Genomic DNA, 115,343 nt, shown 5'->3' on the forward strand with positions numbered 1-115,343 from the left:
GACCTCTCGCTTATCAGGCGAACGCTCTAACCACCTGAGCTACAGACCCAAAATCTCTTCTCTATAAACCAAATCAATCTGTGTGAACACTCATACAACAACATCTTTACGTAAGGAGGTGATCCAGCGCCAGGTTCCCCTAGCGCTACCTTGTTACGACTTCACCCCAGTCATGAACCACAAAGTGGCAAGCGTCCTCCCGAAGGTTAAACTACCTGCTTCTTTTGCAGCCCACTCCCATGGTGTGACGGGCGGTGTGTACAAGGCCCGGGAACGTATTCACCGTAGCATTCTGATCTACGATTACTAGCGATTCCGACTTCATGGAGTCGAGTTGCAGACTCCAATCCGGACTACGACGTACTTTTTGGGATTCGCATGCTCTCGCGAGTTAGCTGCCCTCTGTATACGCCATTGTAGCACGTGTGTAGCCCTACTCGTAAGGGCCATGATGACTTGACGTCGTCCCCACCTTCCTCCGGTTTATCACCGGCAGTCTCCCTGAAGTTCCCGGCCTAACCGCTGGCAATCAAGGATAAGGGTTGCGCTCGTTGCGGGACTTAACCCAACATTTCACAACACGAGCTGACGACAGCCATGCAGCACCTGTCTCAGAGCTCCCGAAGGCACACCAGAATCTCTTCCGGCTTCTCTGGATGTCAAGAGTAGGTAAGGTTCTTCGCGTTGCATCGAATTAAACCACATGCTCCACCGCTTGTGCGGGCCCCCGTCAATTCATTTGAGTTTTAATCTTGCGACCGTACTCCCCAGGCGGTCTACTTAACGCGTTAGCTCCGAAAGCCACGACTCTGGGTCACAACCTCCAAGTAGACATCGTTTACGGCGTGGACTACCAGGGTATCTAATCCTGTTTGCTCCCCACGCTTTCGCATCTGAGTGTCAGTATCTGTCCAGGGGGCCGCCTTCGCCACCGGTATTCCTTCAGATCTCTACGCATTTCACCGCTACACCTGAAATTCTACCCCCCTCTACAGTACTCTAGCCTGCCAGTTTCAAATGCAACTCCGAGGTTAAGCCCCGGGCTTTCACATCTGACTTAACAGACCACCTGCATGCGCTTTACGCCCAGTAATTCCGATTAACGCTCGCACCCTCCGTATTACCGCGGCTGCTGGCACGGAGTTAGCCGGTGCTTCTTCTGCAGCTAACGTCAAAGAACAGCTCTATTAAAACTATCCCCTTCCTCACTGCTGAAAGTACTTTACAACCCGAAGGCCTTCTTCATACACGCGGCATGGCTGCATCAGGCTTGCGCCCATTGTGCAATATTCCCCACTGCTGCCTCCCGTAGGAGTCTGGACCGTGTCTCAGTTCCAGTGTGGCTGATCATCCTCTCAGACCAGCTAGGGATCGTCGCCTTGGTGAGCCCTTACCTCACCAACTAGCTAATCCCACCTGGGCATATCCTGACGCGAGAGGCCCGAAGGTCCCCCTCTTTGGTCCGTAGACATTATGCGGTATTAGCCATCGTTTCCAATGGTTATCCCCCACATCAGGGCAATTTCCCAGGCTTTACTCACCCGTCCGCCGCTCGACGCCGAGAAAGCAAGCTTTCTCTCGTTTCCGCTCGACTTGCATGTGTTAGGCCTGCCGCCAGCGTTCAATCTGAGCCATGATCAAACTCTTCAATTAAAAGTTTTTTTGAAGCCTAAGCTTCGGCTCAATGAATACTGTTCATCTTACATAAATGTAAGACTGAATTGACTGTGCTGAACTTCAATTCCCAAAAGAATCTCGGTTCGGTTGGTCACTCGTATCATTGATAAAATCTTTTGGATGTTTATCGACGAGTGCCCACACAGATTGATTGGTCTATATTGTTAAAGAGCTTTGCTTCACAGCGCTTAGCACTTGAAGCGGACGGACATTTTAGCGAGATAACTTTTTGTGTCAAACACTTTTTTCATTCTCTCTTTTGAGCTTCACAAAACTCAAAATACCGTCATCGAATCGCGACTCAGTCCCGAGACAACGAGGCGCATTATATTGCGTTAATTCAACTTAGCAATAGGAAAATTCATAAATTTATTCTTTTTCCATTCAACAGATTAAACATTGACCGAAGCGGTCAAGTTTCTAGCAATTTCATCCAGCAAATACTCCCTTCAGGTCTTTCTGAAACAAGAAAAGGTGTCATTCGACACCTTTTCATCCATGTAAGACTTACTGTGACATTACTATCTGACTCTCTTTTACAGAGAGAAGTATCGGTTTTCCCGGTAGCAGTTCCCCGCTTAGAATCGATTTCGCCAATGGGTTTTCCACAGATTGCTGTATTGCCCGCTTTAATGGCCTTGCGCCGTAAACAGGGTCATAACCAACCTGAGCGATCAACTCTAACGCTTCATCATCCACTTCAAGTTCATAATCTCTCTCTAGCATCCGCTGACGCAAGTGCTCGATCTGAATAGAAGCAATAGACTTAATTTGTCCTTTACCCAGAGGATGGAAAACAACACTTTCATCAATCCGGTTCAGGAACTCTGGCCTGAAGTGTTTACTGACAACATCCATAACCTGCTCTTTCATCGTTTCATAATTCAGCTCTTTAAAATGTTCCTGAATATGAGATGATCCCAAATTCGAGGTCATAATGACGACCGTATTACGAAAATCAACCGTTCTACCCTGCCCATCAGTCAGACGCCCATCATCCAATACCTGAAGCAGAATGTTAAAGACATCCACATGTGCCTTTTCAACTTCATCAAGCAAAATTACAGAATATGGTTTTCTCCGGACCGCTTCTGTCAGATATCCACCTTCTTCATATCCGACATAACCGGGAGGTGCACCAACCAGACGTGCAACAGAATGTTTTTCCATAAACTCAGACATATCGATCCGAACCATCGCATCATCACTGTCAAACATAAAGTTTGCTAATGCCTTGCATAATTCGGTCTTCCCGACACCAGTTGGTCCAAGAAACAGGAATGAACCAATTGGACGGTTCGGATCAGACAGACCGGCCCGGCTACGACGAATTGCATTAGATACAACCTCTACAGCTTCTCCCTGCCCAATAACCCGCTTATGCAGCATATTTTCCATACGCAGCAGTTTTTCTTTTTCAGCTTCAAGCATTTTGGAAACCGGAATACCAGTCTGTTTTGACAATACCTCAGCAATCTCAGCATCTGTTACTTTGTTTTTCAGTAATGTCATCTCCTGCATTTCAGCCTGAGCCGCCAAATCAAGTTGTTTTTCGAGTTCAGGTATTCTGCCGTATTGCAGTTCTGACATGCGGCTCAGATCTGTCGCTCTTCGGGCTACTTCAAGATCCAAACGAGCCTGTTCCAGTTCAGCCTTGATGTGTTGAGTTCCGGAAAGAGCAGCTTTTTCAGCATTCCAGACTTCTTCCAGTTCCGCATACTCCCGCTCTTTCTCCTGCAGTTCTTCATTGAGAATATCCAGCCTTTTTTCGCTGGCGTCATCGTGCTCATTACTTAAAGCCTGCTGCTCTATTTTTAACTGAACAATTTTCCGCTCTAACTTATCTAACGCTTCCGGTTTTGAATCAATCTGTAGACGGATACTCGAAGCAGCCTCATCAATCAGGTCAATCGCCTTATCCGGTAGCTGCCGATCTGAAATATAACGGTGGGATAAACTCGCAGCTGAAACAATCGCCGGATCAGTAATTTCAACATGATGATGCAACTCATAGCGTTCTTTCAGACCGCGTAAAATCGCGACGGTATCTTCGACAGTCGGCTCATCAACCAACACTTTCTGGAAGCGGCGTTCAAGGGCTGCATCTTTCTCAATATACTGACGATATTCATCCAGTGTTGTAGCACCAACACAGTGAAGTTCACCCCGGGCTAATGCCGGTTTCAGCATATTTCCGGCATCCATTGAACCTTCCCCTTTACCGGCGCCGACCATGGTATGAAGCTCATCAATGAACAGAATGATGTTTCCTTCTTCTTTCGCCAGTTCATTCAGTACCGATTTCAGACGTTCTTCAAACTCACCGCGATATTTTGCACCAGCAACCAGAGCTCCCATATCTAAAGACAGAACCCGCCGTCCACGAAGCCCTTCCGGAACTTCACTATTCACAATTCGCTGCGCCAACCCTTCAACAATTGCGGTTTTCCCTACTCCCGGCTCACCAATAATGACGGGATTATTTTTAGTCCGGCGTTGCAGTACCTGAATCGTGCGTCTGATTTCATCATCTCGCCCAATCACAGGATCTAATTTGCCCTGTTCTGCACGTTCGGTCAGGTCAATGGTGTATTTTTCAAGTGCCTGGCGTAACTCTTCTGCATTCGGGTCATTGACTTTCTGTCCACCACGAATTTTTTCGATCGCATCTGAAACTTTCTTTTCAGTCAAACCGATCTCTTTCAGAAGTTCACCCAACGGGCCTTTATCTTCTAAGGCAGCCAAGAGAAAAATTTCAGAAGAAATATAGGCGTCTTGGCGTTTCTGTGCGACTTTGTCACATAAATTCAGAAGAGATCCCATTGCATTAGAGAGTTGAACTTCACCTCCAATCCCACTCACTTTGGGAAGACGGTCGAGCATTTCTCCAAGCTTTGAACGCAAATGCATGACATCCACATCAAGCATGGTCAACAATGGCCGAATCGGACTACCGTTCTGATCCAGCAATGAAACCATTAAATGGACAGGTTCGATGTATTGATGATCACGCCCAAGTGCAAGTGACTGAGCATCAGAAATAGCAATCTGGAATTTGCTGGTAAATCGGTCAAGACGCATATACCTATCTCCTGTTTTCTCCGGAGCAATAAAACTTCACTGTTAGAAAAATGGATACGTCTTGTCGTTTTTTCAAGGGGCAGAATCAAATCACCAACATAAAAATAGTTATTCGATCCAAATAAATGAGGCTTGTCTTCCTGTTACACCATCCCGCCGGAAAGAAAAGAAATTGTGTGAGTCACTGTATGTACATAAACCACTGGCAGAAACACGCTCAACCCCAATCCGGTGCAGACGCTGTTTTGCCAGCATCTCCAGATCTGCAGACCATTTCCCGACCTGTTCCCGTGCTTCAAATGCTTGTTCGGCAACCGGATCGTTTCTGGTAAACGCTTCAACAACATCATCCCCGACTTCAAACGCGGTTTTGCCAATGGCCGGCCCCAACCACACCATCACCTCGCCAGAAAAGCAGGAGACAGCTTCCTCTAGAATCCCGTGAGCCAGTCCCCGCCATCCGGCGTGGACCGCAGCAACCTCCGTTCCGGCGGTGTTAGTCAGCAAAACAGGAAGACAGTCTGCGGTCATAACAGCACATACAATACCGGGGTTCTGAGTAAAAATACCATCAGCATCCAATGCCTTATCCGTAGGCTGATCAACTGACAGTACTGTGGTCGAATGAGTCTGATTCATCCATACCGGCGCAGATGGCATGCCCGCATACGCAATAACCCGTTTGCGATTTTCAGCAACATGCTCCGGTACATCACCAACATGCATCCCCAGATTCAGACTTTTATATTTCCCCGTCGAAACACCCTGTTGTCGCGTCGAAGAAACAGCCCGAATTCCGGGAGGAAGCTGCCAGTCAGGTGTAATCATCATGAATACTCATCTTGTCCGTACTTATTTGCATCGTCACGTAGAGCTTCTGTCAGAGTAACCATATCCTCAGGAACCGGGGCATGGAACTCCAGTGCATCTCCCGTAATCGGATGCTCAAATTTCAGCATAACCGCATGCAGAGCCTGACGATCAAAGTTTCTAATCAATTCAACAACCAGCTCATCAGCCCCTTTAGGAATTCTGACCCGCCCACCATAAGCAATATCCCCAAGCAGAGGATGCTGAATCGATGCCATATGCACACGAATCTGGTGAGTACGGCCGGTTTCCAGACGAAGCCGGATCCGGGTATGTTCACGGAAATGTTCAGCAACCCGGTAATGTGTCACTGCCGGTTTCCCCATTGGGGATACTGCCATTAATGTCCGCTTTGTCGGATGCCTCCCGATCGGTTTATCAACAACACCACCGGCTGTCATTGTCCCTATTGCAATCGCCTCATATTCACGGGTAATTTTTCTTTTCTGGAGTGCCCGGACTAAACGGGTTTGAGCCGGAACGGTTTTCGCAACAACCATCAATCCAGTGGTGTCTTTGTCCAAACGGTGGACAATACCGGCTCTCGGCACCTCGGCAATCTGCGGATAATGATGCAGTAAAGCGTTCAGAACCGTACCATCAGGAGTCCCTGCCCCCGGGTGAACGACAAAATCTCGCGGTTTATTGATCACCAGAATATCATCATCTTCATAGACAATATCCAAGGCGATATCCTGAGGAAGCCAGCGTTCCTCGTCTTCCAGTTCAGCCTGAAGAACAATTTCTTCACCACCCATCACTTTCTGACGAGGTTTCGTTACCACTTCTCCATCGACAACAACTTTCCCGGATAGTAACCATTCTTTCAGACGGGAACGGGAAAAATCAGAAAACAACTCGGCAATCGCCTGATCCAGACGCTGCCCTAATTGACTATCTTTTACGGTATTCTTTAATTCAATCTGCTGAGCCATATCGAACTTTTTAAAAAACAAGGAGACTAATAGTCCCTAGTATGGATAAAATAATGCGCTTATTGTATCTGTTACCACTGAGAAAGTAACGTAACCTTTTACAAAGAGAACTTTCACTGAACTATTTTGATATTAAAGGAAGCCACTTCTGACATGAAATACCAAGCTTTATCAGGTCTACTTGCGCTTACACTTCTTGCGGGATGCTCAAGCAGTGAACATGTTGTTCCCGACATCCCGCCGTCACAACTCTATTCAGAAGCCAAAGTCTCTTTACAAAGTGGTAATTGGAGCAGTGCGATTGAAAAACTGGAAGCGATGGATTCGCGTTATCCGTTCGGAGCGTACTCAAAACAGGTCCAGCTTGATCTCATTTATGCCTACTATAAAAGTGATCAGCTAGCCATGAGTCTGGCAACTATCGATCGCTTTATGCGTCTGAATCCAACCCATGAAAAAATAGATTGGGTACTTTATATGCGAGGCCTGACTAATATCGCCCAAGATACGAACTTCATGCAGGAACTGTTTAATATTGATCGTTCGGATCGGGATCCGGAACCCGCCAAAGAAGCCTTTGCTGATTTTAAGAAATTACTTCAGCGCTACCCGGACAGTCCTTATGCTAAAGACGCGCACCAGCGGCTTTATGCATTAAAAAACCGACTGGCTAACTATGACCTGGCAACAGCAGATTTTTATCTGAGAAGAGAAGCATGGATTGCAGCAATTAAACGGTGTCAGGAATTACAGAAAACATTCCCGGATACGGAAGCGGCGAAAAAGTCATTACGAATCCAGTTAGAAGCCTACCAAAAACTGGGGTTAACCGATGCAGCCAAGAGAACTCAGTCGCTCATCGCATTGAACCCTCTCTAACAATTTGACACTGACTCCCAGCTCCCCGAAAAACAAGTATGATTTGGGGAGCAAAGATAGCTTTTTAAATCAACTACTTTGATGTCATTTTTACAGGTCGAAAAAAACCACTAAAAAACAGATATTTTTCAGTTCAACCTTTCTCTAATCTATCGTGGCGTAAAATATTCTCAACCCTTTTTTCACTTTCTCTCGATGACTCTTTGCGACAGATCACGTTTGAATCGATGCCAGAATTCCTCATTCATTTAAATGATCAATGTCACATTTTTTCCACCTCAAACAGGTACTCTGAAAGTAATCCAGATGGGATCGCAACAGAGGAATCACGTATGAAAGTAAACATTATCGGTAAAAACATTGAAGTCACCTCTGCAATCCGTGAGCATATCGAAGGGAAAATAAAAAAACTGGAAAAATGGCAAGTCGACATCATTGGCTGTCAGACCACTTTCCAGGAAGAACCGGATAAAAAGAAAAAATTTGAAGCTATTATCTCTATTCCCAAAGGGCAACTCGTCGCCTCAGCAACACATGACGACTTATATATTGCCGTCAATGAAGTCGAACAAAAACTGGAACGCCAACTCAACAAGCTGAGACACAAACCAGAAGCCAGACGGACCGACAAGATCACCCCGTCAGCAACCTTGTAAAAACAGATCAATACTCCATTTCAAACAGCGCTTTCCAGGCGCTGTTTTTTTGCTTGACGCCTTATGGCACCTTGCTTATTGTGTCACTAAATTTTCACATTCAGTTTTATATGCATCAAATAATTCAGCTCCGGAGTCCTATATCAGAATGACAAATTAAGGGAGATTCCAGATTCTGCCCGTCATTTGAGCATATGAAATAACAAATGAAGGACCTCCTATCATTGTGGAGGTCTTTTCTTATGAGGAAAAAGTTATGACGTCTCAGAAGTACTCTTTACAGGATATCCGCTTAAGACTGAACGAGTTAGACGATCAGTTGCTCCAATTACTATCAGAACGCCGAAAACTAAGTATTGAAGTTGCCAAGAGCAAAGTGGAAACAGCCAAACCTGTTCGTGATGCCGACAGAGAGCAACAATTACTGGTAAAACTCATCAACAATGGAAAAGAAAAGTACCAGTTGGATGCGCAATACATCACCAAAGTCTTTTATACCATCATTGAAGATTCGGTATTGCTGCAACAAACCTATTTGCAGAACTTAGCCAACCCAGCTCATCAGAAACCAACCTCAAGAGTTGCATTTCTCGGAGCGAAAGGATCTTATTCACACCTGGCAACCCGTGAATATTTCAGCCGGAAAAACGTCGAACTGGTTGAACTGAACTGTGAACAGTTCAAAGATGTCACCAAAGCAGTTGAATCAGGGCATGCAGATTACGGCGTTTTACCCATAGAAAATACCAGCTCAGGCTCAATCAACGAAGTGTATGACTTACTGCAACGCACAACACTTCATATCGTTGGTGAATTAACATTTCCTATCGAACACTGCCTGTTGGCAACTCAGGACATTCACCTTGAAGATCTAAAAGTACTCTACTCTCACCCACAGCCATTGCAGCAATGCAGTGAATTTCTGGGGTATTTACAGGGAGTTACGCTGGAGTCGTGCATCAGTACGGCTGACGCCATGCAAAAAGTCAAAGAGATGAACCGCAGTGATGTCGCGGCAATCGGCAATGCCTCCAGCGGAAAACTATATGGTTTACAACCAATTAAAAATAATATTGCCAACCAGACAGAAAATTATACCCGCTTTATTATTGTTGCCCGTAAACCTGTTGAAGTTTCTCTGCAAATCCCGGCCAAAACAACTCTCATTATGGCAACCTCACAAGAAGCAGGCTCATTAGTCTCGACACTTCAGGTTCTGCAAAAGCTGGGAATTAACATGACCAAGCTGGAATCCAGACCAGTGATGGGAAATCCATGGGAAGAAATGTTCTATGTTGATTTAGAGTCCCATTTGGCTTCAGCTGAAATGCAAAGTGCCTTGAGAGAATTAACCAAATTAACCAAGTTTCTGAAAGTGCTGGGTTGTTACCCAATTGAAAATGTGAAACCGACACAAGTGGAACAAAACTGAGAAACTTATTATTTCCATCCCAGAAAAGCTGACAATACGGCATTGACGACATAGAATGAGCTCAATTAATTTCCCGTCGTATTGTTGGCCCATCAATAAATGAAAACAACAAGTAGTTTTTTCTCATGAATGGAGCGGATAGCACGTCAGACGCTAAACTTATAAATGATGAATAAACAACTCGCTAGAATACTGATTCTTATCCTTGTCGGGCTTCCATTCTCTGCTATTTCGGCAGGGCTTAATATTTACCTATGGGAAGATACATTATCGAACAAGGTTATATCTGACTGGGAAAGAAAGTTTAATTACCCTTTGAATCTCTTCCATTTTGATAATGATGATGAACGTAGCCTGCTCATGCTGAAAAGTCTTCAGCTTCCTTTCGATATCATTGTTCTGGATAACGTTTCTGCTCATATTTTTGCACGTCAGGATACCTTCGAAGATCTCTCATCACTGAAAAATCGCCAATATATTGATCCTCGGTGGAATAAAATCTGTGGTACACATGCCATTCCTTATTTCTGGGGAAGTGTTGGTATTGTCTACAGGAAAAATAAAGTATCTTCACCACCACAGACATGGTCCGATTTCATCAACCCACCTCCAGAGTTAAAAGGGCACATAGGGATGATTCAGGATAGTGTCGAAACACTACTCCCCTTTTTGTATGCTCACCATCTGTCGCCGATAACCGACACCCTTTCTGAATTAAAAGCAGCTTATCAGGCGATGACTGAACTGAGCCCCGATATACTTACCTATGAATATGCATTGAGTTACGTCAGGAGTCACAAGAACAATGACAACCTATACATGGCATTAGGATATAGCGGAGATCAATCTTCGTTAAATCGATATTTTCAGAACAATAACTGGAAATTCGTCACACCGGCAGGACCACAATTTCTTTGGGTTGACTGCATGGCAATAAACAGTAATTCAGAAAATAAAAAAGCAGCAAAAGACTTTCTGAATTATCTGATGCAACCCGATATCGCGGCTCAGAATGCTTTGGATATTGGTGCTGCAACCCCAAATAAGGCAGCATTAAAATTGCTGCCTCCAAGTTTTATTCATGACAAGAGTATTTTTCCACCAATCAATAAAATGAAAAACACAATGATTGATTCGGAATTATCACCACTGAATTTGAATATACGGGCAAAAATCATCAACAGTCTGATAAATCAACATGAAGCTCAACCATAGAATATTATTACTCATCGCTCCCGTTATTTTATTCAGCGCAGCTGCATCCAGTTACATAATTTACGTAACACAAAAAGATGCACTTATAAAAAGGACCGATAGTTATCTACAACTCAACATGGAGAAACTAGCCGGATATTATCGTCAAACAAATACTCTGGTCAGTAGCTATGCCTATACTTTGGCGAAAAGCGATATTATCCGCCACTACTTTTTTCATGAGCAAAATCCGTTCCGGGAGCTCGAACTCGTCGATAACCTTCATGAAACCATCCACACATTACAGCCCAAACAAAAGCAGTTTGTTGCTCTTTCGATTCTGAATGGACAGCGTAAAGTCCTTTATTACGCGGAAAGAAGTAATGATCCTTTTGCTCAAATGGATCCAAAACTTCTCAGATATATCGGGCAAATCTATCAACAGACGAAGAAAACTGCCTATGTCGGCTACACTGAAAATTCTTCTGGTGAAGGCGTATTACTTCGTTACGATGTTCTGGATACCAAAACGCTGGAAACACCTTTAAGTTATAATCAGGATGAAATCTTTTTTGTCGTTGTCTACGCTACGCTAAACCGTTTCAATGTCCTGAAAAAAAATCTGGAATTCGATAATAAAACCACTATTTTCTTCACCGGCAAGCCACCTGAAAAAGAAGGATTGTCCCAAACGGTCGAACTTCAGTCGGGTTTGTCCGCAACCCTCGATCCGGCACCATTTATCCTGAATCATCAGTTGAACTCTATTCAGAAAGAGTTGATCTTCGCTTTTGGTATATCGGCATTTTTCACGGTCCTTCTGTTACTACTGCTTCTGTATAAACACGTGATCAATCCAATTTCTCGTCTGGATAATCAACTTCAGGAAGTTGAAAATAACGAACGGAAAAACATTGAAGTACTCCCGACCAATGATGAAATCGGACGCCTGTCATCACGTTTCTATGTCATGTATACCGAGCTGGAAAAAACCTACCAGCAAACAAAAGTACTGGCGGAAAATGATCACCTGACAAACCTGGCAAACCGACATCAGTTCCAGCGTCACGCCAAAACCATTCTTTCGCAGACGCATACACATGTCTGGGCTCTTTACATTGATTTAGATAATTTTAAATACGTCAATGACAAATATGGACACCAAATCGGTGATTCGCTGCTGATCAATTTTGCCAATCATGTCAAAACACTCTGTCAGTATTTTAATCAGACTTATCAGATCCATAGTCTGGCTTCCCGACTCTCCGGAGATGAGTTCGCAATTCTTCTGCAATCATCTACCGAACAACCGGGAATCGAGGACGAATTTGCACAAAAGCTGCTGGAACCGATACAAAACCGGACTCATTCTCCCATGGGGAATTTTCCGATCACGGCCAGTATCGGTATTGCCACATTCCCGGAGGATGGTCAGCATATAGAAAAACTCCTTTCAAATGCCGACACAGCAATGTATCAGGCCAAAAATGCAGGAAAAAACCAGATAGCCCATTACTCAAGAGAACTGGATAAAATTGTTCAGCGCCGAGCGAATATTGAACGGGCACTGAGAGCGGGCTCTTTTGACCACGAGTTCAGCTTGGTTTACCAACCCTATTTCACCTGCTCAGGAAAAGCAGTATCAGGATTCGAAGTACTACTTCGCTGGGAATCGGCTCATCTGGGGGACATTTCACCAGATGAGTTCATCCCAATCGCCGAGCAAACCGGTCTGTTCGGGGAAATTGATCGCTGGGTGATCCGCAAAGCTTTTGAGGAATTTTCCAGAGTTCAGGAAATACAGACTGAACCTAAAAAGATTGCAATTAATCTGTCATCCGCAGAACTGGATTCAATGCAACTTGCAGAATATATTGAAGAGCTTGCAATCACTTATCGTATTCCGGTACACCTGATAGAGTTCGAAATTACGGAAACTTTTGCAGCAGAGTCTCAGAGCTTCCCACTATTACATGAACTATCCAAACTCGGATTTGGTCTGACAATTGATGATTTTGGCTCCGGATATACTTCTATTTCACAGTTGGTTCAGTATCCGGTCCAGAAGATAAAACTGGACCGCCAGTTTCTTGATACACTGATAGCCAGTCAAAAGCATCAGGTAGTGAAGCCATTGATCGACTTATGTCATTCTCAAAATATGAAAGTCACCGCGGAAGGAATAGAAACTGAGAGTATGCATCAGTGGCTTTCCGACTATCAGTGCGATTATTTACAAGGATATTATTTCGGTAAACCAATGACAGTAGCAGAACTGAAGAACTGGAAGTACAACCAAGAGGAATCAGATAATGAGCCGAATTATCGTAGCATCGCTCAACCCAGTTAAGCTCAAAGCCGTAGAAAATGCATTTCAGGAAGTTTTTCCTGAACATCAGTCAGAAGTAGTTGGTATATCGGTCGCAAGTGGCGTATCAGAACAACCAATGAGTGATTCTGAAACCCGCTTAGGCGCATTAAACCGGGTTTCCAATGCCAGGAAAGAGATCCCAGGTGCTGATTTTTATGTCGGACTGGAAGCCGGTATAGAAAATGGATTCACTTATGCGTGGATGGTCATTGAATCCGAGCAGAAAAGAGGAGAATCCAGATCTTCAAGCCTGATACTTCCACCAGAGGTCGTTATACAGTTAAACGCTGACACAGAGCTCGGAAATGTCATGGATGAGCTGTTTCAGACACAGAATATCAAACAACAGGGCGGTGCAATTGGTTTACTCACCAATCATCTGCTCACTCGTTGTTCGGTCTATCATCAGGCTCTGATTCTGGCTCTGGTTCCTTTTGCCAATCCGACACTCTATCCAGACAATATTATCACAGCCCGGTAAAAAGAAAGTGGGCAAATAAAAGCATTCAAGCCAGCCTGTCAGACACAAGCCGGCTTGAATGGTAATGGTGTGTACGAATTGTTAATCTTTCCCGAACAGTAAATCAGCCAGAGCCGCTTTATCATCTTCAGAACAAACTTTCAGTTCATTCGAACCCCGGGTAATTGTTGCAACGCCGACACCAAGCATCTGGCTCATCTGCCGCTGCGATAAATCACCTTTGAGCAACTCATAAAAAATATTAATTCTGGAAACCAGTGTTTCCCGTTCATCAGAAGTCATCATCATGGTCAACAACATCTCCAGACGTTCCTGCTCCGATGCTTCCTTTAGCAGATCCAACAAGGACTGCCAGTCAGTAAATTTCGGTTGCTGTAACATTACCGTACTCATTCATTGATACACGCCTTTCCATTGTAGAGCTTTCACCGATCAATGGAATCAATATTTTGTATCAATTTCCATATGCTGTAAAAAATCTCCTTCAATTCCCATTAAGTAACGGTAATAGGTTTCAAACATCAGGATATTTTGCACATATCCCCGGGTTTCACGAAATGGGATCAGTTCAATAAACCGGTAAACATCCAGTTCTCCATCCGAATCGTTCAGCCATTGGTCCACCCGGTAAGGTCCGGCATTATATGCTGCAAAAGCCAGTACCCGGTTACCTTCATAGCGAGCCAGTAATTCATTGAGATACTGACTTCCCAGTTCAATATTTTTCTTCACATTAAACAGGTCACTTGAGCTGTGATACTGAAGCTGATATTTCTTGGCAACATGCCGCGCAGTTGAAGGCAAAAGCTGCATCAGACCTTTAGCGCCAACCGGCGAATGAGCTTTGATATCCATCGCACTTTCCTGCCTTGCCAGAGACATCAGCGTAATCGGATCAATGTTGTGTTTATTACCAAAAAATTCAAACCATTTCAGATAAGCTCTGGGAAAGCGTAAATCCAGATTCCCCCATAACTCTGCCTGAATAGCTGCGACTACAGCCAAATGATACCAGTGCGCGGTAGAAGCATAGCGTGCCAGCATAGCCCGCTCCTCAACAGAAGCCCGCTGAAGTAACCAGTGCCACTCACTTTTAGAGGCGACTATTTTTCCCCGGTCAATCAGCTCCCCGATGCGAATCAATGCTTTTTGGTAAGGTTCTATCAAATCAGGATCATAGGTCAGCGTATTTGTTCGATAAACAAATGGTTGTTGCAGAAATTCAGAAGCCGCCACACCATAGAAATTCCGTAATTCGGTGAGCGCAGCCAGTGTTTTCACACCTTCAGCCGTATTTCCGGATGCCATTTCACTCCGTCCCAGCCAAAACTGCCATCTGGGAAGTTGCTGTACAGATTCGGGTAAACGGCTAATCCAACGACTGATATTGACCCAGTTTCCATGGCCAATTTCCTGACGAATACGTTGTTCTATCAAGTCCGGATCACCACTTTCAGCAATGATCTGATCCCGCCACGCCGTCACACCAGAGACCTCATCTCCATCTAACAGTTGACTGGCCAGATAATGGGAAACTTCCCTCTGCTCTTCTGGTGTAAGTGAAGAGAGCAGTTGCTGGGCTATCAGAGAATAAACGGCTATCGGTTTGACTGCCGCCCACTTTTTTAAACCTAATACAATGATTTTTGACTCATCCGGACGCAGCTTTTCTGAATTCATCAGTGCCAGCACCTGTTCCGGATGCCGGTATACATCGAGCAAACGCAGAGCCTGCGAACGAGACTTATCTGTCTGAATCTGCCGACTCAGATACTTCATCAGAGAAAAGTTGCTTTGTTCAAAGGCGAGAAACATTCGTTTGATAATTTGCCGGTCAGAAAAATACCTTGTTTTATGCCATTGAGAAAAAAGGAAATCACAGGCATCGGATACACTATCTCCGCTAAGCCATAATGATTCAGCTCCCCGGTATGCTTCACTTTTTCTGCCGGTATGCCACATTGCTGTGTAATAGTAGCAACGGTATTTCTCCTGTCTGGGAGTCGATTTCTGGTAAGTCAGTAAAAGCGCCCATTTTTTCTCCTGAGCCAACGCATCAAGATAGGGAGCACTAATCCGGCCGGAGAATGGGAATTCCCGGTGACTATCAATAAAGTTTTTAATTACAAGCGGTGGTTTATCGCCAATATTGACTAACATGGAGCGATAATCCAGATAAGGTGTAAGTGGATAGCTCAGTAGCTGTTCCCGGACATCATGGTATTTTCTGACATCTTTCTTATCCAGCCAGAGCTGGGCACGATCATAGAGCTGACGCTGTTGTTCCAGAGTCAGCTTATCTTTTGCAGAGATGTTCTGTGCGTAGAAACTCCCAGTTAAAACACAGAGCATCATGGGCAGTATGTATCTCCCCCACGACACTTTCATGAACGGTAAAACCTTCTTTCTTTCCCGGAATGCTTCCTTAACATTTTAGTCATTATTTCCTCATTTTTTACATGAGGAAGGCTAAATTAACAAAAAATTCAAAACAACACCCGATTGCATATTTTTTCACAAATCATCTGACTCCCCCAAAGTCTGAACTAAAAAAATAACAGCTAGTAACAAATGTCATCTGATTAGTATAAAATGCGCGTTTTGATCTACGAGTAACAATTAGGAACGATCGGCAATGGCTGAATACGTGTACACGATGTCCCGGGTGAGCAAAATTGTTCCCCCGAAGAGACAAATCCTGAAAGATATCTCTCTGAGTTTTTTCCCTGGCGCTAAAATTGGCGTACTGGGTCTCAATGGTGCCGGTAAATCAACCCTGCTCCGCATCATGGCTGGTATTGATAAAGACATAGATGGGGAAGCCCGCCCACAACCCGGACTGAATGTTGGTTATCTCCCTCAGGAACCGGTGCTGGATGAGAGTAAGACTGTCCGTGAAATCGTTGAAGAAGCAGTATCAGATGTCAAAAATGCTCTGGTACGCCTTGATGAAGTCTATGCGGCCTACGCAGAACCGGATGCAGATTTTGACGCACTGGCAAAAGAACAGGGCGAACTGGAAGCATTGATTCAGACCAAAGATGGTCACAACCTCGATAATATGCTGGAACGAGCCGCTGATGCACTACGTCTGCCGGAGTGGGACGCTAAAATCAGTAATCTGTCCGGGGGAGAACGTCGCCGGGTTGCTATCTGTCGCCTTCTGCTGGAAAAACCGGACATGTTGTTACTGGACGAGCCAACCAACCACCTGGATGCCGAATCCGTGGCCTGGCTGGAGCATTTTCTCGTCGATTACAGCGGCACTGTCGTTGCGATTACCCACGACCGTTACTTCCTGGATAATGCCGCTGGCTGGATTCTTGAGCTTGACCGTGGTGAAGGTATTCCCTGGCAGGGAAATTATACCTCCTGGCTGGAGCAGAAAGATGCTCGCTTAAAACAAGAAGCAGCTCAGGAAAAAGCCCGTCAGAAAACGATTGAGAAAGAGCTTGAATGGGTACGTCAGAATCCAAAAGGGCGTCAGGCTAAATCCAAGGCCCGGATGGCCCGTTTTGAAGAACTGCAAAGCACCGATCACCAAAAACGGAATGAGACCAACGAGCTCTTCATCCCACCAGGTGAACGTTTAGGTGAAAAAGTCATTGAAGTGAAAAATCTGACAAAATCCTTCGATGGCCGGGTACTGATTGATGATCTCTCTTTCAGTATGCCGAAAGGCGCGATTGTTGGAATCATCGGTCCGAACGGTGCCGGGAAATCAACCCTGTTCAAAATGCTCAGTGGTGTAGAGCAGCCGGATTCAGGTACGATAGACGTTGGCGATACCGTAAAACTGGCTTCAGTAGACCAGTTCCGTGACAGCATGAATGATAAAAATACCGTCTTCCAGGAAATCTCAGAAGGTGCCGATATTATCCGGATCAACAACTTTGAAATCCCTGCCCGGGCTTACTGTTCCCGGTTTAACTTCAAAGGTGTTGATCAGCAAAAAGTTATCGGAGAGTTATCCGGTGGAGAACGTAACCGTGTCCATCTGGCAAAACTGCTCAAAGCTGGCGGAAACGTCTTACTGCTTGATGAACCAACCAACGATCTGGACGTTGAAACACTCCGGGCACTGGAAGAAGCTTTACTTGAGTTTCCCGGATGTGCCATGGTGATTTCGCATGACCGCTGGTTCCTGGATAGAATTGCGACACATATTCTTGATTACCGTGATGAAGGACAGGTTAACTTCTACGAAGGTAACTATACTGAATACACAGAGTGGCTAAAACAGACACTGGGTGCCCAAGCTGCGGAACCACATCGCATCAAATACAAACGTATCGCGAAATAGTGTTTTCTGTTTGAATGAAAAGGCCGCCACTTGCGGCCTTTTTTATCCCTGTAAAGATGATTGAACCACTATTGGCGAAACATCTTTTCTGTTTGGCCGACCCATCATCTACATACAGAGACAGAGATATGGCAGAAAAACGTCGATTTTCACGTATTATCTACCGGGCTCCGGCTTTAGTGACCCAGGATTCCATTCGCCTTGCAACAACAGTTCAGGATCTATCCCTGCATGGGGTGCTTCTTTCGATCGATGGTGAGCCAAGACTTGATCCCGAACAACCCATTTACATTGAATTTCCGCTCCCTGAAAGCGATATTTCAATTCAGATGACAGCTAATATTGTCAGCCTGCACGACAGTATATTACGGGCCAGTATTGCTTATATTGATGTAGAGAGTATCTCTCATCTAAAACGACTGGTTGAACTGAATGTCGGTGATGACTCACTATTACACCGGGAACTTGAGCATCTGTCCGATCTGGGGAATGAGCATTAAGACAGGTTAGTCACAATAAAAAAGAGCGGAAAAACCGCTCTTTTTTACTTAACCACGATGAATTGCATCATTGGCATGTTTGAGTAAATTCTGACTCTCTGACATGAATCTCTGCGAGTAGTCGCCAAACCATTGACTCACTTTAGAAAAATTCTCGATAAACTGTCCTTTATCTTTCTCATCAATGATCTTCATCGCCTCAGTAAAGCACTGATAGAAACGGCGGATCATCGCCATATTCTCTTCAGAGGAAAGAATAATATCACCATAGAGATTCGGATCCTGCCCAAACAGACGGCCAACCATCACCAACTCCAGACGGTAAATCGGAGAGCTGAGCTGAAGTAATTTTTCCAGTTCAGGATTCTCTTTCGACAAGTGCAGCCCATAGACATAAGAAGTAAAGTGCCTTAGAGCCTGAATCAGTGTCATACCATGATCATGAGCTTCTGCACTGATCTGGCATAAACTGGCTCCCCAGATAGAAATCTGTTGTAACAGCCACTGATAACTTTCTTCCCCACGACCATTACAGTAAACAACAACCTGTTTGGCCAGACTGGGAACATCTGGCCCAAACATAGGATGTAACCCGACAACCGGACCTGAGTGAACATCCAGCATCGCTTGCAGTGGCTTGGATTTTATCGATGTTAAATCACACAAAATGCAGTCTTCAGGCAAATTCCCCAATTTGGCAATCACGTCCAGTGTCAGATGAATCGGTACGGTCACTACAACCATACCGGCATCACACAACAGTTCATCTGCGCGATCCCAATCCTGACTGCCCAGAATTTTCACCGTATAACCAGATAAGCGAAACATCCGGGCAAAAAGACTGCCTAACTGCCCTTGCCCACCGACAATAACAATCGGACGCAGATCCGGATTCAGGCACTTAAAACCAGCATCCTTCTCACTAGAATAAGACTCCCGCATCGTCCGACGCAGAATATCTTCAATCAGTTGAGCCGGTACACCCTGTTTCTCAGCTTCTTCACGGCGCGCAGCCAACATGGCAGCCTCACGATCCGGGGCATAAATCGGTAAACCATACTGACTTTTCACTTCCCCGACTTTCTCAACCAACGCCAGACGGCGAGCAAGAAGTTCAATCATCTGTTGATCGACTTCATCTATCTGATCTCGTAACGCGTTGAGCTCAACTGCCATGAACAACCTCTTTAATCTTGCAAACGTTTTTCTAAAAACGGAACCAGTTCCTGATGCGCACGACGCAGCAGTGTGTCTGTCGCTTCCCAGCTAATACATGCATCAGTAATCGATACACCGTACTGCATCTCCTCACGAGGTAAATCGGCAGACTGGTTTCCTTCATGAATATGACTTTCGATCATCAACCCTATAATTGAACGATTTCCCTCACGAATCTGATGGATAGCATCTTCAGCAACCAGAGGCTGACGACGGAAATCTTTACGAGAATTCGCATGACTACAATCTATCATCAATGATGAGTCAAGTTTTGCATTTTGCATTTCTGCTTCACATTCGGCAACAGAAACCGAATCGTAGTTGGTCTGTTTTCCGCCACGCAGAATAACATGCCCGTTAGGATTTCCCTGAGTGGTCAGCAAAGCAACCTGACCTTCCGCATTAATTCCCATAAAACGGTGGCTGGATGACGCAGCCTGCATCGCATTGATCGCCGTAGCCAGACTGCCGTCTGTACCATTTTTAAAACCGATCGGCATGGATAAACCACTTGCCATTTCCCGGTGTGTCTGTGACTCGGTCGTTCTTGCTCCTATAGCCGCCCAGCTAAATGTATCGGAGAGATACTGAGGACTGATCGGGTCAAGTGCTTCCGTTGCCAGAGGGATTTCCATTTCAGCCAGCTCAACCAGTAGCTGACGGCCCACATGTAATCCGTGTTCAATATCAAATGATCCATCCAGATGCGGATCATTGATCAGCCCTTTCCAACCGACGGTTGTCCGTGGCTTCTCAAAATAAACCCGCATCACCAGATAAAGCTGATCACTGACTGCTGCCGACAATTCCTTAAAACGTCTGGCATAATCTTTAGCAGCATCCAAATCATGAATTGAACAGGGTCCGCACACAACCAGTAAACGATGATCCCGTTTATGGATAATATCGGCAATCGTCTGACGTGACTGATGAATAAACTGCTGTGCCTTCTCACTCAACGGAAGTTTCTCTTTCAGCGCTTCCGGAGTAATCAGAACCTGCTGTTCAACTATATTAATGTCATTTAATTCATTCATCATCACCACCCGTACAAAATTATTTACAATACATTCTCGAACACCGAGAATTACATCACAATTGAGGCACAAGTTACCAGTATAAACGGCACTTGTGAATGTAAAAAAATAAAAACATCACATGTAAAAAATAATTTACATATCTATATCATCACAAATCCCTGATGCACCGGTATTTTATTCCCGACGCTTCCCCTAAAATAAAGCGCATGTTTACGGACACTTTTACGACAATGGATGTAATTCTTTCCCTGCTTCAGCAGATGTGTGTCTACCTTGTACTCGCTTATATGCTCAGCAAGACGCCACTGTTTCTTCCGCTGCTAAATATTTCGTCCCGTCTGGAGCACAGACTGTCAATTTATGTGCTTTTTTCTCTGTTTTGTATTCTGGGCACTTACTTTGGTTTACAAATCAATGACGCGATTGCTAACACCAGAGCTATCGGCGCTGTGATGGGGGGATTATTCGGTGGACCGGTTGTCGGCTTTGCCGTCGGACTGACCGGTGGACTTCATCGTTACACATTAGGGGGATTTACCGATCTGGCATGTGCAATTTCGACGACAACAGAAGGATTGATCGGAGGACTTCTGCATACCTATCTGATGAGAAGATACCAAAGGGAGCTATTGTTTCACCCAGGGGTTGTATTCAGTATCACGTTGTTTGCTGAAATTCTCCAGATGCTAATCATTCTGTTTGTGGCCAAACCTTACGAACAGGCTTTTACGCTCGTCAGTACCATTGCAGCCCCGATGATTATTGCCAACTCCGTCGGTGCAGCGCTATTTATGAGCATTCTGCAGGATAAAAAATCTATCTACGAAGAATACTCAGCCACATTTTCCCGGAAAGCTCTGCGTATAGCCGAACGTTCCGTAGGGTTACTATCAGATGAATTCACAGCCAGAACAGCTGAACCGGTCGCCCGCATAGTTTATGAAGAAACCAATGTCGGTGCAGTTTCAATTACCGATCGGGAAAAGATTCTTGCTTTTATCGGTGTCGGCGATGATCACCACCATCCCAATACGCCCATCTCATCCCAAAAAACTATTGAATCTATTGAGAAAAATGAGATTATCTATCTGGATGGATACGAACGACCTTATCAATGTTCTCTCTCACCAGACTGTAAACTGGGTTCCGCGCTTATTATTCCCCTGCGGGTCGATGATCGTGTAGTCGGTACCATTAAGCTTTACGAGCGGAAGCGGAAACTGTTCTCATCCATTAATATGTCGATGGCCGGAGGTATTGCTCAGTTATTATCAAGTCAGATTCTGTATGGTGAATACCAACAAAAGAAAAACTTGTTGTCACAGGCAGAAATCAAACTCCTTCAGGCTCAGGTCAATCCTCATTTCCTCTTTAATGCTCTGAACACGATCAGTGCGATCATCCGCACGGATCCACATCAGGCCAGAGCATTAATTCAGCATCTTGCCCATTTCTTCCGGAGCAACTTAAAACAGAATGTTGAGACTGTCACACTTGCGGAAGAGCTGTCCCATGTGAATGCCTATCTCATGATAGAACAAGCCCGGTTTTGCGACCGCCTTGAGGTTGATATTCAAATCGAACCTCAGCTTCTGGAGCGAACGGTTCCCAGCTTCACGCTGCAACCTCTGGTTGAAAATGCCATCAAACACGGCACATCAAACCTGCTTGATACCGGACGCATTCGTATTTACAGCAAACCGGCCACTCATGGTCACCTGATTACTGTTGAAGATAACGCCGGAAGTTACCGGCCATCTGAAAATGAAACCCATGGACTGGGAATGCAGATTGTCAACAAACGTCTGGTCAACTATTTCGGTGCCTCATCCGGGCTGAAAACTGAAGTACAACCCGAGATATCGACCAAAATGCAATTTTTACTCCCGGACATGACCTGATACGCAATCTGAGAGAATGTCATAATGAAAGCGCTGATTATTGATGATGAAATTCATGCCAGAGAAGAACTGGAACAACTCCTCAAAGAAGATGGATCTCTGGAGATCATTGGTCAGGCAGGAAATGCAATTGACGGGCTGAAACAGATTAATCAGTTGAAACCAGATGTCGTTTTTCTTGATATTCAGATGCCACAAATCACCGGAATTGATTTACTGGCTATGCTGGATCAGGAAACCATGCCGAGAATTGTGTTCATTACAGCCTATGATCAATATGCTATTCAGGCATTCGAAGACAATGCGTTCGATTATTTGCTGAAACCCATTGATGAAAAACGACTGCACAAAACGCTGCAACGTTTAAAACGGGATATACAGCGGCAGGATATTTCTCCCATAATCCCACAGTCACTGGAACAGGTTCCCTGTACCGGACTTAACCGAATTGTGATTATTCCGATACAGGAAGTCGAATTTGCCGGCAGCGATCTTGCCGGCGTTCACGTTCAGACCCGGGATAAAAAAGCCACCAGCCAGCTCACACTAAAGCATCTGGAAGAAAAGACACCACTTCTTCGCTGCCACCGTCAGTATCTGGTTAACCCGAAAATGATTCAGGAAATAAAACTGTTGGAGCATGGTCTGGCTGAAGTTCTGACCCTTTCCGGGCACACAGTTCCGGTGAGCCGGCGTTATCTGAAAAATCTGAAAGAAACACTGGGTATAAACTAGAGCGTTTGTTCAGTCAGTGGCCTCAGAGCGTCTGCTGCATGCTTCCACTGTGGAGTACGTTTCAGTTCGGTATATTGTATTATGCTCTGCTTGCGCAGACATTCGCCACCGGAAACCTCCATGATGGGCAAATTGTCCAGCACCTGTACCGAAGCTGAGCGATCATTACACAGCAGCAACATATCACATCCGGCAGCCAATGCCTGATGTGAGCGGGCAACAGCATCGCCCATTACCGAAGCACCTTCCATGGCCAGATCATCAGAAAAAATAATGCCCCTGAATCCGAGTTTCTGACGCAAAACTTCCTTCAGCCAGAATTCAGAACCACTGGCCGGCTGACTATCATAATGCGGGTAGATCACATGAGCGGGCATCATTGCATCTAATAACCCGGACTGAATATGCTGACGGAACACTTGCATATCGGTTTCCAGAATATTTTCACGGTGATCATAAGGTGTTTCTTTATGTGAATCTTCCACAACACCACCATGTCCAGGAAAGTGCTTTCCTGTTGTCGCCATACCTGCCGACTTCATTCCCTGAATATATGACTTACTCAAGCGAGCAACAGTATCACCATCTTCACCGAAAGCCCGATTACCGATCGCCCGGCAGGCAAAGCCTGTATCGAGAACCGGAGCAAAACTTAAATCAATATCATGAGCAATCAGTTCACTGGCCATCATCCAGCCACCCAGTTCAGCCAAACGCTCACTGTCCGGAAAACGGGCATAACTGGCAGCAGACGGCAGACGGGTAAAGCCGTCCACAAAACGCTGAACCCGACCGCCTTCCTGATCAACTCCAATCAGAATCGGCCCCCGTGCATACTGCCGGATTGACTGAGTTAAGGCCTGTAACTGCCTTGAATCAAAATAATTTCTGGCAAACAAAATTACGCCGCCAATCGTCGGGTGCTCCAGAATCTCTTTTTCTTCCGCACTCAACTCACACCCTTCAACATCCAGCCACAGTGGCCCCATATTCATCTCCCGATTTCAGATCATTCACTCCAGAACCGATTATATACACAACACCATCCAGATACAGTTCACATAGATAGACAAGAACCGTTCAATCCATCCCAACCGTCTGAAGTTAACGTGAAAAACAGAATTGAAACCAGAGTGGTTCTGCGACGAAAATCAATTACAATGCTATTATGTACCTCCATCCGGAATCAACGATGGCTCAGAAAGAATTGTATATTGGTGTTATGTCCGGCACGAGTCTGGATGGTGTTGATGTTGCCTTGATCGAGATAGACGATCACAATATTCGGCTCATTTCATCCTATTTACATCCGATGACGGAGTCTATCAAACAAAGCATTATGGATATCTGCACCGGTCAGCCGACACACCTCCCGGCAATTGGTATTCTCGATCACCGGTTGGGACATCTGTTTGCCGATGCAGTCAATGCACTGCTTGCCCAGACTGGCTACCGGGCACAGGATATCCGGGCAATCGGCTGTCATGGTCAGACGGTGTACCATCATCCGGCCGGAGAAACCCCGTTTACCCTGCAGCTTGGAGATGCTCATATCATTGCCACCCAGACCGGCATTGATACTGTTGCCGATTTTCGCCGTAAAGATATGGCACTGGGAGGACAGGGAGCGCCGCTTGTGCCCGCTTTCCATCGTGAGATCTTCCCCCATAAAGACTCGACACTGATTGTGCTCAACATTGGTGGTATTGCTAATATTTCGGTCATCAGACCAAACTATCCTGTTTCAGGATACGATACCGGCCCCGGTAATATTCTGATGGATGCCTGGTGTCAGTACCACACCAGAGAAAAATTCGACAAAGACGCACGCATTGCCCAAAGTGGCCGGGTCGACCTGCCGTTGCTGGAAGTGATGAAGCGCGATGCTTATTTCGCAGCACAACCACCTAAAAGTACCGGCAGAGAATATTTCAATCTGGACTGGGTTCAATCGAAAGTGAAAATGCTCGGCCGTCACATTGTTGCTGAAAATATACAAAGAACACTGTGCCGGTTAACAGCCGAAACCATTGCAGATCAGGTAGTTTTACATCAGAGTGGTACTCAGCCACAGTTATTCGTGTGTGGCGGTGGTGCCAGCAATCCGTTGTTAATGAAAGAATTACAGGCACAACTGCAAGACTGGCTCGTCAGTACAACATCAGAACAGGGCGTTGACAGCGACTATATGGAAGCTATGGCTTTTGCCTGGCTGGCTCATCAGCGCATACATGGCATACCCAGCAACGTACCGGAAGTCACCGGCGCTTCCAGAGCCGTTTCACTTGGGGTCATTTATACGGCCCGCTAAAATCAGGATACAGAGTAAAACTTATGACGAATGATGCGTTATTGTCAGCACTATCCCAGTTGGTTTCAGAAGGTCGTAACCCGGAAACCATGGATATCGATCTGCTCTCCTCACAAGCTATTCTTGAACGGATCAATCAGCAGGATAAAACCGTTCCTTTTGCAGTAGAAAAAGTGATACCGCAAATCGCTGCTGCAGTGGATGTCATCACTGAAGCATTTAAGAACAATGGCAGACTGATTTATATCGGCGCCGGCACCAGTGGACGTCTGGGAGTCCTGGATGCATCCGAATGTCCTCCGACTTTCGGTGTTTCCGATCAAATGGTCATTGGTCTTATCGCCGGTGGGAAAGATGCCATGTTTAAAGCTCAGGAAGGAATAGAAGATTCACCGGAAGCCGCAAAACATGACCTGCAACAGCTCAGCCTGACCCAACAGGATGTTTTGGTCGGTATTGCAGCCAGTGGCCGGACACCTTATGTCATCGGTGCTCTGGAATACGCTAATCAGCTTGGTGCGGCTACAGTCGCCGTCTCCTGTAATCCGGACTCAAAAATTGCAGAGATTGCCCGGATTGCTATTTCTCCCGTTGTCGGCCCCGAAGCTCTGACAGGTTCAACCCGGCTAAAATCAGGCACTGCGCAAAAGCTGGTCCTGAATATGCTGACAACAGCCAGTATGATCCGATTAGGCAAAAGCTACCAGAACCTGATGGTTGACGTACAGGCAACTAACAAGAAACTGGAAGCCCGGGCAATCCGGATCGTTATGCAGGCAACCGACTGTGGAAAAGAGCGCGCCGAACAGTTACTGAAACTCAGCAACAACAACGCAAAGATTGCAATTTTAATGCAGTTGACTGATATGACCTGTCAAGAGGCAACGGAGAAACTCTCACAATCTCAGGGTTTTCTGCGTAAAGCGATACAGAACCAGTAAATCAATCATTTGTATATTGTTCCCAGCCCCGCCGCCATTCCATTCGGAACTGATTACCGTCTGGTGTTCCGTCACAAACCCCATCGTAATACTGACCGGATAAGCCGATTTGATAGGCAAAGTCCGGGTTACAGTATTTTTTCACACCTTCTGAGTATCCTTCATCATAATTAGCCAGTTGAACAGCTCCCAGCTCAGAGAGCGCTTTATAGGTCCGCTGCTGATGGCCGGCAATACCATCACGATACCCAATCTGATACCAATCCCCCTGAGTCGCCAGTGATTCATCCAACGATGCACATCCCAGCAGAAACAACGAAACTCCCATCACACCCAGCCAAGTACGATATCTCATCACAACGCTCATACCTTGTTTTATATTCCTGTAACTTCAACAATATACGTTTTCCCGGCAAAACACCAAAAACAAAAGGAAAGAATCTCTTCCTTTAAGGAATCGAGAGTACATCAGCCACCAATTGACATATCAGTCGATAGCGATACCACTTGTGACCAGTTAAAGACCACTTAATTCTTCATATGACCGCTCACCAGACTTTCACATGCATAACCCATCTGGTCAGACTAGTCTATATAAAAGGGCATCTCTGACCTGATACAAAAACATCTCTGGCCTGAAACAAAAGGAAAATAATATGTTGTGGTTCTTCGTCTCTCTGATCGCCTTAGTTGGTGGTTACTTTATCTACGGTACTTTTGTCGAAAAAATATTTGGTATTAATGAGAAACGTCAGACACCGGCCTACAGTCAGACCGATGGCGTCGACTATGTACCATTATCAACGCCGAAAGTTTACCTCGTCCAGTTACTGAACATTGCCGGTGTCGGGCCAATCTTCGGCCCGATTATGGGGGCACTTTATGGCCCGGCGGCTTTATTGTGGATTGTAATAGGCAGTATCTTTGCCGGTGCTGTCCATGATTACTTTTCAGGGATGTTATCCGTCAGAAACGGAGGCGCATCTGTACCGAACATCAGCGGAAAATATCTGGGAAGTGGTGCCAAGCATTTCATGAATGTCTTTGCGATTATTCTGCTACTGCTTGTCGGAGTTGTTTTTGTCTCTGCACCTGCCGGTATGATTACCAATCTGGTGAACGAACAATCTTCGCTGCATATCGGAACAGGTTTCATGGTCGTCATCATCTTTGCTTACTACATTCTGGCAACCATTGTTCCGGTCGATAAAATCATCGGTCGCTTCTATCCTCTGTTTGGTGCGTTACTCGTCTTCATGTCTGTTGGCCTGATGACCGCAATAATAGTCTCTGATGAACATACCATCATGGGTGGCTTCACCATGAGCGATATGTTCAGTAATCTGAATCCGAAAGATATGCCAATGTGGCCGGCGCTATTCATTACAATTGCCTGTGGTGCAATATCTGGCTTCCATGCAACACAGTCGCCTTTGATGGCCCGTTGTATGGAGAATGAGAAAAGTGGTCGCTTCGTGTTCTATGGGGCAATGATTGGTGAAGGCGCAATTGCTCTGATTTGGTGTACGATTGCTCTGTCATACTTCGGCTCACTGGACGGTCTATCCGAAGCTATCAGTCAGGGTGGACCAGGAAATGTTGTCTACAGTGCATCATTTGGTCTGTTGGGAGTCTTCGGAGGCGTACTGGCTTTCCTCGGTGTTGTTATTCTCCCCATCACTTCCGGTGATACAGCTTTCCGCTCCAGTCGTCTGATTCTGGCAGAATACTTCAATGTCGAGCAAAAAACCTTACGCAGCCGCCTGATGATGGCATTACCACTTTTCGTCATCGGAGCCATTCTGACTCAGGTTGATTTCGGCATCATCTGGCGCTACTTCGGCTTTGCCAACCAAACCACTGCCGTTGTGATGCTTTGGACAGCTTCTGCTTATCTGCTGCGTCATCACAAGTTCCACTGGATTACAACTATACCTGCGCTATTCATGACCACTGTCTGTGTCAGCTTCATTCTTAACAGCAGTACACTTGGATTCGGTCTACCTATGCAGCTTTCTACAATACTCGGTTTCGTTGCAGCAATGACTATGCTGGCTTACGTCATTAAAGCTGCAAAAGGAAATAAAGGCATCGATCTTTCAGATGTGGAAGAAACACCGGACAAACTGACTAAAACAGTCTGACTTCCGGCAGAAATACGAAGAAGGGCTCCTGAAGGAGCCCTTTATTCATCAGACAAAAAACATCTTAATCAATCTGTTTAATCTGCAATTCTTTCGGCACTTCAAAGAACATATTCTCTTCCCGTCCCAAAACCTCTTCAACCGATACTGCACCCAGCTCACGAATACGTTCAAGGATCTGGTTGACCAATGCTTCCGGAGCGGAAGCACCAGCAGTCACTCCAACTGTACCGGCATCGGTCAGCCACTTTGGATTAATGTCTTCTGGTCGGTCGGTCAGAAACGCCACTGTCCCTAACTTCTCAGCCAATTCTTTCAGTCGTGTTGAATTCGAAGAGTTTTTCGAACCAACCACGATCATCACATCAACCTGTCCGGCGAGAATACGAACTGCATCCTGACGGTTTTGAGTGGCATAACAGATGTCATCTTTACGAGGTCCCTGAATCTCAGGAAAAACAGCTCGCAATTCATCGATCACGTCAGCTGTCTCATCAACAGAAAGTGTCGTCTGACTGACATAATGAAGATTGTCCGGGTGCTTTACTATATGTTTTAACTGAGCGACATCTTCTGTTCTTTCAACCAGATACATTCCTCCGGCCTGACTGGCATACTGCCCCATCGTTCCTTCAACTTCCGGATGTCCGGCATGGCCGATCAAAATGACTTCCATGTTCTTTCTGCTGGCCCGGGCTACTTCCATATGAACTTTGGTCACCAAAGGACAAGTCGCATCAAAAACCGTCAGTTCTCTGGCTTTGGCTTCACTTCTTACTGCCTGAGAAACACCGTGCGCAGAAAATATCACAATATGATTGTCCGGAACTTCACTTAACTCTTCGACAAAGATGGCGCCACGCTGTTTCAGATCTTCAACAACAAACCGATTGTGGACCACTTCATGACGAACATAAATCGGTGGTTGATACATCTCCAGAGCTCGTTCAACAATACTGATGGCCCGGTCAACACCAGCGCAGAAACCGCGAGGGTTTGCTAGTAATATTTTCATGTTATTGCCCATGGAATCTCACTCACTTCACGACGATACCGTCATTTCACCCTATTCTACCGCCAGAATCTCAACATCAAAAATAACATCCTGTCCAGCCAGCGGATGATTAAAATCGACAGTAACTGATTCCCCTTCAATCGCAGTGATAATTCCAGGAATTTCAGCACCATCAGGCCCGCTGAATGCCATGATAACACCGACTTCAAGCTGCACTTCTCCAGCAAATTTTGTCCGGTCCATGTAATGAATATTATCTGGATTCGGCAGACCAAACGCATCTTCAGCTTTCAGTTCTATCGTTCGTTGATCACCAGCCTGCAATCCCAGCAGACATTGCTCAAAGTTATCACTCAGGCTGCCATCACCAATCACCAGTTTTGCCGGTTTCCCCATCTGATGTGTACTGTCAGCGACTGAACCATCTTTCAGTTTGATGGTGAAATGAAAAGTTACGGCAGCATCCTGTTGTATTGATTTTTCTTTTGCTGTATTTATCACGAGCTTTACTTCTCCCTGCCTTGATTGCAAAAAGCGCTATCCGAATCAACAGACAGCGCTTAAGGTGATCCATAAAATGAATCAGGATAATTATTTGGCTTCTTTACTACGAAAACCATCGAGAATCAGCATCGCCGCACCGACACAGATCGCACTATCAGCCAGATTAAAAGCCGGCCAGTGGTGAACACCCCAATAAAAATCGAGATAATCAACAACAAATCCGTGTACAACCCGATCAAAGACGTTCCCTACGGCCCCTCCGATGATCATCGCATAGGCGCAGTTACTCCATCGATCAGTCACCGGCTGCCGACGCATCCAGTACATCAGGAGCAAAACAACCCCCAGCGCAATACCGGTAAATAACCAGCGCTGCCATCCGGTTTGCTCACTCAGAAAACTAAAAGCAGCGCCGTAGTTATGCACATACAACAGGTTAAAAAATGGCAACACTTCAACACGATGTTGCCATCCATAATCCATAGAATTCATCACAACTAACTTGATGGCGATATCCAGTACAAACACCAGAACCGCCAGCCATAGCCAGCGGATTCCCGAACGTTTGAGTGTCAGTTCTGTCATATTTATCCCGTTAGTCAGCGCTTATGCAAACTTACGCACTTCGCCAGCACCTTCTACGTTAGAGACACAGCGGCCACAGATATGCTCATGGCCGGCAATCGTACCCACATCATCAGTATGGTGCCAGCAGCGCTCACACTTTTCAGCTTCAGTTGCGGTAACCATGACAAACAAACCATCAATCTCTGTTTCCTGAGCTTGTGCTGCCTTTTCAGTCACAGATTTCACAGCCGCCTTCGATGTCAGCAGAACGAAACGGAGTTCATCTTCAAGTAACTTCAGCTTCTCGGCTAAATCCCCATCCGCATATAGCGTCACTTCGGCTTGCAGCGAACCACCGATGGTTTTCTCGTTACGGGCAGTTTCCAGCAGCTTATTAACTACGCCACGGACTTCCTGAATTTTCTCCCAGAACGCATTATCTAAAGACTCGCCGTCTTTCAGACCGAACAGTCCGTCATACCACTCACCGGCAAATACAAACTTACCACGCGCTTCACCATTCGCTTGTGACGCTGGCATTTCACGCCAGATCTCATCAGCGGTAAATGACATGATTGGTGCCATCCAGCGGACCAACGCTTCAACAATATAGAAAAGTGCTGTTTGACAGCTTCTCTGTGCATGTCCACCACGTTTTGCCGTGTACTGGCGATCTTTAATCACATCCAGATAAAAAGATCCCATTTCAATCGAACAGAAGTGCATCAGACGTTGAACCACAGCATGCGTATTATATCCATCATAAGCTTTAATGATCTCTTCCTGAGCAGCTAAAGCTCGGGCAACAGCCCAGCGATCCAGAGCAACCATTTCTTCCATTGGAATAATATCGGTAACAGGATTAAAACCACTTAAGTTTGCCAGGAAGAAACGTGCTGTATTACGAATCCGGCGGTATGCATCAGCTGAACGCTTCAGAATTTCATCAGAAACAGCGACTTCACCTGTATAATCAGTGGAAGCAACCCACAAACGTAAAATATCTGCTCCCAGTTTATTGATCACATCTTTTGGTGCAATCGTATTCCCGATCGATTTAGACATCTTACGGCCCTGACCGTCGACTGTGAATCCATGAGTCAGAACTTCCCGGTAAGGTGCTTTACCTTTCATTGCAATCGATGAAATCAGAGAAGACTGGAACCAGCCCCGATGCTGATCGGAACCTTCCAGATACATATCCGCTTCAGCGCCATGGAACTCTTCACGATTATCTACGACTGAATAATGAGTTACACCTGAGTCAAACCAGACATCAAGAGTATCTAATACCTTTTCATATTGTGCAGCTTCATCACCCAGCAACTCAGCGGCATCGAGATCCCACCACGCCTGAATGCCTTTCTGCTCAACCAATTGAGCTACTTTTTCAATCAGTTCAGAAGATTTAGGATGCAACTCTGCGGTTTCTTTATGCACAAACAAGGCAATCGGCACACCCCAGGTCCGCTGACGAGAGATACACCATTCCGGACGGCCTTCCACCATGCTTTCAATCCGGCTTTGTCCCCAGTCCGGCATCCACTTCACGCCTTTAATTGCTTCCAGAGCTTTTGTCCGGAGACCTGCCTGATCCATCGAAACAAACCATTGCGGTGTTGCCCGGAAAATAATCGGTGTCTTATGACGCCAGCAATGCGGATAGCTATGCTCATATGCATGGTGATGTAAGAGAGCATTTTTCTCTTTCAACACCTCGATCACTGCATCGTTTGCTTTAAATACATGCTGACCGGCAAATAGTTCAGTATCCGGCAGGTAAACACCGTTTGAACCGACAGGGTTTGCAACTTCCAACTCGTATTTCTGACCAACGACAAAGTCTTCCTGACCGTGACCGGGAGCCGTATGCACAACACCAGTACCAGAGTCCGTCGTCACATGATCACCTAAGATCGCAGGAACAGTGAAATCATAGAAAGGATGGTTGAAGCGGACTAATTCCAAATCAGCACCGGTAGCAAATCCCAGATTATGGAAGTGTTCAATCCCAGCACGATCCATCACATCTTTTGCCAGTTCAGATGCGATAATGATCCGTTCAGCCTGACGTCCGGTCGTATCATCTGCTTCAATCTGAATTAAGGCATACTCCAGATCTTCCCGTAAACAGACAGCCCGGTTTGCCGGTAAAGTCCATGGTGTGGTTGTCCAGATGACAATGGAGATATCACCATGACCTTCATGGCCTTTGTTTAAAGTAAATTTAGACAATAATGCAGATACATCCGCGGCTCTAAAACGTACATCAATCGAGGGAGAAACTTTGTCTTTATACTCAACCTCTGCTTCAGCAAGTGCGCTTCCACAGTCAGTACACCAGTGAACAGGTTTAAAGCCTTTTAACAGATGACCATTATCTGCAATTTTACCCAGAGCCCGAATAATATTGGCTTCTGTAGCGAAATCCATCGTGAGGTAAGGTTTATCCCACTCACCAAGAATTCCCAGACGTTTAAAGCTCTCTTTCTGACCTTCAACCTGTCCGGCAGCATACTCACGACATTTCTCACGAAATTCAGCTGCTGTAACTTTCTGACCGGGTTTTCCGACTTTCTTCTCAACCATCAGTTCAATGGGCAGACCGTGACAATCCCACCCAGGAATATACGGTGCGTCAAAACCTGAAAGAGTTTTGGATTTGATAATAATGTCTTTAAGAATCTTATTCAGAGCGTGACCAATATGAATATCACCGTTGGCGTAAGGAGGGCCATCATGTAATACGAAAGATTTTTTGCCTTTTTTAGCTTTACGGATCTCACCGTAAAGATCCTCTTGATACCAACGTTTCAGCATATCCGGCTCGCGTTGCGCCAGATTGCCACGCATTGGAAACCCTGTTTCAGGTAAATTCAGGGTATCTTTATATTCACTCATCGATTCTTCATTCCGTTATACTGGGCGAAGTTAGACATTATGTCAGCCAGACTTTCCGGCTAACCCTCACACTGAAGCAACCACACCCTTGCAGCTTCAGCATCCAATTCTATTTGTTGTTTCAAAGCTTCAAAGGAATCAAATTTATGTTCACCACGAAGCTTATGTAAAAGTGCGACTTCCAGTTGCTTACCGTAAATATCGCCGTGGAACCCAAATAAATGGACTTCCAACTGTTGCCGGACACCATTCACTGTCGGTCGGTGTCCAATATTTGCAACACCACCAATCGGTGTTGCTGCAAGCCCTGAAACCTGTACGACATACACTCCGGAAACCGGAGAGACACAACGTTTCAGAGGGATATTAGCTGTCGGAAAACCAATAGTCCGTCCCAGCTTTCTTCCGTGAGAAACACGGCCACTAATACTATAGTGACGGCCAAGCATCTCCCGGGCAGCGGACAGATCATCGTTCGCCAGAGCTTCACGAATTGCCGTACTGCTGACTCGCAGGCGATCAACACAAAAGCTTTGTGTATTCACGACATCGAAACCAAACTTTTCACCAGCCCGCTGCAACATCGCAAAATCACCACGACGTTCCTTGCCAAAACAAAAGTCATCGCCAATGACAAGAAACTTAACACCCAAGCGCCTGACCAACAAGTCATGAATAAAGGCTTCTGCCTCGATTTGAGCAAATTGGTCATTAAAATTGACACAAAGCAGACGATCAATCTCTAGTTTACTCAACTGAACAAACTTATCCCGCAGACGCGTCAGTCGGGCAGGAGCGTGATGTCGGGTAAACAATTCCATCGGCTGCGGCTCAAACGTCATTACCATAGACGGAACGCCCAGAATCCGGGCTTGTTCCGCGACCAACCTCAGCACTTTCTGGTGTCCCAGATGGACACCATCAAAATTCCCGATAGTCAAAACACAGCCGTGATGCTGTGTACGTATGTTATGAATACCCCGGATTAATTCCATGTAAGACGTTTAGAACCTATTTTCAATTCTTCAGGTGGTGAAACCGACGGATTATATAACCTCAGGCCGGGATAAGAAAGTCAATCAGGCCAACAAATATATTTCGACTTCTGCTTTGACAGCTCAACAAGAAGATTTTCAGAAGACCACAAGGCATCACAACCTATGCCCTGCCTAACGTGTCGCTCTTATATGTTTCAACCGGACACCAATAAGCAGACTGGTCAATACATAGACACAGCCTCCGGCAATAATCAAGCCGGCCAGCATCAGACTACGTTTCATGATTCCCCACTCCACCCAGACCAAAATATGCTCAGACAAAAATGCCAGACTGAAACTCATCACAATTCCGGCCACAAAAATACGACCGATAAATATCAGTGTTGTCCGGTGAATCCGGTAAACCCCGGCCAGATGTAATCCCCGGTACAACAAAGCCATATTGATTAATGCCGACAGTGCCGTTGCCATCGCCAGACCGATATAGCCGAAAAACCAGGCAAAAACTGCGTTAAAAAACATATTTGCTACCATTGCAACAATGCCATATTTTACCGGTGTTTTGGTATCCTGCCGGGAATAGTATCCCGGAGCCAACACTTTAATCAGCATGAAACAGAGCAACCCGGAAGCATAGGCAGTCAACGACAAAGAAGCCTGATGCACGTCAGCCAGCGTGAATTCACCTCGCATAAACAAAACCATAATCATTGGCTGAGCTAATACCATTAACCCCAGTGTTGCCGGAATACCTAACAGACAAACCATGCGTACGCCCCAATCCATGGTATCAGAGAACCCGATGGATTCTGCATCCACATGCTTCCTGGAGAGTGCAGGCAGGATGACTGTTGCAATCGCAATTCCGAATAACCCCAGTGGAAACTCTAACAAACGGTCAGAGTAATAGAGCCAGCTAATCGAACCTGTTTGCAAAAAACTGGCAATAAACGTATCAAACAACAGATTAATCTGACTGACTGAAACACCAAATAAAGCGGGAATCATCAGTGTTCTGATCTTCCGAACTCCGGGATCATTCCATCCCCATTGGGGCCGGACAAACACACCTGCTTTGATCAGAAATGGTAACTGAAACAGGAACTGGACCAATCCTCCCAGAAAAACACCAATCGCCAGACCAATTTCGGGCTGCTCCAGACGGGGAGAAATCAACAGTGCCGAACCGATAATCATCACATTGAGAAATACCGGAGTAAAAGAAGACACTGCAAATTTCCCCAGCGTATTCAATATCGCTCCGGATAAAGCAACAAAGGTAATGAACCATAGATAAGGGAAAGTAATTTTGAGTAAAAGGCTGGCCAGCTCAAACTTCGGTGCTGCTGGGCCGTTATTCAGCCAGTCGAGAAACCAACCGGCGCCGAAAACAGCAGTCACAACGCCAGAGCCGAGAATACCAAGTAGTGTCACAATAGAAACTAAAACACCCAGAGTACCGGATGCTCTGGCAATGAGCAGACGTGTTTTTTCCATATCTCCCTGAGCATGATATTCCGTCAGTACCGGAACAAAAGCCTGAGAGAAAGCTCCCTCGGCAAACAAACGGCGCAGAAAATTGGGAATCTTATTGGCAAAGAAAAAAACATCCGCACTGGCACCTGCGCCCATCAGATTTGCAACAACAATATCCCGGAATAATCCTAAAACGCGCGACAGCAGCGTCATAGCACTGACAATCATGCCAGACTTGAGAAGACGTTTACTCACCGTGACCTCTATTTATACGTCAAACAGCATCCGGGCAGTTCCCGGCAGTTCATGTACAGGATCCAAAGTATGAATTGAATTGGCTTATTCCCTGTGTTGCTGCTTTTTAACGTAGAACGCGCAGCTTTTCAAATCAGAGTTTTGTCAGCGATACATCAACCACGAAAGATTAAATAGCCTTAGGGGCTGTTGACCTTTCGTGGTTAAATTTTGTTCAATCCGAACGGGTATTGATCGCGACGCGGGGCATGCCGCTTAGCCATCCTAAGCAAATGGCCCGCAACAAAGAGCAAGACACGTTCAGAAAGCAAAAAATAGCACTCTCTGAATACAGATTAAGTATTAGCATTCAAAAAAAAATACTGTTAGAATCCCCGCCATCTTAACCGTGAAGACACGATTGTGCCAAAAAGCTTTTGGCTCGTTGAGTTTTTGCACAAATTAATTGACATTTGAAGGTAAATAAGGGATAGTTCCGGCCCTTAAAATGTCACTGAACTAAAGTTTTTGGGAGTAGACCCTTGGCAAATAGTAAATCTGCTAAGAAGCGCGCTATTCAGGCGGAAAAAAATCGTCAGCACAACGCGAGCCGCCGCTCAATGATGCGCACTTATATGAAGAAAACTGTCGCTGCAATCAATGCAGGCGACAAAGAAGCTGCAACTGCTGCACTAGCTGAAGCAACACCAATTCTTGACCGTATGGCAACTAAAGGCCTGATCCACAAGAATAAAGCAGCTCGTCATAAAGCTCGTTTTGTTGCAGCAATCAAAGCTCTGTAATTAGCTTATTGCTTCATACAAAAATAAAAAAAACCGACACTCATGTCGGTTTTTTTATTACCTCTGATCTTCCACCGTCTGTTAAATTCATGAACAGTACAGACGATACAACAGCTCAATCATTGCCTTGACTTCAGGACTGCTTAGCGAATAGTAAACAGTCTGAGCTTCTTTCCGTGTAGCAACCATTTGATCCCGACGTAACCACGCCAGATGTTGAGATAATGCAGACTGACTCAGTTCAAGTTTGGCGCATAGCTCACCAACCGAAAGTTCCTGAGCTAATAATAAGCACAAGATCTGAAGACGTCTCTCATTGGCCATCGCTTTAAGTAATACTACAGCTCTGGCTGAATTTTGTTCCATTTCCTGAAGATTCACGAAAAGGCTCCCTTTATGGACTGGTTCATTTCATACTAACAACGACTACAACCTTGCAGCCCAAGAGTACTGACTTACTTTCAGTGAGTTTACCGTGGTTCATTGTTATATTTTTCCCATCGGCAATCATTACAAATATGTACTAGATGGTAAGTACGTGCTAGATATTAAAACAATCACTAATAAAAAAGAACCTATCACACAAATAAATAGCCAAAATCTTCATTACATATGCTCTTTACTGCCGGGTGCTGGATCATCCTCTCGGCAAAAATCACGTAATATTCCTCGCTCAAATCATCAATTTTATCAATAAGACACATTGGCGGATCACATTCAACTTCCTCTGTATAGAGAGAAGGCGCTAAAAAAATAGCTTCCCGGTGAGATCTGGCGAAAGCTTTCATCAAGGCCACATCATCGAACTCCCCCATAACATTGGGTTGAATTCCCTGACTGTCAAACCATTGCATGATACACCTTCCCATAGCAGTCCGACTGCCAGGGATTAGTATTTTCCGCTGAGACAAGAGCTCAGACAATGAATCCTTACCCGGTGGCGTATATGAAAAAAAGCACATCTGGCTCTCTCCCAGCTTTTTACTGAACAAACCAGGGCTCCGGGCCGAATCAACAGGACAGTCAGACAAAATCATATCCAGCTTATGCTGAGATAACTGCTCAAGCAGGAGTTCATGAGTCGATTCAAAACAGCGTAAGTGAATATGCTCATCTTCAGGTACAGCACAAAGCAAAATCTTGCTGACGATCTGTTTCGAAATCGCATCAGCGACACCGACATCAAGCAGTAAATTTGCCCGCTGGCTATAATTCACAATATCCAGCATTTCATAACTTAAACCGTACATCCGATCAGCATATTTATAAACCAGTTGCCCCAGTTCAGTTGGTTCGACACTACGTCCGGTCCGTTTCATTAACTTCCCGTCCATTCGCTCTTCCAATGCTTTTATCTGTCCTGTAACAGTCTGTGGAGTCAGAAACAGAGCCTGAGCAGCTTTAGTCACTGAGCCTTGCTTACACACCATCCAGAAATAATATAAGTGATTGTAATTTAAATGAGACATATTCTACAGACCGTCCGAAAGGTTAACGTCATGAAAAAATAACGGGATTTCATCACTCAAAATCTCGAGATTACCGAGAATTTAAGCATATATGATCGGTATATTCGAGATAAAAATATCTCGGCTTTCCCTCTTACAAGTCTCAGGGAAATTCATTAAACTTATAAAAAATTAATGAATAGGCAAGTTATGAAGCAGTACATTGCATTGTTGGAAGATATTCTGGAAAACGGTGAGGTCAAAGGAGATCGCACCGGAACCGGGACGATTTCCGTTTTTGGCCGGCAAATCCGCCATAATCTTCAAGATGGTTTCCCATTAATCACAACCAAAAAACTTCATTTCAAGAGTATCGCAAACGAGCTCATCTGGTTTTTGAGTGGAGATACAAATACCGCCTGGTTGAAAGAAAATGGTGTGTCGATCTGGGATGAATGGGCAACAGAAGAGGGTAATTTAGGCCCGATCTACGGCAAACAGTGGACTGCATGGCCAACACAATCCGGAGAAAGCATCAATCAGATTGATTATGTCGTTAATGCATTAAAGCATAATCCTGACAGCCGACGTATTCTGTTCCATGGCTGGAATGTCGAATATCTGCCGGACGAGTCGATGTCACCTCAGGAAAATGCCCGGAATGGGAAAATGGCCCTTCCGCCATGTCACCTGCTCTATCAATTTTATGTGTCAAACGGCAAACTATCTGCCCAGCTATATATTCGTAGTTCCGATAGTTTTCTTGGACTGCCTTATAACATCGCCTCACTGGCATTGCTGACCCATATGCTTGCGCAACAATGTAATCTGACACCTCATGAGATCGTTGTGAGCTTTGGCGACCTGCATGCATATTCAAATCATATGGAACAAATTAAAACACAACTGGCCCGGGAGCCTCGTCAATTACCGGAACTCCGTATCCTGCGCCAACCCGAATCGATCTATGACTATCGTTTCGAAGATTTTGAAATCGTTGGTTACGACGCACATCCGTCAATCAAAGCTCAGGTTGCCATATAATTTGCACGATTCCCCGCTGCTAGGCGGGGAAGTCACATTAACTTTCAGCGGATACTGCTGTGTCATGGGCATGAATTTTTTCTCCGACCCACACCAGTAAATGCCCCAGAAACATATAAACTGCTTCCTCATACTCATTTATCGGATAGTTCAGGAAGATCATCGACAACCCCTCTTTACCGGTAAAACGGGGAAACTCGGCAAGTTGGCCATCAACCTGATACAAGTGTTTAATCTTATTGTTGACTACCCGGACTTCATTAACTGTGTCGTACTCAGGTAATGAGTCAAGCTCCAATCCGAATTCGCTGTAAACAGTCTTTATCTGAGGCCACTGGTAAGGAGGGCTGATCTCCGATTCATTCATATCAGATAAATTCGACTTCAATAGCACATAAGCCCGCTTGGAAAATTGCTCGACAATAGACCACAGTCCAATGATTGCAGACTCATCTGCCAGATTTTTTACCCTCTGTACATCAGTATCATTGGAATGAATAAACTGAGAAGCCTGATACTTGATATATTCCTGTTCGTCTTCATCTTCAGTCTCTTCCAGCTTCTTCCTGATTTCTGCAGAAAAATCATTCAATGCAGAGCACTTCTGATTCAATTCCTGATAAACAATTTCATGAAACAGGCAAAAATTATCAATCCTTTCTTCAAGCTCAACACTCAGACCGTGAGTTTTATACCGACAGGTATCAAATTGATTTCTTCCCATCCCGGCAATGTGTCTTGATAATCTGGTTTTTAGTGAATTTAAAGCCATTTAGCAAACCTTATTGATCTTTCTCTTATGGACTTACCGTGCAGGCAAACCTGAACGACGGCGATAAGCCCAGAACATCAGAAGAGCACCGGCAATGATCATCGGCAAAGAGAGGATCTGTCCCATAGAAATAAATCCGGCAAATAGTCCCAGTTGTGCATCCGGCTCTCTGAAATACTCAACAAAAGTACGACACGCGCCGTACCCGATTAGGAACAGGCCAGCTACTGAACCATAAGGACGAGGTTTGCGAATAAAAAGATTCAGAATAATAAACAGAAGTACGCCTTCCAGTGAGAATTCATAAAGCTGTGAGGGATGACGCGGCATCGGGCCGGCACCCGGAAATACCATCCCCCAGGGAACATCAGTCACTCTTCCCCAGAGTTCCCCATTCATAAAATTCCCTAAGCGCCCCAACGCCAGACCGAAAGGTACCAGCGGAGCAACAAAATCAGCGACAGCAAAAAACTGGCGCTTGTTGCGTTTCGCATACCAGAACATCGCCGTAATGACCCCAAGCAGACCACCATGGAACGACATGCCTCCAGTCCACACCTTAAACAGATATAAAGGGTCTGCGAGGAAATACTCAAATCCATAAAACAGAACGTAACCAACCCGTCCGCCAATCACTACGCCAACGAATCCGGCGAATAAGAGATCTGATACTTGATCTCTCGTCCATCCACTTCCCTCTTTATCTGCTCTCCGGTTCGCAAGCCAGGTCGCAAAAAGAAATCCGAGCAGATACATCACACCATACCAGCGAATGGAAAGCGGTCCGATAGAGATTAAAACAGGATCGATATCCGGGAACTGAAGAAACTCCTGAGGCATAAATCTTTACTCTTTATTCAATAACTGTTTATGACATACCACGCTCAGCGCAGCAACATATGAATTGATACAAACATCAGAAAGACGGAGAACACTTTCTTCAATACTGATGTTGGTAATTCGGTAGCGAGCTTCGCCCCCACTTTAGTCGTAAACATCGACGCGCAGGAGACAAACAACAAGGCGGGCAGATAAACATAACCCAAACTGTATTCCGGCAGATCTTTAACCGCAAAACCATGCCAGATAAAACCAATCATTCCAGACAATGCAATCATGCAGCCACACAATGAAGATGTACCGACAGCTTTGCGCATTTCCACACCATGCCGGTTCAGATAGGGAACCGACAGCGCACCGCCGCCAATACCGGCCAGACTGGCAATCATTCCAATCATGCCGCCACTCATCATCATTAAACCCGCCCCCGGCATCGGTTTAGCGGTACGCTGACGAATCGAAAGAAACATCTGAACGGCCAGAAAAAAGACGATAACCCCAAAAACTCTGGGCAAGTACTCACTCGGCATCCAGTCAGCCAGCGTAGCCCCGACAAACCCACCGATGACAATACCGGGAATCAGCCACTTCACAGACAGCATATCAATGTTGCCATACCGTAAATGGTTAAAAGCCGAAGAACCGGATGTCAGAATAATACAGGAAAGAGAGGTGGCCAGAGCAATTTGCATCGCATGTTCGGCGGCAATTCCTATCTGAGGAAGCAAAAACAACAAGGCAGGCACGATAATCAAGCCACCACCAATACCCAGCAGTCCGGCCATTACCCCGACAAAACCACCTAGCACAACAAGCAGCAGGACAAATGTTATGGTCACGATAATTCCTCAGATTAACTTAATTTTTACCAGCACGAATAAAGCCGGCAAAACCGAATTCTTCAAAATGAGTCTGCATCATACAATAAATATCATGACCATAAGGTTGCATCAGCGCCTGTGATGCAAGTTTTTCAAGTGTTTTAATTTCTGAATGGCGAATCAAATATTTCACTTTCGCAACATTCGAAGTATTCATACTCAATGCCCGGAATCCCATACCAATTAAAAGTAATGCCCCTATCGGGTCACCCGCCAATTCTCCACAGACACAAACATCAATCTGATACTGATGACAAACATCAGAAATATGCTTTAACGCCATCAATACTGACGGATGCATGGATTCATAGACATCAGCAACCCGGGCATTGTTCCGGTCAACTGCTAATAAATATTGTGTCAGATCGTTTGTTCCGACTGAAATAAAATCCACTCGGTTGGCTATCTGGGGTAACAGGTAAAGCATTGACGGGACTTCAACCATGACGCCAATTGTTGGCATCTTTACCCGCTCATCGACTAAAGAAACTTCTTCAAAAGCCTGATGAATCAGAGCAAGAGCATCATCGAACTCTTTCATCCCGGAAATCATCGGTAACAAAATTCCGAGATTATTTGTCTCGGTACTGGCTCTCATCATCGCCCGGAGCTGAATAAGGAAAATATCCGGATGATCCAGTGTGAACCGAATACCACGCCACCCCAGAAATGGATTATCCTCTTCAATCGGCAGATAAGGGAGAGGTTTATCTCCGCCAACATCCAGTGTTCTCATCACCACTTTCTTGTTGGGATATGTGCAAAGAACCTGACGATAAAGCTGTGTCTGTTCTTCTTCGGAAGGAAAACGATTCTGCAATAAAAAAGAGATTTCTGTGCGGTACAAACCGACGCCATCAACTCCCTGATTAACTGCGGCATTGTTCTCTGTATTCAGTCCGGCATTCAACAGAATCTCAACCGGATATCCATCCAAAGTCACAGCTTTCTCGGACAAACCTTCATTTGCCATTTCCGAAAGCTCACTTTCTTCTTCCATCAGCTCCTGATACTCTGCCAGCACTTCGGAATCCGGTGAAATATGGATGAACCCGCTATAACCATCAACGATGGCTAATTTATTATTAATTTCTTTAAAATTTAAGGACACACCCATCACGGCAGGAATGCCCAAAGCACGGGATAAAATTGCAGCATGAGAGTTTGCCGCACCTTCCAGTGAGACTACGGCCAAAAGCTTATCTTTCGGAATACTGGCCAGAATCGAGGCGGTTAACTCTCTGACGACCAGAATAATCGGTTTTTCCAGAGTCAGCTCTTCCTGTTCACTGTTGTACAAGAAATACAGCATTCTCTGGCCAAGTTCCCGGAGATCCTGAGCTCTCTCCCGCAGGTAAACATCGGACATTCCGGAAAAACGTTCAACATATGATTCGACAACCTGACGTAATGCCCAGTCAGCCCGGTCACCTTTCTGAATTTGCTCCTTCAGATCCTTACGCAGCATCGGATCATTGAGTAAATGGGTAAACAGGTCAAAAATCGCCAGAGTTTCTTTATGAATATCGCCATCGAGCTTCTTGCGCATCCGTCGAAAATCACTCAGCGCATTTTCAACTGCCCTCGATAACCACTCCTGCTCTTTCTTTATATCCAGCGTAGAAGCAGGCAAAACATTTTCCAGCTCAGGCTGGGAGTTATCCCACCAGAATTCACCGATAGCAACACCAGGCGATGCGCCGATGCCACGAACTACAGATTGCTGTTTTGAAAGCGACCACAATCCCTGAGACTGAGCATGTGCAACCAGCACAGCCAACTGAGCCGACAAGGTGACAATAAATGATTCTTCGATTTCGCTGAACTGACGGGGAGAACGCTGTTGGACAACCAAAACCCCCAGCACTTTCTTACGATGAATAATCGGCGTACCTAAAAAGCTCTGGTATACCTCTTCACCCAATTGCCGGAAATATTTAAAGTGAGGATGTTTTGATGCTTCGGCCAGATTAATCGGCTCAGCAGAACGTTTCACTAAACCGACTAACCCTTCATCAAAACCGATGTGAATCTTGTTACCTTTAAATTTCAGCCCCTGAGTCGCAATCAGTTCAAGGCGTTGCTTTTCTTCATTGGCCAGATAAATCGTGCAACATTCGGTATTCATTGCCTCACAGGTTTCTTTCACTAGGACGTCAAAAGCCTGATGAACATCTTCCACTTTTGAAACCCGTTCAACAATTTCCCGAAGCTGAGAGAGCATGTTTATCCTCTTTTCCCTTTGCGTTTACCTTTCATCTTCCGTGCTTTAAATGGCATCGCAACGGAAGCAAACTCTTTCATTACCCGCCGATAAACATCGCGCTTAAATGAAACAACCTGCCTTACCGGATACCAATAACTCACCCAACGCCAACCATCAAACTCAGGGGTTACTCCACGCTGCATATTAATTTTAGACTCATGACTCTCTAAACGCAGGAGAAACCATTTCTGTTTTTGACCAATACAGACAGGTTGAGAATCCCAGCGAACCAATCGTTTGGGAAGTTTATACTTCAGCCAATGACGACTGGATGCAATGACCTTCACATCCTTTTTTGTTAAACCAACCTCTTCGTATAACTCCCTGAACATCGCCTGTTCCGGAGTCTCACCATGATCAATTCCTCCCTGAGGAAATTGCCAAGAGTGTTGTCCGTATCGTTTCGCCCAGAATACCTGACCATGGTTGTTGCAGATTACAATACCGACATTCAGCCGATAACCATCGCCATCGATCACTGGCAAACCTCTAATAAAATTTAACTTCTCCCGATTTTTTCATAGATCCCCGAATGTAGCAAATATCCATTGACAAGAAAGACAAAAATAATCCGTGGATTAAATCGGATATCAGCAGGTCGATACAGCAACTTATCAACATGGGATAACAAATTTGTTCGATCTTATTCACCTTTTCTGTGAGTAACTATGTGAAAAAGTGATATATTACTCACAATTTTCAGAGCAACATCTCCCAACAAGCTTTTTAAAACTCAAACAACAAAATTTTATTATTTATTATTAATCAAATAGTTAAATTAAATCCATCGCTTTCACTAATCTCTCAAAGATCTACAAAGATCAAATCCCCATTCACATCGAACAAAGATCAACCACCACTATCTTTATCCACATCATTCTGGATAATTCGTTAAAAAAATTGCAAATTATTCTCTCTAAACCCCTGTGTATTCATCCATGATTTAACACCTGTCACGAACTTATATAAAAAATTGTGGATAAGTTGAGGAAATGCTCTGCGCTCCGATCTTTCAGACAAACAATGACCTGCTCTCACTTCATCTGGTAAACTAATGAAAATTACATCCTGAAGTGTTGCTTATATACACATGAATGTCTGCCCCGCCTAGTGAGTGTTGATCTTTCGTGATGTTTTTTGCAGCAGTTTATCGTGCATTTAGCCAGAGCAGATCAACACGCCCTAATGAAACCAGAACCAAAAACAGAAAGTGAACTACTTGAAAGAGCCTGGGAGATTGCCGGGCTGAGTTTTGCTGAACTGGCGAAAACCGCTCATATGCAGGTACCTGCGGATCTGAAGAGAGACAAAGGCTGGGTAGGACAACTTCTTGAATGGCATCTGGGGGCAACAGCCGGCAGTAAACCTCAGCAAGATTTTGAACAGTTAGGAATTGAACTAAAAAGTATCCCGATCAGCTATACAGGGAAACCGTTGGAAACCACCTTTGTTTCTGTCGCTCCACTAACCGGTGTCCATGGCCTGACCTGGGAAAGCAGTCATGTCAGGAACAAACTTTCGCGGGTTCTCTGGATCCCGGTTGAAGGTGAACGGGATATTCCGGTTTCTGACCGAAAAGTCGGTGCTCCTCTGCTGTGGAGTCCGTCACCAGAAGAAGAGTTACAACTCAAAAATGACTGGGAAGAATTGATGGAGTTCATTGTGTTAGGCCGGATAGAACAGATTACTGCCAAACATGGTGAAGTCCTTCAGCTTCGCCCCAAAGCTGCTAATGGCAGGGTAAAAACCGAGGCTTATGGCGCAAGCGGTAAAATTATTCGTACCTTGCCCAGAGGTTTTTATCTCCGGACTCAATTTACGGCACAAATCCTGGCACATCATTTTATTTAATCACAACTTCAGTTCATTCATCATCACTCCAGTGATGACAATGGGGCATCATCCTTTTCTTTAAGCTTCATCCGGATTGAATAAATTCAACCACAGAAGCCCATAGACCTATGGTATACCGACAGTAAAATTTCTGTTTCCTTTTCAGTAGGAATTTCGCTTATAGTGAAAGACCAAGCATATACCCAAGTGGCCTCCGTCACTCTGGATCCTGCATCTTGAGGTTACTTGGATCGATCTATAAAGCTCAAATTTAACTAAGAAATGTGCAGTCAGAACTGCCTAATCATTAGTTTTTCGACCAAAAGGAAGTTATATGCACTATACAAAGCTGCCTCACTCAACATTGGAAGTCAGTAAAATCTGTCTTGGTACCATGACCTTCGGCGAACAAAATACGCTTGATGACGCTTGTAGCCAGCTTGACTACGCCCTTGAGCGGGGAGTCAATTTTATTGATACGGCAGAAGTATATCCCATTCCTCCCAAGCCGGAATCTCAGGGAAAAACAGAAGAATTTATTGGTCAGTGGCTGGAAAAATCAGGCAAACGGGAAAAAGTAGTTCTGGCAACCAAAGTTGCCGGGCCAGTCACCGCCGGACCGAGAAATCCACTTCAGATCCGGGAAAATATGGCACTGGATCATCGCAATATCCATCAGGCTATCGATAGTAGTCTTGCCCGGCTGAAAACAGATTATATCGATTTGTACCAGCTACACTGGCCGCAACGCCAGACAAACTGTTTCGGTACTCTGAACTACCCGGAACTGCCGGAAAAAGAAGAAGTCACTCTGATCGAAACACTGGAAGCCATGACCGATCTGGTCCGGGCCGGTAAAATTCGCTACATCGGTGTCTCCAATGAAACGCCCTGGGGAGTAATGACCTATCTCCGTCTGGCAGAAAAACACGATTTACCGCGTATCGTTACCATTCAGAACCCTTATAATCTGCTGAATCGCAGCTTCGAAATCGGTCTCTCAGAAATCAGCCACTTCGAAGGTGTAAAACTGTTGGCTTATTCACCTCTCGCTTTTGGAATTCTGAGTGGGAAATACCTTGACGGTGCCAGACCTGAAGGTGCCCGCTGTACACGTTTCGAACGCTTTAAGCGCTACTTTACACCTCAGGGAATCAAGGCAACCGAGGCTTATATTCAGCTTGCCCGGGATTATGATCTGGACCCGGCTCAAATGGCGCTGGCTTTCGTAAACCAGCGTCCTTTTGTCGGTTCCAACATCATCGGCGCAACCACGTTAGCTCAATTAAAAAGCAACATCGATAGTATTGATATCACATTGTCGGATGAGTTAATTGGTAAAATCAATGACATCGCCACGACCTACTCTAATCCTTGTCCGTAATTTTTACTTTTTTAATGCCCCTGCGCCTCATTCTGAGTACCTTGCATGAGGCTTGATATGTGAGGGCCAGAAGGAGCAGAAGCTCCTTCTGGCCTGTCTGGTTACGTCGGTATTCGCAATGACATTAACTGGCGGATCAAATGAATACGACGTGTCACACGCTGATCTTCATTCATCGAACGACCAATAGGCCGACCATCAGCTTCCAGACCGATATCACGTAGCAGATGAGGATTATCCCACGGAATATCATAAGCACTCCGGCGAACTTTTCTTCTCCACGCCCGTTCTTCACGACGTAAATCGGCACGAATAAGCAATGCTGCTAGTGATAAATAAATTGAATGACGCATAGCGGTATCTCCTTGAGAATCATTGGCTGGAGGAAACCTGGCTACACTTAACAGAATAAAATTGGATTCTTTGACTTATTAAGCTGCCATATTTCCGCAGCCTAATAAAAAAGCTTACGGATTGATTAACTAAAAATATCTCGTTTCATTTGACGGAACATACCGATAATGGCTGTTGCCTGTGAATCAGAAATAGGATGAGATACAGACGCACACACAGAAATAACATAGAATACAGATTTCATAGTGCGTCTCCTTTAGTAATTACAATCCAGTTGAAAGGTTTATGACCGAAGCCACGAGAACAATTTTATGAAAACAAACGAATAAATCAATAAATAATCGATTGATAATCTTTAAAAAGATAGATTAATTCAATAATTAACAAGTAATAATGCAACCATACGACATTCAACTAAAATCAATTATTTTCTTGAAACAATTCACTAACACTATATTTAATCATATGACCATAAATATAAAATAAAAAATGATATATAAAAAAGCCTTATTACAATCAATAAGGCTTTTCAGACAGCATCATACTACTTTGCTGAAATAAAACAGTCACAATATAATTAATTCATCTCTTCCGAAATTAAATTATGCTTATTCAACAAACGATACATTGTCGCTCTTGATATACCCAACTCTTTAGCTGCCTGAGTAATTTGACCGGAATTAGACTCAAGAACCAACATCAACGCCTCTCTTTCAGAACGTTCACGGATACTTTTCAGACTTAATTTCCCATCCCCGAATTTCGGCAAATCCAGATTACTCTCACCAAGCATGACGGTATCAGACATCAACACCATACGCTTAATTTGATTGATCAACTCACGAATATTACCCGGCCAGTGATAACGGGAAAGCATCTTCAGCGCATCCTCCGTAAATCCTCGGGCCTGAGCATTATATTCTTTTGAAAATTGTTGCAGATAGTGGCGGGCGATCAACGGGATATCAGCAACACGCTCTTTTAAACTGGGTACATTAATCCGCAGAACATTGATGTAGTGATACAGCTCATCATTGAAGTCACCATCAATCAAGGCCTTCTCTATATCCGTTGCATTTGCTGCCAGAATCCGGATATCAACTTTCTGAAACCCTTTCGATGTTTCAACAGTTCCTTCCTGAAAAAAACGTAGCAAATTCAACTGCTGATCTTTTGTAATAGATAGAATATCGTTTAAAAGAACCGTGCCACCATCGGCTTTTTCCAGAATCGAAACAAAATCATCATCGGCACCAATGCCAAATAGTTCCATCGCGAAACGTTTTTCGGACATTGCCCGGCAATTTACGGAAATAAACGGCTTCTTTGAACGGGAAGAAGTATTATGAACGGCCTTGGCTACAACCTCTTTCCCGGAGCCGCTCTCCCCATGAATTAATATACTGACATCTGTCGGTCCAATCCGCTTAATCTGATCCCGTAATCGCTTCATCGGGACCGATTCACCAATCAAACCAAAATTATCGTTCAGACCATAATGAGGCCACACTTTTTTCTCAAGTTTCAGCATACCGAGCTGGTGCCCGATGGTACTGAGTAACTGCGCATCCGGGATTGGTGCAGTAAAGAAATCAATGCAGAAGTTTACAATAAACTGACATATCGTATCTGAACTTAACTGAGACTCACGAATAAACGCAAGCCAACGAACTTGCCTGTGACTACTTACTAAGTTCGCTACCCCATTTAAACTGAACTCATCGTGACTTAAATCGACAATTCCGATACAAGGACCAGTCTCATCAAACAGGACATCAGCCTTTCTTAAATCACCTACCTGAGAACACCGCCAACCAACTTGTTCTAATACCGAAAGCCATGGTTCATACGTGCCACCAACCACGATAAGAGAACCTGGTACAGAGTCCATACGGAACTGATTACCCATGAACTATTCCTTATCATTTATTCATATTGTTATGTAATTTGGGGGCTTCTATAGTATTGATTATTAATAATTACGCTACCGTAAATGCGAATTAAAAAACGCATATTCTTAATTATGAGACTAACATAAAAATTTACATAAAAAGAACCAAAGCGATAAAATACTATGACCCACCTTTCTTATCCGATGACAACCACTCAAATATATTTTTCCCCCAGAAGCTCCTCCTATTAAATATAAATTACACACTGGTCTAACCATCCTACCTTCTCTTTCCGATAAAACAAAGCCTTTCCCGAAGGAAAGGCTTAGACTGTTTTTATCGTATTAATTCATCACACTGACGTGAAGTACTTAACTCTGAGGGCGCATTGCCGGGAATAAAATCACATCTCGAATCGTGTGAGAATTGGTGAACAACATTGCCAGACGATCAATACCAATCCCCTGCCCGGCAGTCGGTGGCAAACCATGCTCCAGTGCAGTAATGTAATCCGCATCATAGAACATAGCTTCATCATCACCGGCATCTTTTGCTTCAACCTGCGCTTTAAAGCGGGCATCCTGATCTTCGGCATCGTTCAGCTCCGAGAAGCCATTCGCAACTTCCCGTCCACCGATAAAGAATTCAAAACGATCTGTAATAAACGGATTTTCATCATTACGACGAGCCAGTGGAGAGATATCCGCCGGGTAGCCGGTAATGAAAGTTGGCTGAATGAGTTTTGGCTCGGCCGTTTCACCAAAGATCTCTTCAAGCAATTGACCACAAGTCCAGAAAGATTCCACTTCAATATGCAGTGATTTAGCAATAGAAATCATCAGATCACGATCCTGAACTTTGTCGTAATCCAGACTCTGAATGTCATCATGCTCAGGGTTATAGTGCTTGATCGCCTCTAACATGCTCATCCGTGGATAACTGCCACCGAACTCAACCAGCTCATCACCATAAGGCATTGAGGTTGAACCCAGAACTTCCTGAGCAACAGTGCTCAGCATTTCTTCGGTCAGATCCATCAAATCGTTATAATCGGAATAAGCCTGATAAAACTCCATCATCGTGAATTCAGGGTTATGCCGTGGTGACAAACCTTCGTTTCTGAAGTTACGGTTGATTTCAAACACCCGGTCAAAACCACCGACAACCAGACGTTTCAGATAAAGCTCCGGAGCAATCCGCAGATACATTTCAAGATCCAGCGCATTGTGATGGGTAATGAACGGACGCGCCGTCGCACCACCGGGGATGCTCTGCATCATTGGTGTTTCAACTTCAATATAACCTTTCGAAGTCATAAAGTTACGGATAGCACTAACCAGCTTTGAGCGGATCAAAAATGCCTGACGGGAATCTTCATTCATGATCAGATCAACATAACGCTGACGATAACGCATTTCCTGATCAGTCAGACCATGGAATTTCTCCGGCAGCGGGCGTAGCGCCTTCGTCAGGAGTTGATAAGATTCCATATTGACATACAGATCGCCTTTACCTGATTTATGCAGCGCACCTTTTACACCGATAATGTCACCGATATCCAGCCCCTGATACTTCGCTTTCAGTTCTTTCTGTACATCTTTACTGGCATATGCCTGAATACGGCCGGAAGTTTCCTGAATCACCAAAAACGGGCCACGCTTTGCCATGATACGTCCGGCAATAGCAACCACATGATTCAATGCTTCGAGTTCTTCTTTAGTCTTTTCACCGAATTCTTGCTGCAAATCACCTGCCAGACTGTCACGGCGAAAGTCATTCGGATGACCGTTTGCCTTACAATCCTGACGGATGTAGTCTAACTTACCGCGTCGTTCCGCAATGAGCTTATTTTCTTCTTGTCTGTTATTTTCTTGAACTGTTTCGTTTTGAATCGCATCAGTCATTTCGATGTACCTGTCATATCGGTGAAAAGCTTAAAGACCTGATTTCAGGCTTGCTTCAATAAATTTGTCTAAGTCTCCATCCAGAACCGCCTGAGTATTCCGGTTTTCGATCCCTGTTCTCAGGTCTTTGATCCGTGAATCATCAAGCACATAAGAGCGAATCTGGCTACCCCATCCGATATCGGATTTTGCATCTTCATTCGCTTGTTTCTCTGCATTCTGTTTATGAAGTTCAAGCTCGAACAGCTTCGCACGAAGTTGTTTCATGGCCTGATCTTTATTCTTATGTTGAGAACGGTCCGTCTGGCACTGAACCACAGTATTAGTCGGTAAGTGGGTAATACGTACCGCAGATTCGGTTGTATTGACGTGCTGACCACCAGCGCCGGAAGCCCGGTAAACATCGATGCGGAGATCGGCTGGGTTGATATCAATAGCAATATTTTCATCAACTTCCGGGTATACAAAAGCTGATGCAAAAGAAGTATGACGGCGACCACCGGAATCAAACGGAGATTTACGCACCAGACGGTGAACGCCGGTTTCAGTCCGCAGCCATCCATAAGCGTATTCGCCGGAAATCCGGACAGTGACAGATTTCAGTCCGGCCACTTCACCTTCGGAAACTTCAATCACTTCAGTTTTAAAGCCTTTCGCTTCAGCCCAGCGCAGATACATGCGTAGCAGCATTGATGTCCAGTCCTGAGCTTCCGTACCACCGGAACCAGCCTGCAGATCAAGATAGCAATCGGATGAATCATGATCACCGGAGAACATCCGGCGGAATTCCAGTTTCTCCAGCTTGCTTTCCAGTTCTTCCAGCTCAGGACCAATTTCATCGAAAGTTTCCTGATCCTCAGCTTCCACAGCTAGTTCAAGCAGTCCTTCCACATCGTCAACACCACGATCCAATAGATCAATGGTCTCAACAATAGCTTCCAGAGATGCCCGTTCTTTACCCAGCGCCTGAGCACGCTCGGGTTCATTCCATACTTCTGGTTGTTCCAGTTCGGCGTTGACTTCTTCGAGACGTTCTTTCTTTACGTCGTAGTCAAAGATACCCCCTCAGGACATTTGTGCGTTCAGACACGTCCTGCAGGCGGTTTTTTATCGGGTTGATTTCAAACATGATTGCTCAATCGTTTATTAGCGTAGAATTTAACCGGAGAATTCTACTGAAAAATGTGAGGAAGATACAGGAAAAATTACCGGACCAGATATGACGTTCAGCCTGTAAACGAAATACAGCCAAACACATCATAGCGACAGGAGCCATGAAAAGTCCGGCTGTATTCCGCCGCAGAAATCGCTTTTCTTAACCAAGCAAAAGTCGATTTCTGTACATCAGGAAATTAATTAGTTGCTTCGCCCATTTCCATTGGCTGCCCGGCACGAGGAACACAGAACATGGCAACTAATGCAACCGCTGTAGGCAGTGCCCAGCCCATACCAATCTCAAATAGTGGCAGGAAGCTTAACGCCGAAACATCCACACCAACGAATTTTACGGCATCGATCAACGCAAACAGAAGAGACACCAGTAAAACAACCCGGTAAGCAACTCTCGGATTCGGTAACTTATTCCGGACAAACGTCAGGGCAACCAGAGCAATGGCCACAGGATAAAGGGCAAACAAGACCGGAATCGAAAGAGAGATCAACTGGCTCAGGCCAACATTAGCGACCACAGCACAAACAACACTATTGATAATGACCCACTGATGATAACTAAGCGGTGTCAGTGAACTGAAATAATCAGAACACGCAGAGATCAGACCGATCGCGGTTGTCAGGCAAGCCAGCAGAACAATCACAGACAGGACAAACTGCCCGGAAGCACCGAACATAGCCTGAACATAGAGGCTGAGTATCACACCACCATTATCGGCTCCACTGGCAATTTCACTGCTGGTTGCTCCCAGATAAAACAGCGAAATATAGACAAATGCTAACCCGGTAGCTGCAATACAGGCCGCAGCAATCAGGTATTTTGTCGTTGCCTGAGACTGAGTAATTCCTTTCCCGCGTAATACATCAACCATCAGCATCCCGAACATCAGAGATGCGAAAGTATCCATGGTGTTATAACCTTCCAGAAAACCGGTCGTTAACGGCTTAGCAATATATGCTCCCTGAGCAGCGGAAATTATTCCCTGAGGATGAAGGAAAACACCGACTGCGACAATGATCAGTCCGACAAACAATGCCGGAGTTAAAACTTTACCAATCAGATCAATCAGCTTGCCCTGATACCAGGAGAAAAAAGCAGCAACGATAAAAAATAGAATAGAAAAAACAGTCAGATTTGAAAAACTGCTTTCGCCTAACAGCGGTTTTACCGCCATTTCAAAGGCCACAAGTCCGGTTCTTGGCGCAGCAAAAGCCGGGCCGATAATGATAAAAATCAGGACCGCCATGATGGTTGAGGCTCTCACCGGCAGATCTTTCGTCAAATGTTCCCAGCTCCCACCAGCAACAGCCACGGCAATAATTGCAATCAGAGGAAGCCCGACAGCGGTCAGCAGAAAGCCACCCATAGCAAAAGGCAGATTATCTCCGGCCATTTGTCCGGCAAGCGGGGGGAAAATAATATTTCCGGCCCCAAGGAAGAAAGCGAACAGCATAAAGCCGACCGCCAGAATATCGGTTAATTTCAATGTCTGTTTCACAGAGCACCTTCTTTTTATGTTGTGTTTGTAATAGCGATAGTGACTATCTTTAATTTTTGAGGCGATCATGAACAAACAGAATGAAATAATCAACAATGACTGTAAAAATAGCTGATCGATCCATGTAAATTCACATTTACTAGAACAATAATCTAATAAAAAAGCAAAAAATTGAAACAAAAACGACGTTTATTTAGTACAAATACTTCACATGAGTATAAACAACCAGATGCACTTGAAAGGAATGATCATTCCTGCCAACATTCCCTCAGGTTGATCCTCTTAAAGATATGAAAAATTCCGTATCTTGAGGTTATCTGGAGACATATGAAGAAAAAATCACAGCATCAAACATTCCATTTTAAACAGTTCTCGGTGTCAGGCGGAGATTGTGGTATGCCTGTCAGCACAGACGGCGTGTTACTGGGAGCATGGATGAACGCAGAAAATCCCCGTTCAATTCTTGATATCGGCACAGGCACAGGGTTACTGGCCCTCATTTGTGCTCAAAGATTCCCCGACGCTCAGATTACAGCTCTGGATATTGATGAAAAGGCCATTCAGGTAGCAGAGTATAACCGGGTGCATTCTCCGTGGGCTTCCCGGATCCGTATTGAAAAACAGGATATACTGCACTTTGCAGAAAGCACTGCTTATGATGCAATTATCTGTAATCCGCCTTATTTTACATCCGGTCAGGCTTCTGTTATTCCGTCACGGGCACTCGCCCGCCATGTTACTGATTTTTCCCATGCCCAGCTTCTGGATCACTGCAAACATCTACTCTCACCAGCCGGGCAGATGAGTCTCATTCTGCCTTACCGGGAAGGAAATGAACTGATTCTCATTGCCAGACAACAAGGCTGGTTTCTCACCCGATGCTGCACTGTGTCTCCAACAGAAACGAAACCGCCACACCGTTTGCTGTTTTCACTGAGCAGAACCGAACATTCCTCCGGTGAAACAACGGAATTGATGATCCGCAGACAAAACCGTTACACACCGGAATTTACTGCACTGACCAAAGCGTTTTATCTTAAGATGTAAAAAAGAATGTAAGATCGCACCGGAAGGCACTATAATGCCGGGCTTTCATTTTGCTGCACCCAGTTTGTTTAACAGCGCGTTTGTTTAACAGGTTTGACAGATAGCTTGATAGACTAAGCATTCAACAGACATAACTTCCGACAAGCAGAGAATCCGACCAGCAGAGAAATCGCCGTGATTAAAAATTTTGCAGACTTAGAATTAGATCCCTGCCTCCTTCAGGCCATTGAAAAAGCAGGCTTTACTCGTCCGACACAAGTTCAGGCCGAGTCAATCCCTCAGGCTCTGGATGGAAGAGACGTCCTGGCATCCGCCCCGACCGGAACAGGAAAAACCGCAGCGTTTGCTTTGCCGGCGATCCAATACCTGCTTGACTTCCCCCGCAAAAAACCGGGGCCAGCCAGAATTCTGGTACTGACACCAACCCGTGAGCTTGCCGCTCAGGTGTCTGAACAGATTCAGGCACTTGCTCAGTATACTCATCTGAAAATTGTGACAATTACTGGTGGCGTACAGTATCAGCAGCATGCGGATCTGTTAAATGCGACACAAGATATCGTTGTCGCAACTCCCGGCAGACTGATGGAATATATTGAAGCAGAACGTTTTGACTGCCGGGCCATCGAGTGGTTTATTCTGGATGAAGCCGACCGGATGCTGGATATGGGCTTCGCCCCCGTCGTGGATCGCATTTCATCAGAGTGCCGTTGGCGTAAACAGACTCTTCTTTTCTCTGCCACACTTGAAGGCAAGGGCGTTGAAGGGTTCTCAGCCGATCTGCTGACTGATCCGGCCGAAGTCCGGGCTGAACCACCGCGCAGGGAAAGAAAGAAAATTACCCAGTGGTATCACCGGGCAGATAGTCTGGAACATAAAAATGCACTCCTGAAAGAGATACTGACCACACAGTCTCAGCGAGCGATTGTATTCATCAAAACCCGTGAACGGCTTGCCGATTTGCGGGTAGAGCTGGAACGCAGTCAGATTCCTTGTGCCTGGATCCAGGGAGAAATGCCTCAGGATCGTCGTCATAATGCGATCTCCCGCTTCCGGGATGGTGCCGTCAATACACTGCTGGCAACAGACGTTGCTGCGCGGGGCTTAGATATTCCCGACATCAGTCATGTCATCAATTATGATATGCCCAGAACTGCTGACGTATTCTTGCACCGCATTGGCCGGACAGCCCGTGCGGGTAAAAAAGGCGTCGCGATTTCTCTGGTCGAAGCGCATGATCAGCCGATGATCGAACGTGTGCAGCGCTATATGCAGGAAGAGATCAAGGAACGCTTTATTCATGGTCTGAGACCGCAGCATAAGAAACCGGTCTTTAAAAAGAAAAAACCAGCAACAAAGAAAAAATCTGCGGCGAAAGACAAAAAAGTCGTGAAAAAGAAAACGGCGAAAAAGAAAAAATAATCGCTATTTGAGTCGATTTACCAATAAAAAAGCTCCCGGAAGGGAGCTTTTTTATACATCAGTATTCGATGATGATTAGTGTTCCCGGGTTGCCCGGAAATCAACTTCAGGGAAGCGCTCTTTTGCCAGATTGAGATTCACCATTGTCGGTGCAATATAGGCTAGATTATCACCGCCGTCTAAAGCCAGATTGGATTGGTTCTTACGTTGGAACTCATCAAACTTCTTCACATCATCACATTCAACCCAACGGGCAGTGGCAACGTTCACGCTTTCATAAATCGCTTCAACGTTATACTCGGATTTCAAACGGGCAACCACCACATCAAACTGGAGCACCCCGACAGCGCCAACAATCAAATCGTTATTCTGTAACGGACGGAATACCTGTACGGCTCCTTCTTCCGACAACTGAACCAGACCTTTCAGCAACTGCTTCTGCTTCAGAGGATCCTTCAGGCGGATACGACGGAACAGCTCCGGCGCAAAATTCGGGATCCCGGAGAACTTCATTGTTTCTCCCTGGGTAAATGTATCGCCAATCTGGATCGTGCCATGATTGTGTAAGCCGATAATATCTCCGGCAAATGCTTCTTCAGCCCGGGCCCGATCGCCGGCCATAAAAGTTACCGCATCAGAAATACTGACCTGTTTACCAATCCGGACATGGTTCATTTTCATACCCTGACGGTAAGATCCGGAAACGATCCGCATGAACGCGATCCGGTCCCGGTGTTTCGGATCCATATTGGCCTGAATTTTAAAGACAAATCCGGAGAATTTCTCTTCAGCAGCTTCTACGCTCCGTTCGCTCGTTTCTCGGGGAAGCGGTGACGGCGCCCATTCGGTCAAGCCGTCCAGCATATGATCCACACCAAAGTTACCCAGTGCCGTACCGAAGAAGACCGGCGTCAGTTCTCCCTGCAGGAAAAGTTCCTGATCAAACTCATTCGAAGCCCCGACAACCAGCTCCAGTTCATCTCTCAACTGAGCAGCCAGATCTTCACCGACAGCCTCATCCAGTTCCGGGTTATCCAGACCTTTTACGATCCGTAGTTCCTGAATGGTATGTCCCTGCCCGGTCGAATACAGAATCGTTTCATCACGATGCAAGTGGTACACGCCTTTGAAAGTTTTTCCGCAGCCAATCGGCCAGGTCACCGGCGCGCACATGATATTCAGCTCGTTTTCAACTTCATCAAGCAGTTCCATCGGATCCCGGATATCCCGGTCCAGTTTGTTCATGAAAGTTACAATCGGCGTATCCCGCAGACGGGTGACTTCCATCAGCTTACGGGTCCGGTCCTCAACCCCTTTCGCGGCATCAATGACCATCAGACAAGAGTCAACTGCTGTCAGCGTACGGTAAGTATCTTCGGAGAAATCCTCGTGTCCCGGAGTATCCAGCAGGTTAACCAGGCAGTCATTATAGGGAAACTGCATGACTGACGTCGTAATCGAAATGCCCCGTTCTTTTTCCATATCCATCCAGTCAGACTTCGCATGCTGATTGGAGCCACGCCCTTTTACCGTTCCGGCTTGCTGAATTGCTCGTCCGAACAACAGGACTTTTTCTGTAATCGTTGTTTTACCCGCATCCGGGTGAGAGATAATCGCAAAGGTTCTTCGCTTATTGATTTCATTTAAAAAATTCTGATCTGCCATTGAATCATTCTTTTCGTCTATACGAATCTGCTGGCGATTCAAAAGCCCCTTTGATGGTCACTTTCACGCCGAATCCGTCATGTTAATCATTATCGGCCGCTATTCTCGCCGATCTTACGTCTATACACAATCTTGGTTCGGCCTCAATCATCCGAAGACACCGTATCTGGACCATTCTTGCTGAAATGACGCCTGGAAATCATTTAGATATACAACAATGTTCATCTGATTTTTATATTTTTGTTTATTTTTGTTTATCTGTTTTTTGTTTGAATGTTATCTCATCCTATTTCACTGAACTCTTTAGAATAAGAAACACCACAGTGACCTCAGGATGCAAGATTCATAATCTCTTTAATCAGCTTCATTCAGGAAAATGTCGGCAGGATTTATGTATCGGGAAATACGACGGGAGCAAATTATCAATTTGCTGCGTAAACAGGGACAATCCAGTGTCAGCTATCTGGCTGATCGCTTTCAGGTGACCAGAGAAACGATCCGGACCGATCTGACATATCTGCAGAATGCCGGTTTGATCGCTCGTCATCATGGCGGCGCATCGCTAAAAAAACATTTTATGCAGACCGAGCTGATCCAGAATGGTGATTTGAACATCCGTCATCTGATGTCAGCACGGGAACAAATTCATTCTACCACTTATCAGCCGGAACAATCAGATTCATACGCGGGAAAAGTCTGCATCTTCGGTTCATTTAATGTCGATATTGTCGCCAAAGTACAGCGCTTTCCCAAAGATGGTGAAACACTGATTGCCAGAGAAACAACACTGGGTCCCGGAGGAAAAGGGGCAAATCAGGCACTGGCGGCACTCAATGCCGGAGCAACAGTCCACTTTGCGACCAAAGTCGGGCGGGATCAGTTTAATCAGTTTGCCCGCCATCATTTCGAGTCCAGTGGTATTCACTCCCTTTCCCTGTACGAATCAGCTTCAGCACCTACCGGAAGTGCTGTTATCTATGTCAATGATGAAGGCGAAAATATCATTGCGATCTGTCCAGGAGCAAACCAGCAGATCACCGGAGAAGAAGTTGCGGAACTCATGCCTTATGTTTCAGAATCAGATGTACTTCTGGTGCAACTTGAAAATAATGCAGATGCACTGGAAGGTGTTCTGCAACTGGCCCGGGGGCTGAAAGTCACGGTCATTCTTAATCCAGCACCCTATTCTCCCGACGTAGAAAGATTCTTAGCTTACAGCGACTTTATCACCCCGAATGAAACCGAGGCTTCATCTTTATCCGGCATAGACATTCACGATATTGAAACCGCTAAACAAGCCGCAACCATTATTCATCAGAAAGGCGCACAGTCTGTCATCATCACGATGGGTAGTCAGGGTGTGGTACTGTTTGACGGTGAAAAATATGCCCATATCCCTGCTTACGCTGCCGTTGTCGTGGATACCACAGGAGCCGGAGATGCATTCAGTGGTGCTCTGGCTGCATCGATAGCCAGGGGAGAAAATCTGATCCAGGCAGCACACTATGCGACAGCATTTGCTTCGCTGGCTGTAGAACAGGCCGGTGCAGCAAATATGCCGACCCGTTCTCAGGTTGAAGCGCGAATGATACAGCAGCAAATATCGGTCAACACCATTTAACATTGATATTTCACTAACATTGGTATTTCACGCATAACAGGAAAAATAAATGAATAAAATCAATGGAATCATACCCGTTATGATAACCCCGCTAACGGAGCAGAATGAAATCGATTACCCGGGGCTGGAGCGACTAATCGACTGGTATATCGACAACGGAGCCGATGCCCTGTTTGCCGTCTGTCAGTCCAGTGAGATGCAATTTCTGTCATTACCGGAAAGAGTCGCGCTCTCACGCTTTGTGGTCGATTATACGGCCAAGCGGATTCCTGTGATTTCATCCGGACATATTTCAACCGACATTGACATGCAACTCGAGGAACTCACAGCAATCGCTCAGACCGGGATTGACGCACTGGTACTGGTAACCAACCGGCTCGACCCGAATCATGAAGGCACAGATGCTTTTCTCCGCAATCTGGATCACTTGCTTGAATCGCTCCCGCCAACACTGCCATTGGGTCTGTATGAATGTCCGGCACCTTACCGTCGGCTGCTTAGTGATGAAGAATTACGTTACTGTGCCGAAACCGGGCGCTTCGTCGTACTCAAGGATGTCAGTTGTGATCTGGAAACAGTCACGAGAAGAGTCGGGCTGGTGAAAGATACGCCACTGGCAATCATTAATGCCAATGCAGCCATTGCATTTGATGCCATGAAAGCCGGTTCAAAAGGTTTCAGTGGTGTTTTTACCAATTTTCATCCGGATTTATATCACTGGCTCTATCACCATCATCAGCAAAACCCGGAATATGCCGAACAACTGGCATGGTTTCTTTCTCTCAGTGCTGTCACTGAAACGCTGGGTTATCCGAAAAATGCGAAAATTTTTCATCAACGTCTGGGAACATTTTCCAGTACACAGTGCCGTTCAGTACCAGATGACGTTTTAGAAAAATACTGGGGGCTGGATGTCATTCTTACCCAAATTGCATCAGCCGGAAAATGGCACCGAGAGCAGATTGCCGCGATAAACAACTAAAAACAAATCTAAAAAAACGACAACTAGCTGAAAACACCAATAACGACAATAAGGACCTTACCATGAAACGTACTCTACTTCTCAGCATGATCACCGCCACGATGATTACCCCGACACTGGCGATGGCAGCCTGGCCGGATAAACCGATTCAGATTATTGTTCCCTGGGGTGCCGGTGGTAATACAGATACAGTTGCCAGACTGGTTGCCGAAGGCCTGCAAAAAGAGCTCGGCGTGAATGTCAACGTTATCAACCGGACCGGAGGTGCCGGTGTTGTCGGTCATGATGCAATAGCCAAAGCTAAACCCGATGGCTATACATTAGGCGTCGCAACGGTGGAGATCGCGATGATGCATCATCAGGGAATGACGAATCTCGACTACACCAACTATACTCCCATCAGTCGTCTTGCCGTAAATCTTGGCGGTATACAGGTTGCTGCTCAGTCACAATTTGAAGATATCGATCAATTAACCGACTACATCAAAGCTCATCCGGGGAAACTCAAGGCCTCCGGCAGCGGACTCAATTCCGGCTGGCATCTGAACCTGATCGGGATGCTGGACAGCATGGGGCTGCCCGCAAATGCGGTAACTTATGTCCCATCTGAGGGTTCTAGTTCTGCACTGCTGGAATTGGTTTCCGGAGGAATCGACTTTACCACCTCTTCTCCCGGAGAGGCCAAAAGTATGGTTGAAGCCCATATGGTCCGGAACCTCGCCACGATGGCAGAAGAAGCCGATGGATTATACAAAGATGTTCCGGTCTTTCAGGAAGCAACTCCCTATCACTACAGCTTTTCAACCTGGAACAGCCTTGTCCTGCCTGCCGGTGTCACTGATGAAATCAGAAACAAACTCATCACAACCATGAAGACAGTCTTTGCCGAAGGGAAATTGCAACAATACGCCAATAAACAGGGATTCGAAGTTTATCCGCTCTACGGAAATGACATGACGAATTTCATGAAATCAGAAGATGAAAAATACGGCAAGCTCATCCATAAGCTGAAAAAGTAACTTTCTCATTCCGGCCGGGATAAGAAAAACGGTCTGTGTTTTCTTATCCCGCTTTGATAGTCACATGAGAGCCACGGCAGATCAGATGCTGCGCTTACTCATGTCTCAAAAGCAATGATCAAGCAGGTACTTTTATGCGCTCTTTTCCCCTTTCACAATTTATCATCAGTCTGTTTGCACTGATGATCTTCATTGGCAGCCTTTATGCCTATGACGGCGTCAGCCACTATGGTGCCGGATTTATGCCGACCATACTCAGCGGTCTGCTACTCTGCTTTAGTGTACTTGACGGACTGATTCATCACCTCAACGCGCGGAAACAGGCCAGCCGTCTGACTGGTGAAGAAATCAGGGCACTGATTCTGATCGGCCTTTCCATTACGCTCTTTGTCTTTCTGATCGATACGCTGGGATTTCTGATCTGTGCCATTTTACTGCTCTTTACTTTAATGCACATCAGACGCCCACAGAAACAATTGAGTTCACTAATTTTTTCCGTCATTTCAGCCTCAGTCATCAATTATGTCTTTGCAAATCTCCTGATGGTTGCATTACCTCAGGGTTTAACGGGTTAGGAGATAAGTCATGACATTATGGTTCAATGCTCTGCATTATATTGATTTAAATGCCATTATAGCTTTGGTTGCCGCAGGACTGTTCGGACTGTTCGTCGGCTCGATTCCCGGTCTGACGGCAACAATGGCTGTCGCCCTGATGGTTCCTTTCACCTTCTTTATGGACCCGATTCCGGCTCTGGCACTGATGATCTCCATCGGCGCATCTTCAATTTACGCCGGTGATATTCCCGGAGCACTGTTACGTATTCCCGGTACACCGGCTTCCGCTGCATACGTCGATGATTCACATGCTCTGGTTCAGCAGGGCAAGCTGAACCGGGTCTTGGGAATTGGTTTAACCAGCTCAGTTATCGGTGGTTTGATCGGTGCACTGATCCTCATGCTTGCAGCACCAATGCTGGCTAAATTCGCCCTCAAATTCAGCTCTTATGAATATACCTGGCTCTCACTGCTGGGGCTGACCTGTGCAACACTGGTTGTCGGTAATCAGCCACTGAAAGGGTTAGTCACCTTATGTCTGGGGCTACTGCTGGCCTGCATCGGGTACGATCAGATCACCGGAGTACCGCGATTCACTTTCGGACAGGTCGAGATGTTACAAGGCATCAGTTTTATTCCGGCGATGATCGGCCTGTTTGCGATATCCGGCGCCATTGAATTTTATGCCGGAAAGATTCAGCAGATAAAACAGACGCAGGCTCAGACCCAGTCAGGTATCAATCTGTTCAGCGGCGTTCCTTCAGCACTCTGGAAACGGAAACTGAATATGCTCCGTAGCAGTATTCTGGGAACATTAATCGGCGCACTCCCCGGAGCCGGAGCTGATATCGCGGCATGGATCTCTTATGCGCTGTCACGGAAATTCTCGCAACAACCGGAACTCTACGGAAAAGGTTCAGAAGAAGCGATCATTGATGCTTCCACCAGCAATAATGCCAGTCTGGCTGGTAGTTGGATTCCCTCTCTGGTATTCGGGATTCCCGGAGACTCGGCAGCAGCCATTATCATCGGGGTACTCTATATGAAAGACATGAATCCCGGACCGACACTATTCCTGTTTCAGCCGGACAAACTGTATGCGGTATTCATTCTCTTTTTTCTGGCAAATCTGATTCTGTTACCGCTGGCAACGCTGGTGGTCAATTTCATCAAAAAAATCATATATGTGGATAAAAACATCCTTTATCCGATCATCATTCTGTTCAGTATGGTCGGATCATTCGCCATCAATAATTCGCTGTTCTCTATATTTGTCATGCTCGGAATGGGAGTCTTAGGCTATCTGCTTCAACGGAGTCAGTATCCTATTTCTCCGATCATTCTGGGCATGATCCTGGGGCCGATGCTGGAGAAAAACCTGCTGTCATCCCTGATTAAATCAGGTGGCCACCCGATGGCATTTGTCGAACGTCCGGTGTCCATTGTTCTGGCAAGCTGCTTTCTGATGGTTATCGTGCTCCAGATCTATCATGTCATTCAAGCAGCGCTCCCTAAACCAAAGACTGTATAATTTTTATAGGGTTATGTGGATAGAAAAACCGGGCGGTTTACTCACTGCCCGGTTTTGTTGTAGCGATTCCTGTTACTGTGCCGGGACCGTATTATCAATATCCCGTTCGTACCACTGAGGTTTAGTCAGCACAACCAGTTCTCCGGACTGAACCCGCGTAGCAACCGCATCAATATAAGCTTTGAAAAAAGACTCATAAACATTGATACCCGGATTCGGCGTATCAGCAGTCCAGCCTTCTGCTGGATCAGGAACAATACGGTGGAAATAGGTTTCCATCGTTGTCCCCCGTAATACCACCCGATTTAACAACGGTAAAAACTGGTTGAAGGTCATGTAAGAAGCGCCCTGACCAATGGTCGTCATCTCCCGGCCACCAAAACCGAAACGGGTGTACATATCACCTCCAACTGTAATTCGTCCGGATTTAAAGCCCGCTTTGTGCAATGCTTCCGGTAGCTTCCCTAAATAAAACTCGCCGGACTCGTCGTTAAACATGGCAGGCAGACTCTGGGCCGGAATATTCTGCGATAAGGTCACTGACGAAACCTCATCTCCTCCGCCGTTGATCACATAAGTGTTTTCCGGAACATTCGAACCATACACCCGCATCCCGGTACGGATAGGATAAAGACCATCCAGAGTTACCACATTTGTTCCGTCTGAAACCATCGCGGTCACTTGCACCGGACGGACAGACGTATCGAAAAACTTCCCGCCCGGATAACAGAGGTGGTACATCGCATCAGAAGCCAGTCCATGCGCTTCCAGATCATGCCACTCAGAAACCGCATTCGCGACCGCAGTACTCACATCGGCGGCATCCGTCATATTGGTATCATCCGGTGACCCATCAACAGCAATTGCCCAACCGGCATCGGCTAATGTTGTAACCTGTTCCCAGGTCAGCCTGTTCTGCCAGCCGATCTGCTGGGTCGGCAGATAAACCGTTCCGGAAAAGTCATATTGTGCCATGTAAGGATAAGCAACACTGGCGATCGTATCCTCAGCATCATCAAATCCGATGACCACCGTTGCCTGACCTTTGGCGTTGGCATAAAGCGCATCAATGGTATTGTTGATCAGATACGGCGGATTTCTGGCCGGAGAACCAATTCGAATCTTAGAAATGTCGACCGACTGAGACAGAAGCGGATCCTCGGACTGGTGAAACGCAACCCAATAGGTTTTCAACGGTGAATTCGAATTCAGGTTAGCCACATTTATATTGTAATTCACCTTTGTATAAGCACCACCCGGCGTCCCCAACCGGACATTCAGATTACTCGTGACTCTGGGTAGCGTCTTTTTCACTGCAAAAACAATAACTCCCATGTCTCCCGAGTTTATATTTTCCGCCAATGGTTTCTGAGCAATCGCATAAGACAGTTCTTTTCCCATGCCACTGACCTGCATTGCAGCCTCACCTTCAGCCAATGGGCATACATTCCGGAAAATACCGCCCCCATTCACAGTCCACCCATCCATCGAGTCAAAACTTTCCAGTAACGTTGGTGTTGGCAGGTTGACAGGCACTTCTTCATTTGCCTGAACCGTAACACCACCAATAAATAAAAATAATGTAAAAAATATATCGAATAATCGATAATTAGAATATGAAAGCCACTTAACCAACTTCATATTTACTCTCCCTAAAACCAATAAAACAGATTCTTTCTTTCAAAATGATATTGTTCTGTTTCTTCCCTCCTTTATGTATAGCACCAGATGCCAAGAGTGGCTTGCTGAAGAAACACTAACTCCTGGATATCAAAGTTATTTAGATATATAAATTCCTGTTATTTCATTCATAAACATAATCATGGCCTAAGATTTATAAGCTATGTAAGTATAGAAATAAAAAAAATAGCATATGCAAATTAATGCACTATTATTTATCAGGCGCATCATGCATGGAAAAATAATTCGAAATAACAGAGAAAGGTAAGATTGCTGTGTAAATATTCTCAGCATTTATTTTTTGGAAAGCATGGCAAAAAGATCGAATTCAGTATTGTGATAACTATTTATAATGTGATTCAAGTCCACTTATGAATATAAACAAATCACCCATACCGTCTCATTTTCAAGAATTAAACGGATAAAATAAACAATTAGATATAAATAAGAAATAACCGGGAATAGTCATTATCTTGAAAAAATACATGATTAGGCGTTAAGTATATGGAAAATATATAAGATATAAGTTGTAGTCTATTTATTTTTGACAATTCTAATAAATTTAATTTTATTAAGAATATTAGACAGAATTAGGAAGGAATTTAACTTATTGAAATGGTTGAGATGGTATAACCAAATGACACAGAAAAGAGACGTTCGATAACACTCGGAATTCTGCACCTTGAGATTACTTGAATATCGGTATAGGAACGAATCAAATCATAGATTCGTTCGAATTTAGAGGGATGGTTTGCCGATTTTATCAGCCCAGGCTGTTGCTGCACGATCAAGCACAGAATAAACCTGCTGAAAGACGGTCAAAGACTTCTGATGGGGATCTTCAATGTGACTGACACCGATCCAATGTCCGAATAGCATCACTTTATGCCTGGATTCCGGAAACATCCGGGCAAGCGTATCAATCTGATTCTGGCTCATTGCTAAAATCAAATCACACGAGGAAAGCATCACTGCTGTCACCTGTCTGGCACGGTGTCCGGTCAGATCGATGCCTAAAGTTCCGGCAATATTTTGAGCCTCGGCAGAGACCGGAGAGTCAGTCAGAGCACTTTTCTCCGTGACTAATCCGGCCGATGAAATATCACATGAAGGCATCAGTTGCTGAAGACGCTTTTCTGCATAAGGAGAACGACAGATGTTCCCCGCACAGACAATTAATATCTTTTCAAACATGTCATATTTCAACCTAACTTTATTTTTAAGTACGACTTTATATTTGAAGCATAATTACTGTTGTTCAATCATCCACTTAAGCAAGGCTTTACGTTCTGCATCAGAAGCCTGTAAATACCAGCTCTTAATCTGAATAGTGAAATCATCAGAAAATGGATGTGTTTTGCTGTGATGGTTTTCAGTTTGTCCGGCCATTATTTCTGCCTGCTGTCCCCGCACCAGCCTGGGCATTTCCGCTACAGAATTTTGTTGATTGTAACGCAAAACCGCAGCTTCAATGTCCTGATAAGGCAGCAAACCAGGATTACCAGGCAGTATGGCTGGCTGAAGATCCGAAAGTGCTCCCTGAGCATTTTCTAATTGCCATTCCACCTTATCATTCAAAAAAGCCGAATCTGCGGCTGAATAGTCCCTGAACCGGGAATGGCGTAACACAACTTCGGCAGCTTCAGGCAACTGAACAGAGACAATCAAAGGTGAAGACTGATATTTCTTCTTCCGGGTTCCGAAACGCAATGCTTCTTCATAACGAAAAACCAGTTGATGCTTTCCTTCCGGAAGCGTCAGTACACCTGACTGGTGGTTTTTTTTGCCATCGAGGGCCAATAACGCCACACTACCGGGCAATGTCAGCTCTGCTGCTAAAACAGAGACAGAGAAAAAGCTGAGTATCAGGTATAAACTACGGTTAAATAATTTCAAGATCATTTCCTTACGGATGCCATGATTCATCTGCACCCGGCCTTCCAGCACAGGATACAGACAAAAAATGGGCATGGCAGTCACTAAAACGTTGTATCCAGACCGATCACATAACCGGTTTCTTCATCGTTATTATCAGTCAGACCGACCTCTGCATAAATCGCCACTTCATTGGATAATGAGTAAGTCACGTTAAAGTAGAAGTCATTCACATCACCATTCGGTACCGCGCTACTGATACTGTGATTCGTTTCAACTACAGCCCACCCTGCCGCATATTCAAACCGGCCACCATCATTGTAGCTGGCCGTCAGTCCGTAGGTCGATTTATCCCGGTCAGATGCACCTTCCTGTTCGGTTGAAGATTCACCATAAGTTGTCGCAAACTGCCAGTCACCATACAGATAGCGGATTTCCAGATCGTAAGTGCTGACATCAATACCATTATTCTGAGCGTGGGCAAGAAATACTGTAATATCGAAATCATCGATCCGGGCTCCCAGATCACCATCAATCTGGTAATCATCATCGCTGGATGTACTGCTGTTATTATTCTGATTTTCCAGGTAAGCCAGGCCGCCATAAAACATCTCACCGCCGTCATACTTATATTTAATCACCTGATCCCCTTCGTTGTTGGCACTGTCAACAAAGGAGGTAAAACCGAACTCGTAATCATCCCCGATACCGGAATCATCCAGAATGGTTGGCTGAGAGCCGAAGCTGATGGTATGAGACTGAAGGTAAACAATTTTGCCATACACATCACCACGACTGACGGAACCGTTGTCTTCCTCATCATTGGCATTGACATCCATATGTGAGCCAACAGCCAGATCCTCGGTCATCTCGTAAGTCATATCAAAGCCAAATTTCGCTTCGTTGACATTCCATTCTGAGTGCTGACTTTTGTCCTGAGACTTATAGTACTGCACATCAACTTCGCCGGATAAATCAACCGTGACACCATCCAGCGAATATATTTCCGCAGCCTGAGTAACCGAACTTACGCCTGCCACTGCTAAAGCAATTAATGTTTTTTTCATTTTCTTCCCCGGTGTTTAAAATAATACTTGACCCGAATTCACCTCAAGACACAGCCTCAGTAAAAATCATTCACTGCGCAGGCAAGGATTAAATATTAATTTCTATCGTGTTCTGAACGAGTTGCAGAATTAACCCATAGATTAAAACTGCATACGTCAAATTTATGAAAGTTCTTGTTCAGCTAAAAATGAATAAAAACATTTCCAATTTTATTCTTATAAATAAAACAAATTTTCGTCGTATTTCCTCATCGGAAAATTAATCGATCTTATCCGGCTTTGCAGGACGAACCTGAATATGTATGGTGCAACCGGACAACACCAGAATAAGAATGAGTGTCACCGCATTTGCCGGAGCCTGCAGATGAAAGTCCACGGTAATCTGCCCCACCATTGCCAGAATCCCCATAAAGCATCCCAGAGCCGTTCCTTTCAGAGTCTTACTGTGTCTGCTCCTGATCGCTTTAAAACAGAGCCACACGGCAACGAATACCGGAATACTCAACACCACAACCGCAGGGATTCCGGTTTCAGCTGCAAACTGAACATAATCATTATGTGCATAGTTGTAATAGCCGATGTTGTAATGCGAATAACCGGGAAACGTGGAATAAAAACTCCCCAGACCGGTGCCGGTGAATGGATAGTCTCTGATCATATCCAGACTCCACTGAACCGCCTGATCACGGGTTTCCGTTTCAACGGATGTCGACTCTAACCGTTGTTTCACCTTCTCCAGCCCGAACAGTGTCCCGATCAGAAACGTATCGATCACCATGATCGAAATAATGAGAGCCGTTAATGCTCTGGGCCGTTTCTTATAAAAAAACAGTGCAACGACTCCCCCAATAACGGTGACAGCAAAAAATGCGGCATTCCCCATGCGGGAACGCGTCATGATCAAAGCAATAACCATCATGATCAGACAGAGACGAATCATCATCTTGGCTGATAAAAGCGCACTGAACCAACGCCGGATGCGCACATGCCAGGAGCCGGATTCAGACTGATGCAATTGTGAAATTATCAGTCCCGTTCCCATACACAGGCACAGCACCAGATAGTTGGCAAAATGGTTAAAATACACAAAAGTACCAGTTGCCCGGGTGCCCTGCGGCAGCCCGAAAACCCAGCTTTTATGAGTCTGTAACAACACCGTCAGCGCACCATAAAATGCCTGAAAAGTACCACTCACAACCAGCGCATAAAGCACCATTTTTACCCGCTGTACCGAATGAATCAGAATAACGGCATTCAAAGCAAACAGCGTATAAGCAATGCCCTTAAGTAAGCCGGTATAGGTGGCATAACGGTCATAAGACAAACTACCGATATCCGCCCCGGCCCGGATATAAATCCGGGCAACATCAGGAGCAATAACGCTGAGCATTTCAACCGGCAACGGAAGTGCCTGAATCGCGACCCAGAGCTGAAAAATCCCCAGAGGAGCCAATAACCAGACAAAACGCCGGATCCTCTGCCAGGGAAACTGATACCACAGCGCACCAGTCAGCAAGAGTGTCTGAAGTGATATCCAGACTTCAAATATCGACCATGACCACATTCTGTGGCTTGCCAGCGGAATAGGAAGCCAGACCAGCATGACTAACAGAGAGTACCAGCACCAACGTTCGATATAAGTCATGGAGTTATTCCTCAGAGTCAAGAGCCCTCACGGGCTTTTGACCGGAAGGAAATATAAACGGGGCCATCATTAACTGGGTGAGATACCACTTCCTCTTGGGTGACGTCTGATGATGATCGGTTGCGGAGCAGGAGATTGTGTTGCGGGTCCGGCAGCAGTTGCTTCAGCAACGATGGTCGGGTCAATATTGGCCGCGATAGCCAGTTCAGGTAAAAGCGTCGCATCCAGACCTAGCTCAAGGGCCATCGATGCAATCGCCAGTGCCACTTCAGGTGCAGCATTAAAAGCAGCAGAAACCAGGCTTTCAAGGGAAACTTCCGGGGCCATAACATGCACGATCTGAATTGCCAGAGGTGCATTCTGAGGATTTTCCTGAGCGATAAGCCGCACCACATCAACCGGACTGTTTTCAGTTAACAACTGTGCGGCCTGTTGTTCTATCCGGGCCTGCTCTGCACTGGCAACAGAAGTTGCCTCCGGTGAAACTGAAGAATCAGGTGCAGCCAGCACGGGAAATGCCAGTCCGGCACTCCATGCCAGACCAACCGCAAATAGTTTGAATTTCATAACAGTTCCCCATAGTTATATGCCCAAATAGTTATATACCCAATTGACCTCAAGATGCGGAGGCTGGAATATTCATTCAGATGAACATTTATTCATCAGACAGGTATGACTATATGATTTGGGGATTTGATAAGGCAAGCAAATCAATCAGTAATAGTTATAAATATTAATAATGAGACAGATGTATTACGGAGTGTTCATTCGTGCGACCCGGAAATAGCATTCAGACAAAGTATTTATCCGTTATACCAATCGCAATAATTATCTGACCATTTAATTACTGCGATTGGTATTATTCAGATGAGTGTTGATGTACATAGTCCACAATATTTTTATAAGTACTGACCCAATACTTTTCCTGATTGTCAGCCAGATATTGCACCAGTTTCTGATGATCTTCTTTGGTGACCGATAAATAATCACCACCGACACCATGGAATTTAATACATATAATTTTAGTCTGCCGGTTTCCGGCTGCTTTTCTGATGAAGTCAATCAATTGCTGAGCAGAAACACCATGAGGAGACCAGTAAAATTCTTCCTGCTTTGATAATGTCCGGCCATAAATTCCGGTCACGACAGAACGAATCTCTGGCAGATAATCTCCGCCACCGGTAACGGTATCACCACATGGGATCGTAAATGTTCTTCTTTGCTGTCCATCCAGTAAGAATAAAAACGTATTTGCCAGCTTCACTTCCGCCAGCATCGATTCCGGGGTTCTCCGATCCAGATCAGCATAAGGCTTCATCCATGTCCTTCCCTTTTTAACCGAACATGAATGATACAGGGTATGATTGCCAAGTTCATGACCGTTCCGGGCGGCCTTTTTCCATAATTCCACCCGCTCATCCTGAAGCGTCAGAGAAGTGGGAAGCAGGTAAAAAGACCCTTTAATCCCGTATTTATCCAGAACCGGCAACGCATTTTCCAGTTGAGATGGCAACGCATCATCATACGACAGATTCACTGCAATATGCGCCCCGTTCGGGAAAGTTATTTCCCCGGCACTGACCCGATAAGAACTAAGGAAAATCAGAACGCCAAAACAAAACCAGAGCAATCTCAGGTTTATGGCAAAAATGTTTCTTATCCCGGTCATACGTGCTGTTCCACCTTTCAACATGACTCTTTCGGTAAAATCCCCAGCCGGTTGAGCTGAATCCCTTCTTTCTTCACCACTGCGGGGTTCCCGGCCACCAGCGTGTTGGGCGGCACATCTTTTGTCACGACGGCACCGGCTGCCACAATACACGAATCGCCGATTGTCACCCCCGGCAGAATGAGTGAATTACATCCGATATGGCAGTTTTTACCGATGCGCACATCCGCTTTTAAGTGACGACACATATCGTGAGCCAGGATTGCGACCCCAAAAGCAACATACGTCCCTTCATCAATGTAAATGCCATCTCCGTTCCGTTTATCAATTTTGGCTTTCAGTGAAATCCTTGCCGTTGCATCGATATGCGTTCCGAAAAATTTATTGAGATACCACACATTCACAGACAGCAGACGTTGTCTGAGCTGAATTTGTATAAAGTCTTTGATTTTCTTCATCATGGTTAATCTACTCAGAATCCGTGCCAGCCATCAATCAGCTGGCCAGTGACAGAATATACTGTGCCAGTTGATCCCGTTCCGGTGTGTCCAGTCCTTCCGGAGCCTGTAATGCCTGATAATCCATGAGTAAATCTTCGAGCTCTTTTTCATTCCGGGCGGTATAGATACCTTTCACATTGGAAAATGAATTCAGTGTATCCAACTGATGATCATTCCGGTGTTCCTGATACTGTGCCAGCCGGGGGAAAATAATTAAGGGCTTGCGAATGCGCAGACAGTTAATAATCGTTCCCATGCCTGCATGAGAGATGATTAATTCAGACTGGCGAAACTGTTCATCCAGTTCATCCGGTGCAAAAAATTTTGCACTCTGAATCACCTTCGCCTGATAGTCGGAATCGCCAATCTGACTACAAACATCCAGTTGATACTTTTCAGCCAGTTGATCCACGGTCTGAACCAGACGATCAAAAGGCAGTTGTGTGCCTACGGTTAAAAAAATCATATTACTCTTCCCTGATAAGTCACCTGATGAGACTCTGCAACCTCGCGCCACTGCGATACCACATGGATACGGAACTTCGCAGCCAGTCTCCCCGATAACGATAATTTTTTCGAATTGGCAATACTGTCAACCCAGACCGTTTTCACCCCGGTCATTTTGCTCAGTATCGCCATAACCAGTCCGGGAGCAGCACCCGTCGTGACAACCAGAGACGGACGCTCCTTTCTCAGAATTTTCAGACACTGGAATACCACTTTAATCGCCAGATATGCCGTATCACGGCTGAAATCAGAGATCTGGTAATAACGCTCTCCCGCCATAAAACCCGGCTGTTTATCATAAGTACCGGCGATAATTCTCTCGCAGCTATCCAGTTTCTCGGATAACAGACTCAACTGGACGAAGTGACCGCCCGGAGAAGCAACCAACAACACCTTATTCTTCATTTTTAACCTCACTGATCGTCAACGCGTTATATTCGATTCCCATCAGCTCATCGATATTTTTGTCGCGATATAAACCAAATTTAAAATAGTGGTAATAGTCGTTAATCATAATGTCATCGGAGAAATCAAACGGATGCCGTACACCATCAACATCGCACCACCCTGAGACTTGTCCATCCGTTTCGTAAAGCCAGTGCACCTGAGTCCGACATGAAATTTGCTGATTCGGCAGAACGGGAATTCTTTCATCATGATTGGCTGAGTGCAGAACCAGATAGAGCCGGTCATCATATTCCAGCTGATATGACAATGGCGGAGAACTGCTTTTATAATTCGACCATGTTTCACCTTTTCTTGGATCAGGCTGATCATGCCACTGGGCAACAATGACCCAGACGCCATCCCAGCCTTCGGAAAACACCGGGGAATCCAGAAGCCTGAAGGAGAACTGATAAAGGACGGTATCACCGATCTGATACGGACTCTGAACACTCATTTCTGAACGTTCGCCGTTAAAAATATAAGAGTTGTTATCCGTCAGAATAAACTGCACACCATCATCTTTAATGGCGATGGCTTTCTTATTGGCTTCAAGAAAGAGCTCGTCTGCGGGCTGGTTAAACCCAATCGCCCGTTTCACTTCGGCTGCGTACTGTTCATCACTACAACAAGCAGCCATTGCGTTCACCGGATAACTGACGGAAACCCAGGTGAGACATAAATATAAAATTTTCCTGATCATCATGACCTAACCTTAACTGACATATAATTTTTCTAAGCGGGGCATTACCACCGACACATCGTAATCTTTTTGATAGAGCTTTCTCGCATTGTCAGCCATTGCTGACAGAGATTTGTCATTCAATGCCTGACGCATGATCTCTGTTAGCTGTTCTACGTTGCCGGGCTCCACCAGATAGCCGGTTTGCCCCGGAACAATAACCTCAGGAATACCACCAACCGGCGTTGAAAGAACCGGCAGTCCGGAAGCCATTGCTTCAAGGATCACAACCGGTAATCCTTCGTTGTATGACGGTAAAACCAGCAGTTGTGTCCCGGCCATCAACTGGGCTTTTTTCTCACTATCGACCCAGCCGTGAAATACCACCTGTTTTTCGACCCCACAATCAGTGACAGCCTGTTGAAAGCGAGCAACATCGCCACCACCACCGACATGCAGCACGACTTCCGGTAAATCCTGCAACGCAGTCAGCAGATCAAAAATCCCTTTCCGGTCAATTAATGCGCCCAGAAACAGCACATGATTTTTCTGTCCCTCCGACTCAGGATGCGGTGCAACAACAGCAAAATTAGGTAATACGATCAGATTAGCTTCCTGCGGAGACTCAAGAATAGATTCAATATACTCACGCCATGTATCCGAGAGCACAATAAAAGCATCTGCGGTGTAAATCAGATCCCGAATCTTCTGTTGCACTACATCATTGCTGGCCAGATAGAATTTCTTGAATTCAGAACCATGTAAATGAACCAGAACTTTACGCCCGAAAAAATGAGCGACCTTGAGATACAGTCTTTTACGCCAGAAGCTCCCTTTATAAGACATATGTAAATGGAAAATGCGATCTCCGGGAAGCAGGGACAACCAGAAAACAATCCATAGCCCCCAGCAGGCGAGCCACAGATCAAGTAATTTATTTCCGCCCTTGTGGCTGATAAACCGCCGATAACGGAATTGCTGGTTCAGGTTGATGTTCAGATTCTTAATCACAGCATCGATCCCGCCATTCTGGCCGGTTCCCAATACGATAATATCCATGCTCAGTCACTCACTCCATGGGTTAAAAACAAAATCAGCAGAGCCTTTTTCTGAAACAACTTTGGCAGGAATTCCGGCAACAATGGCATTATCAGGAACATCCTTTGTAACTACCGCATTGGCACCGACAACGACGTTATTTCCGATATTGATACCCCCGAGAATACAGCATCCGGTTCCCAGATAGACGTTATCCCCGATGACCGGCCATTCACCATTTTTTCCGGCAATCGTAACGTTATGTACAATCGTCGCATTCCGGCCGATTCTCACATGCTCTCCCCAGGTCGTTCCGAAAACATGATGCATTCTCAGCCCCGGTCCAATCGTGGCCCGGTAATTGACATCACTGGTATAAATAACCTTGGATACTTTATAGAAGAGGATAAAGAAGAGATTGAGTACCGGGATTTTCCGACCATGCTTCGCCAGTCGCATCAGCAGGACAAAACGAAATCCTTTCTGGCTGAGAAAAGCCTTTACGAATAACAACAAGCTATATTTTCCATACCAGCGAAATACATCCGCCCTGATATTATTCCACATACCACTAACCTTTAAACCAATGCTTCAAACAGTGTTTTATATTGTTCACTAATCACACTTTCAGAAAATTGCGCCGCTCTTTCCAGACGGGCTTCATAACGACAGGATGGCGTATCCAGTTCCCGGATAATCGACTCCGCCAGTCCGGCACTGTCTCCGACAGTGACCAGCCGGCCAAATTTCCCGTCTTGTAAAATTTCAGCAGGGCCGCTGCGGCAATCCGTCGACACAACCGGCAGACCGAACGCCAAAGCTTCAACAATAACGTTGCCAAATCCTTCCCAGGCAGAAGAAAGTACAAACAGATCTGCCCGGGCATAATAGCTTTCCACCTGATCCGAAAAACCGACAAAGGTGATATACGGCTGCAACTGATGTTGCTCTATATATCCTTCTAATCTGGACATTTCCGCCGAGTCATGAGTACCACCGACAATCATCACCTGTATATCATGCCGGTGTTGTATTTCTATCAGCTCACGGACAGCCCCAAGTAAAGTCATGTAATCTTTCTGCGGAGTCACCCGCCCGACAGCCAGAATGGTTTTCCGCTCACCATCCTGCAAACCAGAGCCCACAGCCGGATGATGAAAACGAACCGGATTATGGATAAAACAGCATTTATCGGCACGCTTAACCAATGGAACAATATCTCTCATTACGCCTTCGGAAACAGCGACAACTTTATCTGCCATCCGGTAAAGAAACTGAACAATCAGGCGGACTTTCAAGCGGGTCAATGCCGGTTTATGCCGGAAATGTTCAATGATCGAGGCATGTTCACTCACCACTACTTTGGCCTTATGGCGGGCCAGAAATGCAGACAGAAGACAAGCTGCATTGGTATCCGGATATGCCGAAAGTATCACGTCAGGCTCAAAGTCATTGATGACCTGTTTAAAACTGAACAGACTCAAGAAAGTTCTCTTCGCGTCCAGACTCCGGACCGGAATATTTTCTTTCAGCAATGTTTCGTAACTGGCACCATCACGCCGGTCAGTTACGAATAAAACTTCATTATCTGACATCAGCGTTCTGGCAACTGATAAAAAGACCTGCTCCGCACCACCAAATCCCATGTAGGAAATACGAAAAATAATTCTCATCGGCGTTTCATCCTGTGACCGAAAAAGTAAAGAGAAGGAAAAAGACAAATCATCGTTTTGCGGCGTGACAACAATCCCGTGGAATACAACCTGAAAATTGTAATCACCGGGAGACGTTTCACCTGACGAAAGAAACGCAAGAATGGCATGGTTCGTTTTCCTGCCGAATGAAACATGTAATACAAATTGGCATCGACAACTTTTTTTAGTTTCTCTGAACCACTTTTTTCTGCATCACTTATGTTCAAGTCATCCCGTTTTAAGGCATTAAAGTTATCAAGGAAATCGCGGACCTGCTGACACTGTTCCATCGTCACCCGGGAAATTGCACTGGTTTCACCAATCCGGTAACGATAGAGTTCCTGCTCACTGGTATAAAATGTCGTGGCTTGTGCGTAAACTGTACACAGGTACATCAGGTCTTCACAGTATTTGATCCCGGCAGGGAAAGAAGCACTTTTTGCCAGATCGGCTCTGATTAACCGGCACATCACCAGCCAGACAAATGATGACACCGCGCCTTCCAATGCCCGCTCTCTTGGATTCATTCCCCGGTAACGGTTTACATGTCCGGAACCCAGAATGTTTCCAACCTGCTCCCGATAGGTCTTATAGCCAAATTCAAAAACATCGACATCCGGATGCTGTTGAATCAATTCATACAGGCGGAAAATATAATCATTCTGAACTTCATCATCAGCATCTACGAAAGTGACATAACGCCCCTGAGCCAGACTTAACCCTGTATTTCTGGCGACACTGACACCTGCATTTGGCTGATAGTGATAATGCAACAGACCGGATGCCAGTTGCTGAGGGAATTCGGCTGCTAACTGAGATCCGGTCCTGTCACTTGAACCATCATCAACCACAATGACCTCAAAGCCGTTATCCTGTGCCGGACTGCTGGCAAAAACAGACCGTAATGTCTGAGGTAAAGTTTCTGCTGCGTTATATGCAGGAATAATGATGCTAACTTCCATAGCTCTGACGACCTTCTACCAAAAATTCCAAACTCTGTCTGAATGCAGTAACCGGACGGGTAAAAATACGGACCAGTTCCTGAACCACAACAATGAAAAAGATACGGGTTCGCGCAAACAACAGATAAGAGAACAGATCCGCAATGGCATAAGAAACCACAGAGACGGTCGCAACCCCGGTCGCTCCCCAAATCTGCACCGCAATCATCGAAGCACTCAGTGAAACCGTCGATGCAATAACAGTTTTAATCAGTTCAATATTGGTCCATTGTCTGATAATCAGTACCCGGGAAAAGAGAGCGCCGAAATAAGAAAACACCAGCTTCCAGATCAGGATCTTCAGGATAATTCCGGCCCCGTCATATTGTTCGCCATAGAGCAGATGGACAATGTAATCCCCGGTTAAACTCACAAAAATTCCGCCACCAACGGAACAGTAAATCATCAGCCGGACAATATTCCTGAATACCTGCCCATCCAGTTTCTGCTCATTGATCTCTTTGTTTAGCCGGGTAAAAAAGGCAAAGACAAAAATATGGCCGACAAACAGCAATTGCATCACCAGCTTGGTCGCAACACCATAAAGGCCAACATCTTCAGGCGTGAGGTATTTTTCGATAATCACAACATCAAAGTACATAAATATCGGAAAAATAATAGAAGAGAGGAAGACGAATTTCGATTCATAAAGGATCTTCTTCCCATACTGAATGCTGTCTGCAATCGCCGGGAATAACTCGTCTTTGGTTTTACGGTAAAACTCGGATAATAGAATGATCTGAGCAACCACCGAATAAACGACCAGATAGAGAATCGCCCAGACAAAACTCAGCTGGAAATAGATAACCCCAAGAATATAAGCAATTGCAGCAACTCGGGAAGCTACAGTCGATACAGAAAGAATTCTGGGTTGCTCCGAGGCCTGAAAATAGAGCCGGAAAGCAGACGACTTACCGAAGTATGTTGTGACACAGGCGGAAAATGCCAGAGCAAACACCAGCTCATCGGGTGTGTTACTGAAAAAATAAGCCCAGGAAAATACTGCTGCAAAAAAGACTAAACCACCAAACAGTCGCACCAGAGACACGGCGTAAAACACCCGCTTCTTCTCAGGGTTCTGTACGTATTCTTTCATGACGACATTGTCCATTCCCAGAATAAACACACAGGAAAGAATACTTGCCAGTGCCTGAATATAAGATAAGTATCCCATATTCGTCGGGCCATAGATCCTGGCTATAAATACGATACTGAACAGTCCGAAAAACACACCACCGAGATTGTCCAGACTAAACCAGATTAATTTTCTAATATTACTCATGACGACACTTCATTTTTTAAACTGTATTTTTCATAACAGTTGCTTTCAAAACAGTTGTTTTCAAAACAGTCGTTTTCAAAACTACCTCCTTCCCTGTGATGTATTTCAGCAATACATAGCAGAAGAGGAAACAAAACCAGCTGAACCCGGAACCTAATAAAAACTTAGTTTCAGTGACATTATTCAAAACGACAAACGTACCTACACAAAAACATAATTTCGTCAGTTCAATATTTTTCTGTAATTGAAGAGACGAATAAAAGGTCATAAAAAAATCACAAATGGTATAAACAAAAAGAGCCGTACCCACAGCACCGATAGAAATTAACATATCGACATATCCACCATCCGATGCTGCCAGTTTTTCAACCCACTCCGGTGCATATTTTGCCAGTTCAGTTTCCTGGATCAGATTGTTATCACCCAGTCCCCAGACTGCGGAATAACCAACCCCCAGAAAAAGCTTTTCATAAGATTGATTGAGCATGACCAGCCACAGCTGTCCCCGCCCGGTTAACCATTCTTCCCGGACATGTGTCAGCAACCAGTCAACCATATCCCGGTAATAAAACATGAGAGTAAGGACTAACATACCGGACAATACCAGTCCGATAACACGGCCACTCCCGTAATAGAGGCGACGAAAACGATGAACCAGCAGTTTATCCCAGCTAAATATGATCCAGGCGAGTAATGCCACAAATACAGATAAAGCAATAGAAGTCTTCGATAAGGTTGCCAGTAACAGTAAAAATGTAGCCAGCAACATCCCGACTCTCAATAAATTCCATTGACAGACCGAGTAGACATAAAAGAATAAAAACACACTAATGATTGGACCTAAGTTGTTTTTATTCGCAAACGCTCCGGATATTTCTAACAACCGTCCGGCCAGCAAATCATTTTTTGCTACCAGAAGATAAGTTAAAAACAGCCAGACACAGAAACTGTAATAAATAACCCGTCTGGAATTAAGTTCATAAAACCGGATGACAAATAATGTGACATACAGAAATAACACCAACTGCCAGAATAATTCATAGTAGGTTACTTTAGGCCACGGTGACCATTGTGCTGTCATTGCACACCACAAGAAAACAACCATTAATGGGTAACAACGCCGACACAGCGTAAAAACCTGTTTGATGACAGTCGGACGCAACGACAGCATTAAAAAAATAAGCAGATATAATGTCAGGATCGGGCGCTTAAACAAACCATTAGACAGAGTCAGAAACAGTAAGTTAGAAGAAATCAAAAGACTGTATAATGTATTTTTACGGAATCTCATTGAACCCACTAAAAGAATACGCTCACTGTAACCGAAGCAACTGTAATAAAAGAATTAAATCGTTCGCTTTAAGAGCATGTAATTCATCAATGTTGCCACACACAGCGCTATCGCTGCTCCGAATAAATTCGTCATCATGTCACCAATAGAAAAATCCCGGGTCTTAAACAGCAGTTGAGATGATTCATCAAACATCATTAACAGAACAACGATGACTGTCGGCCAGCCAAGCAGGCGAACAACCGTGCCCTTATTTACCTTTGTTGCCCAAATCGACAGTATGGTCAGCACAAACGAACAGAGAAAATGTAAATACTTATCTCCGCCCAGAAAGTTTTCCAGAGCAATGACATGCTGAGCACCAAAACCAAAACTTTTGCTCAGAGAGAGCATAGCGACAACTGCGATCGCAACAGTCAGCACAATGTATCGATTCATTCAGATTTCCTCCTCATGAGAATACTTCTGCCGTGAAGCATCCGATAAATTGCCACAAGTCCATAATGGAAGGTGAATAAAAATGGCCAGACTACAGAACTGCTGTTTATAGGGAGAAACCTTGAATATTTCATTCAGCCGCCAGCGCTTTAAACCGTACTGCTCATGTGCAGTAATATAGCGAACAGCAGTCATGCGCTGTTGCTGAGACAGAACATCCCAGTACTTAAACAGAATATTCATGGCCGTTTCTGCCGTATATTTTTCATAAGGACCGAACGTCTCGGCCATATTCAGCACCCCGATAATCTCTCCGAATGGCTTTTCCCAGAATGCGAGCAGTTCGGTTTCCTGAGCATAGCCATCAGGAAACAGAGGTCTCAGGCGGATAGACTTCCAGTTATACCGATCGCTCTGCTGTAAATGTTGCTCTTTTGCCACGCCATGTTCGGACAAGCTGTTCAATAACTCAGTATATGCAGCCATTGATAAATTTTCCGGATTGTCATCATCCCATGACAACATCTCATCCTTTAACAAATTCAGTTGCGACAGTTCACCTGCCGAACCGGGGCCGGATTGATCAATTCTCTCAATCACCTGACTGACCGCATCGCCATACAAAGAACCGACCAGAGTCCGGGAAGCGATAATAATCATCCATACCGACAACGCGCTCATCGCGAAAAGTGAAATTTTTGAGATGTTCATCATCTATTTATACCCGGATAAATGCTCAGCTTTCCGCATAACCATAATACTGACCGTAATCGTAATCTGCCGAGCTCGCTTTCTGGCTGACACGATTCACAACAACCCCTTCCAGCACTATCTGATGGCTGATGAGTTTCGTCATCGCTCTCTTCACCAGATTTTGTTTCGTTGCATTGGATTTCACTACCAGAACAACAGAGTCGACAAGTTGCCCGATAATTAAAGAGTCACTCACCGGCAGTGTTGGCGGTGTATCGATAATGATACGGTCATACTGACTATCAAGTTCTGTCAGCAACGCTTTTAATTTTCCGGAACTTAATAGTTCCTGAGGATTTGCAGTCAGCATCCCGGCAGGTAAAACAGATAATCCTGATGTTTCATCTTTGAGAATACATTCACTCAACGGTGTATTCATCACCAGATAGTTGGTGACACCCTGCTGATATTTTTTATAGCCAAAGCGTTCGGCAACCGCAGGTTTACGCAAATCGAGATCGATGAATAAGACATTCTCTACCTTGGCAAACGAAATCGCCAGATTCAGGGATACGGTTGTTTTTCCTTCTTCCGGCAACGACGAAGTTACTGCAATTTTCCGATGCTGCCGGTTCATATTGTTCACCAGCAGTGACGTCCGGATTGAACGAATCGATTCACTGAATCCAACCTCATTTTCATCGGTAAAGATACTGCTATCGATAGGTTTCTTACGAAAACGCTTGGATTTCACCACGGGGATTCCCCCGATAGGAATCAAACCAAACTTATCTTCAAAGTCTCCGACGGATTCGATCGTATTTTTCAGCAGATCAATTATCAGAATAAAACCAATCGCGATACAGATACTCAGGAAAAATGCCGCCGCCACGATAATTTTCCGTTTCGGAGCGCTGGGTAACTGAGGAATCAGAGCCTCATCAGTAAAACGGGCATTAGTCGAATCGAAATCCCCGGTTGCGGTGGTTTCTTTTTGCCGGGTCAGGAAGAGATTCAGAATCTCCCTGTTAGTCTCAACTTCCCGCTGCAACGAATCATACTTGCTTTTCTTAACAGTCAAATCCTGAAAGTCCTGTTTCTCCCGGTTGACTTCCTGTACTAACAGGGTTTCCTGCTCTTTTGTCGCCTGCAATTCTTTGCCGATGCCCCGGATCAGCTTATTGGTTACCTTCTGAGCCTGATCTTCTATCGATTGTAACTTGGCCCGAGCCGCAATCATTTTGTCATGCTTTGGTCCATAACGTTTGCTCAGCTCATTCACTTCATTCTGAGCTTCCAGTTCTGCATTACGGATATCGATCACCTGCGGATGCTGGGAAATTGCAGGTATCGCAGAAAGTGAAGCAACATCTTTCACACTCCCGGAAGTCAGGGCTTTGTATGCCGACTCAATTTCAATTCTTTCATCCCGGACTTGTGCCAATCGCTCAGTCAGACTTGTCAGCTGTTTACTGGCAAGAGATTCAATCCCGCTGTCATCAATCAATTTTTCTTTAATCAAAAAGTCAGAGAGCGCTTTTTCAGAATCAGCCAGTTGCTGCCTTAGCTCAGAAAGACGGGAGGTGATCCAGCTCGATGCGTATCTCGTAGCTGAAATTCTCGATTCCAGATTATTTTCGATATATGCATAACCGACTTCATTCGCTATCTTTGCCGCTAATTCCGGATCTTCAGAAGTGAAACTAATATTAACCAACTGCGTTTTTAAAATCGGAGTAATCTCCAGTTTTTTCTTAAACGCGGTTAAGACTTTCTGTCTGATATACTCAGGATCAGGTACATCCTCATCCCCGGCAGCATTCAGCAATGCAGAAATAGCAGGATAAGCTTTAATCGTATCGACGATGCTTTTATCCTGACTCAGCAGAGGATTAAATTCTTCATTCTTATCCAGTGCCAATTTCTGAATCACTTTTTCGGCAATCTGATTTGATCTCAGTATTTCAAACTGAGTTTCATAATACTCTTTCTGATTCGGATCGATTCCAACAACTTCTTCAATTGAAACGGCCTGTTTCTCTTTCGCTTCAATCAGTAAGGTGGCCGTTGCTGTATATTTAGATTTCAAAGACAGAGCAATTAATACTGACAGTCCGGTCACCAATACTGAAAATATAAATATTGAGATCCAGTTTCTCTTAATCAAGTTCAGATAATGTGTCAGATCAATCATATCATTCTGATGATTGGCATTATCTTCAAAGTGCTCTTGCATTTTTACCTTACCTTAATCTATTTTGTCTTTTCAGAATTACCAAAAAGAACTTACGACATAAATCGTATCGCCGGGATGTACAGGTTCATTGAGTTCTACTTCATGTTTACCTTTCAGGAGTTCCTGAATCTGATCCTGGGATAATCCTTCTGTCTCTTCCTCTTTCGTCAAATAGATGCCTCGGGTTTTCCGGTATTTCGCCAGAAATCCCCCGGCCAGAGCAATCGCTTTCTGAACCGTCAGACCAGGCTGATATTCATATCCACCCGGAGAATTCACCACACCATTCACATAGATGTTTCGATACTGAACAATATTAACCGTCACTTTTGGGTCGATTAAATAATCACCTTTCAGACCTTCAACTATCATATCCCGAAGCTCACGAAGGGTTTTCTTCTTTAAGTCCAAACTCCCCAGATAGGGATAATCCATTGTTTCTCCGCTATCGATGATGAACTGCTCATACGATAAATCGGGTTCCCCATATACAGAAATTCTAATCGTATCGCCAGCACCCAACCGATATTCAGCCGCACTGGAAAAAAAAGAAAAGAATATGCAGCATGCAATGATGCCTTTTAATATTATTTTTAACATTACTTACCTATCAGGACGCTGAATCCTATCTCTATAAAGCAGCCAATTAATATGCTGTTTTACCGACAAATCCTTTAAATACCGTCAGGAATATAATTTTTAAATCGAGCCATAACGACCATGTCTGAATATAACTCAAATCAAATTCCACACGTTTTTCCATCTTATCCAGTGTGTCAGTCTCTCCACGGTAGCCATTGATCTGCGCCCAGCCGGTAATTCCGGGTTTAACATGGTGACGTAACATATATTTATCGATCAGTCCGCGGTATTCCTCATTATGAGCTACGGCATGAGGACGCGGACCGACGATCGACATCTGACCGGTAATGACATTGATAAATTGAGGGAGTTCATCCAGAGAAGTACGGCGGATAAAAGCACCAAAGCGGGTAACCCGGGGATCGTTTTTAGTCGCTTGTTTGACGACAGAGCCGTTATCCATCACCCGCATCGATCTGAATTTCCAGACTTTAATCGGTTTACCATCCAGACCGTAACGTTCTTGTTTGAAGATAACAGGCCCCGGAGAGGAAAGTTTGACTCCCACTGCGACAAAAAGCAGAACAGGGCTAATCAGTGTGATGATGATTGAAGCAAGAATGATGTCTTCAATTCGCTTAATCAGAGAGGTGAATCCGTAGAAAGGTGTATCATAAATACTCAGCGTAACCACTTTACCAATGCTTTTCAGGCGGGATTGCATCAGATCAAAAGTGAAAAAGTCCGGGACAACATAGACATGAGCATTAGAATCGGCGAAGGCATTTAAGATTTGCTTAATCCGTTTCGCGGCTTCCATCGGCAGTGCAATGTAGACTTTCTGGACACTGCGACTTTTTGCCAGCATCAGCGCATCATCGATTTTTCCACGAAGAGGAGAAGAAAGACGATGTAAACCAATTCGGTCCAGACTACGATCATCGTAGAATCCGACGAGAACTTCCTGGCTTGCCCGGTTGAGTTTTAATTCGTTGGCAAGCTGAATGCCCGATCTTGTTGCACCGATAATAATCGCTTTTTTACGATGTTTGTCTCCCGGAAAAACAACCCGAAACATCCCGTGAACCAACCATCGCCAGCCAACCAGACATAATGGCGTTAAAACAAACCATAATCCGGTCACCAGACGAGAATAATCTTCGCTGATTTTCAGAAAGAATCCGACAATCAAAGATAGCGCAACACAAATACTCCAGGTCATCAGAATAGCAAAGAAATTTTGTTTAAATGAAAGGTATTTGTATGGCCGATATACCCCTGCAACATCTGATATAACAAAGTACACAACAACGAATAAACTTAATATCAGTTGATAAATACTTGCAAAATAACCCAAGTAAACTTCCGAGACAGTAAATAAAATCATTGAAATAATAAAAATATCAACAATCTTAAATGCAACTGATGACTCTTCTCCATAATATTTTATGCGACTACCATATCCCATCTGACATCCCACCTAACCAATATGAATTTATGTATGCTACCGCCCTTGGGTGAAGCACCCCACAAACTGAATACATGACGCCCTGACAAAAAGGTTGAACACAACTAACTTATTGTTAATAAATGACTTTAAAAGATACAAATCAGCATCTACTTACCAAAATCAAACTAGCCGCATCACTTTTCTTTGTAAAAATGTGACTTTGACCATAACCGCAGTATGCGACATCAATCACTCTTCTTTCAATCGCAAGCAAAGCAAATTACTCCTATATTTTTAATATTCTCAAAAATGAGACGAAAGACTGAGATATTCACACTTACTGGAAAAGCATACAAAAATGATCAAAAACATAGTTAATCACATTATTTTCAATGCACTCAAAACCTACCTTATATCTATGAAAAACTTAATACTTATCAAGGGAAATACATGCGAATGTTATTTTACTGTCAATGTTTTGGTAACGAGATATTTAGCGCAAAAGATAGGAATGTAAACTACAAACAATTCAATTAAATTAATTTCAATATACTAATTTAATGATTTCTTAATTAAAGAAACATCACTAGGTAACACATCAGAATTCCGATTAGGAGGATCAATTCGAAACTAGGGAGCGATAGCCATTATTGCGATTCAAATACAGCTCCCGAATGAATACGGCAGGGGAAAAATAGTTAAGAAAGTACTTCGGCTAGCAAACCGTCACACAGGATCTTACAGAAAATAACTCATGATGATCGCATCTTCACGACCATTTTCGGTAGGATAGTAACCCAGCCGCCGATCAACTTCATTAAACCCGGAATTAAGATAGAGCGTATATGCAGGAAGGTTGCTTTCCCTCACCTCTAACCACACGCTTTCAGCAGACTGCCGTTCACAGAAGGCGAGGAAAAAGTCCAGCAGCTGACGGCCAAATCCTTGTCCATGCCAGACCGGATCCAACGCAATATTCAATAATGTGACTTCCCCGACGATATTCTGGGCATAGAAATAACCACCTACCCGGCCATCAATCAATAAGGTGTGATGACAGGCGCCACGGCTATCAATCGAACGTATTATCGACTCTTTCCAGGGGAACTGATGAGCCCGGCACTCGATCTGGTAGATTTGATCCAGATGTTCAGGTGACATAGGTACAATTGAAATATTCATGAGGCCTGATAAGAGCAGATTTGGCGCCATAGTTCCCGGCGATGCTGAGGATGACCATCGATCTGGCTCAATAACGGAGAGATTAACTGTTTTGCTGCGATGCCCTCTACAGCAGAACATCCCGCAAACCAGATCCACTCAATATCTGATTGTGAGATCAAATGAAGATCCTGTGGATAGACATGCCGGGCTTGTGTCAGAGAGACCTGAAAACTTTTCAGAACTTTTTCAAACATCATAGCCTGAGAGCCTTCCGGCAAAACCGGACTAACAAACAGTAACCTGCAGGATGGCGGCAAATCATAATGAACATGAGTCGCCCCTGGCATTTGCCCCGGATGAGCAAGACTCCAGTTCTGGATCCCCATTTCCTGTAGATAAGATTGTCGACGTTCTTGCATGAATGTCAGCCCGGTAGAAAAGAGGGTCATCCTAACAAATTTTCCCTCAAATCAGAAGCAGGGAAAAATTCAAATCATAGAAGAATCGAATACAACCAGATGATCAGAAACTTCAGCAACAGCTCCCTGAAGCATTTCGCAAACCAGAAATTCATCTTGCTGCATTGAATGAACGGTACTCAAACCAAAATCACGTCCCAGCCGAAAACCGTGCGCCAGATAATGTTCATGTGTTCCGAACGCAGTACAAACCGGATATCCAAGCTCATAAAGCGAATCCAGACCTTCCGTAATCAGCTGCTTTTCGATCACGTTGCTTTCCGCACAATTCTTTTCAGCAATCAGCAAATGTAAATGCTGCCAGCTTTGAAACACGCCATCATTGGCAACCGGGGTAAACAGAATGTATCCCAGAAGCTCTCCATCATCACTACAGGCAACCAGAGACAACGTAATTCGCCCACTTTCACGGAATGCCATGACCATATCGGCATCCTCAATAACACCCAGAGACGAACGTAATAAATGGTCAATGGGTAAAATATCTGCGGGAGCTTCAGTGCGAATAAGCATTTTCAGTTCCTTCATGCTTCGGATAATCAGATTTCATCCCTTTATACACAAAGTCAGAGAGCTGATTCAAAGAATATTTGATTACTGTAGGAAAAGTTTCCAGATCCACGCTATCCATCATGTTCTTAACTTCCAGCCCCAATTCCGTATCACCTTCAATAGAAAGTCTTCTCTGGAAAAAGAGTGTATCCGGATCTTCTTTACGCCCTGCTATCAGTACAAAATCATTCAGAAAACCACTAAAACATGCATCAGGTTCTGCGGAACGTTCAGCCATCACCAGTTGCTCCTGCCGACACGTAATATGCCATGACAGACCTAAATCTTTCACTTCAACTTTCAGACATTTATTCTCAAGGAATTCAAATTCTCCCTCAGACAGTGCCTCTTTAAAGATGGCATTCAACGCATCCAGAAGGATTTTGTTTTGCACAAAGCCCGGCAAAAAATGGGCAGGAGATCTCAAAAATGATGCAGCATTTTGCACCATATAGGTTTGAATCTTGTTAAACACTCGCTTCATCCGCTAACTTGGTATTGATAGAACTTATCATACTGAAAGATGTATCCTGAATTTCTGCTGTGAATCAAAAAACACGCGACCGCCGTGTGCTTCACTAATCGTATAAAGGCGGTTATAGTGGCGTTCTCTGTATATACTTATACCCAAATGACCTCAGCATGTAGTTTCAGCGAGAATCTCTGGGTACAGAGGCAAGACAGAGATTTGAGTCATAGCCGTTCTATGGCAAGCATCTGTCTGGTTTCGGAGCAATAAATAGTTGGCATGATTTCACAAGAATTTCAACGCTGGTTTACACAACTGACGTCACATAGCCCCTTCTTTTTTGCCGTTCTGGATGATCAGCATCGTTATGTAATGGTCAATGAGCGCTATTGTGAAACCTCAGGCCTGACTCTGGAACAACTTATCGGCTCAAATGATAAAAAAGTCTTTGGTGAGTCATTTTATCAATATATTCACCCTTATTATCACCGGACTCTGCATGGTGAAATCATTGAGACTGAGCTAACAATAGACGACATGAATGTCGACACTACCCTGCTTATATCTCTGGCGCCTCTGGAAACTGAAGAACAAAAAACACAGATCGTCTTTCATGCCGTCGATATCTCAGAAAAACAGATGTTGCTGCATGCAGTGGAAGAGTCGGAGAAGAAATTCTCAACATTACAGAATATGCTACAGGAAAACCTGCTGATTGTTGAAGACAACACGATTATTTCCTGTAATCCTGCAGCTGCAAATTATCTCGGATTTAAAACCACAGATGAGTTATACGGAGAACAGCTTTCCGAACTTTTTATCCAGAACGCAACTAAAAAGCCATTTGTTCTGCATCAGTCACCAACGCAACAAAACAAGGTATCCTGTCATACGACCAAAGCCAGTGGCTCCGAACGTCAGGTCATTCTCCGGATAGAAACGACGGAAATTTTCGGTAATCACGCTTACTTTGTTCTGGTTCATCCTCAGGAGAACAAATCAGCAGCATCGCTGCATCAATCTCCTATTGACGCACATATCGATCCTCTGACCGGCTTGTATAACCGTACCGGGTTTACCAAGCGGCTCGAGATGTTTCTCTCTGACGATACGCCTCTGGTGATGTTGTATCTCGACATCGATAATTTTAAGAATATTAACGACTCTCTCGGGCACCATATCGGTGATAAAGTTATCCGTGAAGTCGCCGCCCGACTCAAACGTCTGCTTCCTCAAAATGCAATATTAGGTCACCTGGGTGCAGATGAGTTTGGTCTTCTGTTACCAGAGCCGGAAAAACCCCGTTCAGCCGAGATGCTTTCCGAGCGGATTATTTCTCTGATCAATCAACCTTTTGATTTGAACTACTTTACTAAAAGGCTTGCCTGTTCAATTGGGAGCGTTACTTATCCCGGAGACGGGAATGATGCCCGCATTCTGTTACAAAATGCCGATACCGCAATGTATGAAGCAAAGGCCAGAGGCCGTAACCGGATGATTCGCTTCAGTTCGCAAATGAATAAGGAAGCAAGAACACGCCTGTGGCTGGAGATAGAACTGCAAAAAGCACTGCAACAAAGTGGCCTTGAAGTCTGGTATCAGCCAAAAGTCAGTGCAAGAGATTTTAGTATCAACGGCGCTGAAGCGTTAGTACGCTGGAAACATCCGGTGGAAGGATATATCAGTCCCGGATCATTTATTCCCGTCGCTGAAAAAGCCGGGTTGATCGAGCATCTGGGCCGGGCAGTCATGCGGGATGTCTTTTCAACCGTAAAACGCTGGAAACGACAGGGAATTCTCCCCGGTCCGGTGGCGATCAATCTCTCCCCAGAGCAGTTCGGTAACCCGAAACTGATCGATTATATGGAGAAGCTGCTGCGTTCGACCCAGATTGATCCCAGTTGCATTACATTCGAACTGACAGAAAGTGCGGTGATGAGTGATAGCGAGCATACGCTACAAATGTTAAATGCCATCAAAAAACTGGGATTTACCTTGTCCATCGATGACTTTGGCACCGGTTATTCATCACTTTCTTATCTGGCCCGCTTCCCCATTGATGAGCTCAAAATTGACCGGGCATTTATTACCGACATCGATCAGCTTCCCAAACAGGTCACTGTTATCGAGAACATCATCAATCTTGGTAAATCGTTACAACTGAAAGTCGTCGCAGAAGGTGTGGAAACCCAGCAACAGGCTATTCTGTTGTCTAACCTTCATTGCCATTCAATTCAGGGTTTTCACTTTCACCGGCCTCAGCCGAAACAGGAAATAGAAGCGCTGTTTGCCCAGAATAGCCGGCATACACCATCATAAATGACTCCCAATTCAAGCCAAACCTGCCCCACATCAATTCATTCCGGACCGCTTTTCCATACAATACAGCCACTTCACGATACATTTATCATTAAGTTGCTATGGAACTGCTTTGTCCTGCGGGGAATCTCCCTGCCCTGAAGACGGCAATCACAAACGGCGCAGATGCCGTTTATATCGGTTTTAAAGACGATACGAATGCCCGTCATTTCGCCGGATTAAATTTCTCAGGGAAAAAACTGGAAAGTGCGGTCCGGTTTGTTCATGAACATCACAAAAAAATTCATGTCGCACTCAATACATTTGCTCACCCGGACCGTTTCAGTCACTGGACTGAAGCCGCAGACAAAGCGGTTGATCTGGGGGTGGATGCGCTGATTGTTGCCGATATTGCGCTACTGGATTACATCTCCAGTCGCTATCCACATCAGGAAATTCATCTTTCCGTCCAGGCATCTGCCACCAACAGTGCGGCAATTGAATTTTACCGGCAAAATTTTCATATCAAACGGGTGGTTCTTCCCCGGGTTCTTTCAATCCATCAGGTCAAACAACTCTCCCAGTCTATGTCTGGTGATGTTGATCTGGAAGTATTTGCCTTTGGTAGTCTCTGCATTATGTCTGAAGGACGCTGTTATCTCTCTTCATATATGACCGGCGAATCGCCTAATACTGTCGGTGCATGCTCACCCGCCAAGTTTGTCCGCTGGCAGGAAACACCTCAGGGAATGGAATCTCGGCTGAATGATATTCTCATCGACCAGTATCGTCCCGGAGAAAATGCCGGTTATCCGACATTATGCAAAGGCCGCTTCATCACGGAGCTGGAAGGACAACGTAAGTGCTACCACACTCTGGAAGAACCGACGAGCCTGAACACTCTGTCATTACTACCGGATTTATTCGCAGCCAATGTTGCTTCAGTCAAGATTGAAGGCCGGCAGAGAAGCCCAGCCTACGTTGAACAGGTGACAAAAACATGGCGGGCTGCCATTGACCATTATCTGGCTGCTCCAGAAGCATATCAGGTCAGCGAATCCTGGAATCGTACCCTTGCTAATGTTTCTGAAGGAACACAAACCACACTGGGTGCCTACCACCGGAAATGGCAATAAGAAGAGAGTTTATTGATGAAGTATGCATTAGGCCCGCTCCTCTATTTCTGGCCTAAAACAGAGGTTGAACAGTTTTATCAGCAGGCACAGGAATGCAGTGCAGATATTATTTATCTGGGAGAGACCGTCTGCTCCAAACGCCGGGAATTAAAAGATCGTGACTGGCTGACTCTGGGACAGGAAATAGCCAGAACAGGAAAACAAGTTGTCCTGTCAACGATGGCACTTCTCGAATCCCGCAGTGAACTGACTGTGATGAAAAAGTATATTGATAACGGAGACTTTATCATTGAAGCAAATGATGTTTCTGCAGTTCATCTTGCCAGTGAAAATCGCGTGCCATTCGTTGTCGGTCCTGCGATTAACTGTTACAACGCCCATACATTAAAGTATTTTCTGCAAAAAGGGATGACCCGCTGGTGTATGCCGGTTGAACTTTCCCATTCATGGCTACAGCAGACACTACAACAGTGTGAGAGTCTCGGAATCAGAGAAGCGTTTGAAGTTGAAATATTCGGCTATGGTTACCTGCCTCTGGCTTATTCAGCCCGTTGTTTTACCGCCCGGGCAGAAAACCGTCCGAAAGATGAATGCAAAACATGCTGTATCAACTATCCCAGCGGAATTCTGGTACAAAGCCAGGAAGGGCAAGAGGTCTTTAACCTGAACGGTATACAAACCCAGTCAGGCTACTGTTACAACCTGATCAACGAATTAGCCGGTATGGTTGATCATGTCGACGTCGTCCGCCTGAGTCCTTTGGGCACGGAAACACTGACAACGATACAGACATTCCGCAACAACGAAACTGCTGCTCAGTTCTATCCACTGGATAGTCATCAGTGTAATGGCTACTGGCATCGTGTTGCAGGTTTAGAAGTTGTACCTTCGCCATAACTTCACTTCTTCAGGCAAATCAAAACAGTCCATACAGTTTTAGCTATCGGACATGTTGATTATCAGACAGCTGATTTAAACAGCTGTCTGATATCTTTAAACAAGATGAATAGTATCACCGATGACAGCACCAGATTGGAGATAGGAAATGCCAGCCAGACACCAGTCAGTCCCCATCCCAATGGCAGCAAAAACAGAAATGGAGGCTGCACCAGAATGTTACCAATCGAGATCAGCATGGCTTTCTTCCCTCGATTAATTGATTGATAAAATGCGGCAACAACCACCAGAAATCCATCCAGACACAAAGCGAACAGATGTAACCGGATACCAGTGGTGGCAAAATCAATCAGCTCTGGGTTATCCCGGTTAAAAACAGCAATAATTTCCCGCGGATACATATTTAAAATGAGAGTAACAAAAACTCCGAGAGAAACCGCCAGTCCCATAGCAAGGCCCAATAACTTCCTGATATTTGCCAGTTGATTGGCGCCATAGTTGAAGCTTGCCAACGGTTGCATTCCATTAGCCAAACCTTCAACGGTCAGATAATAGAAAGTCACCACATAACCAAGTACCGTATAAGCCCCCAAAGCGGTCGTCCCACCGTACGAAGCAAACTGACTGTTATGCAAAGCAACCATTACCCCCCAATAGAGATACATGAAGAAGCTTGAGAGACCGACCAGAACAATCTGACGAATGTCCTGCCACCGAAAAAACCAATCGGAAGCCCTCATACGTAAAGAAGCAAGCGGAGAGAAGAAGTAAACGAGTCCGGCAATCGTCACCACACTTTGGGATAATGCTGTTGCAATTGCAGCGCCCTGCAATTCCATTTTCCAGACCACAATAAACAGATAATCAAACACAATATTCAGACTCGCTCCTGCAACCATCAGCCAGGTTGCAAGATTCGGATTATCGTCGTTTCTCATCAAGAATGGTAATGCCGTCGATCCCAGAGTAAAACAGGAGGTCAACATCACAATCTGCATGTATTTAACCGCCAGATCAAAGACACGCGGATCCTGAGTTTGCCAGGACAGAATATCCCCCATAAAGCACCATAGTGCCCAGGAGGTCAGCAATGACAGTAAAACCAGAAGAATCAGTCCGGTACTGATCGTCTGTCGGGCAGCCCGTAAATTCTGTTGACCTTTATAAATGGAAGTAATTGCTCCCGTACCAACACCGATCATCAAACCGGTTCCAACAAGGATACCGATCATTGACCAGGAAATATTGATCCCGGCAAGCCCGTCAGCCCCCAGATACTGACCAATAAAAATACCATCAATGAGTTGGTATAAGCCATTAACCAGCATAGCTGCGACGGTTGGAACTGTATATCGAAAATACTGCGAATAGATAGACACCTGCATGGATGCAACGCCCGAGACTGAAAGATAAACAGCCTGCATATATCAATGCAGGCTGTATAAATACTATTGTAACTGGTAATTACGATGAACTGTTCTGCTTGAGTGTATTATAGATCCTTTCCAACTCCAAAAAAGCATACCGGTGTTCAATATACTCGTAGACATTCATCGAGATAGCGAGTTTATATAAAGCAATCGCATCAGCATATTGCTCCCGCATCTGATAGCGTCTGCCCAGATAGAAATATGCTTCCGTCAGGCGTTGGGCAAGTACACTATTATCAGTCGTACTATTCAGGATCTGTCTGAAAATAACCTGATCATCGGTTTCACCCAGCATCATTGCGACCAGAGACCATCCCCAGACATCACTCTGCTGTCCCCGAGACTGATAGCTCTGCATTAATGCTTCCCGGGCTGATTTGGCATCCGTTTCACTGGCAATAAAATATCGCCATAAAACGCTGAACGGATCTCCTGAATCTTTTTGGATGACCTGCTCAATTTCGTCCTGTGCCAAACGGTGACGGTTTCCGTAGTAAAGAGCAATCGCCAGGTTTCTGCCCGCATAAATATTATCCGGATCTAACTCTAACGTTGAATCAAACGATTCATACGCCGAATCGAAATCGCCAATTTCCGTATAATAGACGCCAAGCATATTGAACACTTCAGACTGAGCCGGATTAAAACGTAGAGACTGTTCGAAATCCAGCCGGGCTAAATTTCTTAACCCTAACATGTCATATCCATTGCCCCGTTCGTAAAAGACTTTGGCCCGAATGTCATCTGAGAGCTCTTTTTGTTGCAACAGTTGGCTCAAGCGTAAAATTTTCACTTCCATCTGGATGGTCGGCTGTAATGGCCGGGCCATCGGCGGATAAAGCCAATCGGCCTGCTGTTGATGCTGAACCGATGAGCACCCAGCCATGAAAAGCAGACTTAGTCCAGTCAATACCGTGAGAGACCACTTCACCAAAATTATTCTCCTCATCGCCCTCAAGAAAAAAGGGAGCAAAACAGCTCCCTTTATAACACCATGCTTTCAAATAACAAAGCAACCCAAACAGATATATCTTAACTCTGACGGGATGTTCTTATTCTGAATCGGTCTGTTCCTGTTGCGGTGCTTCTTCCACTGCTGGTTTAACTGCAGCTTCTTTCATACTCAGACGAATACGATTCTGACGATCGATTTCCAGAACTTTCACCTGAACTTCCTGACCTTCTTTCAGATAGTCTGTCACTTTCTCGACACGCTGTTCTGCGATTTGAGAAATATGCACCAGACCTTCTTTACCACCAAGAACAGCAACGAAAGCACCGAAATCAACAATGCGTGTAACTTTACCGGTATAAATACGGCCGACTTCAACTTCAGCAGTCAACTCTTCGATACGACGGATAGCGTGCTTCGCCGCTTCACCTTCTGTAGCAGCAATCTTAATCGTACCATCATCTTCGATTTCAATCGTAGTACCGGTTTCTTCGGTCAGTGCACGGATGACAGCGCCACCTTTACCGATAACATCTTTGATCTTATCAGCACTGATCTTCATGGTATGAATACGTGGTGCAAATTCAGAGATATCATCACGGGCACTGTGAATAGCCTGATCCATCACAGACAGAATGTGCATACGGGCACCTTTTGCCTGATTCAGGGCAATCTGCATAATTTCCTTGGTGATCCCTTCAATTTTGATATCCATCTGCAGCGCAGTTACACCACCTGAAGTTCCCGCGACTTTAAAGTCCATATCACCCAGATGATCTTCATCACCCAGAATATCTGACAGAACAACAAAATCGTCGTCTTCTTTTACCAGTCCCATTGCGATACCGGCAACAGATGCTTTAATCGGCACACCTGCATCCATCAATGCCAGAGATGAACCACACACGGAAGCCATGGAAGAAGAACCATTTGACTCAGTGATTTCAGAAACGACACGAACGGTATAAGGGAATTCATCAATCGATGGCATAACTGCCTGAATTCCACGTTTAGCCAAACGGCCATGACCGATTTCACGACGCTTCGGAGAACCAACAAAGCCTGTCTCACCCACACAGTAAGGAGGGAAGTTATAATGGAACAGGAAGTGGTCTTTTCTCTCACCGGTTAACTCATCAATGATTTGAGCATCACGCTGAGTCCCGAGTGTTGCTGTAACAATCGCCTGAGTTTCACCCCGGGTAAACAGAGAAGAACCATGGACACGAGGCAGAACACCAGTACGTACATCCAGCGCACGAACCATATCTTTCTCACGACCATCAATACGAGGAGCACCAGACAGAATACGGCTACGAACCACTTTCTTCTCTAATGAACTCAACATATTGCGCAGCTCATTTTCATCCAGAGAATCGTCTTGCTCTAATAATGTGCCAATCACTTCAGACTTAATCTGACCAACCTGCTCATAACGAGCCAGTTTTTCAGTAATTTGATAGGCTTCTGCAAGGCGAGCTTCTGCCCGTTCAGCAACCAGAGCTTTCAGACCATCATTGGTTTCAGGAGCAGTCCATGACCATGCAGGCGTCGCAACTTCAGCAGCAAACTCGTTAATTGCCTGAATTACAACCTGCTGCTGCTCATGACCGAATACAACAGCTGAAAGCATTTCTTCTTCAGACAGAATATCAGCTTCGGATTCAACCATCAGAACTGCATTCTCAGTACCGGCAACAACCAGATCCAGACGAGATCCAGCCAATTCTTTTGCACTTGGGTTCAGGACCAGCTGACCATCGATATGACCTACACGGGCAGAACCGATAGGACCATTGAATGGAATACCTGAAATAGCCAATGCTGCAGATGTACCAATCATACTTGGAATATCTGGCTGAACATCAGGATTAACAGCCATAACTGTCGCAATAATCTGAACTTCATTGGTAAAACCATCAGGGAACAGCGGACGGATCGGACGGTCGATCAAACGGGCAGTCAGTGTTTCGCCTTCAGAAGGACGACCTTCACGCTTAAAGAATCCTCCTGGAATCTTACCGGCAGCATAAGTCCGTTCCTGATAGTTAACGGTTAACGGGAAAAAGTCCTGACCTTCTACCGCTTCTTTTTTTCCGACCACAGAGACAAATACCGAAGTATCATCCATTGTGACCATCACAGCAGACGTCGCCTGACGTGCAATAACACCAGTTTCAATAGTTACGGTGTGATTTCCGTATTGAAACGTTTTAACAACTGGTTTTTCAAACATTCTTATTCCTTTGCCTAGGATATCCTAGAAATGAGTTATCAATACTCAAGGCATCACGAATCGCGACTAGTGAAAGGAAACTGAGGGTGATTCATTCCAATCTCCTTTGAATAGTCGCGACCTGTTGGCCGACTTCGGTGACTGTAATGCTTTGAGTCTGTGAATTTAAATCAGAAACTGATTTAAACGGTCGCTAGTATAAACTACTCAGGCAACCTTTGGCTAAATTTAGACATTAAAAAAGGGGCATTCTGCCCCTTTTTTACAAAAATCCAATCTTAGCGACGCAGGCCAAGACGCTGGATAAGGTCGTGGTAACGATCCAGATCTTTACCTTTCAGGTAATCCAGAAGCTTACGACGACGAGAAACCATACGTAACAGACCACGACGGCTATGGTGATCGCCTTTGTGCTCTTTAAAGTGACCTTGCAGGTGGTTGATAGAAGCAGTCAGCAGAGCTACCTGAACTTCTGGTGAACCAGTGTCGCCTTCGCCACGCGCGTAATCAGCAACAATCGCTGCTTTAGTTTCTGCATTCAGAGACATAATTTCTCTCCTAAGAGTTTAAGTTTCAGTTTGTGCCAGCCAATCTCTGATTCAGCCGACACGAGGAGCGGGGATTATAGAGAATATTCATCATCCCCGCAATAGAGAATATACCGGAAAACAGCTCAACTACTTATTCACGAAAAACAACTAACCGTTTCGGGGCTATTTTCCCGTCATCATTCATTTCGCCGACACCGATGAAACACTTTTCATCTCCGGCAGTCAAACGTACAGAACCACTCGTCGGTGCTCCAATTACCTGAACAGCCTGACCTTTCTGAACCATTTCAGCCAAGTCAGAAATTAAATTAACTTCAGGTAATGACTGCACTGCCGAATCCATTGGCAGAAGAAGCGGATCGAGCAAAACCTTCGGTGCGACATCTTGCTGACGTGCCTCTTCCAATATCGTTTCCAGATCATCCAGAGTCACCATACGTTCTCCCGGATACTGGGCAACCGCAGTACGGCGCAGGTACGTGACATGAGCACCACATCCCAACATCTCACCAAGGTCATCAACGATCGTACGAATATAGGTTCCTTTAGAACAATGAACTTCCATCTCGACCTCATCCGTTTCATAGCGGAGCAGCTCGATTGAATACACGGTAATTTTGCGGGATTCTCTCGGCACTTCAATACCTTCCCGTGCATATTCATATAGCGGACGTCCCTGATATTTCAACGCAGAGAACATTGAAGGAACCTGATCGGTTTCGCCTTTGAATTTCTCAATACATTGAATCAGTTGCGCTTCGGATATCTGAACCGGACGAGTTTCAACCACATCACCATCTGAATCAGACGTATTGGTACGAATCCCCAGTTTGGCAATGACCCGATACTTTTTATCAGAGTCGAGAAGAAATTGAGAAAACTTTGTCGCTTCTCCCAGACAGATAGGTAACATGCCGGTTGCTAAAGGATCCAAAGCGCCAGTATGTCCGGCCTTTTCAGCAAAAAAAATTCGCTTCACTTTTTGCAGGGCATCATTCGATGAAATGCCGGTAGGTTTATCCAGCAGAATAATGCCATCAACAGGACGGCCTTTACGACGACGAGCCATTACTCCTCCTCATCCGAACCTGATTCACCTCTTTTACGTTTGTCTTCATCGACAGCCTGGCTGACAAGATTCGACATACGCATCCCTTCAACCAAAGTATCATCATAAACGAAACGCACCTCAGGAGTCAGACGCAGACGAATCCTCTTACCCAACATCATTCGGATATGAGCTTCATGTTCTTTCAAGGCGTTAAGGCAGCTCTCTGGAGTCTGTTCACCGACACACAAAAAGGACACATAAACTTTTGCATATGCAAGATCACGGGAGACTTTCACTTCAGAAATCGTCACCATTCCCAGACGGGAATCTCTGATCTCGCGCTGTAATATCATTGCCAGTTCTTTTTGCAGCTGCTGAGAAACGCGCTGCGTACGACTAAAATCTTTTGCCATGTTTAAGCTTTCTCATAGAAAGAATGGGGGGATGGTTTAACCAACCCCCCATGGAGTATTCAACAACCAATATTGTGATCACATCACAATATTTCGTGACTAGTCGATTGAACGTTTAATTTCAATCGTTTCAAAGACTTCGATCTGGTCACCAACACGGACGTCGTTATAGTTTTTCACACCGACACCACATTCATAACCACTCTTCACTTCTGCGACATCATCTTTAAAGCGACGGAGTGACTCCAGTTCACCTTCAAAAATAACCACATTGTCACGCAACACGCGAATCGGATTATTCCGCTTGATCAAACCTTCTGTCACCATACAGCCAGCAATCGCGCCCAGTTTTGGAGAACGGAATACATCCCGAACTTCTGCCAGACCGATAATTTCCTGTTTGAATTCAGGAGCAAGCATACCGCTCATGGCCTGTTTCACTTCATCAATCAATTGGTAGATGATGGAGTAATAACGTAGGTCAAGGCTTTCAGCTTCAATGGTTTTACGGGCAGATGCATCGGCACGAACGTTAAAGCCCAGAACAATAGCATTTGATGCCGCGGCCAGTGTTGCATCAGTCTCAGTGATACCACCAACACCAGAACCAACGATGTTCACCTTAACTTCATCAGTAGATAGTTTCAGCAGTGCATCAGAAATCGCTTCAACAGAACCCTGAACATCCGCTTTCAGAACAATATTCAGTTCTGCAACTTCACCTGCAGTCATGTTAGAGAACATGTTCTCCAGCTTCGCTTTCTGTTGACGAGCCAGTTTCACTTCACGGAATTTACCCTGACGGTAGTTAGCCACTTCACGAGCTTTCCGCTCATCACGAACAACTGTCGCTTCATCACCAGCAGCCGGCACTCCGGAAAGACCTAAAACTTCAACCGGAATTGATGGTCCTGCTTCCAGCACCTCATCACCGACTTCATCGCGCATTGCTCTAACCCGTCCATATTCCTGACCACAAAGGAGAATATCACCTTTGCGCAGTGTACCGGACTGGACCAGAATAGTTGCCACAGGTCCGCGGCCCTTGTCCAGACGAGACTCAACGACGACACCAGAGCCCATACCATCAGCCACAGCAGTCAGTTCCAGAACCTCAGCTTGCAGAAGAATAGCTTCCAACAACGCATCAATGTTTGTTCCCTGTTTCGCAGAAATATGAACAAACATGTTATCACCACCCCACTCTTCAGGAATGATGTCATACTGCGCCAGTTCATTCTTCACATTGTCTGGGTTTGCTTCTTCTTTATCGATTTTGTTCACGGCAACAATCAGAGGCACATTGGCAGCCTTTGAGTGTTGAATTGCTTCAATTGTCTGAGGCATCACACCATCATCTGCAGCAACAACCAACACAACAATATCTGTGGCCTGAGCACCACGAGCACGCATTGCAGTAAACGCTGCGTGTCCTGGAGTATCCAGAAAGGTAATCATTCCATTATCGGTTTCAACATGATATGCACCGATATGCTGTGTAATACCGCCCGCTTCACCAGATGCAACGTGCGTACGACGAATGTAATCCAGTGTTGAAGTTTTCCCGTGGTCAACGTGTCCCATGATGGTAACAACCGGAGCTCGGGGAACCGCTTCTGAATTACTATCACGGTCAGAAAGTACGGCTTCTTCCAGTTCATTCTCTTTGCGGAGAATAACTTTGTGCCCCATTTCTTCAGCAACAAGCTGTGCGGTTTCCTGATCAATCACCTGATTGATTGTCGCCATCGCACCCATCTTCATCATGACTTTAATGACTTCAGTTCCTTTTACTGACATTTTCTGTGCCAGTTCAGAAACAATAATAGTCTCGCCAATGACAACATCGGATTTTGCTACAGTCGCGTTTTTATCGAATCCTTGTTGCATGGATGAAGGTTTCGCTCGGCCTTTATTGCTATTACGGCCACCTTTCCCACCACGAGGACGCATATCGCGTTCTTGCCGCTGTTCATCACGTGCAGAAGCTCTTTTCTTCGCTTTCGCACGACGACTACCTTCGTCTCGACGGTCTGCTTCGTCTTCTGCCTCTTGGGCATAACGGGAAGTAGTTAGATGGTAATCTGTGTATTCTTCTTCCATATCACCTTTTTTCTCTTCTGCAGCAGACCAACGCTCTTGATTTTTTTCAGCCAATTCACGTGCTTTATCGAGCTGACGCTGACTTTCCTCTTCAGCTTTACGTCTCAATTCTTCTTCCTGACGACGCTTTAGTGCTTCGGCTTCTTGTCGCGCTGCCTCTTGCTTGGATTTCTCTTCATCGGAAAGCTCTGCTTTCTGACTGCTTTTCGCTTCACGTTTAGCCTGAGATTCAACTTCACGTTTAGCCTGTTCTTCGGCTTCACGCTTCGCTTTTTCTTCAGCTTCACGCTTGGCCTGAGCTTCCGCTTCTAATCTTGCTTTTTCTGCTTCTAACTTCGCTTTCTCTTCAGCTTCACGCTGTGCAGCTTCTTCTGCCTGACGCTTCGCTTCATCTTCGATTGCACTACGCTTAACATACGTACGTTTTTTGCGCACTTCAACCTGAACATTCTTACTTTTACCGCCTCCCGCATTCACACTCAGTGTGCTACGAGTTTTTCGCTGCAATGTCAAACGAGTTGGTTCCCCCTTCGGAGAGGTTTCACCATGCTCTTTACGAAGAAAAGTTAACAGTTTCTGCTTTTCATCTTCAGAAACGCTATCCGCTCCTGTTTTTGTCATTCCAGCTTCAGCAAGTTGCTCTAATAAGCGGTCAACTGGTGTACCAATCTCTTCACTCAGTGCTTTAACTGTAAGTTCTGTCATGCCGCTTTCTCCCCTTGCTGAAAATTATGCGTCTTCGCCAAACCAACAAATGTTACGCGCAGCCATGATTAATTCACCGGCACGTTCTTCTGTTAGTCCTTCTATACCTTCAAGATCATCAATGCCCTGATCAGCTAAATCTTCTAGGGTAATCACTCCCTTAGCTGCCAGTTTATAAGCCATCTCGCGCTCAAGACCGGGTAAGTTCAGCAGGTCTTCGGCAGGCTCACCTCCATCCAGAGATTCTTCTTTAGCCAGAGCAAGAGTTGTCAATGCATCTTTTGCCCGAGTCCGTAACTCTTCAACAAGATCTTCATCCAGTCCGTCAACTTCAAGCAGTTCATTTACCGGAACATAAGCGACTTCTTCTAGTGTTGAGAAACCTTCTTCAACCAACATTTCGGCAAAGTCCTGCTCGATATCCAAATACTTCATAAATGATTCAATGGATGCAACTGACTCTTCCTGATGTTTCTTCTGAAGGTCCTCAACTGTCATCACATTAAGTTCCCATCCGGTCAGTTGAGATGCCAGACGAACATTTTGTCCGTTACGGCCGATGGCCTGAGCCAGATTGTCAGCTTCAACGGCAATATCCATAGAATGCGCATCTTCATCAACGATGATAGAAGCGACATCAGCAGGAGCCATGGCATTGATAACAAATTGCGCCGGATTGTCGTCCCAAAGGACAATATCAATCCGTTCACCACCCAGTTCACCAGAAACAGCCTGAACACGGGCACCACGCATCCCAACACATGCCCCAACCGGATCGATACGTTTATCGTTTGTCTTCACAGCAATTTTTGCTCTGGAACCCGGATCTCGTGATGCACCTTTTAGTTCAATCAACTCTTCGCCGATTTCAGGCACTTCAACCCGGAATAACTCAGCAAGCATTTCAGGTTTGGAACGTGTAATAAACAACTGGAACCCACGAGCTTCAGGTCTGACAGCATACAATAAACCACGAACCCGATCTCCGGGACGGAAGTTTTCTCGTGGAAGCTGGTCTTCACGTAAAATCACCGCTTCTGCATTATTCCCCAGATCAAGAATAATTGTATCCCGATTTACTTTCTTCACCGCGCCGGTAACCAGTTCACCTTCATTATCGATAAACTGTTCAACAATTTGTGCCCGTTCAGCTTCCCGAACTTTTTGCACAATGACTTGTTTCGCCGTCTGAGTTGTAATCCGGTCAAATTTAACCGACTCAATTTGATCTTCAATAAAATCGTCCAGTTCAACCGAATCATCATCAAACTGTGCAGCTTCTAATGAAATCTCTTTAGTTGGGTTTTGGACATCTTCTACGACTAACCACCGACGGAATGTTTCAAACTCACCCGTTTTTCTGTCAATCGCAACACGGACATCAATATCAATGTCATATTTTTTCTTGGTTGATGTCGCCAGAGCGGTTTCAAGCGCTTCAAAAATACGTTCACGAGGTACAGCCTTCTCGTTTGAAACCGCCTCAACTACCGCTAAAATTTCTTTACTCATTATTTCCAGCCTCTTTAAGACTTAAAATTTAGGGATCAGATTAGCTTTTGAAATGTTGCTGAGCGCGAATGGTTCTTCTTGCCCATCAACAGTAACCACAATGGTTTCACCATCAACAGAATTGATAGTGCCTTTCCATTTGCGGCGGTTTCCAACAGCCATTTTCAAAACAATATTGACCTCGTGACCAATAAATTGCTCATAATGTTCAGATTTAAACAAAGGTCTGTCCACACCTGGAGAAGAAACTTCAAGGTTATAAGCCACAGAAATAGGATCTTCCACATCAAGCACTGCACTCACCTGATGACTGACTTCTGCACAGTCATCAACCGTAATACCATTGTCGTGATCGATATAAATTCGTAGAGTTGAATGTGCGCCAGCACGAACAAACTCTAATCCAACTAATTCATAACCTGCTGCAACTACTGGTGCTTCAAGCAATTCAGAAAGTTGTTTTTCTAAACCAGTCATTCAAACGACTCCAGAAACAAAAAAAGGGCTCTGAGCCCAATTTCAATTCCAAGCAAACAGACCAATTCTTTGATATATCAGCATTTTTTAATGCCAATATATAAGAATCAGATAACAAAAAACCCCGATAGTCGGGGTTTTTATCTATGCTGGACCCTGAATGTTAAGGACACTGCCTTAACATAGTGAGTAAATCAATCTCACTATCAAACCTGTAACCAATCAGTGATTGGTTGCGGGGGCCGGATTTGAACCGACGACCTTCGGGTTATGAGCCCGACGAGCTACCAAGCTGCTCCACCCCGCGTCCGACTTGCTGAGCATTATACGCTCACAATCTTCATTTACAAGTTTGTAAAGAATAATGGTGCCGAGAGAGGGACTCGAACCCTCACACCATAGGCGCTAGCACCTCATGCTAGTGTGTCTACCAATTTCACCATCTCGGCAAATTCTTTTTTATTGTGGTATCTCGCTGCCATTTGACTTATCGGCAGGGATAGCACCGTTATCAGCCGGAGCCTGTTCCTGAACTTCCTGACTCTGTGCAGGATCAACCCATTGCGATTTCGCTTTATGAGTTGACAGATTTCCTAAAACCAGACTAATAACAAGAAATACTGTTGCAAAAATTGCTGTCATTCGGGTTAAAAAGTTTCCAGAGCCACTGGCACCAAATACTGTATTTGAAGCACCAGCCCCGAATGAGGCTCCCATGTCTGCGCCTTTACCTTGTTGAATCAACACCAAGCCGATGATAGCAACCGCTGCCAACAGGTAAATCACAAGTAGAGCTGTAAACATAACACATCCACCCATGTTCCAAATTGTTGAGCCAGCGCCGTTCTTATCCATTGACTCGAATCAGGCTAGCGACCTCCATACCGGAAGTGGTGGCAATACTAACGAATGGATTTACAACTGGCAAGAGGATAAATTATTTTTTTTTCAATTCCATGTCTAAACGGTCAAAAAAGGGACAATAACAGCGTTTTCAAAAAATCATGAGAAATAACAATAAGGAAGGAACCTTTATATTTTCAGTTCCTTCCTTACTTAGCATTTCAGCAATTTGCCTTGACTATTTCAGCAATTTGCAATGCTGAATCACGCACTAAGGTCTCATCTTCCCCTTCGACCATCACTCGCAGTAATGGCTCAGTCCCTGATTTTCTCAGCAGAACCCGACCTTTTTCTCCCAGCTTTGCTTCAACCTCCCGGACACACGCTTTGACTGCTTCGGCATCCAATGGGTTAGAATTGCCACTAAACCGAACATTTTCTAGCACCTGAGGGTAAAGCTTCATTCCATTGGATAATTCATTCAACGACATCTCACTGTCGACAACCGCAGTCAAAACCTGTAATGCGGCAACAATTGCGTCTCCGGTGGTCATCTTATCCAGCAAAATCACATGCCCAGAGTTTTCCGCACCAATTTTCCAATCTTTTTCCAGAAGTTTTTCCATCACATAACGGTCTCCAACTGCGGCTCTCGCAAAAGGAATACCAAGCTGCTTTAAGGCGACTTCCATGCCAAGATTTGTCATCAGGGTGCCAACTACACCGCCTTTCAATTCCCCTTTGCGTAGCAGATAGCGGGCAATAATATACACAATCTGATCGCCATCGACTTTATGACCAAATTCATCCACCATGATGATCCGATCACCATCACCGTCAAAAGCGAGTCCCAGATCCGCTTTTTCTTCCAGAACTTTCTGCTGTAATGCCCGTGTATCAGTTGCACCGACCTGATCATTGATGTTTAAACCATTCGGTGCCACCCCCATTGCGACAACATTTGCTCCGAGTTCCCTAAAAACACTCGGGGCGATGTGATAAGTCGCACCATGAGCACAATCTACAACAATTTTAAGTCCTTCCAGACTCAGCCTTGACGGAAAGGTACTTTTACAAAATTCAATGTAACGCCCGGCAGCATCCGTCAGGCGGGAAGCTTTCCCCAGCTCTGCAGAAGGTACACAATCAATGGTTTTATCAAGCTCTTGCTCAATTTCGAGTTCTACTTCGTCAGGCAGTTTAGTTCCCTCTGAAGAAAAGAATTTGATGCCGTTATCATCATATGGATTATGAGATGCAGAAATCACGATACCGGCTTCAGCCCGAAAAGTTTGTGTCAGGTAAGCAACAGCAGGAGTCGGCATTGGCCCGGTCAATGTTGCTTCTAAACCAGCGGCAGCCAAGCCAGCTTCCAGAGCTGATTCCAGCATATAACCGGAAATTCGGGTATCCTTGCCGATAATCACTTTTTTGGTTCCCTGCTTAGACAATACACGCCCGGCAGCCCATCCAAGTTTCATCACAAAATCAGGTGTAATCGGAAACTGCCCGACTTTCCCCCGAACACCATCCGTCCCAAAATAACGTCTGTGGTTAGACATAAAAATTCCTATATTCTTATACCAATAGCGATAATTATCTGATCATTCTGACTGTTTAAAAAGCTTGATTGCTGCGTTAAAAATTTTATACGTAGAGTAATTACTTCCTAAAATTTTTGCTGTGCTTTCAAGCCTTTTTTCTGCGCAATCTCTGACCATTGAATGACTCTGATTGGTATTATTATTGATTCGCCTGAATCATATGGATAATTTTCATCGCTTCAACTGTTTCTTCAACATCGTGTACACGAAAGATCTGTGCACCCTGCATTGCTGCAACAGCGGCACAAACAACACTGGCTACTACACAATCAACAGGCTGTTTATCAAGAAACTTATGTAACATTGTTTTTCTGGACACACCAATAAGCAACGGTAATCCAAATTGGTGAAAAGTTTTTAGGTTAGCTAATAAACGATAATTATGCTCAAGTGACTTCCCAAAACCAAAACCAGGATCAAGAATAATATTTTCCCGTCGAATGCCTGCTTTTTCACACTCGGCAATTCTATCATGCAAAAACACATAGACTTCCTGCAGAACATCACGATATTCAGGATGACATTGCATCGTTCCGGGCTGCCCCTGCATATGCATTAAACAAACCGGAATATCAGCCTTTGCAACCACGTCTAATGCACCGGGCTCCTGAAGTGATCGTATATCATTAATCAAATCAGCACCGGCATCAATGGCCTGCTGCATCACTTCAGATTTACTGGTATCAACAGAGATCCACACTTCAGGATATTTTTGACGAATAGACCGGACAACAGGGATCACACGTTGTAATTCCTCACCCAAAGAGACTTCAGCAGCTCCGGGACGGGTTGACTCTCCTCCGACATCAATAATTGTGGCTCCGGCTTCAATCATCGCCTCTGCATGAGCCAGAGCTTTTTCCGGTGAGGTAAACTGTCCGCCATCAGAAAAAGAATCCGGGGTCGTATTCAGAATCCCCATAATTTGAGGATAGTCTAAGGTTAATGTTTTATTGGATGTCCGAATCTCCATAACGCTCCCATAACAGCAAAAAGCCCCGAACACGCGGGGCTTTTTCTGAGATAATTATTTACTCAGTTCGTCCACTGTGATCATCACTATCTGATTCATCCTTATGTTCCTCCTGTTGAGGTTTCTCCGGAGCATCAGTAGCCTGAGCAGTTGACTTCATTTTCTCCTGAGCGGCCAAATCCTGTTCTACCCATCCGGCAGGTTCCCGGATCTCAGATTTCCGTTCCATCAGGTCATCAATCTGACCGGCATCTATCGTTTCATACTTCATCAAAGCATCTTTCATCGAATGCATGATATCCATATTTTCCAACAGAATTTTCTTCGCACGCTCATAGTTTCGATCAATAATTTTCCGAATCTCATCATCAATCAGTTTTGCCGTATCGTCAGACATATGCTTCGTTTTAGTTACACTACGTCCAAGAAAAACTTCACCCTCTTCTTCGGTATACAGCAATGGCCCTAACTTGTCTGAGAATCCCCACTGCGTCACCATTTTACGGGCTATATCTGTCGCTCGTTCAATGTCGTTTGACGCACCAGTAGAAACCTTGTCTGAACCATAGATCAACTCTTCAGCAAGACGACCACCATATAAGCTGGAAATCATCGACTCCAGATGCTGGCGGGACATACTGATTCGATCCTGTTCGGGCAAATACATAGTGACACCCAATGCCCGACCACGTGGAATTATCGATACTTTATATACTGGATCGTGCTCAGGCACTAAACGCCCGACAATCGCGTGTCCTGCTTCATGATATGCCGTTGATGCTTTAATTTCCTCAGACATCACCATTGAGCGTCGCTCCGCTCCCATCATGATTTTGTCTTTCGCAAGTTCAAACTCAACCATGGAAACATTACGTTTATTTCCGCGTGCAGCAAACAATGCAGCTTCATTGACCAGGTTTGCTAAATCTGCACCAGAGAAACCAGGAGTACCACGGGCAATCAGCGAGGCATTCACATCTGTGGCTGTCGGCACTTTACGCATATGTACTTTCAGGATCTGCTCACGGCCACGGATATCCGGTAGTCCGACAACAACCTGGCGGTCAAAACGTCCGGGACGTAATAACGCAGGGTCCAAAACGTCCGGACGGTTAGTTGCGGCAATGACAATAATACCTTCATGTCCTTCAAAACCATCCATCTCGACCAGCATTTGGTTAAGCGTCTGCTCACGTTCATCATGTCCGCCGCCGACACCGGCACCACGCTGGCGACCAACCGCGTCAATTTCATCAATGAATATGATACAGGGAGAAGCTTTCTTGGCCTGCTCAAACATATCCCTGACCCGGGAAGCACCGACCCCAACGAACATTTCAACAAAGTCAGAACCAGAAATAGTAAAGAATGGTACTTTCGCTTCTCCGGCAATCGCTTTGGCCAGCAAAGTTTTACCTGTACCCGGAGGACCAACCATCAATACACCAGTCGGTATTTTTCCGCCAAGCTTCTGAAAACGGCTCGGATCACGCAGATAATCGACAAGCTCTTTCACATCTTCCTTGGCTTCGTCACACCCGGCAACGTCACCAAATGTGGTTTTAATCTGTTCTTCCGTCATCATACGGGCTTTGCTCTTACCAAACGACATGGCACCTTTGCCGCCGCCGCCCTGCATTTGCCGCATGAAGAAGATCCATACACCAATCAACAGAATCATCGGGAACCAGGAAATAAAGATGGTTCCCAGCAAACTTTGCTCTTCAGGTGGAGTTCCCTGGACTTTGACATTTTGGTTGATCAAATCATCCAGTAGCTTCTGATCATAGACGGGCATATAAGTCACATAACGTGCGCTACTTCCCCGGCGGGTAAAGGTAATCTCACTATCTTTAAACTGAGCTTCCTGAATCTGGCCCTGACCCACTTCTTTGACGAAAGTGGTATAGTCAATCGCCCTGCCACTATTATCTCCAGGGCCAAAGCTCTGGAATACTGACATTAAGACAACGGCGATAACCAGCCATAATATTAAATTTTTTGCCATGTCACTCAAGGTGTAAGCCTCGCGATAACTAGTTGTAATTAAAGGTAGGGTACTACAGATTATAGTATGTAGCTACCGTGGCGGCAGCGACTGAGCCCCGTAAATGGTTACCCTTTGTAACCAGTTGCTACAATATAGACTTCCCGAGAGCGGGCTCTCGATGAGTCTGGTTTCCTGATTTTTACGACTTTAAACAGTGCCCGGACATCTTTCACATATTGATCAAAGCCTTCTCCCTGGAAAACTTTTACGATAAAGCTACCATTCTCAGCCAGGACTTGTCGACACATGTCCAGCGCTAATTCTACCAGATACATTGCTCTTGGCTGATCAACCGATAAGTTTCCCGCCATGTTCGGTGCCATATCTGACATCACTACATCAACAAGGTTCGGAGAAATTCTGTCCAGTAATGCATTGAGTACTGCCTCCTCACGGAAATCCCCCTGAAGAAAAGCGACACCAGCAATCGAATCCATCGGCAGAATATCGCAGGCAATCACCTGACCAGTATCCCCAACGACATTCGCAGCATACTGAGACCATCCTCCAGGAGCGGCTCCCAAATCAACAACTGTCATTCCCGGCCTGAGTAGTTTATCTTTCCCTTGTATTTCTTCTAACTTGAAGATAGCACGAGAACGATAACCTTTCTTCTTTGCATCATTTACATATTTATCATCAAAATGCTCTTTCAGCCACCGGCCCGAGCTCGCAGAATGCTTCTTTTTACTCATTGCTGTTCCAATACAAATAACTTCACCTGATAAACAAGAGGCAGAAGATGTGGTCATCTTCCATAGATGGCGTTAAAATAGCTGTTTTCAACCCTAATATAGTAAATTAAATTGGCTGCATCATGAACCTAAGCACAAAACAAAAACAGCATTTAAAGGGCTTGGCCCATCATTTGAAACCTGTGGTCCTCATGGGAGCAAATGGCCTGACAGAAGCTGTGCTTGCAGAGATCGAAATCGCGCTTGATCACCACGAATTGATAAAAGTCAAAGTTGTGTCAGAAGATCGGGAAACCAAGCAGCTGATTATTGACGCCATTGTTCGCGAAACCGGTGCTGAAAAAATCCAGACCATCGGTAAGGTCCTTGTTTTATACCGACCTTCAGAGCAAAGAAAAGTCGAACTGCCCAGAAAATAAAGAAAGCCGCATTAGCGGCTTTTTATTTTTACATCTAAAAAATGACAAAGTGCTCATTTTATATTTTTATTTATATTCCACTTGATCAATATCGAAGGTTTTTTCTCCACCCGGAGTGACGATGGTTACTTCGTCTCCTTCCATTTTTCCGACCAGTCCACGGGCAATTGGAGAACTCACCGAAATACGACCGGATTTGATGTCAGCTTCATCATCACCAACAATCTGATAGCGTTTCTCTTCATCGGTTTCGACATCAACCAGAGTTACCGTTGAACCGAAAATAATTTTACCGGCATTATCTATCTTCGTAACATCAATTACCTGAGCAATCGATAGTTTATATTCTATATCACGAATCTGAGCTTCACAGATGCCCTGCTCTTCCCGGGCTGCATGATATTCTGCGTTTTCCTTCAGATCTCCCAATTCACGAGCTTCTGCAATTGCTTGTGAAATCTTTGGTCTTAATTTCAGGAGTCTGTCGAGCTCTTCCCGCAGCAACTGTTCGCCACGGACTGTCATTGGAACTTTTTCCATTCTATACCTCGAAACCAAAGTTATCTTTGGACAAAACAAAACTACCCAATCCCAGGGATTAGGTAGTTCTTCATTCAATTGATGCACTCAGTGTAAACAAAGTTGGTAGTGAAATCACCTAAATTCAGGGCCTCTGCCAGAAATCTTTCAGCACTTCCTGCGATATCTCCGGATTAGCCCACACAAAAACACGATCCGTGCCACACTTCGATATTCTAAATATGAAGCAAAAGTCGTAAAAAAAAATAAATATAGATCAAATTTTTCAAGCTACGGAACTTTACAGAACCATATAAAAACCACGATATATCAAGCAATTGATATTTATTTATATCTAATAAAACATCGTTCATCACTTCGATTTATATCATTTTACTAACTTCACGGGTCCCTTTGCATGTACAACTAGGCTACGAAACAGGCGAAAAGTTCAATGTTTTATTGATATCACATTGTTCGCTTTCGTATGACAGATGATGGACGATAGTCGCTCCGATACCTCGCTTAGTAAAAAGGTCAGATCGATTATGTTCCTCAACGTTTATGGACAGTAATTTTTAGGATTAACAAGATGAAAAAAACTCTGATCGCTCTTGCAGTGGCAGGTGCTGCAGTGGCAACTGGCGTGAACGCTGGTGAACTATATAACCAAGACGGCACATCTCTAACAATGAAAGGACGTGTTGAAGGTATTCTTGCTCTGAGAGATGGCGAAGCATCTGATGAATCTCGTACTCGTCTAGGGTTTTTAGGTAAACAAGAAATTAATGACAACCTATACGGTGTTGGTTATTTCGAAGGACAGTTTACTTCAAATGACAATGGAGATAACGATACCGAAGATTCTACTAGTACATTTACTGATCGTTATACTTATGCCGGATTAGGTGGTACATACGGTGAAGTAACCTATGGTAAACAAGATGGCGTATTTACTCCGCTTTCTGACTTCACTGATATCCTGTCTTATCATGGTGATTCAGCTGTAAATAAACTAGATGCATTAGATCGTATCGACAACCAATTGAAATATGCAGGTTCATTTGATGCCCTAAGTGTGTATGCAGAATACCGTTTTGCAGACCGTGTTGAAAATGCCGGTACATACAACAACAATGATCAAGATGCATATGGCTTGTCTGCAATTTACTCTCTCAGTGATATAGGTCTTGACTTCGGTTTGGGCTATGGTGAACAAAATGATGACGGTCAGTGGGTTGCTACTGTAGCTTACACTCTGAATGATCTATATCTGTCTGCTTTGTACAGCCATATTGATTATGATGCTGCTGGTCGTGACAACTATGATGGCTATGAATTCGTTGCATCATACACTGTCGATAAAACTAAGCTGATTGCATCTTATAACTATGGTGAAACCAGCGATACAGCTGTAGATAACCTTGCCTTAGAAGTAGCTTACTACTTCCAGCCAAACTTCCGCAGCTATGTATCATATAACTTCAACATGCTTGACCAAGGTGATACATACGAGTCTCTGTCAACTGGTTCAACTACAACTGTTAGTGATGCAGATGAGCAAGACGAACTGGTTGTTGGTCTACGCTACGACTTCTAATCTAATACAGATTAAATGTCTCTTAAGACGCCTGCTGCTAGCAGGCGTTTTTTTATCCGGTTATACTAAAGACACGTCTTTATTATTTCTGGTCATCCTGTGCTCCGAACTTTTTTATTCACTATCACAATTTTACTGACCGTTAACCTGTGTGCTGCTCAGGCGACGCCTTATACCAATCTGTTACCGCCAAGTAGCCGGACAGCACTTATCGTTGAGCAACTGGATTCTTCCCTGAGAGAAATCGATACCGGCAGCCAGTCATTCTATCCACCAGCCAGTACCATGAAACTGATTACTGCACTGGCAGCCAAGTTAGAACTGGGAGACCAATTCCGCTTTAAAACAGTACTAGGCAGAACAGGAAATGATGTCATTGTTCATTTCAGTGGTGATCCACAGCTCACTACTGATGATTTGAAACAGTTATTCGTCACACTGAAACAACAGGGAATTGCAAAAATTGACGGAGACTTATGGCTGGATAACAGTCTGTTTACCGGATATGAAAGAGCTGTCGGCTGGCCCTGGGATATTCTGGGCGTGTGCTACAGTGCGCCATCCAGTGTGATTGTTCTGGACGATAATTGTGTCCCCGGTTCGATTTATACTCAGACCGATGGCAGAACCCGGGTTTATATTCCGGAACAATATCCAATCCATGTTTCCACCCAGGCTAAAACAGTTTCATTGCAAGAGCAAAAACAGCAGCTTTGCGATCTGGAACTGCACAGTAATGTCGAAAACAATTACCGGTTATCGGGATGTCTGGTACAACGGGGCTCACCATTACCACTGAAATTTGCCTTGCAGAATACCAGCCTTTATGCGACCCGGATCGTGTATAAGATTCTCAATCAACTGGGAATAGATCTACGGGGAAATGTCATTGTTGGTCGGCCTCCCGTAGCGCTACAACACGCTCTGGTAAGCCATGAATCCAAACCTTTAGTTGAGCTGCTTGATACTATGCTTAAAGATTCAGATAACCTGATTGCCAACAATGTGACCAAAACACTGGGCCATCAGTTTTTTGTTCAGGCCGGCAGTTTTGCCAATGGTACTGAAGCAATCAAACAAATCTTATATGCCAAAGCAGGTATTGACCTCAAAACCGCTCAACTCGTCGATGGCTCCGGATTGTCACGGAATAACCGGGTTACCGCGAATCAGCTCGCTGCCGTTTTACGCTATATCTGGAAGAATGAACCGTCACTTCACCTGATTGAATTATTACCAGTTGCCGGTCAAAGCGGTACACTAAAATACAGAAAAAGTATGCGTTCTTCTTTTGTTAAAGGTCATTTGAGTGCTAAAAGTGGCTCTATATATGGCAGTTACAATATGGCAGGATACGGGCTGGATGAGAAAGGCAAACCTCAGGTTCTGTTCGTTCAGTTCGTGACCGACTACTTCCCCGATGAGGAAAAAGAAACCGCCCAGATTCGCTCGCAGCTGGAACAGTTTGAAGAGAAATTCTATCGGGATATTATCCAGATGAGTCAGGAAGAAAGTCCCCATCTGTCCAACGCGAAGCCTGAATCATAATTTCAGGCTTCACTTGCTGATAGCTTACTGGATGGTTACCCGGGCAAACTTCCGTTTACCAACCTGAAGAACATAGGTGCCGTTCTCAGGAATCCATTTCGTATCCTCAATTTTCTCACCTTCCGCTTTGGCTGCCCCCTGACGAATCATACGCATTGCATCAGATGTTGAACCAACCAAACCTGCATCCTTGAGAATATTCCCGATTGCCAGACCCGGAGTAAACGTGAATTCCGGCATCTCGTCCGGGATTGCGCCTTTCTGGAAACGCGCAATGAATTCCTGTTCGGCATCATCGGCGGCAGCTTCATTGTGGAAACGGGTAATAATTTCCTTCGCCAGCAGAATCTTAATATCCCGGGGGTTTTTACCGGCAATAACATCTGACTTAAACTGCTGTATTTCAGAAATCGGCCGGAATGACAGCAGATCGTAATATGTCCACATCAAATCATCTGAAATCGACATGATCTTACCAAACATTTCTCCGGGAGCTTCGTTGATCCCAATATAATTATGAGCCGACTTAGACATTTTCTTCTCACCGTCCAGCCCGACAAGTAGTGGCATCATCAGAACGACCTGTTGCTTCTGTCCG

100 protein-coding genes, 3 tRNA genes and 1 rRNA gene (2 of these 104 running past the window's edge) are annotated in these 115,343 nt (G+C 45.0%); 30 read left to right on the forward strand and 74 right to left on the reverse strand.

The genetic code is table 11. The annotated features are described in order from the left end of the window. The 5 genes from OCU74_RS12465 to rluD form a co-directional block, all read right to left on the reverse strand. Positions 1 to 49, reverse strand: a tRNA-Ile gene (locus OCU74_RS12465) (it extends 28 nt beyond the left edge of the window). Between the two features lie 62 nt (positions 50 to 111). After that, a 16S ribosomal RNA gene (locus OCU74_RS12470) occupies positions 112 to 1,653 on the reverse strand. 531 nt (positions 1,654 to 2,184) lie between these two features. Continuing rightward, positions 2,185 to 4,758 carry an ATP-dependent chaperone ClpB gene (gene clpB / locus OCU74_RS12475; RefSeq protein ID WP_087481422.1) on the reverse strand — a complete coding sequence of 858 codons (2,574 nt, stop codon included), beginning with the start codon at positions 4,756 to 4,758 and terminating at the stop codon, positions 2,185 to 2,187. A gap of 108 nt (positions 4,759 to 4,866) precedes the next feature. After that, positions 4,867 to 5,586, reverse strand: a complete 720-nt coding sequence (pgeF, locus tag OCU74_RS12480; protein WP_087481447.1) for a peptidoglycan editing factor PgeF — start codon at positions 5,584 to 5,586, stop codon at positions 4,867 to 4,869. After that, positions 5,586 to 6,563: a 23S rRNA pseudouridine(1911/1915/1917) synthase RluD gene (rluD, locus tag OCU74_RS12485; protein ID WP_087481421.1), complete on the reverse strand. Its 978-nt coding sequence runs from the start codon at positions 6,561 to 6,563 to the stop codon at positions 5,586 to 5,588. The genes pgeF and rluD overlap by 1 nt, the downstream gene beginning before the upstream one ends. A 153-nt stretch (positions 6,564 to 6,716) precedes the next feature. Between rluD and bamD the strand changes: the two genes are divergently transcribed. From bamD to yjjX, 6 genes are all read left to right on the forward strand, one after another. Next, positions 6,717 to 7,442 (forward strand): outer membrane protein assembly factor BamD, encoded by a 726-nt coding sequence (gene bamD / locus OCU74_RS12490; RefSeq protein ID WP_087481420.1) that lies wholly within the window; start codon positions 6,717 to 6,719, stop codon positions 7,440 to 7,442. Positions 7,443 to 7,774: 332 nt separating this feature from the next. Next, on the forward strand, positions 7,775 to 8,098 hold the full coding sequence (gene hpf, locus OCU74_RS12495; protein WP_087481419.1) for a ribosome hibernation-promoting factor, HPF/YfiA family: 324 nt from the start codon (positions 7,775 to 7,777) through the stop codon (positions 8,096 to 8,098). 256 nt (positions 8,099 to 8,354) lie between these two features. Beyond that, positions 8,355 to 9,530, forward strand: coding sequence for a prephenate dehydratase (pheA, locus tag OCU74_RS12500; RefSeq protein ID WP_087481418.1), 1,176 nt, complete (start codon positions 8,355 to 8,357; stop codon positions 9,528 to 9,530). 168 nt (positions 9,531 to 9,698) lie between these two features. Beyond that, complete coding sequence (locus tag OCU74_RS12505) at positions 9,699 to 10,745, forward strand: polyamine ABC transporter substrate-binding protein (RefSeq protein ID WP_087481446.1); 1,047 nt, start codon at positions 9,699 to 9,701, stop codon at positions 10,743 to 10,745. Beyond that, complete coding sequence (locus OCU74_RS12510; RefSeq protein ID WP_087481417.1) at positions 10,729 to 13,074, forward strand: putative bifunctional diguanylate cyclase/phosphodiesterase; 2,346 nt, start codon at positions 10,729 to 10,731, stop codon at positions 13,072 to 13,074. Before OCU74_RS12505 ends, OCU74_RS12510 begins: the two co-directional genes overlap by 17 nt. Next, entirely contained in the window at positions 13,037 to 13,576 is a 540-nt protein-coding gene (gene yjjX, locus OCU74_RS12515; protein WP_087481416.1) for an inosine/xanthosine triphosphatase, read from the forward strand. The genes OCU74_RS12510 and yjjX overlap by 38 nt, the downstream gene beginning before the upstream one ends. A gap of 81 nt (positions 13,577 to 13,657) precedes the next feature. Here the strand turns inward: yjjX and trpR are convergent, their stop codons facing one another. Continuing rightward, positions 13,658 to 13,957, reverse strand: coding sequence for a trp operon repressor (trpR, locus tag OCU74_RS12520; RefSeq protein ID WP_087481415.1), 300 nt, complete (start codon positions 13,955 to 13,957; stop codon positions 13,658 to 13,660). A 60-nt stretch (positions 13,958 to 14,017) separates the two neighbouring features. Next, positions 14,018 to 15,931 (reverse strand): transglycosylase SLT domain-containing protein, encoded by a 1,914-nt coding sequence (locus tag OCU74_RS12525; RefSeq protein ID WP_159457430.1) that lies wholly within the window; start codon positions 15,929 to 15,931, stop codon positions 14,018 to 14,020. Between the two features lie 280 nt (positions 15,932 to 16,211). On the opposite strand from OCU74_RS12525, the gene ettA reads away from it, so the two are divergent. Together ettA and OCU74_RS12535 are read left to right on the forward strand one after the other, a co-directional pair. Continuing rightward, the gene (gene ettA / locus OCU74_RS12530; RefSeq protein WP_087481414.1) at positions 16,212 to 17,879 is read left to right on the forward strand and encodes an energy-dependent translational throttle protein EttA; all 1,668 of its coding nucleotides are present in this window, start codon (positions 16,212 to 16,214) and stop codon (positions 17,877 to 17,879) included. Positions 17,880 to 18,007: 128 nt separating this feature from the next. Continuing rightward, positions 18,008 to 18,379 (forward strand): PilZ domain-containing protein, encoded by a 372-nt coding sequence (locus OCU74_RS12535; RefSeq protein WP_087481413.1) that lies wholly within the window; start codon positions 18,008 to 18,010, stop codon positions 18,377 to 18,379. Between the two features lie 48 nt (positions 18,380 to 18,427). On the opposite strand, the gene tyrA is transcribed toward OCU74_RS12535, so the two are convergent. Next, entirely contained in the window at positions 18,428 to 19,555 is a 1,128-nt protein-coding gene (tyrA, locus tag OCU74_RS12540; RefSeq protein WP_087481412.1) for a bifunctional chorismate mutase/prephenate dehydrogenase, read from the reverse strand. 11 nt (positions 19,556 to 19,566) lie between these two features. Further along, positions 19,567 to 20,637 carry a 3-deoxy-7-phosphoheptulonate synthase gene (locus tag OCU74_RS12545; RefSeq protein ID WP_390623630.1) on the reverse strand — a complete coding sequence of 357 codons (1,071 nt, stop codon included), beginning with the start codon at positions 20,635 to 20,637 and terminating at the stop codon, positions 19,567 to 19,569. Positions 20,638 to 20,867: 230 nt separating this feature from the next. On the opposite strand from OCU74_RS12545, the gene OCU74_RS12550 reads away from it, so the two are divergent. Together OCU74_RS12550 and btsR are read left to right on the forward strand one after the other, a co-directional pair. Then, a complete protein-coding gene (locus OCU74_RS12550; protein ID WP_087481411.1) occupies positions 20,868 to 22,538 on the forward strand; it encodes a sensor histidine kinase in 1,671 nt (556 codons plus the stop codon). Positions 22,539 to 22,559: 21 nt separating this feature from the next. Next, positions 22,560 to 23,273: a two-component system response regulator BtsR gene (gene btsR / locus OCU74_RS12555; RefSeq protein WP_087481410.1), complete on the forward strand. Its 714-nt coding sequence runs from the start codon at positions 22,560 to 22,562 to the stop codon at positions 23,271 to 23,273. Here btsR and nagZ read toward each other — a convergent pair. Then, positions 23,270 to 24,262: a beta-N-acetylhexosaminidase gene (nagZ, locus tag OCU74_RS12560; protein ID WP_087481409.1), complete on the reverse strand. Its 993-nt coding sequence runs from the start codon at positions 24,260 to 24,262 to the stop codon at positions 23,270 to 23,272. The genes btsR and nagZ overlap by 4 nt on opposite strands. Positions 24,263 to 24,465: 203 nt before the next feature. Here nagZ and OCU74_RS12565 point away from each other — a divergent pair, with 203 nt between their 5' ends. Both OCU74_RS12565 and murQ read left to right on the forward strand, forming a co-directional pair. Then, positions 24,466 to 25,584: an anhydro-N-acetylmuramic acid kinase gene (locus tag OCU74_RS12565; RefSeq protein ID WP_087481408.1), complete on the forward strand. Its 1,119-nt coding sequence runs from the start codon at positions 24,466 to 24,468 to the stop codon at positions 25,582 to 25,584. A 23-nt stretch (positions 25,585 to 25,607) separates the two neighbouring features. After that, positions 25,608 to 26,525, forward strand: coding sequence for an N-acetylmuramic acid 6-phosphate etherase (gene murQ / locus OCU74_RS12570; protein ID WP_087481407.1), 918 nt, complete (start codon positions 25,608 to 25,610; stop codon positions 26,523 to 26,525). Between the two features lies 1 nt (position 26,526). Here the strand turns inward: murQ and OCU74_RS12575 are convergent, their stop codons facing one another. Beyond that, entirely contained in the window at positions 26,527 to 26,880 is a 354-nt protein-coding gene (locus tag OCU74_RS12575) for a DUF2799 domain-containing protein (protein WP_087481443.1), read from the reverse strand. A gap of 301 nt (positions 26,881 to 27,181) precedes the next feature. Here OCU74_RS12575 and OCU74_RS12580 point away from each other — a divergent pair, with 301 nt between their 5' ends. Then, positions 27,182 to 28,669, forward strand: a complete 1,488-nt coding sequence (locus OCU74_RS12580) for a carbon starvation CstA family protein (protein WP_087481406.1) — start codon at positions 27,182 to 27,184, stop codon at positions 28,667 to 28,669. 64 nt (positions 28,670 to 28,733) lie between these two features. Here the strand turns inward: OCU74_RS12580 and ispH are convergent, their stop codons facing one another. The 6 genes from ispH to murJ form a co-directional block, all read right to left on the reverse strand. Then, on the reverse strand, positions 28,734 to 29,696 hold the full coding sequence (gene ispH, locus OCU74_RS12585; RefSeq protein WP_200807740.1) for a 4-hydroxy-3-methylbut-2-enyl diphosphate reductase: 963 nt from the start codon (positions 29,694 to 29,696) through the stop codon (positions 28,734 to 28,736). Between the two features lie 39 nt (positions 29,697 to 29,735). Next, complete coding sequence (gene fkpB / locus OCU74_RS12590; RefSeq protein WP_087481441.1) at positions 29,736 to 30,182, reverse strand: FKBP-type peptidyl-prolyl cis-trans isomerase; 447 nt, start codon at positions 30,180 to 30,182, stop codon at positions 29,736 to 29,738. 93 nt (positions 30,183 to 30,275) lie between these two features. After that, on the reverse strand, positions 30,276 to 30,773 hold the full coding sequence (gene lspA, locus OCU74_RS12595; protein WP_087481405.1) for a signal peptidase II: 498 nt from the start codon (positions 30,771 to 30,773) through the stop codon (positions 30,276 to 30,278). Positions 30,774 to 30,794: 21 nt separating this feature from the next. Beyond that, the gene (gene ileS, locus OCU74_RS12600; RefSeq protein WP_087481404.1) at positions 30,795 to 33,656 is read right to left on the reverse strand and encodes an isoleucine--tRNA ligase; all 2,862 of its coding nucleotides are present in this window, start codon (positions 33,654 to 33,656) and stop codon (positions 30,795 to 30,797) included. Between the two features lie 59 nt (positions 33,657 to 33,715). After that, complete coding sequence (gene ribF / locus OCU74_RS12605) at positions 33,716 to 34,651, reverse strand: bifunctional riboflavin kinase/FAD synthetase (protein WP_087481403.1); 936 nt, start codon at positions 34,649 to 34,651, stop codon at positions 33,716 to 33,718. 174 nt (positions 34,652 to 34,825) lie between these two features. Next, positions 34,826 to 36,385: a murein biosynthesis integral membrane protein MurJ gene (gene murJ / locus OCU74_RS12610; RefSeq protein ID WP_261856146.1), complete on the reverse strand. Its 1,560-nt coding sequence runs from the start codon at positions 36,383 to 36,385 to the stop codon at positions 34,826 to 34,828. A gap of 521 nt (positions 36,386 to 36,906) precedes the next feature. On the opposite strand from murJ, the gene rpsT reads away from it, so the two are divergent. Further along, complete coding sequence (gene rpsT / locus OCU74_RS12615; RefSeq protein WP_087481401.1) at positions 36,907 to 37,167, forward strand: 30S ribosomal protein S20; 261 nt, start codon at positions 36,907 to 36,909, stop codon at positions 37,165 to 37,167. An 87-nt stretch (positions 37,168 to 37,254) separates the two neighbouring features. On the opposite strand, the gene OCU74_RS12620 is transcribed toward rpsT, so the two are convergent. Both OCU74_RS12620 and nhaR read right to left on the reverse strand, forming a co-directional pair. Continuing rightward, complete coding sequence (locus OCU74_RS12620; protein WP_087481400.1) at positions 37,255 to 37,548, reverse strand: ArsR/SmtB family transcription factor; 294 nt, start codon at positions 37,546 to 37,548, stop codon at positions 37,255 to 37,257. A gap of 197 nt (positions 37,549 to 37,745) precedes the next feature. Further along, positions 37,746 to 38,636: a transcriptional activator NhaR gene (gene nhaR / locus OCU74_RS12625; protein WP_087481399.1), complete on the reverse strand. Its 891-nt coding sequence runs from the start codon at positions 38,634 to 38,636 to the stop codon at positions 37,746 to 37,748. Between the two features lie 189 nt (positions 38,637 to 38,825). On the opposite strand from nhaR, the gene OCU74_RS12630 reads away from it, so the two are divergent. Further along, positions 38,826 to 39,659 (forward strand): thymidylate synthase, encoded by an 834-nt coding sequence (locus OCU74_RS12630; RefSeq protein ID WP_087481398.1) that lies wholly within the window; start codon positions 38,826 to 38,828, stop codon positions 39,657 to 39,659. Between the two features lie 37 nt (positions 39,660 to 39,696). Here the strand turns inward: OCU74_RS12630 and OCU74_RS12635 are convergent, their stop codons facing one another. Genes OCU74_RS12635 through rppH form a run of 5 tightly spaced genes read right to left on the reverse strand, consistent with a single transcriptional unit; the run spans position 39,697 to position 44,897 of the window. Next, on the reverse strand, positions 39,697 to 40,431 hold the full coding sequence (locus tag OCU74_RS12635) for a hypothetical protein (protein WP_087481397.1): 735 nt from the start codon (positions 40,429 to 40,431) through the stop codon (positions 39,697 to 39,699). A gap of 33 nt (positions 40,432 to 40,464) precedes the next feature. Continuing rightward, on the reverse strand, positions 40,465 to 41,271 hold the full coding sequence (gene lgt / locus OCU74_RS12640) for a prolipoprotein diacylglyceryl transferase (RefSeq protein ID WP_087481396.1): 807 nt from the start codon (positions 41,269 to 41,271) through the stop codon (positions 40,465 to 40,467). Between the two features lie 44 nt (positions 41,272 to 41,315). Next, positions 41,316 to 42,110, reverse strand: coding sequence for a sulfite exporter TauE/SafE family protein (locus OCU74_RS12645; protein ID WP_087481395.1), 795 nt, complete (start codon positions 42,108 to 42,110; stop codon positions 41,316 to 41,318). 19 nt (positions 42,111 to 42,129) lie between these two features. Further along, positions 42,130 to 44,376: a phosphoenolpyruvate--protein phosphotransferase gene (gene ptsP / locus OCU74_RS12650; RefSeq protein ID WP_087481394.1), complete on the reverse strand. Its 2,247-nt coding sequence runs from the start codon at positions 44,374 to 44,376 to the stop codon at positions 42,130 to 42,132. Positions 44,377 to 44,378: 2 nt separating this feature from the next. Next, on the reverse strand, positions 44,379 to 44,897 hold the full coding sequence (gene rppH / locus OCU74_RS12655) for an RNA pyrophosphohydrolase (RefSeq protein ID WP_200807739.1): 519 nt from the start codon (positions 44,895 to 44,897) through the stop codon (positions 44,379 to 44,381). A 706-nt stretch (positions 44,898 to 45,603) separates the two neighbouring features. Here rppH and mutH point away from each other — a divergent pair. Next, complete coding sequence (gene mutH / locus OCU74_RS12660) at positions 45,604 to 46,269, forward strand: DNA mismatch repair endonuclease MutH (RefSeq protein ID WP_087481392.1); 666 nt, start codon at positions 45,604 to 45,606, stop codon at positions 46,267 to 46,269. 316 nt (positions 46,270 to 46,585) lie between these two features. Then, positions 46,586 to 47,635 carry an NADP(H)-dependent aldo-keto reductase gene (locus OCU74_RS12665; protein ID WP_087481391.1) on the forward strand — a complete coding sequence of 350 codons (1,050 nt, stop codon included), beginning with the start codon at positions 46,586 to 46,588 and terminating at the stop codon, positions 47,633 to 47,635. Positions 47,636 to 47,736: 101 nt separating this feature from the next. On the opposite strand, the gene OCU74_RS12670 is transcribed toward OCU74_RS12665, so the two are convergent. From OCU74_RS12670 to brnQ, 5 genes are all read right to left on the reverse strand, one after another. Continuing rightward, positions 47,737 to 47,988: a DUF1127 domain-containing protein gene (locus OCU74_RS12670; protein WP_087481390.1), complete on the reverse strand. Its 252-nt coding sequence runs from the start codon at positions 47,986 to 47,988 to the stop codon at positions 47,737 to 47,739. A 578-nt stretch (positions 47,989 to 48,566) separates the two neighbouring features. Beyond that, positions 48,567 to 49,898 (reverse strand): cyclic-di-GMP-binding transcriptional regulator VpsR, encoded by a 1,332-nt coding sequence (vpsR, locus tag OCU74_RS12675; RefSeq protein WP_087481389.1) that lies wholly within the window; start codon positions 49,896 to 49,898, stop codon positions 48,567 to 48,569. A 354-nt stretch (positions 49,899 to 50,252) separates the two neighbouring features. After that, the gene (lysS, locus tag OCU74_RS12680; RefSeq protein WP_087481388.1) at positions 50,253 to 51,785 is read right to left on the reverse strand and encodes a lysine--tRNA ligase; all 1,533 of its coding nucleotides are present in this window, start codon (positions 51,783 to 51,785) and stop codon (positions 50,253 to 50,255) included. A gap of 30 nt (positions 51,786 to 51,815) precedes the next feature. Next, a protein-coding gene (prfB, locus tag OCU74_RS12685) for a peptide chain release factor 2 (protein WP_143693221.1) occupies positions 51,816 to 52,914 on the reverse strand; the annotation gives its coding sequence in 2 pieces (ribosomal slippage) (positions 51,816 to 52,838 and positions 52,840 to 52,914; 1,098 coding nt in all). 223 nt (positions 52,915 to 53,137) lie between these two features. Continuing rightward, positions 53,138 to 54,454, reverse strand: a complete 1,317-nt coding sequence (brnQ, locus tag OCU74_RS12690) for a branched-chain amino acid transport system II carrier protein (protein ID WP_087481387.1) — start codon at positions 54,452 to 54,454, stop codon at positions 53,138 to 53,140. Between the two features lie 327 nt (positions 54,455 to 54,781). Here brnQ and OCU74_RS12695 point away from each other — a divergent pair, with 327 nt between their 5' ends. Together OCU74_RS12695 and srmB are read left to right on the forward strand one after the other, a co-directional pair. After that, on the forward strand, positions 54,782 to 55,501 hold the full coding sequence (locus tag OCU74_RS12695; RefSeq protein ID WP_087481386.1) for a tRNA1(Val) (adenine(37)-N6)-methyltransferase: 720 nt from the start codon (positions 54,782 to 54,784) through the stop codon (positions 55,499 to 55,501). A 174-nt stretch (positions 55,502 to 55,675) separates the two neighbouring features. Beyond that, on the forward strand, positions 55,676 to 56,920 hold the full coding sequence (srmB, locus tag OCU74_RS12700) for an ATP-dependent RNA helicase SrmB (protein ID WP_087481385.1): 1,245 nt from the start codon (positions 55,676 to 55,678) through the stop codon (positions 56,918 to 56,920). Positions 56,921 to 56,995: 75 nt separating this feature from the next. On the opposite strand, the gene prfC is transcribed toward srmB, so the two are convergent. Then, positions 56,996 to 58,585 (reverse strand): peptide chain release factor 3, encoded by a 1,590-nt coding sequence (gene prfC, locus OCU74_RS12705; protein ID WP_087481384.1) that lies wholly within the window; start codon positions 58,583 to 58,585, stop codon positions 56,996 to 56,998. Between the two features lie 391 nt (positions 58,586 to 58,976). Here prfC and rbsK point away from each other — a divergent pair, with 391 nt between their 5' ends. From rbsK to OCU74_RS12730, 5 genes are all read left to right on the forward strand, one after another. After that, the gene (rbsK, locus tag OCU74_RS12710) at positions 58,977 to 60,206 is read left to right on the forward strand and encodes a ribokinase (RefSeq protein WP_087481383.1); all 1,230 of its coding nucleotides are present in this window, start codon (positions 58,977 to 58,979) and stop codon (positions 60,204 to 60,206) included. 49 nt (positions 60,207 to 60,255) lie between these two features. Beyond that, positions 60,256 to 61,188 carry a dihydrodipicolinate synthase family protein gene (locus OCU74_RS12715; protein WP_087481382.1) on the forward strand — a complete coding sequence of 311 codons (933 nt, stop codon included), beginning with the start codon at positions 60,256 to 60,258 and terminating at the stop codon, positions 61,186 to 61,188. A gap of 62 nt (positions 61,189 to 61,250) precedes the next feature. Then, on the forward strand, positions 61,251 to 62,207 hold the full coding sequence (locus OCU74_RS12720; protein ID WP_087481381.1) for a tripartite tricarboxylate transporter substrate binding protein: 957 nt from the start codon (positions 61,251 to 61,253) through the stop codon (positions 62,205 to 62,207). Positions 62,208 to 62,341: 134 nt separating this feature from the next. Then, on the forward strand, positions 62,342 to 62,782 hold the full coding sequence (locus tag OCU74_RS12725) for a tripartite tricarboxylate transporter TctB family protein (protein WP_087481380.1): 441 nt from the start codon (positions 62,342 to 62,344) through the stop codon (positions 62,780 to 62,782). A 10-nt stretch (positions 62,783 to 62,792) separates the two neighbouring features. Then, entirely contained in the window at positions 62,793 to 64,295 is a 1,503-nt protein-coding gene (locus OCU74_RS12730; protein WP_087481379.1) for a tripartite tricarboxylate transporter permease, read from the forward strand. Between the two features lie 72 nt (positions 64,296 to 64,367). Here OCU74_RS12730 and OCU74_RS12735 read toward each other — a convergent pair whose 3' ends face one another. The 26 genes from OCU74_RS12735 to ubiT form a co-directional block, all read right to left on the reverse strand. Next, the gene (locus OCU74_RS12735) at positions 64,368 to 65,936 is read right to left on the reverse strand and encodes a polysaccharide deacetylase family protein (RefSeq protein ID WP_087481378.1); all 1,569 of its coding nucleotides are present in this window, start codon (positions 65,934 to 65,936) and stop codon (positions 64,368 to 64,370) included. Between the two features lie 777 nt (positions 65,937 to 66,713). Then, entirely contained in the window at positions 66,714 to 67,169 is a 456-nt protein-coding gene (locus OCU74_RS12740; protein ID WP_087481377.1) for a low molecular weight protein-tyrosine-phosphatase, read from the reverse strand. A gap of 54 nt (positions 67,170 to 67,223) precedes the next feature. Next, positions 67,224 to 67,871 (reverse strand): YccT family protein, encoded by a 648-nt coding sequence (locus OCU74_RS12745; protein ID WP_159457429.1) that lies wholly within the window; start codon positions 67,869 to 67,871, stop codon positions 67,224 to 67,226. Between the two features lie 83 nt (positions 67,872 to 67,954). Further along, a complete protein-coding gene (locus OCU74_RS12750; RefSeq protein ID WP_087481375.1) occupies positions 67,955 to 68,917 on the reverse strand; it encodes a porin in 963 nt (320 codons plus the stop codon). Positions 68,918 to 69,176: 259 nt separating this feature from the next. Further along, the gene (locus tag OCU74_RS12755) at positions 69,177 to 70,562 is read right to left on the reverse strand and encodes an O-antigen ligase family protein (RefSeq protein ID WP_087481374.1); all 1,386 of its coding nucleotides are present in this window, start codon (positions 70,560 to 70,562) and stop codon (positions 69,177 to 69,179) included. Between the two features lie 69 nt (positions 70,563 to 70,631). Beyond that, on the reverse strand, positions 70,632 to 71,129 hold the full coding sequence (locus OCU74_RS12760) for a hypothetical protein (protein WP_087481373.1): 498 nt from the start codon (positions 71,127 to 71,129) through the stop codon (positions 70,632 to 70,634). A 292-nt stretch (positions 71,130 to 71,421) separates the two neighbouring features. Next, positions 71,422 to 72,231: a polysaccharide deacetylase family protein gene (locus tag OCU74_RS12765; protein WP_159457428.1), complete on the reverse strand. Its 810-nt coding sequence runs from the start codon at positions 72,229 to 72,231 to the stop codon at positions 71,422 to 71,424. A gap of 17 nt (positions 72,232 to 72,248) precedes the next feature. Further along, positions 72,249 to 72,692, reverse strand: a complete 444-nt coding sequence (locus tag OCU74_RS22055) for an acyltransferase (protein WP_087481371.1) — start codon at positions 72,690 to 72,692, stop codon at positions 72,249 to 72,251. Positions 72,693 to 72,726: 34 nt separating this feature from the next. After that, positions 72,727 to 73,197: a glycosyltransferase gene (locus OCU74_RS12775; protein ID WP_087481370.1), complete on the reverse strand. Its 471-nt coding sequence runs from the start codon at positions 73,195 to 73,197 to the stop codon at positions 72,727 to 72,729. After that, the gene (locus OCU74_RS12780) at positions 73,194 to 73,643 is read right to left on the reverse strand and encodes a glycosyltransferase family protein (protein ID WP_087481369.1); all 450 of its coding nucleotides are present in this window, start codon (positions 73,641 to 73,643) and stop codon (positions 73,194 to 73,196) included. Before OCU74_RS12780 ends, OCU74_RS12775 begins: the two co-directional genes overlap by 4 nt. Beyond that, complete coding sequence (locus OCU74_RS12785) at positions 73,633 to 74,388, reverse strand: heparin lyase I family protein (RefSeq protein ID WP_087481368.1); 756 nt, start codon at positions 74,386 to 74,388, stop codon at positions 73,633 to 73,635. Before OCU74_RS12785 ends, OCU74_RS12780 begins: the two co-directional genes overlap by 11 nt. Before the next feature lie 9 nt (positions 74,389 to 74,397). After that, positions 74,398 to 75,423: a glycosyltransferase family 4 protein gene (locus tag OCU74_RS12790; RefSeq protein ID WP_087481367.1), complete on the reverse strand. Its 1,026-nt coding sequence runs from the start codon at positions 75,421 to 75,423 to the stop codon at positions 74,398 to 74,400. Between the two features lie 6 nt (positions 75,424 to 75,429). Then, positions 75,430 to 75,969 (reverse strand): serine O-acetyltransferase, encoded by a 540-nt coding sequence (locus tag OCU74_RS12795; protein ID WP_234993593.1) that lies wholly within the window; start codon positions 75,967 to 75,969, stop codon positions 75,430 to 75,432. An 11-nt stretch (positions 75,970 to 75,980) separates the two neighbouring features. Beyond that, positions 75,981 to 77,075: a glycosyltransferase gene (locus OCU74_RS12800; protein WP_087481365.1), complete on the reverse strand. Its 1,095-nt coding sequence runs from the start codon at positions 77,073 to 77,075 to the stop codon at positions 75,981 to 75,983. After that, positions 77,072 to 78,058 carry a glycosyltransferase family 2 protein gene (locus tag OCU74_RS12805; RefSeq protein WP_087481364.1) on the reverse strand — a complete coding sequence of 329 codons (987 nt, stop codon included), beginning with the start codon at positions 78,056 to 78,058 and terminating at the stop codon, positions 77,072 to 77,074. Before OCU74_RS12805 ends, OCU74_RS12800 begins: the two co-directional genes overlap by 4 nt. Then, a complete protein-coding gene (locus OCU74_RS12810; RefSeq protein WP_087481363.1) occupies positions 78,048 to 79,379 on the reverse strand; it encodes a flippase in 1,332 nt (443 codons plus the stop codon). The genes OCU74_RS12805 and OCU74_RS12810 overlap by 11 nt, the downstream gene beginning before the upstream one ends. A 16-nt stretch (positions 79,380 to 79,395) precedes the next feature. Further along, entirely contained in the window at positions 79,396 to 80,670 is a 1,275-nt protein-coding gene (locus OCU74_RS12815) for an O-antigen ligase family protein (protein WP_087481362.1), read from the reverse strand. Between the two features lie 54 nt (positions 80,671 to 80,724). Continuing rightward, positions 80,725 to 81,108 carry a VanZ family protein gene (locus OCU74_RS12820; RefSeq protein WP_087481361.1) on the reverse strand — a complete coding sequence of 128 codons (384 nt, stop codon included), beginning with the start codon at positions 81,106 to 81,108 and terminating at the stop codon, positions 80,725 to 80,727. Continuing rightward, complete coding sequence (locus tag OCU74_RS12825; RefSeq protein ID WP_143693218.1) at positions 81,109 to 81,822, reverse strand: hypothetical protein; 714 nt, start codon at positions 81,820 to 81,822, stop codon at positions 81,109 to 81,111. A gap of 22 nt (positions 81,823 to 81,844) precedes the next feature. Then, positions 81,845 to 84,037 (reverse strand): GumC family protein, encoded by a 2,193-nt coding sequence (locus OCU74_RS12830; protein ID WP_087481359.1) that lies wholly within the window; start codon positions 84,035 to 84,037, stop codon positions 81,845 to 81,847. Positions 84,038 to 84,073: 36 nt separating this feature from the next. Continuing rightward, a complete protein-coding gene (locus tag OCU74_RS12835) occupies positions 84,074 to 84,637 on the reverse strand; it encodes a polysaccharide biosynthesis/export family protein (protein WP_234993592.1) in 564 nt (187 codons plus the stop codon). Positions 84,638 to 84,683: 46 nt separating this feature from the next. Next, a complete protein-coding gene (locus tag OCU74_RS12840; protein ID WP_087481358.1) occupies positions 84,684 to 86,087 on the reverse strand; it encodes an undecaprenyl-phosphate glucose phosphotransferase in 1,404 nt (467 codons plus the stop codon). A gap of 720 nt (positions 86,088 to 86,807) precedes the next feature. Next, positions 86,808 to 87,251: a ribosomal protein S18-alanine N-acetyltransferase gene (gene rimI / locus OCU74_RS12845; RefSeq protein WP_087481357.1), complete on the reverse strand. Its 444-nt coding sequence runs from the start codon at positions 87,249 to 87,251 to the stop codon at positions 86,808 to 86,810. After that, positions 87,248 to 87,652, reverse strand: coding sequence for a DNA polymerase III subunit psi (locus OCU74_RS12850; protein WP_087481439.1), 405 nt, complete (start codon positions 87,650 to 87,652; stop codon positions 87,248 to 87,250). Before OCU74_RS12850 ends, rimI begins: the two co-directional genes overlap by 4 nt. A gap of 69 nt (positions 87,653 to 87,721) precedes the next feature. Continuing rightward, positions 87,722 to 88,225 carry a GNAT family N-acetyltransferase gene (locus tag OCU74_RS12855; RefSeq protein ID WP_087481356.1) on the reverse strand — a complete coding sequence of 168 codons (504 nt, stop codon included), beginning with the start codon at positions 88,223 to 88,225 and terminating at the stop codon, positions 87,722 to 87,724. Continuing rightward, on the reverse strand, positions 88,209 to 88,739 hold the full coding sequence (ubiT, locus tag OCU74_RS12860) for a ubiquinone anaerobic biosynthesis accessory factor UbiT (RefSeq protein ID WP_087481355.1): 531 nt from the start codon (positions 88,737 to 88,739) through the stop codon (positions 88,209 to 88,211). Before ubiT ends, OCU74_RS12855 begins: the two co-directional genes overlap by 17 nt. 273 nt (positions 88,740 to 89,012) lie before the next feature. On the opposite strand from ubiT, the gene OCU74_RS12865 reads away from it, so the two are divergent. The 3 genes from OCU74_RS12865 (at position 89,013) to OCU74_RS12875 (ending at position 93,064) form a co-directional block, all read left to right on the forward strand. Further along, positions 89,013 to 91,052 (forward strand): sensor domain-containing protein, encoded by a 2,040-nt coding sequence (locus OCU74_RS12865; protein ID WP_087481354.1) that lies wholly within the window; start codon positions 89,013 to 89,015, stop codon positions 91,050 to 91,052. A 101-nt stretch (positions 91,053 to 91,153) separates the two neighbouring features. Continuing rightward, positions 91,154 to 92,167 carry a ubiquinone anaerobic biosynthesis protein UbiU gene (gene ubiU / locus OCU74_RS12870; protein WP_087481353.1) on the forward strand — a complete coding sequence of 338 codons (1,014 nt, stop codon included), beginning with the start codon at positions 91,154 to 91,156 and terminating at the stop codon, positions 92,165 to 92,167. Between the two features lie 15 nt (positions 92,168 to 92,182). Further along, positions 92,183 to 93,064 (forward strand): U32 family peptidase, encoded by an 882-nt coding sequence (locus OCU74_RS12875; protein WP_087481352.1) that lies wholly within the window; start codon positions 92,183 to 92,185, stop codon positions 93,062 to 93,064. 62 nt (positions 93,065 to 93,126) lie between these two features. Here the strand turns inward: OCU74_RS12875 and OCU74_RS12880 are convergent, their stop codons facing one another. The 16 genes from OCU74_RS12880 to rlmE form a co-directional block, all read right to left on the reverse strand. Beyond that, on the reverse strand, positions 93,127 to 94,449 hold the full coding sequence (locus OCU74_RS12880) for an MATE family efflux transporter (RefSeq protein ID WP_087481438.1): 1,323 nt from the start codon (positions 94,447 to 94,449) through the stop codon (positions 93,127 to 93,129). 79 nt (positions 94,450 to 94,528) lie between these two features. After that, a complete protein-coding gene (gene nlpI / locus OCU74_RS12885; RefSeq protein WP_234993591.1) occupies positions 94,529 to 95,425 on the reverse strand; it encodes a lipoprotein NlpI in 897 nt (298 codons plus the stop codon). 121 nt (positions 95,426 to 95,546) lie between these two features. Then, a complete protein-coding gene (pnp, locus tag OCU74_RS12890) occupies positions 95,547 to 97,682 on the reverse strand; it encodes a polyribonucleotide nucleotidyltransferase (protein WP_087481350.1) in 2,136 nt (711 codons plus the stop codon). A gap of 278 nt (positions 97,683 to 97,960) precedes the next feature. After that, positions 97,961 to 98,230 carry a 30S ribosomal protein S15 gene (gene rpsO / locus OCU74_RS12895; protein WP_038178125.1) on the reverse strand — a complete coding sequence of 90 codons (270 nt, stop codon included), beginning with the start codon at positions 98,228 to 98,230 and terminating at the stop codon, positions 97,961 to 97,963. 133 nt (positions 98,231 to 98,363) lie between these two features. Further along, positions 98,364 to 99,302 carry a tRNA pseudouridine(55) synthase TruB gene (truB, locus tag OCU74_RS12900; RefSeq protein ID WP_087481349.1) on the reverse strand — a complete coding sequence of 313 codons (939 nt, stop codon included), beginning with the start codon at positions 99,300 to 99,302 and terminating at the stop codon, positions 98,364 to 98,366. Further along, the gene (gene rbfA / locus OCU74_RS12905; protein ID WP_087481348.1) at positions 99,302 to 99,697 is read right to left on the reverse strand and encodes a 30S ribosome-binding factor RbfA; all 396 of its coding nucleotides are present in this window, start codon (positions 99,695 to 99,697) and stop codon (positions 99,302 to 99,304) included. The genes truB and rbfA overlap by 1 nt, the downstream gene beginning before the upstream one ends. Before the next feature lie 99 nt (positions 99,698 to 99,796). Next, entirely contained in the window at positions 99,797 to 102,505 is a 2,709-nt protein-coding gene (gene infB, locus OCU74_RS12910; RefSeq protein ID WP_087481347.1) for a translation initiation factor IF-2, read from the reverse strand. Between the two features lie 24 nt (positions 102,506 to 102,529). Beyond that, on the reverse strand, positions 102,530 to 104,017 hold the full coding sequence (gene nusA, locus OCU74_RS12915; RefSeq protein ID WP_087481346.1) for a transcription termination factor NusA: 1,488 nt from the start codon (positions 104,015 to 104,017) through the stop codon (positions 102,530 to 102,532). A 21-nt stretch (positions 104,018 to 104,038) separates the two neighbouring features. Beyond that, positions 104,039 to 104,494, reverse strand: a complete 456-nt coding sequence (gene rimP / locus OCU74_RS12920; RefSeq protein ID WP_087481345.1) for a ribosome maturation factor RimP — start codon at positions 104,492 to 104,494, stop codon at positions 104,039 to 104,041. A 230-nt stretch (positions 104,495 to 104,724) separates the two neighbouring features. Then, positions 104,725 to 104,801 (reverse strand) — tRNA-Met (locus OCU74_RS12925). Between the two features lie 58 nt (positions 104,802 to 104,859). Further along, a tRNA-Leu gene (locus OCU74_RS12930) sits at positions 104,860 to 104,943 on the reverse strand. A 10-nt stretch (positions 104,944 to 104,953) separates the two neighbouring features. After that, the gene (gene secG, locus OCU74_RS12935) at positions 104,954 to 105,298 is read right to left on the reverse strand and encodes a preprotein translocase subunit SecG (protein ID WP_087481437.1); all 345 of its coding nucleotides are present in this window, start codon (positions 105,296 to 105,298) and stop codon (positions 104,954 to 104,956) included. Positions 105,299 to 105,558: 260 nt separating this feature from the next. Beyond that, on the reverse strand, positions 105,559 to 106,899 hold the full coding sequence (gene glmM, locus OCU74_RS12940) for a phosphoglucosamine mutase (protein ID WP_087481344.1): 1,341 nt from the start codon (positions 106,897 to 106,899) through the stop codon (positions 105,559 to 105,561). Between the two features lie 181 nt (positions 106,900 to 107,080). Beyond that, on the reverse strand, positions 107,081 to 107,914 hold the full coding sequence (gene folP / locus OCU74_RS12945; protein WP_087481343.1) for a dihydropteroate synthase: 834 nt from the start codon (positions 107,912 to 107,914) through the stop codon (positions 107,081 to 107,083). Positions 107,915 to 107,972: 58 nt separating this feature from the next. After that, positions 107,973 to 109,931: an ATP-dependent zinc metalloprotease FtsH gene (gene ftsH, locus OCU74_RS12950; protein WP_087481342.1), complete on the reverse strand. Its 1,959-nt coding sequence runs from the start codon at positions 109,929 to 109,931 to the stop codon at positions 107,973 to 107,975. 98 nt (positions 109,932 to 110,029) lie between these two features. Then, on the reverse strand, positions 110,030 to 110,659 hold the full coding sequence (rlmE, locus tag OCU74_RS12955) for a 23S rRNA (uridine(2552)-2'-O)-methyltransferase RlmE (RefSeq protein WP_087481436.1): 630 nt from the start codon (positions 110,657 to 110,659) through the stop codon (positions 110,030 to 110,032). Positions 110,660 to 110,781: 122 nt separating this feature from the next. On the opposite strand from rlmE, the gene yhbY reads away from it, so the two are divergent. Next, positions 110,782 to 111,078 carry a ribosome assembly RNA-binding protein YhbY gene (yhbY, locus tag OCU74_RS12960; RefSeq protein ID WP_087481341.1) on the forward strand — a complete coding sequence of 99 codons (297 nt, stop codon included), beginning with the start codon at positions 110,782 to 110,784 and terminating at the stop codon, positions 111,076 to 111,078. Positions 111,079 to 111,144: 66 nt separating this feature from the next. Here yhbY and greA read toward each other — a convergent pair whose 3' ends face one another. Next, positions 111,145 to 111,618 carry a transcription elongation factor GreA gene (gene greA / locus OCU74_RS12965; protein WP_087481340.1) on the reverse strand — a complete coding sequence of 158 codons (474 nt, stop codon included), beginning with the start codon at positions 111,616 to 111,618 and terminating at the stop codon, positions 111,145 to 111,147. Between the two features lie 571 nt (positions 111,619 to 112,189). Between greA and OCU74_RS12970 the strand changes: the two genes are divergently transcribed. Together OCU74_RS12970 and dacB are read left to right on the forward strand one after the other, a co-directional pair. Then, complete coding sequence (locus OCU74_RS12970) at positions 112,190 to 113,197, forward strand: porin (protein WP_087481339.1); 1,008 nt, start codon at positions 112,190 to 112,192, stop codon at positions 113,195 to 113,197. A 99-nt stretch (positions 113,198 to 113,296) separates the two neighbouring features. Then, positions 113,297 to 114,745 (forward strand): serine-type D-Ala-D-Ala carboxypeptidase, encoded by a 1,449-nt coding sequence (dacB, locus tag OCU74_RS12975; RefSeq protein WP_234993590.1) that lies wholly within the window; start codon positions 113,297 to 113,299, stop codon positions 114,743 to 114,745. Between the two features lie 24 nt (positions 114,746 to 114,769). On the opposite strand, the gene tyrS is transcribed toward dacB, so the two are convergent. Beyond that, a protein-coding gene (tyrS, locus tag OCU74_RS12980; protein ID WP_087481338.1) for a tyrosine--tRNA ligase crosses the window boundary here: on the reverse strand, positions 114,770 to 115,343 show its 3' portion. It continues 614 nt past the right edge of the window; only the last 574 of its 1,188 coding nucleotides appear in the window; its start codon lies beyond the right edge, outside the window; its stop codon occupies positions 114,770 to 114,772.

It is taken from the genome of Vibrio mangrovi (genome assembly GCF_024346955.1).
Classification (GTDB): domain Bacteria; phylum Pseudomonadota; class Gammaproteobacteria; order Enterobacterales; family Vibrionaceae; genus Vibrio; species Vibrio mangrovi.

Excerpts from the sequence above, each read along its gene's own strand:
- hpf (WP_087481419.1), top strand. The coding sequence starts at position 7,775 with ATGAAAGTAAACATTATCGGTAAAAACATTGAAGTCACCTCTGCAATC.
- yjjX (WP_087481416.1), top strand. The coding sequence starts at position 13,037 with ATGAGCCGAATTATCGTAGCATCGCTCAACCCAGTTAAGCTCAAAGCC.
- murQ (WP_087481407.1), top strand. The coding sequence starts at position 25,608 with ATGACGAATGATGCGTTATTGTCAGCACTATCCCAGTTGGTTTCAGAA.
- OCU74_RS12875 (WP_087481352.1), top strand. The coding sequence starts at position 92,183 with ATGAAGTATGCATTAGGCCCGCTCCTCTATTTCTGGCCTAAAACAGAG.
- OCU74_RS12725 (WP_087481380.1), top strand. The coding sequence starts at position 62,342 with ATGCGCTCTTTTCCCCTTTCACAATTTATCATCAGTCTGTTTGCACTG.
- OCU74_RS12505 (WP_087481446.1), top strand. The coding sequence starts at position 9,699 with ATGAATAAACAACTCGCTAGAATACTGATTCTTATCCTTGTCGGGCTT.
- nagZ (WP_087481409.1), bottom strand. The coding sequence starts at position 24,262 with ATGGGGCCACTGTGGCTGGATGTTGAAGGGTGTGAGTTGAGTGCGGAA.
- bamD (WP_087481420.1), top strand. The coding sequence starts at position 6,717 with ATGAAATACCAAGCTTTATCAGGTCTACTTGCGCTTACACTTCTTGCG.
- ettA (WP_087481414.1), top strand. The coding sequence starts at position 16,212 with ATGGCTGAATACGTGTACACGATGTCCCGGGTGAGCAAAATTGTTCCC.
- greA (WP_087481340.1), bottom strand. The coding sequence starts at position 111,618 with ATGGAAAAAGTTCCAATGACAGTCCGTGGCGAACAGTTGCTGCGGGAA.
- OCU74_RS12565 (WP_087481408.1), top strand. The coding sequence starts at position 24,466 with ATGGCTCAGAAAGAATTGTATATTGGTGTTATGTCCGGCACGAGTCTG.
- OCU74_RS12765 (WP_159457428.1), bottom strand. The coding sequence starts at position 72,231 with ATGACCGGGATAAGAAACATTTTTGCCATAAACCTGAGATTGCTCTGG.
- rbfA (WP_087481348.1), bottom strand. The coding sequence starts at position 99,697 with ATGGCAAAAGATTTTAGTCGTACGCAGCGCGTTTCTCAGCAGCTGCAA.
- rpsO (WP_038178125.1), bottom strand. The coding sequence starts at position 98,230 with ATGTCTCTGAATGCAGAAACTAAAGCAGCGATTGTTGCTGATTACGCG.
- OCU74_RS12800 (WP_087481365.1), bottom strand. The coding sequence starts at position 77,075 with ATGAGAATTATTTTTCGTATTTCCTACATGGGATTTGGTGGTGCGGAG.
- clpB (WP_087481422.1), bottom strand. The coding sequence starts at position 4,758 with ATGCGTCTTGACCGATTTACCAGCAAATTCCAGATTGCTATTTCTGAT.
- OCU74_RS12575 (WP_087481443.1), bottom strand. The coding sequence starts at position 26,880 with ATGAGATATCGTACTTGGCTGGGTGTGATGGGAGTTTCGTTGTTTCTG.
- OCU74_RS12730 (WP_087481379.1), top strand. The coding sequence starts at position 62,793 with ATGACATTATGGTTCAATGCTCTGCATTATATTGATTTAAATGCCATT.
- OCU74_RS12835 (WP_234993592.1), bottom strand. The coding sequence starts at position 84,637 with ATGTTAAAAATAATATTAAAAGGCATCATTGCATGCTGCATATTCTTT.
- OCU74_RS12790 (WP_087481367.1), bottom strand. The coding sequence starts at position 75,423 with ATGGATATTATCGTATTGGGAACCGGCCAGAATGGCGGGATCGATGCT.
- infB (WP_087481347.1), bottom strand. The coding sequence starts at position 102,505 with ATGACAGAACTTACAGTTAAAGCACTGAGTGAAGAGATTGGTACACCA.
- OCU74_RS12880 (WP_087481438.1), bottom strand. The coding sequence starts at position 94,449 with ATGCAGGTGTCTATCTATTCGCAGTATTTTCGATATACAGTTCCAACC.
- OCU74_RS12695 (WP_087481386.1), top strand. The coding sequence starts at position 54,782 with ATGAAGAAAAAATCACAGCATCAAACATTCCATTTTAAACAGTTCTCG.
- OCU74_RS22055 (WP_087481371.1), bottom strand. The coding sequence starts at position 72,692 with ATGATGAAGAAAATCAAAGACTTTATACAAATTCAGCTCAGACAACGT.
- OCU74_RS12550 (WP_087481411.1), top strand. The coding sequence starts at position 20,868 with ATGGATGTAATTCTTTCCCTGCTTCAGCAGATGTGTGTCTACCTTGTA.
- OCU74_RS12810 (WP_087481363.1), bottom strand. The coding sequence starts at position 79,379 with ATGAGTAATATTAGAAAATTAATCTGGTTTAGTCTGGACAATCTCGGT.
- OCU74_RS12545 (WP_390623630.1), bottom strand. The coding sequence starts at position 20,637 with ATGATGAATGAATTAAATGACATTAATATAGTTGAACAGCAGGTTCTG.
- rluD (WP_087481421.1), bottom strand. The coding sequence starts at position 6,563 with ATGGCTCAGCAGATTGAATTAAAGAATACCGTAAAAGATAGTCAATTA.
- yhbY (WP_087481341.1), top strand. The coding sequence starts at position 110,782 with ATGAACCTAAGCACAAAACAAAAACAGCATTTAAAGGGCTTGGCCCAT.
- lgt (WP_087481396.1), bottom strand. The coding sequence starts at position 41,271 with ATGCCTCAGGAGTTTCTTCAGTTCCCGGATATCGATCCTGTTTTAATC.
- glmM (WP_087481344.1), bottom strand. The coding sequence starts at position 106,899 with ATGTCTAACCACAGACGTTATTTTGGGACGGATGGTGTTCGGGGGAAA.
- lysS (WP_087481388.1), bottom strand. The coding sequence starts at position 51,785 with ATGACTGATGCGATTCAAAACGAAACAGTTCAAGAAAATAACAGACAA.
- OCU74_RS12795 (WP_234993593.1), bottom strand. The coding sequence starts at position 75,969 with ATGTGGAATAATATCAGGGCGGATGTATTTCGCTGGTATGGAAAATAT.
- OCU74_RS12580 (WP_087481406.1), top strand. The coding sequence starts at position 27,182 with ATGTTGTGGTTCTTCGTCTCTCTGATCGCCTTAGTTGGTGGTTACTTT.
- ileS (WP_087481404.1), bottom strand. The coding sequence starts at position 33,656 with ATGAGTGAATATAAAGATACCCTGAATTTACCTGAAACAGGGTTTCCA.
- OCU74_RS12760 (WP_087481373.1), bottom strand. The coding sequence starts at position 71,129 with ATGAAATTCAAACTATTTGCGGTTGGTCTGGCATGGAGTGCCGGACTG.
- prfC (WP_087481384.1), bottom strand. The coding sequence starts at position 58,585 with ATGGCAGATCAGAATTTTTTAAATGAAATCAATAAGCGAAGAACCTTT.
- OCU74_RS12670 (WP_087481390.1), bottom strand. The coding sequence starts at position 47,988 with ATGCGTCATTCAATTTATTTATCACTAGCAGCATTGCTTATTCGTGCC.
- trpR (WP_087481415.1), bottom strand. The coding sequence starts at position 13,957 with ATGTTACAGCAACCGAAATTTACTGACTGGCAGTCCTTGTTGGATCTG.
- rbsK (WP_087481383.1), top strand. The coding sequence starts at position 58,977 with ATGTATCGGGAAATACGACGGGAGCAAATTATCAATTTGCTGCGTAAA.
- OCU74_RS12715 (WP_087481382.1), top strand. The coding sequence starts at position 60,256 with ATGAATAAAATCAATGGAATCATACCCGTTATGATAACCCCGCTAACG.
- nhaR (WP_087481399.1), bottom strand. The coding sequence starts at position 38,636 with ATGTCTCATTTAAATTACAATCACTTATATTATTTCTGGATGGTGTGT.
- OCU74_RS12775 (WP_087481370.1), bottom strand. The coding sequence starts at position 73,197 with ATGATTTTTTTAACCGTAGGCACACAACTGCCTTTTGATCGTCTGGTT.
- rimP (WP_087481345.1), bottom strand. The coding sequence starts at position 104,494 with ATGACTGGTTTAGAAAAACAACTTTCTGAATTGCTTGAAGCACCAGTA.
- OCU74_RS12750 (WP_087481375.1), bottom strand. The coding sequence starts at position 68,917 with ATGAAAAAAACATTAATTGCTTTAGCAGTGGCAGGCGTAAGTTCGGTT.
- OCU74_RS12850 (WP_087481439.1), bottom strand. The coding sequence starts at position 87,652 with ATGCAAGAACGTCGACAATCTTATCTACAGGAAATGGGGATCCAGAAC.
- OCU74_RS12525 (WP_159457430.1), bottom strand. The coding sequence starts at position 15,931 with ATGATGCTCTGTGTTTTAACTGGGAGTTTCTACGCACAGAACATCTCT.
- OCU74_RS12855 (WP_087481356.1), bottom strand. The coding sequence starts at position 88,225 with ATGCTTATTCGCACTGAAGCTCCCGCAGATATTTTACCCATTGACCAT.
- OCU74_RS12970 (WP_087481339.1), top strand. The coding sequence starts at position 112,190 with ATGAAAAAAACTCTGATCGCTCTTGCAGTGGCAGGTGCTGCAGTGGCA.
- OCU74_RS12510 (WP_087481417.1), top strand. The coding sequence starts at position 10,729 with ATGAAGCTCAACCATAGAATATTATTACTCATCGCTCCCGTTATTTTA.
- OCU74_RS12635 (WP_087481397.1), bottom strand. The coding sequence starts at position 40,431 with ATGGCTTTAAATTCACTAAAAACCAGATTATCAAGACACATTGCCGGG.
- pgeF (WP_087481447.1), bottom strand. The coding sequence starts at position 5,586 with ATGATTACACCTGACTGGCAGCTTCCTCCCGGAATTCGGGCTGTTTCT.
- nusA (WP_087481346.1), bottom strand. The coding sequence starts at position 104,017 with ATGAGTAAAGAAATTTTAGCGGTAGTTGAGGCGGTTTCAAACGAGAAG.
- OCU74_RS12785 (WP_087481368.1), bottom strand. The coding sequence starts at position 74,388 with ATGATGATCAGGAAAATTTTATATTTATGTCTCACCTGGGTTTCCGTC.
- ispH (WP_200807740.1), bottom strand. The coding sequence starts at position 29,696 with ATGGGCAATAACATGAAAATATTACTAGCAAACCCTCGCGGTTTCTGC.
- OCU74_RS12805 (WP_087481364.1), bottom strand. The coding sequence starts at position 78,058 with ATGGAAGTTAGCATCATTATTCCTGCATATAACGCAGCAGAAACTTTA.
- OCU74_RS12735 (WP_087481378.1), bottom strand. The coding sequence starts at position 65,936 with ATGAAGTTGGTTAAGTGGCTTTCATATTCTAATTATCGATTATTCGAT.
- ubiU (WP_087481353.1), top strand. The coding sequence starts at position 91,154 with ATGGAACTGCTTTGTCCTGCGGGGAATCTCCCTGCCCTGAAGACGGCA.
- OCU74_RS12840 (WP_087481358.1), bottom strand. The coding sequence starts at position 86,087 with ATGGGATATGGTAGTCGCATAAAATATTATGGAGAAGAGTCATCAGTT.
- rlmE (WP_087481436.1), bottom strand. The coding sequence starts at position 110,659 with ATGAGTAAAAAGAAGCATTCTGCGAGCTCGGGCCGGTGGCTGAAAGAG.
- folP (WP_087481343.1), bottom strand. The coding sequence starts at position 107,914 with ATGGAGATTCGGACATCCAATAAAACATTAACCTTAGACTATCCTCAA.
- ptsP (WP_087481394.1), bottom strand. The coding sequence starts at position 44,376 with ATGCTCTCTCAGCTTCGGGAAATTGTTGAACGGGTTTCAAAAGTGGAA.
- OCU74_RS12720 (WP_087481381.1), top strand. The coding sequence starts at position 61,251 with ATGAAACGTACTCTACTTCTCAGCATGATCACCGCCACGATGATTACC.
- OCU74_RS12665 (WP_087481391.1), top strand. The coding sequence starts at position 46,586 with ATGCACTATACAAAGCTGCCTCACTCAACATTGGAAGTCAGTAAAATC.
- OCU74_RS12755 (WP_087481374.1), bottom strand. The coding sequence starts at position 70,562 with ATGACTTATATCGAACGTTGGTGCTGGTACTCTCTGTTAGTCATGCTG.
- OCU74_RS12865 (WP_087481354.1), top strand. The coding sequence starts at position 89,013 with ATGATTTCACAAGAATTTCAACGCTGGTTTACACAACTGACGTCACAT.
- truB (WP_087481349.1), bottom strand. The coding sequence starts at position 99,302 with ATGGCTCGTCGTCGTAAAGGCCGTCCTGTTGATGGCATTATTCTGCTG.
- mutH (WP_087481392.1), top strand. The coding sequence starts at position 45,604 with ATGAAACCAGAACCAAAAACAGAAAGTGAACTACTTGAAAGAGCCTGG.
- OCU74_RS12630 (WP_087481398.1), top strand. The coding sequence starts at position 38,826 with ATGAAGCAGTACATTGCATTGTTGGAAGATATTCTGGAAAACGGTGAG.
- vpsR (WP_087481389.1), bottom strand. The coding sequence starts at position 49,898 with ATGGGTAATCAGTTCCGTATGGACTCTGTACCAGGTTCTCTTATCGTG.
- tyrA (WP_087481412.1), bottom strand. The coding sequence starts at position 19,555 with ATGGCAGTTGAGCTCAACGCGTTACGAGATCAGATAGATGAAGTCGAT.
- OCU74_RS12780 (WP_087481369.1), bottom strand. The coding sequence starts at position 73,643 with ATGAAGAATAAGGTGTTGTTGGTTGCTTCTCCGGGCGGTCACTTCGTC.
- OCU74_RS12815 (WP_087481362.1), bottom strand. The coding sequence starts at position 80,670 with ATGAGATTCCGTAAAAATACATTATACAGTCTTTTGATTTCTTCTAAC.
- pheA (WP_087481418.1), top strand. The coding sequence starts at position 8,355 with ATGACGTCTCAGAAGTACTCTTTACAGGATATCCGCTTAAGACTGAAC.
- lspA (WP_087481405.1), bottom strand. The coding sequence starts at position 30,773 with ATGACAGAACTGACACTCAAACGTTCGGGAATCCGCTGGCTATGGCTG.
- OCU74_RS12825 (WP_143693218.1), bottom strand. The coding sequence starts at position 81,822 with ATGATGAACATCTCAAAAATTTCACTTTTCGCGATGAGCGCGTTGTCG.
- ribF (WP_087481403.1), bottom strand. The coding sequence starts at position 34,651 with ATGGAATTAATCCGGGGTATTCATAACATACGTACACAGCATCACGGC.
- OCU74_RS12740 (WP_087481377.1), bottom strand. The coding sequence starts at position 67,169 with ATGTTTGAAAAGATATTAATTGTCTGTGCGGGGAACATCTGTCGTTCT.
- OCU74_RS12820 (WP_087481361.1), bottom strand. The coding sequence starts at position 81,108 with ATGAATCGATACATTGTGCTGACTGTTGCGATCGCAGTTGTCGCTATG.
- pnp (WP_087481350.1), bottom strand. The coding sequence starts at position 97,682 with ATGTTTGAAAAACCAGTTGTTAAAACGTTTCAATACGGAAATCACACC.
- OCU74_RS12535 (WP_087481413.1), top strand. The coding sequence starts at position 18,008 with ATGGCAGAAAAACGTCGATTTTCACGTATTATCTACCGGGCTCCGGCT.
- secG (WP_087481437.1), bottom strand. The coding sequence starts at position 105,298 with ATGTTTACAGCTCTACTTGTGATTTACCTGTTGGCAGCGGTTGCTATC.
- OCU74_RS12830 (WP_087481359.1), bottom strand. The coding sequence starts at position 84,037 with ATGCAAGAGCACTTTGAAGATAATGCCAATCATCAGAATGATATGATT.
- rimI (WP_087481357.1), bottom strand. The coding sequence starts at position 87,251 with ATGAATATTTCAATTGTACCTATGTCACCTGAACATCTGGATCAAATC.